Origin of the sequence: Pontibacter pamirensis (genome assembly GCF_010015475.1) — a bacterium.
GTDB classification, from domain to species: domain Bacteria; phylum Bacteroidota; class Bacteroidia; order Cytophagales; family Hymenobacteraceae; genus Pontibacter; species Pontibacter pamirensis.
Window position 1 is genome coordinate 1 of sequence record NZ_SSNI01000016.1, and the last position, 115,343, is coordinate 115,343.

Annotated in this window: 107 protein-coding genes (1 of these 107 running past the window's edge); 57 read left to right on the plus strand and 50 right to left on the minus strand. The window is 48.3% G+C overall.

Features of this window, described 5'->3' with window-relative positions; genetic code table 11:
• The first annotated feature begins 166 nt into the window (after positions 1-166).
• A complete protein-coding gene (locus E1919_RS14225) occupies positions 167-889 on the plus strand; it encodes a class I SAM-dependent methyltransferase (RefSeq protein ID WP_162054073.1) in 723 nt (240 codons plus the stop codon).
• An 87-nt stretch (positions 890-976) separates the two neighbouring features.
• The gene (locus E1919_RS14230; protein ID WP_162054074.1) at positions 977-1,615 is read left to right on the plus strand and encodes a YdeI/OmpD-associated family protein; all 639 of its coding nucleotides are present in this window, start codon (positions 977-979) and stop codon (positions 1,613-1,615) included.
• A 75-nt stretch (positions 1,616-1,690) separates the two neighbouring features.
• On the opposite strand, the gene E1919_RS14235 is transcribed toward E1919_RS14230, so the two are convergent.
• From E1919_RS14235 to E1919_RS14245, 3 genes are all read right to left on the minus strand, one after another.
• Positions 1,691-2,251 carry a hypothetical protein gene (locus E1919_RS14235; RefSeq protein WP_162054075.1) on the minus strand — a complete coding sequence of 187 codons (561 nt, stop codon included), beginning with the start codon at positions 2,249-2,251 and terminating at the stop codon, positions 1,691-1,693.
• A 70-nt stretch (positions 2,252-2,321) separates the two neighbouring features.
• Positions 2,322-4,676 (minus strand): TonB-dependent receptor, encoded by a 2,355-nt coding sequence (locus E1919_RS14240; RefSeq protein WP_162054076.1) that lies wholly within the window; start codon positions 4,674-4,676, stop codon positions 2,322-2,324.
• A 220-nt stretch (positions 4,677-4,896) separates the two neighbouring features.
• On the minus strand, positions 4,897-5,220 hold the full coding sequence (locus E1919_RS14245; RefSeq protein ID WP_162054077.1) for a hypothetical protein: 324 nt from the start codon (positions 5,218-5,220) through the stop codon (positions 4,897-4,899).
• Between the two features lie 277 nt (positions 5,221-5,497).
• Here E1919_RS14245 and htpG point away from each other — a divergent pair, with 277 nt between their 5' ends.
• Together htpG and E1919_RS14255 are read left to right on the plus strand one after the other, a co-directional pair.
• Positions 5,498-7,324, plus strand: a complete 1,827-nt coding sequence (htpG, locus tag E1919_RS14250; protein ID WP_162054078.1) for a molecular chaperone HtpG — start codon at positions 5,498-5,500, stop codon at positions 7,322-7,324.
• A 307-nt stretch (positions 7,325-7,631) separates the two neighbouring features.
• On the plus strand, positions 7,632-8,555 hold the full coding sequence (locus E1919_RS14255) for a toxin-antitoxin system YwqK family antitoxin (RefSeq protein WP_162054079.1): 924 nt from the start codon (positions 7,632-7,634) through the stop codon (positions 8,553-8,555).
• Here the strand turns inward: E1919_RS14255 and E1919_RS14260 are convergent.
• Positions 8,552-8,914, minus strand: a complete 363-nt coding sequence (locus E1919_RS14260) for a YraN family protein (RefSeq protein WP_162054080.1) — start codon at positions 8,912-8,914, stop codon at positions 8,552-8,554. The two genes, E1919_RS14255 and E1919_RS14260, sit on opposite strands and share 4 nt — an antisense overlap.
• 65 nt (positions 8,915-8,979) lie before the next feature.
• On the opposite strand from E1919_RS14260, the gene E1919_RS14265 reads away from it, so the two are divergent.
• The 11 genes from E1919_RS14265 to porN all read left to right on the plus strand — a co-directional run bounded on the left by E1919_RS14265 (position 8,980) and on the right by porN (position 20,300).
• Complete coding sequence (locus E1919_RS14265) at positions 8,980-9,975, plus strand: bifunctional phosphoglucose/phosphomannose isomerase (RefSeq protein ID WP_162054081.1); 996 nt, start codon at positions 8,980-8,982, stop codon at positions 9,973-9,975.
• Between the two features lies 1 nt (position 9,976).
• Complete coding sequence (gene lipB / locus E1919_RS14270; RefSeq protein WP_162054082.1) at positions 9,977-10,711, plus strand: lipoyl(octanoyl) transferase LipB; 735 nt, start codon at positions 9,977-9,979, stop codon at positions 10,709-10,711.
• Positions 10,695-11,099, plus strand: coding sequence for a hypothetical protein (locus E1919_RS14275; protein ID WP_162054083.1), 405 nt, complete (start codon positions 10,695-10,697; stop codon positions 11,097-11,099). Before lipB ends, E1919_RS14275 begins: the two co-directional genes overlap by 17 nt.
• A 334-nt stretch (positions 11,100-11,433) precedes the next feature.
• The gene (locus E1919_RS14280) at positions 11,434-12,495 is read left to right on the plus strand and encodes an MraY family glycosyltransferase (RefSeq protein ID WP_237144389.1); all 1,062 of its coding nucleotides are present in this window, start codon (positions 11,434-11,436) and stop codon (positions 12,493-12,495) included.
• Positions 12,458-13,633 carry a DUF4271 domain-containing protein gene (locus E1919_RS14285; protein ID WP_237144391.1) on the plus strand — a complete coding sequence of 392 codons (1,176 nt, stop codon included), beginning with the start codon at positions 12,458-12,460 and terminating at the stop codon, positions 13,631-13,633. Before E1919_RS14280 ends, E1919_RS14285 begins: the two co-directional genes overlap by 38 nt.
• Before the next feature lie 68 nt (positions 13,634-13,701).
• Positions 13,702-14,505 carry a uroporphyrinogen-III synthase gene (locus E1919_RS14290; RefSeq protein WP_162054084.1) on the plus strand — a complete coding sequence of 268 codons (804 nt, stop codon included), beginning with the start codon at positions 13,702-13,704 and terminating at the stop codon, positions 14,503-14,505.
• A gap of 166 nt (positions 14,506-14,671) precedes the next feature.
• The gene (locus E1919_RS14295) at positions 14,672-15,637 is read left to right on the plus strand and encodes a PorP/SprF family type IX secretion system membrane protein (protein ID WP_162054085.1); all 966 of its coding nucleotides are present in this window, start codon (positions 14,672-14,674) and stop codon (positions 15,635-15,637) included.
• 234 nt (positions 15,638-15,871) lie between these two features.
• The gene (gene porK, locus E1919_RS14300; RefSeq protein WP_162054086.1) at positions 15,872-16,891 is read left to right on the plus strand and encodes a T9SS ring complex lipoprotein PorK/GldK; all 1,020 of its coding nucleotides are present in this window, start codon (positions 15,872-15,874) and stop codon (positions 16,889-16,891) included.
• Positions 16,892-16,962: 71 nt separating this feature from the next.
• Entirely contained in the window at positions 16,963-17,760 is a 798-nt protein-coding gene (gene porL, locus E1919_RS14305) for a type IX secretion system motor protein PorL/GldL (RefSeq protein ID WP_162054087.1), read from the plus strand.
• Between the two features lie 54 nt (positions 17,761-17,814).
• Positions 17,815-19,410, plus strand: coding sequence for a type IX secretion system motor protein PorM/GldM (gene porM / locus E1919_RS14310; protein WP_162054088.1), 1,596 nt, complete (start codon positions 17,815-17,817; stop codon positions 19,408-19,410).
• 20 nt (positions 19,411-19,430) lie between these two features.
• Positions 19,431-20,300, plus strand: a complete 870-nt coding sequence (gene porN, locus E1919_RS14315) for a type IX secretion system ring subunit PorN/GldN (protein ID WP_162054089.1) — start codon at positions 19,431-19,433, stop codon at positions 20,298-20,300.
• A 96-nt stretch (positions 20,301-20,396) separates the two neighbouring features.
• On the opposite strand, the gene uvrC is transcribed toward porN, so the two are convergent.
• Genes uvrC through porW form a run of 3 tightly spaced genes read right to left on the minus strand, consistent with a single transcriptional unit; the run spans position 20,397 to position 27,447 of the window.
• Entirely contained in the window at positions 20,397-22,214 is a 1,818-nt protein-coding gene (gene uvrC / locus E1919_RS14320; protein WP_162054090.1) for an excinuclease ABC subunit UvrC, read from the minus strand.
• Positions 22,215-22,226: 12 nt separating this feature from the next.
• Positions 22,227-24,548 carry a penicillin-binding protein 1A gene (locus E1919_RS14325; protein ID WP_162054091.1) on the minus strand — a complete coding sequence of 774 codons (2,322 nt, stop codon included), beginning with the start codon at positions 24,546-24,548 and terminating at the stop codon, positions 22,227-22,229.
• 4 nt (positions 24,549-24,552) lie between these two features.
• Positions 24,553-27,447 (minus strand): type IX secretion system periplasmic lipoprotein PorW/SprE, encoded by a 2,895-nt coding sequence (gene porW, locus E1919_RS14330; protein ID WP_162054092.1) that lies wholly within the window; start codon positions 27,445-27,447, stop codon positions 24,553-24,555.
• Between the two features lie 305 nt (positions 27,448-27,752).
• Here porW and E1919_RS14335 point away from each other — a divergent pair, with 305 nt between their 5' ends.
• The 11 genes from E1919_RS14335 to E1919_RS14385 all read left to right on the plus strand — a co-directional run bounded on the left by E1919_RS14335 (position 27,753) and on the right by E1919_RS14385 (position 37,123).
• Positions 27,753-27,989, plus strand: a complete 237-nt coding sequence (locus E1919_RS14335) for an AtpZ/AtpI family protein (RefSeq protein ID WP_237144393.1) — start codon at positions 27,753-27,755, stop codon at positions 27,987-27,989.
• Between the two features lie 5 nt (positions 27,990-27,994).
• Complete coding sequence (locus E1919_RS14340) at positions 27,995-28,378, plus strand: hypothetical protein (protein WP_162054094.1); 384 nt, start codon at positions 27,995-27,997, stop codon at positions 28,376-28,378.
• A 44-nt stretch (positions 28,379-28,422) separates the two neighbouring features.
• On the plus strand, positions 28,423-29,454 hold the full coding sequence (gene atpB, locus E1919_RS14345) for a F0F1 ATP synthase subunit A (protein ID WP_162054095.1): 1,032 nt from the start codon (positions 28,423-28,425) through the stop codon (positions 29,452-29,454).
• A gap of 39 nt (positions 29,455-29,493) precedes the next feature.
• Entirely contained in the window at positions 29,494-29,760 is a 267-nt protein-coding gene (atpE, locus tag E1919_RS14350) for an ATP synthase F0 subunit C (protein ID WP_115568153.1), read from the plus strand.
• Between the two features lie 156 nt (positions 29,761-29,916).
• Complete coding sequence (locus E1919_RS14355) at positions 29,917-30,411, plus strand: F0F1 ATP synthase subunit B (protein ID WP_162054096.1); 495 nt, start codon at positions 29,917-29,919, stop codon at positions 30,409-30,411.
• 57 nt (positions 30,412-30,468) lie between these two features.
• Positions 30,469-31,026: an ATP synthase F1 subunit delta gene (gene atpH, locus E1919_RS14360; RefSeq protein WP_162054097.1), complete on the plus strand. Its 558-nt coding sequence runs from the start codon at positions 30,469-30,471 to the stop codon at positions 31,024-31,026.
• A 2-nt stretch (positions 31,027-31,028) separates the two neighbouring features.
• Positions 31,029-32,609 carry a F0F1 ATP synthase subunit alpha gene (gene atpA, locus E1919_RS14365; RefSeq protein WP_162054098.1) on the plus strand — a complete coding sequence of 527 codons (1,581 nt, stop codon included), beginning with the start codon at positions 31,029-31,031 and terminating at the stop codon, positions 32,607-32,609.
• A 66-nt stretch (positions 32,610-32,675) separates the two neighbouring features.
• A complete protein-coding gene (atpG, locus tag E1919_RS14370; protein WP_162054099.1) occupies positions 32,676-33,569 on the plus strand; it encodes an ATP synthase F1 subunit gamma in 894 nt (297 codons plus the stop codon).
• A 184-nt stretch (positions 33,570-33,753) separates the two neighbouring features.
• On the plus strand, positions 33,754-35,466 hold the full coding sequence (gene pafA / locus E1919_RS14375) for an alkaline phosphatase PafA (RefSeq protein ID WP_162054100.1): 1,713 nt from the start codon (positions 33,754-33,756) through the stop codon (positions 35,464-35,466).
• A gap of 57 nt (positions 35,467-35,523) precedes the next feature.
• Positions 35,524-36,099, plus strand: a complete 576-nt coding sequence (locus E1919_RS14380) for an inorganic diphosphatase (RefSeq protein WP_202915914.1) — start codon at positions 35,524-35,526, stop codon at positions 36,097-36,099.
• A gap of 130 nt (positions 36,100-36,229) precedes the next feature.
• Positions 36,230-37,123 (plus strand): UbiA prenyltransferase family protein, encoded by an 894-nt coding sequence (locus E1919_RS14385; RefSeq protein ID WP_162054101.1) that lies wholly within the window; start codon positions 36,230-36,232, stop codon positions 37,121-37,123.
• Here E1919_RS14385 and E1919_RS14390 read toward each other — a convergent pair.
• The 10 genes from E1919_RS14390 to sdaAA form a co-directional block, all read right to left on the minus strand.
• The gene (locus E1919_RS14390) at positions 37,113-38,630 is read right to left on the minus strand and encodes an NAD(P)H-hydrate dehydratase (protein ID WP_162054102.1); all 1,518 of its coding nucleotides are present in this window, start codon (positions 38,628-38,630) and stop codon (positions 37,113-37,115) included. The genes E1919_RS14385 and E1919_RS14390 overlap by 11 nt on opposite strands.
• Before the next feature lie 481 nt (positions 38,631-39,111).
• Positions 39,112-41,535, minus strand: a complete 2,424-nt coding sequence (locus E1919_RS14395) for a DUF5686 and carboxypeptidase-like regulatory domain-containing protein (RefSeq protein ID WP_162054103.1) — start codon at positions 41,533-41,535, stop codon at positions 39,112-39,114.
• Positions 41,536-41,612: 77 nt separating this feature from the next.
• Positions 41,613-42,467: a phosphatase PAP2 family protein gene (locus E1919_RS14400; protein ID WP_162054104.1), complete on the minus strand. Its 855-nt coding sequence runs from the start codon at positions 42,465-42,467 to the stop codon at positions 41,613-41,615.
• Positions 42,468-42,601: 134 nt separating this feature from the next.
• Positions 42,602-43,810: an NADH-quinone oxidoreductase subunit D gene (locus tag E1919_RS14405; RefSeq protein ID WP_162054105.1), complete on the minus strand. Its 1,209-nt coding sequence runs from the start codon at positions 43,808-43,810 to the stop codon at positions 42,602-42,604.
• Between the two features lie 148 nt (positions 43,811-43,958).
• The gene (locus tag E1919_RS14410) at positions 43,959-44,570 is read right to left on the minus strand and encodes an NADH-quinone oxidoreductase subunit C (RefSeq protein ID WP_237144395.1); all 612 of its coding nucleotides are present in this window, start codon (positions 44,568-44,570) and stop codon (positions 43,959-43,961) included.
• Complete coding sequence (gene nuoB, locus E1919_RS14415) at positions 44,567-45,133, minus strand: NADH-quinone oxidoreductase subunit NuoB (protein WP_162054106.1); 567 nt, start codon at positions 45,131-45,133, stop codon at positions 44,567-44,569. The genes E1919_RS14410 and nuoB overlap by 4 nt, the downstream gene beginning before the upstream one ends.
• Positions 45,134-45,212: 79 nt before the next feature.
• Entirely contained in the window at positions 45,213-45,731 is a 519-nt protein-coding gene (locus E1919_RS14420; protein WP_162054107.1) for an NADH-quinone oxidoreductase subunit A, read from the minus strand.
• 432 nt (positions 45,732-46,163) lie between these two features.
• On the minus strand, positions 46,164-47,339 hold the full coding sequence (locus E1919_RS14425) for a DUF4407 domain-containing protein (RefSeq protein WP_162054108.1): 1,176 nt from the start codon (positions 47,337-47,339) through the stop codon (positions 46,164-46,166).
• A gap of 146 nt (positions 47,340-47,485) precedes the next feature.
• Complete coding sequence (locus E1919_RS14430; RefSeq protein ID WP_162054109.1) at positions 47,486-48,220, minus strand: hypothetical protein; 735 nt, start codon at positions 48,218-48,220, stop codon at positions 47,486-47,488.
• Positions 48,221-48,507: 287 nt separating this feature from the next.
• Entirely contained in the window at positions 48,508-49,413 is a 906-nt protein-coding gene (gene sdaAA, locus E1919_RS14435; RefSeq protein ID WP_162054110.1) for an L-serine ammonia-lyase, iron-sulfur-dependent, subunit alpha, read from the minus strand.
• Positions 49,414-49,607: 194 nt separating this feature from the next.
• On the opposite strand from sdaAA, the gene E1919_RS14440 reads away from it, so the two are divergent.
• The 3 genes from E1919_RS14440 (at position 49,608) to E1919_RS14450 (ending at position 52,143) form a co-directional block, all read left to right on the plus strand.
• Complete coding sequence (locus E1919_RS14440; RefSeq protein ID WP_162054111.1) at positions 49,608-50,756, plus strand: App1 family protein; 1,149 nt, start codon at positions 49,608-49,610, stop codon at positions 50,754-50,756.
• A gap of 30 nt (positions 50,757-50,786) precedes the next feature.
• On the plus strand, positions 50,787-51,068 hold the full coding sequence (locus E1919_RS14445) for an acylphosphatase (protein WP_162054112.1): 282 nt from the start codon (positions 50,787-50,789) through the stop codon (positions 51,066-51,068).
• A gap of 76 nt (positions 51,069-51,144) precedes the next feature.
• Positions 51,145-52,143: a hypothetical protein gene (locus tag E1919_RS14450; RefSeq protein WP_162054113.1), complete on the plus strand. Its 999-nt coding sequence runs from the start codon at positions 51,145-51,147 to the stop codon at positions 52,141-52,143.
• A gap of 163 nt (positions 52,144-52,306) precedes the next feature.
• On the opposite strand, the gene E1919_RS14455 is transcribed toward E1919_RS14450, so the two are convergent.
• From E1919_RS14455 to E1919_RS14480, 6 genes are all read right to left on the minus strand, one after another.
• A complete protein-coding gene (locus E1919_RS14455; protein ID WP_162054114.1) occupies positions 52,307-53,059 on the minus strand; it encodes a ZIP family metal transporter in 753 nt (250 codons plus the stop codon).
• A 9-nt stretch (positions 53,060-53,068) separates the two neighbouring features.
• Positions 53,069-53,806 carry an SAM-dependent methyltransferase gene (locus tag E1919_RS14460; protein WP_162054115.1) on the minus strand — a complete coding sequence of 246 codons (738 nt, stop codon included), beginning with the start codon at positions 53,804-53,806 and terminating at the stop codon, positions 53,069-53,071.
• Between the two features lie 168 nt (positions 53,807-53,974).
• Entirely contained in the window at positions 53,975-54,280 is a 306-nt protein-coding gene (locus E1919_RS14465; RefSeq protein WP_162054116.1) for a hypothetical protein, read from the minus strand.
• A gap of 94 nt (positions 54,281-54,374) precedes the next feature.
• Positions 54,375-54,989, minus strand: coding sequence for a hypothetical protein (locus E1919_RS14470; protein ID WP_162054117.1), 615 nt, complete (start codon positions 54,987-54,989; stop codon positions 54,375-54,377).
• Positions 54,990-55,097: 108 nt separating this feature from the next.
• On the minus strand, positions 55,098-55,958 hold the full coding sequence (gene nadC / locus E1919_RS14475) for a carboxylating nicotinate-nucleotide diphosphorylase (protein WP_162054118.1): 861 nt from the start codon (positions 55,956-55,958) through the stop codon (positions 55,098-55,100).
• A 76-nt stretch (positions 55,959-56,034) separates the two neighbouring features.
• A complete protein-coding gene (locus E1919_RS14480) occupies positions 56,035-56,448 on the minus strand; it encodes a DUF4783 domain-containing protein (RefSeq protein ID WP_162054119.1) in 414 nt (137 codons plus the stop codon).
• A 268-nt stretch (positions 56,449-56,716) separates the two neighbouring features.
• On the opposite strand from E1919_RS14480, the gene gpmI reads away from it, so the two are divergent.
• The 3 genes from gpmI to E1919_RS14495 all read left to right on the plus strand — a co-directional run bounded on the left by gpmI (position 56,717) and on the right by E1919_RS14495 (position 60,460).
• The gene (gpmI, locus tag E1919_RS14485; protein WP_162054120.1) at positions 56,717-58,243 is read left to right on the plus strand and encodes a 2,3-bisphosphoglycerate-independent phosphoglycerate mutase; all 1,527 of its coding nucleotides are present in this window, start codon (positions 56,717-56,719) and stop codon (positions 58,241-58,243) included.
• A 5-nt stretch (positions 58,244-58,248) separates the two neighbouring features.
• Entirely contained in the window at positions 58,249-58,824 is a 576-nt protein-coding gene (locus E1919_RS14490) for a hypothetical protein (RefSeq protein WP_162054121.1), read from the plus strand.
• Between the two features lie 115 nt (positions 58,825-58,939).
• On the plus strand, positions 58,940-60,460 hold the full coding sequence (locus E1919_RS14495; RefSeq protein ID WP_162054122.1) for a M43 family zinc metalloprotease: 1,521 nt from the start codon (positions 58,940-58,942) through the stop codon (positions 60,458-60,460).
• A 220-nt stretch (positions 60,461-60,680) separates the two neighbouring features.
• Here E1919_RS14495 and E1919_RS14500 read toward each other — a convergent pair whose 3' ends face one another.
• The 3 genes from E1919_RS14500 to prfA form a co-directional block, all read right to left on the minus strand.
• The gene (locus E1919_RS14500; RefSeq protein WP_162054123.1) at positions 60,681-61,103 is read right to left on the minus strand and encodes a secondary thiamine-phosphate synthase enzyme YjbQ; all 423 of its coding nucleotides are present in this window, start codon (positions 61,101-61,103) and stop codon (positions 60,681-60,683) included.
• Positions 61,104-61,189: 86 nt separating this feature from the next.
• Positions 61,190-62,563, minus strand: a complete 1,374-nt coding sequence (locus tag E1919_RS14505; protein ID WP_162054124.1) for a hypothetical protein — start codon at positions 62,561-62,563, stop codon at positions 61,190-61,192.
• Between the two features lie 237 nt (positions 62,564-62,800).
• Positions 62,801-63,877 carry a peptide chain release factor 1 gene (prfA, locus tag E1919_RS14510; RefSeq protein ID WP_162054125.1) on the minus strand — a complete coding sequence of 359 codons (1,077 nt, stop codon included), beginning with the start codon at positions 63,875-63,877 and terminating at the stop codon, positions 62,801-62,803.
• Between the two features lie 301 nt (positions 63,878-64,178).
• Between prfA and E1919_RS14515 the strand changes: the two genes are divergently transcribed.
• Both E1919_RS14515 and E1919_RS14520 read left to right on the plus strand, forming a co-directional pair.
• Positions 64,179-64,499: a DUF6568 family protein gene (locus tag E1919_RS14515; protein WP_162054126.1), complete on the plus strand. Its 321-nt coding sequence runs from the start codon at positions 64,179-64,181 to the stop codon at positions 64,497-64,499.
• Between the two features lie 8 nt (positions 64,500-64,507).
• The gene (locus tag E1919_RS14520; RefSeq protein WP_162054127.1) at positions 64,508-64,750 is read left to right on the plus strand and encodes a DUF6952 family protein; all 243 of its coding nucleotides are present in this window, start codon (positions 64,508-64,510) and stop codon (positions 64,748-64,750) included.
• Positions 64,751-64,949: 199 nt separating this feature from the next.
• On the opposite strand, the gene E1919_RS14525 is transcribed toward E1919_RS14520, so the two are convergent.
• The 8 genes from E1919_RS14525 to rbfA form a co-directional block, all read right to left on the minus strand.
• The gene (locus tag E1919_RS14525) at positions 64,950-65,561 is read right to left on the minus strand and encodes a TetR/AcrR family transcriptional regulator (protein ID WP_162054128.1); all 612 of its coding nucleotides are present in this window, start codon (positions 65,559-65,561) and stop codon (positions 64,950-64,952) included.
• Positions 65,562-65,713: 152 nt separating this feature from the next.
• Positions 65,714-66,397: a carotenoid biosynthesis protein gene (locus tag E1919_RS14530; RefSeq protein ID WP_162054129.1), complete on the minus strand. Its 684-nt coding sequence runs from the start codon at positions 66,395-66,397 to the stop codon at positions 65,714-65,716.
• Between the two features lie 4 nt (positions 66,398-66,401).
• Positions 66,402-67,886 carry a 1-hydroxycarotenoid 3,4-desaturase CrtD gene (crtD, locus tag E1919_RS14535; protein WP_162054130.1) on the minus strand — a complete coding sequence of 495 codons (1,485 nt, stop codon included), beginning with the start codon at positions 67,884-67,886 and terminating at the stop codon, positions 66,402-66,404.
• Positions 67,887-68,022: 136 nt separating this feature from the next.
• Positions 68,023-68,595, minus strand: a complete 573-nt coding sequence (locus tag E1919_RS14540) for an SRPBCC family protein (protein WP_237144397.1) — start codon at positions 68,593-68,595, stop codon at positions 68,023-68,025.
• A gap of 139 nt (positions 68,596-68,734) precedes the next feature.
• A complete protein-coding gene (locus E1919_RS14545) occupies positions 68,735-71,671 on the minus strand; it encodes a DEAD/DEAH box helicase (protein WP_162054131.1) in 2,937 nt (978 codons plus the stop codon).
• A 222-nt stretch (positions 71,672-71,893) separates the two neighbouring features.
• Positions 71,894-73,120, minus strand: a complete 1,227-nt coding sequence (locus tag E1919_RS14550) for an ABC transporter permease (protein WP_317168228.1) — start codon at positions 73,118-73,120, stop codon at positions 71,894-71,896.
• 98 nt (positions 73,121-73,218) lie between these two features.
• Entirely contained in the window at positions 73,219-74,028 is an 810-nt protein-coding gene (locus E1919_RS14555; RefSeq protein ID WP_162054132.1) for a class I SAM-dependent methyltransferase, read from the minus strand.
• 15 nt (positions 74,029-74,043) lie between these two features.
• A complete protein-coding gene (rbfA, locus tag E1919_RS14560; protein WP_162054133.1) occupies positions 74,044-74,433 on the minus strand; it encodes a 30S ribosome-binding factor RbfA in 390 nt (129 codons plus the stop codon).
• A 253-nt stretch (positions 74,434-74,686) separates the two neighbouring features.
• Between rbfA and E1919_RS14565 the strand changes: the two genes are divergently transcribed.
• Positions 74,687-76,039: a hypothetical protein gene (locus E1919_RS14565; RefSeq protein ID WP_237144399.1), complete on the plus strand. Its 1,353-nt coding sequence runs from the start codon at positions 74,687-74,689 to the stop codon at positions 76,037-76,039.
• A gap of 453 nt (positions 76,040-76,492) precedes the next feature.
• On the opposite strand, the gene rpiB is transcribed toward E1919_RS14565, so the two are convergent.
• The 8 genes from rpiB to E1919_RS14605 form a co-directional block, all read right to left on the minus strand.
• Positions 76,493-76,930, minus strand: a complete 438-nt coding sequence (rpiB, locus tag E1919_RS14570) for a ribose 5-phosphate isomerase B (RefSeq protein ID WP_162054135.1) — start codon at positions 76,928-76,930, stop codon at positions 76,493-76,495.
• Positions 76,930-77,787, minus strand: a complete 858-nt coding sequence (gene tatC / locus E1919_RS14575) for a twin-arginine translocase subunit TatC (RefSeq protein ID WP_162054194.1) — start codon at positions 77,785-77,787, stop codon at positions 76,930-76,932. Before tatC ends, rpiB begins: the two co-directional genes overlap by 1 nt.
• A gap of 30 nt (positions 77,788-77,817) precedes the next feature.
• Positions 77,818-79,092: a serine hydroxymethyltransferase gene (gene glyA, locus E1919_RS14580; protein ID WP_162054136.1), complete on the minus strand. Its 1,275-nt coding sequence runs from the start codon at positions 79,090-79,092 to the stop codon at positions 77,818-77,820.
• 192 nt (positions 79,093-79,284) lie between these two features.
• Entirely contained in the window at positions 79,285-83,064 is a 3,780-nt protein-coding gene (locus E1919_RS14585; protein ID WP_162054137.1) for a choice-of-anchor D domain-containing protein, read from the minus strand.
• A gap of 639 nt (positions 83,065-83,703) precedes the next feature.
• Positions 83,704-84,399, minus strand: coding sequence for a metallophosphoesterase (locus E1919_RS14590; RefSeq protein WP_162054138.1), 696 nt, complete (start codon positions 84,397-84,399; stop codon positions 83,704-83,706).
• A 100-nt stretch (positions 84,400-84,499) separates the two neighbouring features.
• Positions 84,500-84,739, minus strand: a complete 240-nt coding sequence (locus E1919_RS14595) for a hypothetical protein (protein ID WP_162054139.1) — start codon at positions 84,737-84,739, stop codon at positions 84,500-84,502.
• Between the two features lie 87 nt (positions 84,740-84,826).
• A complete protein-coding gene (locus tag E1919_RS14600) occupies positions 84,827-85,129 on the minus strand; it encodes a hypothetical protein (protein WP_162054140.1) in 303 nt (100 codons plus the stop codon).
• 98 nt (positions 85,130-85,227) lie between these two features.
• Positions 85,228-86,085, minus strand: coding sequence for an SDR family oxidoreductase (locus tag E1919_RS14605; protein ID WP_162054141.1), 858 nt, complete (start codon positions 86,083-86,085; stop codon positions 85,228-85,230).
• Between the two features lie 102 nt (positions 86,086-86,187).
• Here E1919_RS14605 and E1919_RS14610 point away from each other — a divergent pair, with 102 nt between their 5' ends.
• The 6 genes from E1919_RS14610 (at position 86,188) to E1919_RS14635 (ending at position 90,119) form a co-directional block, all read left to right on the plus strand.
• Positions 86,188-86,460 carry a 4a-hydroxytetrahydrobiopterin dehydratase gene (locus tag E1919_RS14610; RefSeq protein WP_262888719.1) on the plus strand — a complete coding sequence of 91 codons (273 nt, stop codon included), beginning with the start codon at positions 86,188-86,190 and terminating at the stop codon, positions 86,458-86,460.
• Positions 86,461-86,686: 226 nt separating this feature from the next.
• The gene (gene rsmI / locus E1919_RS14615; protein WP_162054143.1) at positions 86,687-87,397 is read left to right on the plus strand and encodes a 16S rRNA (cytidine(1402)-2'-O)-methyltransferase; all 711 of its coding nucleotides are present in this window, start codon (positions 86,687-86,689) and stop codon (positions 87,395-87,397) included.
• 1 nt (position 87,398) lies between these two features.
• Entirely contained in the window at positions 87,399-88,631 is a 1,233-nt protein-coding gene (locus E1919_RS14620; RefSeq protein ID WP_162054144.1) for an Lnb N-terminal periplasmic domain-containing protein, read from the plus strand.
• Entirely contained in the window at positions 88,628-89,431 is an 804-nt protein-coding gene (locus E1919_RS14625; protein ID WP_162054145.1) for an inositol monophosphatase family protein, read from the plus strand. Before E1919_RS14620 ends, E1919_RS14625 begins: the two co-directional genes overlap by 4 nt.
• Before the next feature lie 31 nt (positions 89,432-89,462).
• The gene (locus E1919_RS14630; RefSeq protein ID WP_162054146.1) at positions 89,463-89,648 is read left to right on the plus strand and encodes a FeoB-associated Cys-rich membrane protein; all 186 of its coding nucleotides are present in this window, start codon (positions 89,463-89,465) and stop codon (positions 89,646-89,648) included.
• A 132-nt stretch (positions 89,649-89,780) separates the two neighbouring features.
• Complete coding sequence (locus tag E1919_RS14635; protein ID WP_162054147.1) at positions 89,781-90,119, plus strand: hypothetical protein; 339 nt, start codon at positions 89,781-89,783, stop codon at positions 90,117-90,119.
• Between the two features lie 84 nt (positions 90,120-90,203).
• Here the strand turns inward: E1919_RS14635 and E1919_RS14640 are convergent, their stop codons facing one another.
• From E1919_RS14640 to E1919_RS14660, 5 genes are all read right to left on the minus strand, one after another.
• Positions 90,204-91,136: a mechanosensitive ion channel family protein gene (locus E1919_RS14640; protein WP_162054148.1), complete on the minus strand. Its 933-nt coding sequence runs from the start codon at positions 91,134-91,136 to the stop codon at positions 90,204-90,206.
• 37 nt (positions 91,137-91,173) lie between these two features.
• Complete coding sequence (locus tag E1919_RS14645) at positions 91,174-92,196, minus strand: SPASM domain-containing protein (RefSeq protein WP_162054149.1); 1,023 nt, start codon at positions 92,194-92,196, stop codon at positions 91,174-91,176.
• A gap of 120 nt (positions 92,197-92,316) precedes the next feature.
• Positions 92,317-93,498: a baeRF3 domain-containing protein gene (locus tag E1919_RS14650; RefSeq protein ID WP_162054150.1), complete on the minus strand. Its 1,182-nt coding sequence runs from the start codon at positions 93,496-93,498 to the stop codon at positions 92,317-92,319.
• Positions 93,499-93,784: 286 nt separating this feature from the next.
• Complete coding sequence (radA, locus tag E1919_RS14655; protein ID WP_162054151.1) at positions 93,785-95,164, minus strand: DNA repair protein RadA; 1,380 nt, start codon at positions 95,162-95,164, stop codon at positions 93,785-93,787.
• A 146-nt stretch (positions 95,165-95,310) separates the two neighbouring features.
• The gene (locus E1919_RS14660; RefSeq protein ID WP_162054152.1) at positions 95,311-98,229 is read right to left on the minus strand and encodes a CHASE domain-containing protein; all 2,919 of its coding nucleotides are present in this window, start codon (positions 98,227-98,229) and stop codon (positions 95,311-95,313) included.
• A 254-nt stretch (positions 98,230-98,483) separates the two neighbouring features.
• Between E1919_RS14660 and E1919_RS14665 the strand changes: the two genes are divergently transcribed.
• From E1919_RS14665 to E1919_RS14700, 8 genes are all read left to right on the plus strand, one after another.
• Entirely contained in the window at positions 98,484-98,966 is a 483-nt protein-coding gene (locus E1919_RS14665; protein WP_162054153.1) for an Mpo1 family 2-hydroxy fatty acid dioxygenase, read from the plus strand.
• Positions 98,967-98,990: 24 nt separating this feature from the next.
• Positions 98,991-99,707 carry a hypothetical protein gene (locus E1919_RS14670; protein WP_162054154.1) on the plus strand — a complete coding sequence of 239 codons (717 nt, stop codon included), beginning with the start codon at positions 98,991-98,993 and terminating at the stop codon, positions 99,705-99,707.
• Positions 99,708-99,889: 182 nt separating this feature from the next.
• Entirely contained in the window at positions 99,890-101,287 is a 1,398-nt protein-coding gene (gene fumC / locus E1919_RS14675) for a class II fumarate hydratase (RefSeq protein ID WP_162054155.1), read from the plus strand.
• A gap of 152 nt (positions 101,288-101,439) precedes the next feature.
• Entirely contained in the window at positions 101,440-102,222 is a 783-nt protein-coding gene (locus tag E1919_RS14680; RefSeq protein WP_162054156.1) for a hypothetical protein, read from the plus strand.
• Entirely contained in the window at positions 102,212-102,688 is a 477-nt protein-coding gene (locus E1919_RS14685; RefSeq protein ID WP_162054157.1) for a PIN domain-containing protein, read from the plus strand. Before E1919_RS14680 ends, E1919_RS14685 begins: the two co-directional genes overlap by 11 nt.
• 86 nt (positions 102,689-102,774) lie before the next feature.
• Positions 102,775-103,743 carry a 23S rRNA (adenine(1618)-N(6))-methyltransferase RlmF gene (gene rlmF / locus E1919_RS14690; protein WP_162054158.1) on the plus strand — a complete coding sequence of 323 codons (969 nt, stop codon included), beginning with the start codon at positions 102,775-102,777 and terminating at the stop codon, positions 103,741-103,743.
• Between the two features lie 222 nt (positions 103,744-103,965).
• Positions 103,966-104,982 carry a hypothetical protein gene (locus E1919_RS14695; RefSeq protein ID WP_162054159.1) on the plus strand — a complete coding sequence of 339 codons (1,017 nt, stop codon included), beginning with the start codon at positions 103,966-103,968 and terminating at the stop codon, positions 104,980-104,982.
• Complete coding sequence (locus E1919_RS14700) at positions 104,982-105,458, plus strand: YdeI/OmpD-associated family protein (RefSeq protein WP_162054160.1); 477 nt, start codon at positions 104,982-104,984, stop codon at positions 105,456-105,458. Before E1919_RS14695 ends, E1919_RS14700 begins: the two co-directional genes overlap by 1 nt.
• A gap of 430 nt (positions 105,459-105,888) precedes the next feature.
• Here the strand turns inward: E1919_RS14700 and E1919_RS14705 are convergent, their stop codons facing one another.
• Positions 105,889-106,332, minus strand: a complete 444-nt coding sequence (locus E1919_RS14705; RefSeq protein WP_162054161.1) for a hypothetical protein — start codon at positions 106,330-106,332, stop codon at positions 105,889-105,891.
• 445 nt (positions 106,333-106,777) lie between these two features.
• Between E1919_RS14705 and E1919_RS14710 the strand changes: the two genes are divergently transcribed.
• From E1919_RS14710 to E1919_RS14730, 5 genes are all read left to right on the plus strand, one after another.
• Positions 106,778-106,987, plus strand: coding sequence for an alkylphosphonate utilization protein (locus E1919_RS14710; RefSeq protein ID WP_162054162.1), 210 nt, complete (start codon positions 106,778-106,780; stop codon positions 106,985-106,987).
• Positions 106,988-107,085: 98 nt separating this feature from the next.
• The gene (locus E1919_RS14715) at positions 107,086-107,484 is read left to right on the plus strand and encodes a methionine-R-sulfoxide reductase (RefSeq protein ID WP_162054163.1); all 399 of its coding nucleotides are present in this window, start codon (positions 107,086-107,088) and stop codon (positions 107,482-107,484) included.
• 159 nt (positions 107,485-107,643) lie between these two features.
• Positions 107,644-108,024, plus strand: coding sequence for a diacylglycerol kinase family protein (locus tag E1919_RS14720; protein WP_162054164.1), 381 nt, complete (start codon positions 107,644-107,646; stop codon positions 108,022-108,024).
• Between the two features lie 81 nt (positions 108,025-108,105).
• Positions 108,106-108,480: a DUF6970 domain-containing protein gene (locus tag E1919_RS14725; RefSeq protein ID WP_202915915.1), complete on the plus strand. Its 375-nt coding sequence runs from the start codon at positions 108,106-108,108 to the stop codon at positions 108,478-108,480.
• Between the two features lie 3 nt (positions 108,481-108,483).
• A complete protein-coding gene (locus E1919_RS14730; protein WP_162054165.1) occupies positions 108,484-108,960 on the plus strand; it encodes a DinB family protein in 477 nt (158 codons plus the stop codon).
• A 237-nt stretch (positions 108,961-109,197) separates the two neighbouring features.
• Here E1919_RS14730 and E1919_RS14735 read toward each other — a convergent pair whose 3' ends face one another.
• On the minus strand, positions 109,198-112,221 hold the full coding sequence (locus E1919_RS14735; RefSeq protein WP_162054166.1) for an AsmA family protein: 3,024 nt from the start codon (positions 112,219-112,221) through the stop codon (positions 109,198-109,200).
• Between the two features lie 145 nt (positions 112,222-112,366).
• Here E1919_RS14735 and E1919_RS14740 point away from each other — a divergent pair, with 145 nt between their 5' ends.
• From E1919_RS14740 to E1919_RS14750, 3 genes are all read left to right on the plus strand, one after another.
• On the plus strand, positions 112,367-113,380 hold the full coding sequence (locus E1919_RS14740; protein WP_162054167.1) for a PorP/SprF family type IX secretion system membrane protein: 1,014 nt from the start codon (positions 112,367-112,369) through the stop codon (positions 113,378-113,380).
• A 63-nt stretch (positions 113,381-113,443) separates the two neighbouring features.
• The gene (gene gldJ / locus E1919_RS14745) at positions 113,444-114,673 is read left to right on the plus strand and encodes a gliding motility lipoprotein GldJ (protein WP_162054168.1); all 1,230 of its coding nucleotides are present in this window, start codon (positions 113,444-113,446) and stop codon (positions 114,671-114,673) included.
• Between the two features lie 88 nt (positions 114,674-114,761).
• On the plus strand, positions 114,762-115,343 hold the full coding sequence (locus E1919_RS14750; RefSeq protein ID WP_162054169.1) for a DUF4265 domain-containing protein: 582 nt from the start codon (positions 114,762-114,764) through the stop codon (positions 115,341-115,343).
• Positions 115,269-115,343 carry the 3' portion of a ComF family protein gene (locus E1919_RS14755; RefSeq protein WP_237144401.1) on the minus strand. It continues 612 nt past the right edge of the window, so 75 of the gene's 687 nt are visible here — the last part of the coding sequence; its start codon lies off the right edge, out of view; the stop codon is at positions 115,269-115,271. The genes E1919_RS14750 and E1919_RS14755 overlap by 75 nt on opposite strands.

A 115,343-nucleotide genomic window follows, 5' to 3' on the forward strand; every position in this document is an offset into this window, starting at 1 on the left:
CAATGTCCCATTGCGAGTCAGTGAGTCTCTTGTATTGAGATTGCATAAGCTTTTGAGTTTGGTTACCCATTGCTTACGCACTGACTCGCTCTTTTTTGCTAATCCTCTAAATTTAAACATGCTCTAAACGGAATAACTCCGTTTTACAATAGCTAAGGTCAAATGAATGAGAAAATCTAATGTAGATTTATATGATCCAGAATATGTCAGTGGTATGTTTGATAGGATGTCTAAAACGTACGGTTTTGCTAATCTTCTGACTTCATTCGGGTTTACATCAAGATGGAGAAGGCAATGCATAGGTGATTTGCCACCGATAAAAGAATCGGCAAAGGGTTTTGATTTGATGTCTGGAATGGGTGAAGCATGGACTGAAATCCAAAAACTGATAAACTCAAAAGGTCAGATAATTGCGGTGGATATATCGGACGAGATGAATCGTAAGGCAGCCAAACACATAAAGAGATTAAAAAATAAAAATATTGAATTAAAACAGATTAATATTTTACAAAATAACATCCCTTCTGAGTCTGCTGATTTCGTTATCTCGACCTTTGGACTTAAAACATTCAATGATGAACAACAAGCAATACTTGCAAAGGAAATTGCTAGGATTTTAAAACCAGGTGGTTCCTTCTCGCTCATCGAAATTTCAGAGCCGAAGGTCCTATTACTTAAGTGGATATATATGTTCTACCTGAAAATAATTATTCCGTTGATTGGGAAAATGTTTTTGGGAAACTCGGAGGATTACAGGATGCTGGGAAAATATTGCGCAAGTTTCAAGAGTAGTAAACACTTCCATGAGCGTTTAATTAGTGAGAGATTGAAGTCAAATTATAAGAATTACTTCTATGGTTGTGCCACAGGAGTTTATGGAATAAAATAAAAAATAGACCATAACGTAGGGTATAGGTAATAGCCACGCTACGCCACATACCTGAAGCATTATAACAGCAAAAGCATTTATCTACTCATGTCTGAATTAACCAAGAAACTACAGTTAAAGCGTGACTACAAATTGTTACTCCTAAATGCACCAGAAGCATTTGCCCAGGCTTTATCGGCGGAAGGATGTAACTATACACGAACGGCTCAGGCTCCTGCAGTAGGTACTTATGACGCGGTACTGCTGTTTGTGCAGCGCCAGGAAGAGTTAGAAAGCCTCGTCCCACAGGCTGTTGCCCTGCTGAAACCGGAAGCAATGCTCTGGATAGCTTATCCAAAGAAATCATCGGGAATAAAAACAGATCTAAACCGCGACAATGGCTGGGAAGCAATTGCGGCCTTAGGTTATTCCGGTGTAAGGCAGGTTGCCATTGATGAAACGTGGTCGGCCTTACGGTTCAGGCACCAGGCGGAGCGGAAAGAAGCTTCCAAGCTTGGAGTAGATATGCCCGGCATCGACAGGAAAACAAAAACAGTAACAGTACCCGAAGATATGCAGCAGGCACTGAAAGAGGCAGGCGTGCTGGAACAATTTAACCAGCTGGCGTTTACGCACCGGAAAGAATATGTAGTGGCTGTGCTGGAGGCTAAAAGACCGGAAACAAAGGCCAAACGCATCAGCAAAGCAATTGAGCAAGTGGCAAGGAAGCCAAAGGAACAAGTATAGCTACAGAGTGCTGTATATAAAAAAGGAGGCGCAGTATAAAGCTGCGCCTCCTTTTACTTTTGTTCTGACTGGAGCTTACTGTATCACAGCCGGGAAGCTAGCTTCTACATCAGTCTCGCCTACCGAAATACCGCTGTTTGCGGTTTTCAAATCAGGCTGGTGCTTTAGCGTAACGCGTAGTGTACCTGTACTTGCTGCGCCAGTTGTGATGGTGGCCTCCAAACCAATAGGAAGGTTATTGCTGTCCATATCTGTTTTATCAACCGTAACGTTCAGGCCGCCCAATGCTTCATAAAACACCTCATGCTCATCCCCTTCTTCTTCTATCTCCGCTGTAATATCCTCGGACGGCGTCTGGCTGTCGTCTGAGAAAGTAAGAGTGGCATTGTACACGGTGTTAGGCGCCAGGTTTAGCGTCTGGATTGTAGCATCAACACCGCCTGGCCCATCCGGGTCGCTGAAGATAGCGCTTACATTCTGCCCCTTTCCTTCAGGCACAAGGTTGATGGTAACAGTCGTGATCAGCTCACCTTCTTCAACTGGTGGTGTTGGATCATCATCCTCGCAGGACGTGGAAGCGAACAGCAAAGATCCCATCATAAAAGCAATCAGGTAAGGTCTAAATAGATTTTTCATAAGTAAAAGTATTTTTGAAAAAGTTAATTTACATGATACATCAGCACAATGCTGATGTAAAAAATTTAATTTAAGTTTTGCTAAAATCTAAGGGCACTTTAATCCGGAACATGAGCAGGCGGCCCACTTCATCAGCAAAATACCGGAAGCGGTTCAGGTAATCGCGGTACGTGGTGTTCAGCAGGTTGTTACCCGTGATGCCTATCTCCACCGGTTGCTTCCCGAAATACACTGTAGCCCCTGCCGCTGCCTGCATTAAAAAATAGGCGTCAGGTGCAGGGGCAAAATCCTCATCCGTTTTCTCCGGCACACGCGTCTGTTCTGCCACATAGGTACCTCCTAAGGAGACATAGATGTCTGAAAAGCGTTTCCCATTGCCTGACTGACCAAACTCATAGCGCAGGCTGTTATCAAACCTGTCTGCCGGAATGTTGATGAGATAATCATCTGCCACTGTGTTTCTGGCACGCACAATAGCTGTTTTAGAATCTATCACTAGGTTCGGAAGCAGGTTGTACTCCAGACTTAAATCTACTCCACTAAAGGTGGCATCCGTCTGCCTGTACCGGAAAGCCGGAAAAGCCCCCCGTATAGTGAGCACAGGGTTGGCAAGCGGTGCCTGGTAAATATAATTGTTGATAAAGTTGTGGTAGAGACTCAGCTGACCGTTAAGGCGCGTGTTGCCGAAATAATTTACAGATGCCTCAAAGTTATACGCCTGCTCCGAACCCAACTCCGGATCACCTACCTCGTAAGTGGCAGCACTGTGGTGCACGCCATCACTGAATAGCTCATTTACACTAGGTGCCCGCCAGGCAGAAGTGGCACTCAGGCCAAAGGTAAGGTGATAGCCCACATCATACAATGCACCCAAGGTACCCGATACGTTGTTAAAATCATACTCAGGCTTTAACAGCTCTCTACTTGATGAGAACCGCTTTACCTGCAAATACTTGTAATCGTATCGGAGACCAGCTTCCAACTGCAGCCTGTCCTTCCGCCACTTCTCAATGACAAAAGCGCCGGCTGTTATACCGGTATAGTAAGGCAGAAAGTCGCTGTACTTATAGGTGTTCTGCTGATAAATGGTGCTCACACCCACTGACCCAGTGAAGTTGCCCAGCGGCCGGTGTTCCCAGATAGCCTCTGTGGTATGCGTGTTCAGGTTAAGGTAGAGTGCCGGGTTTCCGGTTGCGGGGCCATGCACATCATACTCCTCCCGCCTGTTGCGTTGCAAACCATATACAAACTCCAGCCTGCCTGCCTCGCCGGTTTGCAGGTATGCCTTTGCCTTTAGCAGGTCATGCTGCACGTTCTGGTAAGGCCGATCTATCTCGTAGGTAAAATCCACGTTTTCGGCTCCGGCTGGTCTGCCACGCTCAATCGCATAGTTCAGGTCTGTCAGGTTACCGATATGGGAGGCCTGCAGGATGCCCAGCTTCGTGTTGAACTGGCTGTAAAACAGCTCTCCGCCAAACTTCTCTTTCTGGTAACCAAGTGCCGCCGAGAAGTTCTGCTCCTCAAAGCCTGTGTTGTCCAGGTAATAATTTGGCGTGCGGGTGTTTCCTGCTTTCTTATAGGTACCCTGCAGCCGCCAGCTTAGCGGCGGAATACCGGCAAAGTTACCTTCTGCGGTAGCTGATGCGGCCATCTGGCGGTTGTTCGTGCTGCCCAACAGGTTTACCTCCCCGCCTACACCTGGTGTAGTCGGCAGTGCCCGCGGCTCCACAATCACCACGCCCCCGATGGCATCCGCTCCATAGCGCACACCGGCAGCTCCTTTTATCACCTTCATTTCGCTAGCCACAAAGGGGTCTATCTCGGGGGCATGTTCCGAGCCCCACTGCTGGCCCTCCTGTCGCACCCCGTTGTTGAGCAGCAGCACGCGGTTGCTGTGCATGCCATGTATCACGGGCTTGGAAATAGTAGGCCCGGTCTGTATGGTGGTAACACCTGCAATACCCTTCAGCGACCCAGCCAGCGACAACCCCCGCGTTTCCGCTAGTTCCCGCCCCGCTAGTGTATACGACGACTGCGCCTGCTCCTGCAGATGAGCACCCGTTACCTCCACCGTGCCCAGTGTTCTGGCAGCTGTGTGCAGTTGCAGGTCTCTGACAGAGGAACCTGTCAGCCGGATAGTAAAGCTCTCCGGCTCATAACCCACATAAGTTACCTGCAAAGTATAGGTGCCCTGGCACAGGTGGTGGAAATGGTAGTTCCCATACGCATCAGCTGCGGAGGCCTGGTGCAGCTTTGGAATGGACACGGTGGCACCCACAAGCGTAGCACGGGAGTCGTGGTCCAGCACTTTGCCTGATAAGGTAAGGCCACAGTCCTGCTCCTCACCTGTTTCCAAATCAGGAGGAGGTAACAGCTGCGCCAGTGCCGGCTGCACCTGCATCGCCAGAAAAAGAAGTATCAGCAAAAAAATATGCTGAAAGTATTTTAAAAAGAACACGGCTAAGGTTTTAGCAATAATCGGCAAAGGCTATTGTAGCTTCTGCCAAACCCCGTAGAGGCGTCCTTCAGCAAATGATGCTGGCGAGCCAATGGGGCTATTGTAATAATTAAAGTATACCCGCACCTGCTCAGAAAACCATGTACAGACATGAATATAATCAGGTAAAACGGGTAAGGAGCTAAAACTAAGCCGAAGGTGGGCCGCGAAGAAAAGTAGAAGTGTGGGTTGCGCTGTGCCATGTGCCGGTATAACGCACGGCATAGGTAGCGCGATGTATAATAGGTTTTAAAACAAAGGGAGGAAAGCTGCCCTGATAAGGCTTGCCAAACATATCCTCTACGGAACAATGCTTGTGCTTCAGGCCAACCTGCGCTTCGTGCATATCCGTGTGGTCGGTATGCACGGTATGGGTATGCGGATGCAAATCCAGCAAAAGGGCATCCGGTACCATGGCCCTGCAGAAAAGCAGGAGCAAGAACAGGGCGATATATTTCAGGAAGGACTGCACCTTTTATATAGGAACCTCAGCAAATGTACAATTAATTCCACAATGTTGCATTTGTATAAAGCTGACGCTGCGTTTTCGACTCTTCTTCTACTACAGATACCGCCGGAATGTTCCTTAATGCAAATTTTTCAGGACCAGTCTTGTCAATTTATATACGCTTTTCTGACAACCTGTCACAAAAGCAGTGCCGCCGCCGCTCTGGAACAGGATTTGAAAGCTATTGGCAAATCACCCTGTCGGTTAAAAAGAATTTTCAAAAAACATATATAGTAGCAACATGGAAGAAAGAGGTAATATTTCGATTCACACCGAGAATATTTTCCCCATCATCAAGAAGTTTTTATACTCTGACCACGAGATTTTCCTGCGTGAGTTAGTGAGCAACGCTGTAGATGCCACACAGAAAGTGAAGCGTCTGGCAGCTGTTGGCGAGTATAAAGGCGACCTGGGCGAACTGAAGGTAAAGGTAGCGGTAAACAAAGACGACCGCACCATCACGATATCAGATAACGGTATCGGTATGACGGCGGAGGAAATCAAGAAGTACATCAACCAAATTGCGTTTTCAGGCGCTTCTGAGTTTGTAGAGCGCTTCAAAGACTCCGATGGAGACAAAGACCAAATAATCGGTCAGTTCGGTTTAGGCTTCTACTCTGCCTTTATGGTGGCCGACCGTGTAGACATCGTGACCAAATCATACCAGGAAGGCGCAGAACCCGCCCGCTGGACCTGCGATGGTAGCACAGAGTTTGCTATCACAGATGCTCAGAAAGAAGACCGTGGCTCTGATGTGATTCTGCACGTTGCCCCAGATTCTGACGAGTTCCTGGAAACAGCGCGCATCCGCAACATCCTCGACAAGTACTGCAAGTTCCTGCCTGTGCCGATTGAGTTTGAGGGAGAGGTGATTAACAACCCGAACCCAATCTGGACAAAGCAGCCTGCTGACCTGACAGACGAGGACTACAAGAACTTCTACAAAGAACTGTACCCGTTCTCGGAGCCACCACTGTTCTGGATTCACCTGAACGTGGACTATCCGTTTAACCTGACAGGTATCCTGTACTTCCCTAAAATTAAGAACGATTTTGAGCTGCAGCGAAACAAGATTCAGCTGTACTCCCGCCAGGTGTTTATTACTGATGAGGTGAAAGACGTGGTACCGGAGTTCCTGATGCTGCTGCACGGTATCATCGACTCGCCGGACATTCCGCTGAACGTGAGCCGCTCTTTCCTGCAGGCTGATTCCAGCGTAAAGAAAATCAACACCTACATCACTAAAAAGGTAGCTGATAAGCTGAACGACATCTTCAAGAAAGACCGCGAGACGTTCGAGAAGACTTGGAACGACATCAACGTGTTCGTGAAGTATGGCATGCTCTCTGACGATAAATTCTATGAGAAAGCCAAAGACTTCGTGCTGCTGCAGAACACCGAAGGCAAGTACTATACTATAGAGGATTATAAAGCATTAGTGCAGGCCAACCAGACAAACAAAAGCGAGCAACTGGTATTCTTGTACACCACAGATGCCGACAAGCAGCATGCATTTATCGAGGCGGCTCAAAACCGCGGCTACGACGTGCTGAAGCTGGATTCTGTGATTGACAGCCACTTTATTGGTATGCTGGAGCAGAAGCTGGAGAAAACCACCCTGAAGCGCGTGGACTCTGAAACCATCGACAAGTTAGTTGAGCGCGACGAGGCGAAGGAGAGTGTGCTGAACGACCAGGAGAAGGAAGACCTGAAAGCGGCTTACGAGCAGGCTATCAATAACCAGCACATGCACGTAGAAGTGGCTGCTTTGGCTCCGGACGATGCCCCGGTGGTGATTACGATGCCCGAGTTTATGCGCCGCATGAAGGACATGAACAAGACCGGTGGTGGCGGCATGATGTTCATGGGTGATATGCCAGATACCTATAACGTGACCATCAACGCGAACCACCCGCTGAACCAGCGCGTGCTGAGCTCTGAAGGCGACAACAAGTCTGCTGTTGCCCGTCAGGCGTTTGACCTGGCGCTGCTGTCGCAGAACATGCTGTCTGGCGCTGCCCTTACCACTTTCGTGAAACGCAGCTTTGAGCTGATGACGAAAGAATAGAAAAAACTTTACAAATCAATATTATACCAAACAGTTTAAGGCAGTGCCCACAGGGTGCTGCCTTTTTTGCTTTTACCGCTCCTCCTCATGAAACTAACCTGCCACAGGTAAAGTTATAGGGACAGTTTGCGTATTGGTGCTTATATGATTTATGTTCATCTTTACGTTTAGAATCTGATTGTTTATTGCTGGGATGATGGTTAAATGGCTTAATTGTTAAATTGTTGAACAACAAGAGAAACATAGCGGAACCATCCATTTTATATTCTAACAATTAGGTATTCAAATTCTTTATTCGATATTAATAATGAGGCATTTTCTTCTTCTGGCGTTGACTTTTGTAGCAGGCTTAGGGTTGTTCACCTTGGGCGGTTGCGGCCAACCTAAGTGGAACAGCGATTATCACCTGGACCAGGCACGCTTGAAAGGAGGCACCAAAGCCGATGTTCTTGCCTCCGGAGACACTATAAACCCTGATGTGGAAGTGCGGAAGGCGCTGGAAAAGGAGGAGGTAGAGGGAGAAAAAAAGCGAAAGAAGAAGAAGCAAAGCAAACGTTATTTCCTGGGCTATAAGGTAAAGCGCGGATTTATCAAGACAGGGCGCAGTTCCCGCCAGACCTTAGAAACTTTCAGCTACCTTCCTGAGAAAGAGGAACTCAATCCGTATGCCCCTCTTAAATACCTGTATGACACCAAAAAGCGCAAGCTATACCGCACCAGCAACAACGAAGTAGACCAAGCACGTTATAAGGTGCTGCACGGCCCTTACGTAAAGAAGATTGACGGGCAAACAGTAGAGGAAGGTTATTTTTATATAGGCACCAAGCACCTGCGCTGGGAGAAATACAGACCTGACGAGGAAGGCACCCTAGTTGGAAAGGACCACTACGAGAAAGGTTTTGTACGCGATGCGGTGGTTACTTACTATGACGGTGCTCAAAAGCAGATTAAAGAGGTGGTACCTTATGTATATGGCGAAGTACAGGGCACATACTACCGCTTCTATGAAAACGGGCAGGTGCAGTGGTCGGGGCAGTATGAGAAAGGCCACAAAGTAGGCACCTGGATTCATTATTATGACTTCCGCGGCCGGCGCCATCATGAGTACCAGTATCCTAAAACTGGGTATGACGAGCGCTTTGAACCTTATTTAGTAAAGGAATACGACCGGCACGGAACGCTTATTTATGAGAAAGATAAGCTAGACAAGCGCTCGCAGGCAAAGCGTTAGTAAAAGGCGTCTTCTATATGGTGTATGGCTACAGGTGTGCTTAAGGTGATGGCGATAATGTCGAACCGAATATCATGTTGCCAGTCTATTTTGTAGATAAACTCCTGCGCAGCTTCTAGCAGCATTGTTTCCTTCTTCGCGCTAACTGCCTCCTCCGGATATCCGTACCTATCAGTACTTCTGGTTTTAACCTCTACAAAAATCAGCAGGTTCTCTTTCTGTGCAATAATGTCCACTTCAGCGCGCCTGTGCCTGAAGTTCCTTCGCACAATGGTATAACCCTGTTGCAGCAGGTAAGCTGCGGCACGGTTTTCACCGGCTTGCCCGGTGAGGATGTGGGCGTTAATTTGAGAAGCCATTAATTATCTCGTAATTTGCACCAGTCTGAGATTAAATGATTGTTCATCAGAATTAAAGACGAATTATGAAGCAACTTGTTGAAGGCTTTGCGCAGCAGCTACGCGATGCAATGGATATCGGAGAAAAAGCCACCGTTAATTTCTCCGGCCTTAGGTATAATAATTTAGTCATAGCAGGCATGGGTGGCTCTGGTATTGGGGGCAACATCATCCAGTCTTACGTAGCCGACAAAGCTTCTGTACCTGTTATAGTAAACAAAGGGTATACAATCCCAGCCTTTGTTGGGCCGGACACTTTGTTTATTGCCTCCTCTTTCTCCGGAAACACAGAGGAGACGCTTTCTGCGGTAAGAGCCGCCATACGTAGCGATGCCGCTGTCTGCTTTGTTACTTCTGGTGGGGAAATGCTGCGCATTGCACAGGAAAACAGCATGCCCTATATTGCCATACCCGGCGAATCACAGCAGCCACGGGCCTGCCTGGGTTACTCGTTTATACAAATGCTGTACCTACTGCACCATGCCGAACTGCTGGACGATACCTTTAAAACAGAGATAAGGCAGAGTATCAATCTCCTGGAGGAGCTGTCGGGAAGTATAAAGGTGCAGGCCAGCGCTTTGGCGAACGCTTTCCATAATAAGCTGCCGATGCTGTACGTTAGCGACGCAATGGAGCCGGTGGCAGCACGCTTTCAGCAACAGATTAACCAAAACGCTAAGCAACTGAGCCATGTGAATGTTTTCCCGGAGATAAACCACAACGAAATTGCAGGGTGGCAGCACCCGGAAAACCTTTACGGACAGCTTGTGGTGCTGCTCATCAAAACCAGTTACGACCACCCGCGCGTGCATTTGCGCATGGACCTGACAAAGAAAATCTTCGAGCGCAAGGTGCAGAATGTGCTGGTAATGGAGGCTCGGGGAGCTACTTTCCTGGAGCAGGCGTTCCATCTCATCCACATGTTTGACTGGGTATCCGTTTACCTGGCGGAGCTAAATAACGTGGACCCCAACACCATCGACAATATTGACTATCTGAAAGGCGAACTTTCAAAAAAATAGCGTGCAGAAAAATACGAAGATAAAATTTGAACGCCTGGGCCTGGTTGACTACAAAGAGGCTTGGGAGTACCAGGAGAAAGTCTTTAACAGCATTCTGGACCTGAAGGTGCAGAACCGTAAAGCAGAGGCGGGCGCACAGCAGCCTACACCAAATTACCTGCTGTTCTGCTCACACCCACACGTATATACATTGGGCAAAAGCGGCCATCAGGAGCACCTGCTCCTCAACGAAGAAGGGCTGAAGAAGAAAGAGGCTACTTACTACAAAATTAATCGCGGCGGAGACATCACCTATCATGGTCCCGGTCAGATTGTAGGCTATCCTATCCTGGACCTCGAAAACTTCTTTACCGACATACATAAATACCTGCGCTACCTGGAGGAGGCTATTATCCTGACATTACAAGGCTATGGCATTACCGCTGGACGCATTCCGGGGCTTACAGGTGTATGGCTGGACCACGAGGCGCAGCGAAACCCACGCAAGATATGCGCGATGGGTGTGAAGTGCAGCCGCTGGGTTACCATGCACGGCTTTGCCTTTAACATTAACACCGACCTGGACTATTTTAACAACATTGTACCCTGCGGCATTTCAGACAAACAGGTGACGTCGCTGGCGAAGGAGTTGGGGCATGAAGTGCCGCTGGCAGAGGTCGAGGAAAAACTACAGAAGCACCTGGCAGCTCTCTTTGGTGCCACTATTACGACAGCAGTACATGAAGAAAGACATTGATTTTGGAGCAGTAGAGGGCGTTGCAGTAGCAATAGCCACCTCCCTGAGTGAGTCCGGAGAAGCCATCTGGAATGTTTATTTACTTAACAACAATACCTTTGCAGTGGAGAACGTGCTGGTCGCTTCCAAAGGCTATGGCATCATAGACGGCAATGAAGTAAAGACATCCGTGCTGCGCCATATGTTTGAGCGCTTGGAGGCGAAGAGCTTTGTGCAGATTGAGCCAATTGATCCGGCAATCTTCCACATCAACAACGAATATTGGGTAAGCTACTATATTGACAGCAAGATTTTTGACAAGAAGTTCGTGTTTGTACCGGATTCCATTCAGGAAAGCAACCTGATTGAAATAAGCATGCTGCAGATGCAGGGCGTTCTCCATTCCTAAGTTAGTTAAATTTTTTGCCTGTTCAGACGCTAACTCAAAAGCACAAACCTTTTTTTATACTAAATTGCTTGTATATTTACTTCACTATTAGCCTGTGGCTAAAAGCATGTTTAAAATTCATCCTTCGCGCTGCAAACCGCTCCTAAGGGAACCCGACTTACAGTTTTCTCGCTCCATAGCGCTGCTAAGAAGCTCTAAAACCGTTTCGCCAGAACCCTTGTGGTCAGTTTTCGCTTACAAAAACGAAATTTAAACATGCTTTAAAGAGAGGATGTGCTGTTGTTAACTTAAAAGGAGTAAAGAATACCCTTCGCTTTACTTCCGTTTTGCGCCTATGGATCAAAGAATTCTACCACTCATACTTGCCTCTAGTTGGGCTTTCCTTATTGCCATGTTCGCTGTTCCGTCTATCATCAGAGTGGCGCATCTAAAAAATATCCTGGACACCCCGAACCTACGTACCGTGCATGCAGAACTTACGCCGCGCTTGGGAGGGTTGGCCATGTTTGCAGGCTTTATGTCGGCCCTTACCATCTTCACCGGCCTTGGCAACGGCGTGCAACAGCTATTGGCAAGCTGCATTATTCTGTTCTTTATTGGCCTGAAAGACGACCTGATTACAATTTCTGCGCTCAAAAAATTCTCTGTGCAGTTATTAGCCACTGGTATTGTCATGTTTATGGCAGACATTCGTATCACAGGCTTTCAGGGCATCTTTGGCATTGGAGAGCTGCCAATAGGGCTGAGCTATGGCTTCACCTTTTTAGTAATCATCGGTATCACGAATTCTATCAACCTGATAGACGGACTGGACGGACTGGCAGGAACACTTGTGTTAATCGCTGCCTGCACGTTCGGCTTATACTTTTACCTGTTCGGTGGCACGGCTTATAGTAACTACGCAGCCGTTGCTTTCTGCCTCATCGGCGGTGTGCTGGGCTTCTTACGGTATAACTTTCACAAAGCTACCATCTTTATGGGTGATACTGGTTCTTTACTTTGTGGCTTTATTATTTCCGTTCTGGCTATTCAGTTTATAGAGATGCGACCTGAACCAGCGTCCCCTGCCGTGGCTTTAGGGATTCTGTTCGTGCCGCTTTTCGATACTCTGCGCGTTTCTTTTATTCGTATCATGAAAGGCTCATCGCCTTTTATCCCTGATAAAAATCACGTCCACCACCGCCTGCTGGCAATGGGCTTCAACCAAATCACCACTGTGCTTATCCTTGCCATGATCAACATGCTGGTCATTGCATTTGTGGTGAGCTTCGGGGACTGGGGCAATCTGGAAATCCTGATGGTTCTGTTCGCTTTCTCGGTCGTATTAAGTGTGTTTTTAGGAGTTTATAAATCACATAGTGCACAAACTGTTTCCAAGGCAAAAATTAAAGCTTAGCCTCTTTTTCCTCTTATATAGCGTTACATGGCTGGGGTCTGCGCAGGCACAGGTGCTGCCCCTGGAACAGAAAAACGCTATCACAGCCGACTGGATGGTGCGGCGGGAGGGCGCAACACAGTTAATGCCGTACGTGGCCGGGAGGCACTCAGAGTATAATGCCCTACACCAGTGGCTGAATATTACGCAGGTCCAGCCTTTTAATATTCGTTTTACTGCTCCAAAGGACCTGTGCCTCTTTCTGAACAACCAACTCATTTTCAAGGCCGATTTTTCTGCTAATTACAACATAGATCTAGCAAAGCACAGCAAAGGAGTGCCTCCTGTAGAAGGCAAATTCCTGCTGACGGTGTGGCATCCGGAGCAGCAGCCTAATGTCGGTTCATTCCAGAACCAACCCCGATCCCAGGCACAGGTAAGCGAACTAAATGACCGGCCTCTTTCCGCCCAGATGCGCGAGTACGTGAATCAGAATGCCTTTATCCTGTTTCTGCTGGTGATCGGGCTGGTGTACGGCGCCCTCCGGACAAATTTCCCGAATGACTTTAGCAGCTTGTTTCACTTTGGCTCCTTCCTGAACCCCCACGCATTGGAAGAAGGCGTTTTGGTGAAGCCGATCCGCTCTCTTTCCAGCCTGCTTTTTGTGTTGGCCTTTTCGCTCACACTGGCACTGCTTATTGCGGCCATCCACACAAACGTGCAGCAAATAAACCTGTTCGACCGACTTTTCCCTGTTTCTGAGGCCGACATCACCACCAAAGTGCTCTTTTATACTTTACTCATATTTTTTATTATCCTACTCAAGTACCTTTTCCTGAAAATAATGGGTTTTATCTTTGGGTTAGAGCAGGTGGTGCAATTGCAGTATCGAGAGTTTATAAGATCGATGCTATTTCTGGGCATGTTTTTGCCGCTGGTGATGCTCCTTTACCTGTCCCTGTACACTATTATACCGGAAACAATTCTTTTGATATCAAACCTTGCGGTGTCGTTTGTGCTGATAATCACCATTATGCGGGTATTTGCAACAGTAAATAAAAAAGCGCCTGTACTAAATTTGCATTTATTTTCATACCTTTGCGCCACAGAAGTAATTCCGCTTGCCATTATGCTAAAGTTGATTGTTTTCAACTTTTAAAAACACAAAACGGCATTAGCAGCGGGTATTGAAGCAGGAGAAATTTTAAAAAACCGTTCCAACTGACTATGGCTGAAAGCAAAGCAAAGGGCACTGCAAACCCTGAAAGGTTCAAAATTCCCATCAAGACAATTCTGGTTACACAACCACAGCCTACAACCGACAATTCCCCATACCTGTCGATTGCTGAGAAGTATGACATTAAAGTCGATTTCAGGGCTTTTATAGATGTGGAGCCAGTCCCTTTCAAAGAGTTCAGGAAAGATAAGGTAGATATTCTGTCGCATACGGCAATTATATTTACCAGCCGTAACGCAGTAGACCATTTCTTCAGAATCTGCCAGGAAAGTAAGGTAGAAATGCCTGCTGACATGAAGTACTTCTGTATTTCTGACCAGACAGCTTATTACCTGCAGAAATACATTACGCTTCGCAAGCGCAAATTATTTGTGGGCGAGAAAACGGCCAAAGACCTGTTTGAGGTGATAAAGAAGCATAAGAACGAGAATTACCTGTTCCCTTGCTCTAATATCCGCAAAGAAGACATCCCAAGTTTTCTTGCCATGAACAAAATCAAGCATACAGAGGCAATTATTTACAAGACAGTGGCTGCTGACCTGTCTGATCTGGACGATGTAACTTACGACTGCATTGCTTTTTTCAGTCCGTCAGGTATCAGTTCCCTATTTATCAACTTCCCTGATTTTAAGCAGAACAACACCCGTATCGCTGCCTTTGGGCCTACAACAGCCAAGGCGGTGCGGGATGCAGGTCTGGAACTTGATATTGAGGCACCTATGCCGAACGCCCCTTCCATGACGGGAGCTATTGAAGTATACATACAGAACCAGCAGCAGCACTTAAAAAAGTAGACACCTGACGCAACTTTTATCTCTGTATTACATAGTTAGTAAAACGCAAACGCATACTATCACGAAGTAGTCTGCGTTTGCGTTTTAATGTTTAATAACTATATTTGAACAGCGGGTGCCAATCCACAACACTTTGCAACCATACTTCGCCATGTTGCCACGGCCTATGAAAAAGCTTCTACCTGTTTTGATGTTGCTCCTGCTCTTTTGTGCCCCTGCAGTAGTAGCACAGCAGCAGCCTCAGTTTACCCATTACGGGTTTAACGGGATGCAAATCAGCCCTGCCTATGCCGGCATTACAAACAGGCCGGAATTTACTTCCATTTACCGTTACCAGTGGCTGGGCTATGACGCCTCTTTTGACGACGGCGGTGCCCCTAGGACACTTTTACTGACAGCCAGCACGCCGGTGCGCCTGCTACATGGGGGTATGGGCCTGGTTCTGATGCGCGACAGAATCGGCAATACTACCCAACTCACTGCAGCCGTATCATACGCTTACCATATCAATATAGGTGAAACCGGCCGATTGGGTATAGGCGTACAGGGCAATGTAAACAACTATAAAAAAGGAAACTACAGGGCAATTGATGGCGGCGACCCTAACGTGCCGTTTAACAGTGAGGACACAAAGTTCGACATGGGAGCAGGCTTGTGGTATGAGTCTGAAACATTTTATGCAGGCGGCGGTGTAACAAACCTGCTGCATGCCGAATATGAGTTTGCAGATTCAACCAACACAGGCAGAGGAACCGTTTTAGGGGAGAATCACATTTATGTAACAGCTGGCTACAACCTGCCTTTAACCACAGATATAACAGTAACGCCAACCGTTTTACTCAAGCACGACACTGAAACATTCTCGTTTGATGTGGGTGGCCGTGTAAGTTTTCAGGAAAAATATTGGGCGGGATTGAATTATAGATATCAAGAAGCTGTTAGTGCGCTTGTGGGAGTATCTCTGTTTGAGGATAATGCCCTACGAGTTGGTTATGCAATAGATTTAACTACTTTTAATGTGGATGCCAAAGCACCCACCTCGCATGAGGTGATGCTAAACTACCGCCTTCCAGAGCCAGTAATCAGATTTAAACCACCCGTAAGAACGCCACGCTATTATTTTACTAAATAGTTGAGACAGCGTACACCTCACAATTGCACTGTTTACGGAGAAATCCTACACCCAGGGCAGAAAAAATTTGTTATTCATCCAGATAATAATCAGCTCCTTACCGCGTTAAAAAATAATAAATACGGGTTGTAGGGAATTGTTTTTTTTATTGTATCTATTTCTTATATATTTGCTACACCTGTCAAAGTGTATTATACAAATAATCGTAACTTTTACTTCTTTTTAATAGTCATCATGAACAAACTAATTAAGCTGTCTACATTCGCATTGGCGGTGGCACTGCTTGCAGGCTGTGGAATGGGACGCGGGCCCGAGGGAGATCTAGTGGGAGCCGAGGACCGTCCAGAGTATAATCCACAGGAGGTGCCTTACGGCATGGTTATCTGCCCGGGTGGTACTTTTCATATGGGCCAGGCAGATCAGGACATAGCTGCGTCAATGGCCAACCTGAACAAGCAAGTGACAATTGGTGGCTTCTATATGGATGAAACTGAGATCACTAACAATGAATACCGCCAGTTCATCAATGTGATGATGGAGGATTCTATAGATGTTTTAGGGGAAGAATATGTCATGGATCAATTGTATCCTGACACGACTGTTTGGGTAAGAGATTATACTTACCACATGGGCGACCCCTTAATGGAGTACTATTTTTCTCATCCAGCTTTCGACGATTATCCTGTAGTAGGAGTAAATTGGTTTGCAGCCAAATACTTCAGCGAGTGGCGTACAAAGCACAAAAACCAAGCGAACACAGAGTCAGGAATGGCACCAATGCCAGCGTTCCGTCTGCCAACAGAGGCAGAGTGGGAATATGCAGCCAGAGGTGGTCGTGATATGTCTGTTTACCCTTGGGGCGGCCCTTACCTGCGCAATGCAAAAGGCTGCTTGCTGGCAAACTTTAAGCCGGGCCGTGGTGATTATTACAGCGACGGATTTACTTATACAGCTCCTGTAGCACAATTCTTCCCGAACGACTTTGGTTTGTATGACATGGCCGGTAACGTGGCAGAATGGTGTTCAGATGCCTATGCTGAAGCCAGCGTTCCGATAACGTGGGATTTGAACCCTGTATATGACAAAGATGACGTGCCGCGCAAAGTAGTAAGAGGTGGATCATGGAAAGACATCGCCTATTTTCTGGAGACAGGTACCCGTAACTTTGAGTACCAGGATTCGGCTAGATCTTATATAGGCTTCCGTAATACGATGATTTATCTGGGCAGATCATCTGGCAATGAATTTAGATAATAACATTTCATAAAATCAATCAAACCCTTTTCAACCTTATTTTTAACGTTCACAATTAATTAGAAAACAAAATGAGCAAAGCTAGAGGTCGTAATTTCCTATTCGACGTGTTGATGCCAAAAATTTACGGTATTGGTGCTGCTGTCGTAATCGTGGGTGCATTGTTCAAAATCCAACACTGGGATTATGCAAACGAAATGCTTATAGTTGGTTTGTTAACGGAGGCAGTTATCTTCTTCCTCAGTGCTTTCCAGCCGCAGCCGCACGAGCCAGATTGGGCAAGAGTATATCCACAACTAGCCGAAGATTTTGCAGGTGAAGGACTTGTTCCGGTTACTGCTAACAACGGACCGTCAGTTACAGGAAAACTGGATGAAATGATGCGCAATGCTGATATCACGCCAGAAACAATCAACAGTCTTGGCCTTGGCCTGAACAGATTGAGTGACACAACAGCTCAATTGGCTGATCTTAGCCAGGCAACTGCTGCTACAGAAGACTATAATGTAAAAGTAAGAGCTGCTGCTGACCAGTTAGGCCAGATAAACAAGGCGTATGCTACTACTGCTGATGCTCTTGCGCAAATGGCTGGCTCTACAGTAGATGCACAGGAGTACCACGGTCAGGTACAGAACATGACGAGGAACTTAGGCGCATTAAACGCTGTTTACGAAATGGAACTTCAGGATGCTAATAATCACCTGAAGGCGATGAACAAGTTCTATGGTAACCTGAGCATGGCAATGGAAAACCTGACGGACGCCAGCAAAGATACTGCGCAGTTCAAAGAAGAAGTTTCCCGCTTAACGCAGAACCTGCACAACCTGAACACGGTGTACGGAAACATGCTTACAGCAATGAGAAGCTAATTCCAATTCAGTTCTATTAATCAACAAGAAAACAACAGTATATAATATTATATAATGGCTGGAGGAAAAGAGACACCAAGGCAAAAGATGATCGGTATGATGTACCTTGTACTGACCGCGATGCTTGCCTTAAATGTGAGCTCGGCTATCCTGTTAAAGTTTCAGTTCCTGGACGACAGTTTACAGGAAGTGAACCGGAGAACAGTTACAGATAATGCCGGGGTCGTATCCAATATTCAAGCTGCCATTGCAGACAACAAGAATCCATCTGCAAATGACCAGCGTGTGCTAACAAAGGCACAGGACGTAAGAGAGCAAACAGCAGAAATGGTAGCCTTTATTCAAGGCATTCGTAACACGCTGGTTGAGAAAACAGGAGGAGAAGCACCGGAAGGCGGCTATGAAAATCCGGAAGGAAATGACATAGTAGCCAACACCATGATTGGTGCTGCCAACAAGAACAACGGTCTGGCTTATGAGTTAAAAGATAAGCTGAACGGCTATGCAAAGTTCCTGAAGCAGTATAACCCAAACATGCCGGCGCAGTTGGCTTACGATGGATCAGAAGATCCGATTGCAAGCAGAGACCCTTCGCAGAAGAACAAAGACTTCGCAGAGCTAAACTTCGAAGAAACACCAATGGTAGCTGCTTTAGCTGTACTTTCTCAGAAAGAGAATGAGATACTGAAGTATGAAGCCGACGCTTTGCAGAAACTTGCTGCTGAAGTTGGTGCGGACATTATCAAATTCGAGAAGATCTTCGCTATGGCCCGTGCTGAGTCTAAGACGGTAGCGGCTGGTACGAAGTATAAAGCAGATATGTTCATTGCCGCTTCTTCTGACAACATCGTTCCTAAAATGAGCTTCCAGGGCAAGCCGGTAAAGGTTGCCAATGGAATGGGTACAGTTGAGTTCGTAGCAGCTGCCTCTAACTATGATGCAGAGGGTAATTCTAAGCAGACATGGAAAGGCCAGGTTACAATCAACCAGAACGGCCGTGATACAACGTTTACAGTAACTGAAGAGTATGTGGTAGCGAAGCCAGTTATCCAAGTACAATCTGCTGCTGTACAGGCCCTGTACTTCCAGGCAGCGAATGAGCTAAACATTCAGGTTCCTGCTTTGGGTGCAGTATATGACCCAAGCTTTAGCGCCAACGGTGGTGCTGCCATTAAAGGTGCTAAAAAAGGTGAAGTTACTATTATCCCAAATGCTACAGAAGTAACCATTAACGTAAGCAGTGGTGGTAATGCTATCGGTAAAGAAACTTTTAAAGTTCGCCCTATACCTAAACCAGAGATAGTAGCGTTAGTAAATGGAAAACCGATAGATCCTAAGCGTGGCGTGCCTGCTGCATCCTTTAGAGCAGTTGAAGTACAGGCTATATCAGATGAGGGTTTTAAACAGTTGCTACCAAACGAGGCTCGTTATAGAGTAACAAAATGGAACGCATACTTAATAAGAAACAATCAGCCGATTGCACAGCAGGAAATTAACGGCCCAACTGCTAACCTGACAAGTTTTGCTGCCAAGGCTAACAAAGGAGACAGGGTAATGCTGGAAGTAGTTGACGTGAAGCGTTTGAACTACAAAGGTCAGGCAGTAGACGTTAACGTGGGCGCGCCTAACTTTAACGTTCCATTAAACTAATCTAGAAGCTTACAAGGAGTATGAAACTAATCAAAGCAATAGGTGTAGCAGCTGGTATGATGTTATTATCTGCAGGAGCTATGGCGCAGCAGGTATCCAACACAACGGCAAGTAACCCTTCCGCAAGGCCAATTCCGGAATCTGATGTTCTTTTCAAGAAAACTGTTTGGCGTAAAATTGATTTGCGTGAAAAGCAGAATACGCCCATGTTTTCTGAAAACAGGGAAATCACCAAGATCATCATTAACGCGGTTAAAAGCGGTGAATTGACTGCCTATAAAACTGACTCAGTTAACACACCGTTAACTCGTGAGGAATTCATTGCAAATATGACTCCTAAAGAAACAGGTGGTGGTTTAAGTGAGGAAGAAATAGCAGCAGGTTTTGGTCAGGAAGAACAGGAGGAGGAGTTAGATGCTTGGGGAGATGCCTTGGGTGATGACGCCGTTGCAGCAACAGCAGCTCCAGTAAGTACAGAATATTTCCCAAAGCAGTTGTACTTGTTAGAATTGAAGGAGAACGTGGTATTCGATAAAAAGCGTTCGCGCATGTACCACGACATCCAGACAATCAGCGTTAAAGTACCTGCTACGTTAAATCCTTTGGGCTTTGAGCAGACAGTAGGTTCCTTTAGAATGGATGACTTGGTGCGTATATTCCGCAATAATCCTGAAATGGCTATCTGGTATAATGCACAGAACGATGCACAGCACAAGAATCTAGCTGACGCATTCGACCTTTGGTTGTTCAGCTCTTACATCACTAAAATCTCCAACCCTAACGACAGAGGACTGGCAGATATCTACGGTGGTGGCAGAAAAGGACTACTTGCTGCACAGGATGCTTTGGAAGCATTAATAGAATACGAGTATAGCCTTTGGAGCTACTAAGAACCACAAAGATTAAGCATAAAAAGGAAAGGGAGACTCAGCTGAGTCTCCCTTTCCTTTTTATGCTTAATCTCAAATAAAAAGCAGAGCAACTATTCATTCCACTTCTTTCGCCTCATGGAAGTAGCTGTATAGCAGCGTGGCTTTCGCTTTGCCTATCTCATCAGATAACTCCTCCTGCGAAAGCTCTCTTAGCTTCTTGACAGATTTAAATTTGGCCAGGAGCGCTTCAGCAGTTTTGGGACCTAAGCCTTTTATATCAGTGAGTTCTGTTTTTAAAGTACCTGCATCACGCTTACTACGATGAAAGGTAATAGCAAAGCGGTGTGCCTCATTTCTCAGGCGTTGTATAAGCTTTAAAGATTCAGATTTTTTGTCAATATAAAGAGGCAAAGCATCTCCTGGATAAAAAATCTCTTCCAGGCGCTTTGCAATACCTACTACGGCTATTTTACCATATACATCCAACTCTTTTAGCGCCTTTACAGCCATACTCAGCTGCCCTTTACCACCATCAATGACAATAAGCTGTGGCAGTGGCTGGTTTTCGTTGAGAAGCCGTCTGTAGCGGCGGGTAACGATCTCATACATCGACTCAAAGTCGTTGGCACCCACCACTGTCTTGATATTATAATGACGGTAGTCTTTCTTGCTGGGCTTCCCATTTTTAAAACAGACCATTGAAGCCACCGGATTATCTCCCTGGAAATTAGAGTTGTCAAAGCACTCAATCTGCCGTGGCAGTTCTGTCAGGCGCAGGTCCTTCTTCATAGTCTCCAGCACCCGCAGTTCGCGCTTTTCAGTCAGGTCTTTGTTTTTCTCCTGACGGCTCTCCCGCTCTTTGCGCAGGTACAGGGCATTCTTGAGCGAAAGGTTCAGCAGCTTCTTCTTATCCCCAATCTGCGGATAGGTGATGCTGATACTGTCGAGCGGAAGCGACAGCTCGATGTTGGTGATAACCTCACGGGAGGTACTTTCAAACTCCTGCCGCAACTGCACCACCACCGAAGCCAGAATATCGGCATCTTCCTCATCCAGCTTTTTATGTATTTCCAGCGACTGCGTCAGAATGATGGAACCGTTCATTACCTTCAGGTAATTAATAAATGCACAGTCTTCGTTACTGGTGATGGTAAAAACATCAATGTTGGTGAGTGTGTTGGAAACAACTGTGGATTTTACCTGAAAATCATCCAGCATATCCAGCTTCTGCTTAAACTGGTGGGCCACTTCAAACTGGTAGTCAGCTGCTGCAGCTGCCATGTGCTCTTTGAAATAGTTCTTCGCTACAGACAGGTTCCCGGAAAGGATGTTTTTGATTTGCGAAATGGCTGCATTGTATTCCGTCTCATCCACCAACGCCTCGCAAGGTCCTTTGCAATTGCCGATATGGTACTCCAGGCAAACCTTAAATTTACCGGCTGCCACATTTTCAGGAGAAAGGTTATAGGTACAGGTACGAAGCGGGTAAAGCGTGCGGATAAGGTCCAGCACCACGTGCATGGTGGTGCCGCTCGGGTAGGGACCAAAGTATCGCGAGCCGTCGTTGATTTTGTTGCGGGTGCTGATGACGCGCGGAAAGCGCTCATTTACAATACAGATATAAGGATAGGTTTTACCGTCCTTCAACAGGATGTTATACTTGGGCTGATATTGCTTGATCAGGTTATTTTCCAGCAGGAAAGCATCCGCCTCTGTATCCACAATGGTGAACTCGATGTCCTTTATCTGTGACACGAGCTTCAGTGTTTTCTTGTTATGCTGGGCAGAGCGGTTGAAGTAGGAGCTAACCCGCTTCCTGATATCAACCGCTTTGCCTACATAGATGATACCATTGTCATCAAAAAACTTATAGATGCCAGGCTTGTGCGGCAGGTGCGATATTTTCTCCTTCAGCTTCTCGTTCGCTGGCATATAACATCAGAATTAAATCTCGGCGTCCAGGTCAATCTCCGTTGGCAGGTTCAGAAACTCATCTTGATTAGCAGAGTCTATAGGCATCCCCTGATTATACCTTTCACAATTTAATTCTACAGATAAAGGCGTTAAAGGTTTTGGAAACGGATCTTTCGATACATCCAGCGACTTATCCTGATATACCTTCTGCATGAAGGCACCATATATAGGCATGGCTAACTTACCTCCCTGTCCTTCACTCATTGTTCTAAAGTGGATAGCTCGGTCTTCTCCACCAACCCAGGTACCGGTAACAAGGTTTGGTGTTACGCCCATAAACCATGCATCAGAATAATTTTGGGTGGTACCTGTTTTGGCGCCTATCTCATTCTTAAGCCCATTGCGGTAACGCAGACCGTAATAAGCAGTACCACCTGGCTCTGCAGCGGCTTGCAGCATGTGCACCATCATATAGGCAGTTTCCTCGCTCAGGGCTTCAACAGTTTTAGGCGTATGCTCATATATCGTGTTCCCGTGCTTATCCTCTATTCTTGTTATAAAATTAGGCTCCACCCAGGTACCACCATTCACAAACGTACCATAGGCACCCACCATATCATAAAGCGACACATCGCTTGCTCCTAAGGCTAAGGAAGGAGTAGGATCAAGTGGAGTGGTTATACCCATCCGCCTTGCTGTTGAGGCTAAAGTTTCAGCACCCAGTTTGTTTACCAGAAAAGCAGAAATAGAATTAACAGACTCGGCAAGTGCTCTGCGTAAAGTGTACTTCTCACCGCTATACTTGTTATCCGCATTGTCCGGGCACCACATGGTTCCATCCTCCAGCGGCACACATACTTTGGTATCGATAACCTCATAACACGGATAGTAACCACTCTCAATGGCAGCGGTATACAGGAAAGGCTTAAACGTAGAACCCGGCTGGCGTGCCCCCTGCTTCACGTGGTCATACTTAAAGTGCTTGTAGTTGATACCGCCCACCCAGGCTTTAATATGACCAGTCTGGGGCTCCATGGCCATAAAACCAGTCTGCAGAAAATGCTTGTAATGCTTCAGCGAATCCATTGGGCTCATCATCACCTCTTTTTCCCCATCCCAGTCAAAAATGGTCATCGGAATTTTCTTGTTGAGGTAATAGTTGATAGAATCTTCGTTTCCTTCAAACAGTTGGTTCAGGCTACGGTAACGCGCGGTGCGCTTGATAGCCTGCTGCGGAAAGCTCTTGATTTCCTGATTGGTCTGGTCTACCCAGGGGTTACGACCTTTCCAGTGCGCAAAGAATGCTTTCTGACGGTCTTTCATGTGCTCTGTCACCGCCTGCTCGGCATACTGCTGCATCCGCGAGTCGATGGTCGTATATACCTTCAGTCCGTCGCCATACAGGTCATAGCCGTTCTCGCGGCACCACTGGCGCAGGAACTTGCTGGCCTCAGTCCGGAAATAAGGGGCCATGCCTACATTCTGGTTCTCTACCTTATAGTCCAGCTCAATGTCATTCACCTTCAGCTTGTCGTACTCTTCCTGATCCAAGAAGCCGTACTTCACCATTTGTGACAGCACGACATTGCGCCGGCGCTTTGAATTCTCAGGGTTAAATCGGGGGCTATAGTAGGTAGGGTTCTTGAACAGGCCCACGAGCACAGCAGACTCCTGCACCTCCAGTTCTCCCGGCTTTTTGTTGAAAAAGGTTTTTGATGCAGACTCTATCCCAAATGCATTGCTGCCGAACTCAAAGATATTGAGATACATCACCAGGATTTCGCGCTTAGTATAAGACTGCTCCAGCTTTACGGCCATCAGCCACTCCTTTGTCTTATGAATAAGGATGCGCACGCCCGGTACATCGTTCAAAATACCATTATTCAACTCATCGCCACGGGTTCTGAAAAGGTTCTTTGCCACCTGCTGTGTTAAGGTACTGCCACCTCCCTTGGAACGGCCGGTAACAATGGCAGCAGCCACACGCGCCATTGCCTCCGGATCTATACCTGAATGCTCTTCAAACCGGATGTCTTCTGTTGCAATCAGGGCATTCACCAGGTTATCCGGCAGGTCTTCATAGTCCACAGGCGTGCGGTTCTCACGGAAGTAACTACCCAGCCGCACGTTGTCGGCAGAGTATACTTCAGAAGCAAGCTCGCTTTTGGGATTCTCCAATGCACGCGTACTCGGCAACTCCCCGAACAGGTTCAGGAAATTAATGCTGACGGCATACAGATAGAGAATAAAGATTGCTAGGCCACCCACAAAGAACAGCCACAATGCGGCGATTACTTTTGGGTAAACTTTACTCTTTGTATTGGGTGCAGATTTTTTTTGACGCGTAGCCATGTACTTAATAATTGTTTTTAAAGAAGGCCAGATATGCCTCCAGATCCTTTTTCTGCAAGAACTTCTGATAATTAGCAGAAGAGATAACAAAGGTAGTGAAATCTACCCCTCTAATTTTACCTACAGGCGCCTGCGGAGCTTTTTGTTTTACATTGTAAGCCATTGCCTGCTTTGGATCAGCGAAGGTGCGCATCAGCAACATCCTTTTGCCATCTGCTAAGTCCATAGCTTCTATCGATAGATTCTGCTGCTTATAGTAGGTGCTGTTATACTTTTCATACTTCGGTTGCACATCTTTAAAAGCGGCAGCATCAGTGGGGTAAATCAGCACAAAGTAAAAAGCTGAGTCGTCCTTAGTCTCATAAGCCACTGGATCCACAGCCGGAACAGGAGGCGCTACCGAAGTACTTAGTGAGTCAGTTGGCACTGCAGTTGTAGCCAAAGGCTGTTGCGGCTCAATAACAGGAGGTGTGCCTGTTATGGCTGCCGGGTTCTGCTGCTCTTCCTGTTGCTGCTGCGGCTTTGCCTCCTCAGGCTGAGCAACAGGAGCGGGCGGCAGGATTTGCGGCGTGGCTTTGGCCACCGACGCTGTAGCTGTAGCAATATTTGTGCTAACCTTTTCCCTGGGTATCTGGGCAACGGCAGCTTTGGGCTCTTTTGGTTTTGGTGGTGCAGGGGCTTCCTGGCGCAGTTGGTTTTTCTCTTCGAGTTGTTGATAAGTTGCCAGTAGTTGGTCTGCCTGTGGCAGCAGCGGGCTTTTAGGAAAAGCAGCCTTAAACTGCTTTAACTGCTGCCGTAGCAATTCCGGTTTTTGAGTTCGTGCTGTCACCATCGCGCCCAAAAAGGCTACTTTGTCTTTGATGTCGTTCAGCGGGTATTGGCTGATAACCTGGTTCAGTAGCGCTGTTGTCTTATCGTACGCGCCCGCATCATAAAAACTATAAGCAGAGTCATAAAGCGCGTGCGCCTTCAGGTTTTCTGCCGCGTTCTTCGACATGAAATCTGAATCATCCAGCAATCGGGCGTAAGTGGTATTCGGGAACTCCTGCTTTAGCTTGTTATAGAAGGCTTGCTGCTGCGGAGAATCCCCTGCCTTGCCATACAGCAGGTAAAGGCTGTAATAAGATTCCGGAGCATGCTCTGTTCCCGAGAACCGCTGCAGCAAAGTAAGGTAAGTCTGAATGGCACGCTCCTGGTCGTTCAGGTTCTGCGCATAGATGTTTGCCAACCGGAAGAGCGCTTCCTCCACCATTTTTTCTGAGCGTTGCATGTCTGCCGTTGTCACCGGTATATTCTGTAAATACAGCTGTACCTGTGCTGATGTGCGCTCTTCCGGTGAAGGCTGGTTTTCCTCAGCTTCTACAGGAACAGGGGCTAATGCTACATCCGCCTGACTTCCTGCCTCGCCACGGGCACGGTTTCGCCAGAAATCCTGCAATGGCCTGTCGCCCCAGCGGCGCACGAACTCGGCACGCGCAGAAGCCATAGCCGTAGGGTTATCAAAGTACCACACACCGCCGGTGCTGCTTTCGGTGGCAAAGGCATCGCCGTTTTGTGAGCGCCTGTTGTTGTTCCTGCTCGTCTCCTTTTCGGCTATCAGCTGTCGCTCCTGCTGCCGGGCTATTTCCTGCTGCCGTGCCTCCTCTTCGCGCTGCACCAGCGCCTGAATAAACTCCAAGCGCTCTGCTTCACTCATATGGCCCAGGCGCTGCAGGCTGTCCTGTGTCTGAATCGTGCTGTACTGCTTCGCGAAATCCGCTAATACATCACGTCTTTCGGCCACGGCCTCATACTCCGGTGCCCGCTGCGGGTATACCTGCACAGCACTATCGTAGTAAGCAGCAGCCAGGTCAAAGTTTTGCAGTTTGTCAAAATAAATCTCTCCTGCCGACAGGTAGCTGTAGGCTTTCTGGTTAGACAGCGTTCCCTGCGTTTTAAGCGACTGCTGCAGGAGCGCCAGTGCCTTATCGTAGTTTTGCTGGCGGAGCTCAAACTGCGCCATCTCATAATAGATCCTGTCACGATACTCCAGGTTCTTGTCGTCTTTGAGCATCTTCTGGTAATACCCGGCAATACGCTCCTTGTCCTGCTCATCCGTCAGTTCTGTTACCTGCCCTAAGTTCAGCCTGCTGAAGAAGCCTAAGTCGTAGGGTGGGTTTCGGCGCAGCACCTTGCTATATTCGGTATAGGCCTCTTTGGTTTGCTCTGTGAGCTGGTAAAGCTGCGCCAGGGTATACCGCGCCCGCGACTGGTCATCTTTTTCATCAAAGTTGGGGAGCGAAAGTGCCAGGTTCTCTATCAATTGTGTTGTATCGCGCTGCAGGCGGTAATACTGGGCACGCGCCAGGTACAGCTCGCGGGCATTTGCTTTATTCAGGCGCTCCTTGCGAAGGAACTCTGATACCTGCTGCGCGTTCTCCATCTCATCCAGCTGCATAAAGGAGCGCATCAGCCACACCAGCGCCTCGTGCCGGTCAGGGGCATCTTTGCTGGTAGCGTTCACATACTTGAAGGTGCGCACCGCCTCCGCAAAGTTCAGCTGGTAAAAGTTTGCCTTCCCTATTTCTATATAAGAGTTGTCTATCCACTTGCTGTTCTTATGGTATTGAATAGGGTGAGAGGCTTTTTTCTTTACATCTTCCAGGTCAGCCTCGAAGGCCTTGGCTGTGGTAGAGTCTATGAGCGGGTAAATAGGCAGCACCTGGTTGTAGTCGTACTGCATCTGTTCCTGCAGCCCCTGTTCTATCAGGCGCATCTTCTCTTTGGCAAGAAAATAGCCATTGTAGCGCGCAGTGGTGTTATGATACGTCTTGCTTAGCGGGTTATTACGCTCCACTGAGCATGACGCCAACAGCATACCTGCCAGAATAAAGAGGATGTACAGTGGTTTTATGTTCAAGCTAATAGCGTGTGCAGGGTGTTTTAGCACTTTATATATAAGGTATAAACGTTGTAGCCTATGCTTAAAGTATGGGGCAAAGCAGCCTGATAGGCTTTATATTGGCCTAAGTGTAAAAGCACCTCCTACAAAAATACAACAATCTGCCAATTACAAACAAGCAGCTGTTTTACAGCCTGCTATTGAACTATCCAAAAATGTAAATGGTTTCAGACCGGGCAAGAGTTTCTATACAGGCAGCTTTTATTTTTGCACAGCAGAAATCACTCTTTAAAATGAGTACTTTTGTAAAAATCAGTGCTAGCATGGAAAATACGCCAGAGCAGGAAAAGAAGCCTTCGCGCGGGGACAGTATAAAACCCTATGTGAAATATTCAGGCATGGCTTTTCAGATGATAGGAGCCATGGTGCTGGCTGCGCTGGCAGGCAGGTGGCTGGACGGGTACACAGGCACTGAAAAGCCCTGGTTTACTATTGTACTGCTGCTGGTGGCGGTGGTTGGAACAATGGTGCTGACAATCTTATCTATAAATAAAAAGTAGTATACGTGAAATTTTATCGAGACTTGGCCATCATAACGGCTGTGCTTTGTGTTGTGATTGGAGCCTTGTTGCAGTTTACCGGCTATGCGCTGGTGCATCCGCTTATCTGGTACACGCTTCTTTTCTTCATTTTCATTACCGGCTTTACTTATTACCTTATCGAGTTAGGAAACAAAAACGACCCGGGAAGCCTGCATGTGTACTACCTGGCTTCGATGGGTTTCCGGATGGTGCTGAGCATAGGAGTAGTGCTGCTGTACGTTTACTTCTTCAAGGAAAACCGCCTGATGTTCGTTTTCAACTTCTTTGCATTATATTTCCTGTTCACTGGGTTTGAAGTTTACAGTTTGTTGAGTAACTTGCGGCCCAATTTGAAAAAGCAGAACTAAACAGAAGGCTTTACTCTATTAAATCTGTTGCTAAATCTCACTTGATGAAGAAGTTATTTGTTTTATTGTTTTCTTTTTTCCTGACGCTTCCTGCGTTTGCTGAAGATCCTTCGGAGAATTTCCAGCCGGGTGAGATGATCACGCACCATATAGCGGATGATTATATCTGGGAGTTTGCTGAAGGTGCTGTGCTATACCTGCCTGTTATACTGATTGACAACGGAGAGTTGAAGGTATTTTCGTCCGGCAACTTCTTCGACGAATATCATGAAAGAAGACCGTACAACGGGTACGGGATGGAGCACGGCCACATCGTGCGTGTGAACGAGGCAGGTGAGCCACTGGAGGCGCATGGCGGCTTGTACGACTTCTCTATCACCAAAAACGTAGCGTCTCTGTTTATTAGCGTGGCGCTGCTGTTTGGAGTTTTCCTTACAATTGCTTCACGATACAAAAAGAACGCAGGCAAGGCTCCAAGAGGTATACAGTCATTCTTTGAGCCGATTATTATATTTGTGCGTGACGACATTGCCAAGGGAAACATCGGTCCGAAGTACGAGCGCTATATGCCCTACCTGCTTACTGTGTTCTTCTTTATCTGGTTTAACAACCTGCTGGGCCTGATGCCTGGCGGCGCAAACTTAACAGGAAACATTGCGGTAACGCTAATACTGGCCCTGCTCACCTTGCTCATCACTGTTTTCAGCGGAAACAAGAATTACTGGAAGCACATTTTTGCTACACCAGGCGTGCCGTGGTGGCTGGCTCCCATCATGATTCCGGTGGAACTGATTGGTATCATTACAAAGCCATTCTCACTGATGGTTCGTCTTTTTGCAAACATCACAGCAGGTCACATCATTATCCTGTCGCTGTTTAGCTTGATCTTTATATTCGAAAGCCTGGCAGTTGGGCCGCTGAGTGTGGCGTTTGCAACCTTCATGAACTTCCTGGAACTGTTCGTAGCGCTGCTACAGGCCTATATCTTCACCCTGCTTTCTGCCATGTACATTGGCGGTGCCGTGGAGGAACATGAGCACGAGGAAGATCACGGGCACGGTGCAGCAGCACATTAATCTGAATTTTTATTTTTTTTAACTATATATACTACAATTATGTTATTAGCAATTTTGCTTCAAGCAGCAGCAGTAGCGACTGATTATGGTCTGGCTATCATGGGTGCCGGTATCGGTGCTGGTCTAGTAGCCCTTGGTGCTGGTTTGGGTATTGGTAGAATCGGTGGCTCTGCCATGGAGTCTATCGCTCGCCAGCCTGAGGCTAGCGGACGTATCCAGACTGCGATGATTATCGCTGCTGCCCTTATCGAAGGTGTTGCACTTTTCGGTGTGGTAGTTTGCTTGCTAATCTCTTTCTTAGGCTAATTAGCTTAAGTCTTGGTCTCACGTCCAGACGTATGGTCTGGACGTTGAGTCCAAAAATGTGTAGTGTAGTTAATTAATACAGCTTTGAGGCAGACGTGCCACTGCGGTGGCAAACGGGTCAGATAAAAAGAAACTCATTTTTCAAATTATAAAACAATGGAATTAGTAACCCCGGGTATAGGTTTGATTTTCTGGCAGACGATCACATTCCTGATCGTGCTGTTCCTGCTTAGCAAGTTCGCCTGGAAGCCAATCATGCGAGCGCTGAATGACCGCGAGGCATCCATCGAAAGCGCGCTGAGTGCTGCTGAACAGGCAAAACTGGAGATGCAGGGCCTGAAGGCGGAGAACGAGAAACTATTGGCGCAGGCACGTATGGAGCGTGATAAGATTCTGAAAGAGGCAACGGAGGCAGGCAACAACCTGGTGGAGATGGCCAGAGAGAAGGCAAACGAAGAAGGTGCCCGTATGATAACCGTAGCCCGTGAAGCGATAGAAAATGAAAAACGTGCCGCCATCGCTGACGTGAAAAACAAGGCTGCATCACTTTCTATTGAAATCGCAGAGCGCATCCTCAGAAGAGAACTAAGCGACCCGAAGGCACAGCAGGCGCTGGCACAGACTTACGTAAGCGAAGTATCCCTTTCTTAAATATACGCCTGATGATGCCTGACATGCGTGAAAGGCACCATCATCATAAAAAAGACTATGTCTGACATTAGAGTTGCTTCCAGATACGCGAAGTCGCTGATAGAACTGGCGAACGAGAAAGGAGTTTTAGAGCAGGTGCACAACGACATGCTGCTTTTCTCCAAAGTCGTTTCCCAGAACAGGGATTTTGAACTGATGCTTACAAACCCCATCATTAAGTCAGATAAAAAGCTGGCGGTGCTTAACAGCATTTTTGGCGGTAAAGTGCAGCAGATGACACAGATGTTCTTCGACATCGTGACAAAGAAAAACCGTGAGTCGGTTTTGCCTTTTATGGCAGCAGAGTTTGAAAAGCAGTACAACGAGTTTAAAGGCATTCAGGTGGTAACGGTGAACAGCGCTGCTCCGCTTGCCCCGGCGCAAAGAGATTACCTTATCAAGCAGCTAACTGCTGAAACAGGTAAAATAATTCAACTGAAAGAATCGGTTGATCCGTCGCTTATCGGGGGCTTTGTGCTTCGCGTTGGTGACAAACAAATAGACAGCTCTGTGAAGAACAGCCTTCGCAAGCTAAAAATTGATTTTAAAGACAACTCCTATATTAATAAACTATAATCATGGCAGAAGTAAGACCTGATGAAGTATCAGCCATATTAAGAGAACAGTTATCTAACTTCCGCTCTGAGGCAGAGTTGGAGGAAGTAGGAACTGTACTACAGGTAGGTGACGGTGTCGCTCGTATCTATGGTCTTTCCCAGGCACAGTCTGGAGAGCTCCTGGAATTTGAAAACGGACTTCAGGCGCTTGTGCTTAACCTGGAAGAAGACAACGTAGGAGCCGTATTGCTAGGTGACTACAGCGAGATTAAAGAAGGCGCCACTGTAAAAAGGACAAACCGTATTGCCTCTATCCGTGTAGGTGAAGGCATCATAGGACGTGTGGTAAACACCCTTGGATTACCAATCGACGGCAAAGGCCCGATTGCAGGTGAGTTGTACGAGATGCCGTTGGAGCGTAAAGCACCAGGCGTTATTTTCCGCCAGCCGGTAAACGAGCCAATGCAAACAGGTATCAAAGCGATTGACTCAATGATTCCAATTGGCCGTGGTCAGCGTGAGCTTATCATCGGTGACCGCCAGACAGGTAAATCAGCAGTAGCAATTGATACTATCCTGAACCAGCGTGAGTACTACGAAAGAGGCGAGGCTGTATTCTGTATTTATGTGGCGATTGGCCAAAAGGCATCTACTGTAGCGCAGATCGTGAAATCGTTGCAGGAAGGTGGTGCGATGGAGTATACCGTAGTAGTATCTGCTTCTGCCGCTGACCCTGCTCCAATGCAGTTCTTCGCGCCATTTACAGGTGCGGCTATCGGAGAATTCTTCCGCGACACAGGCCGTCCGGCACTGGTGGTGTACGATGACCTTTCGAAGCAGGCCGTGGCTTACCGTGAGGTGTCACTTCTGCTAAGAAGACCTCCAGGACGTGAGGCATACCCAGGAGATGTATTCTACCTGCACTCCCGCTTACTAGAGCGTGCCGCTAAGTTGACTACCTCTGATGAGATTGCCCGTAACATGAACGACCTTCCTGATTCTATCAGGCACCTGGTGAAAGGCGGTGGCTCCTTAACGGCACTTCCTATTATTGAAACACAGGCCGGTGACGTTTCTGCTTATATCCCGACAAACGTAATATCCATTACGGATGGTCAGATATTCCTGGAGACAAACCTGTTCAACGCGGGTATCCGTCCGGCCATTAACGTAGGTATCTCTGTATCGCGTGTAGGTGGTTCGGCCCAGATTAAATCAATGAAGAAGGTTGCAGGTACCCTGAAGCTGGACCAGGCGCAGTTCCGTGAACTGGAGGCGTTTGCCAAGTTCGGTTCTGACCTGGATGCTTCCACTAAACTGACCATTGAGCGTGGCCGCCGTAACATGGAAATCCTGAAGCAGGCCCAGTTCTCTCCTGTAGCGGTAGAGGAGCAGGTTGCTATCATTTACTGCGCTACAAACGGATTACTAGATGATGTTCCGGTGAATGAAGTAAGAGCGTTTGAGCAAGACTATCAGCGCACCCTGCGTGCGCAGCATGCTGATGTGCTGAGCGCCCTGAGAGCCGGCAAGCTGGATGACCAGATAACAGGTACGCTGAAGCAGGTGGCAAGAGAGTTGTCAGACAAGTACAGAAAATAGAAAAGTCATGGTTGGAGGTTAAAAGTGTGACGCTTTTGACCTCCAATTTTATGCTTATAAAACAATATGGCAAGTTTAAAGGAAGTTAGAGGCCGTATTACATCGGTATCTTCGACACAGCAGATCACAAAAGCCATGAAAATGGTGTCGGCTGCAAAGCTTAGACGGGCACAGGATAACATTCTGCGCATGCGCCCTTATGCGCAGCGCCTGAGCGGTATTCTGGCAAACCTGTCGTCGCAAACAGAAGGTTCTGAGAACAACATATACTCTGCTAAGCGCGAAGTGGTTAATAATGTGCTTATCATTGCTGTAACATCAGACCGTGGTTTGGCCGGTGCTTTTAATGCAAATATCGTGAAAGGCGTTGTAGCCCTTATTGATAGTAAGTATAGAAGCCAGGCTGTAGCCGGTAATGTTACTGTTCTTGCAATCGGTAAAAAAGGACTGGATGCCTTCAAGAAAAAAGGAGTGCCTTTAATTGAAGATTACAGCAACGTTTTCGCTAATATTTCCTTTGACAACGTTCGTCCTGCAGCAGAGCGGGCCATGGCTGGCTTTGTGGCAAGGGAGTTTGACCAGGTAGACCTCGTTTACAATGAGTTCAAGAATGTAGCCACACAAATTGTGCGTCAGGAGCAGTTCCTGCCAATCGAGGAGAAGCCGGTTGAGGTAACGGATAAAGCCGCCCTGTTAGTAGATTATACTTTTGAGCCGTCGAAGGAGCAGATTATAGAGGAGCTGATCCCGAAATCGCTGAAGATACAGGTTTATAAAGCAGTACTGGAATCTAACGCCGCTGAGCATGGTGCCCGTATGACGGCCATGGATAAAGCAACTGAAAACGCAGGAGAACTTCTGAAACAGCTGAAGCTTACCTATAACAGAACGCGCCAAGCCGCCATCACTAAGGAAATCCTGGAGATTGTGGGGGGTGCAGAGGCGCTGGCAGCAAAGTAAAGAGAAGAAAGCCTTTAACAGCAGCGCTCATCAGCACGGTGGGCGCTGTTTGTTTTTTTGGGGTAGCAGTGCCGGAATATTAACAAATCGTTAAAAAAGTACTGCAGCCAGTACCAAAGCGCAGAACAAATATGTACCTGTTATATTTGTACAGGTACATATTTGTAGCAGGAAAATATCAGAAATGAGAGAGCAAAAACTTTTCATTCGTAGCATCATAACAAAAGCCGCAGCAGTATGTTTGCTGGTAGTAAGTGCATGTGCAGGTACAACGCAACAAAACACGAATACAGAAAGTAACGCAGCAGCACGTACGCAGGATTTTGTAAACGTGCTGCCAAGGCCAAAGCTGGTAGTAGGAATTGTTGTGGATCAGATGCGCTATGATTACCTGTACCGTTACTGGGACAAATACGGCAACGACGGCATAAAAAAACTGGTAACACAAGGCTTTAACTTTAAGAACAATCAGTATAGCTATGTGCCCACTTATACCGGGCCGGGTCATGCCTCTATCTACACAGGTAGTGTACCCGCTATTAATGGCATTATTGGGAACAACTGGTATGAGCGGCGGCAGAACAAAATGGTGTACTGCGTAGAAGACGAAACCGTAAATACAGTAGGAAGCACCTCTACTGACGGCAAAATGTCTCCTGCCAACCTGCTCACCACCACCGTTACAGACGAGCTGCGCCTGGCCACCAACATGGGCTCTAAAGTAATTGGTATCGCTTTAAAAGATCGCGGCGCTATTTTACCTGCAGGTCACCTGGGTAACACAGCCTATTGGTTTGACTCGCCCAGCGGAAACTGGATAACCAGTACGTATTACCGCGAGGACTTGCCACAATGGGTGCAGGAGTTTAATAACCAGAAGTACCCCGACCAGTATCTGAGTCAGCCATGGAACACATTGCTGCCAATAGAGGAGTATACGGAAAGCACGGCTGATAACATGCCATGGGAGGAGGCGCTGCCAGGGGAACAGGAACCAGTGTTCCCGCACAACATTCCCGCCATCAGAAAAAATGACTATGAACTGCTGCGCTCTATTCCTGCAGGCAATACCATTACGAAAGATTTTGCACTGGCAGCCCTGAGAGGCGAGAATTTAGGAAAAGGACCGTATACAGATGTCCTGGCAATAAGTTTTTCTACGATAGATTACATTGGCCACAAGTTCGGGCCTAACGCTATAGAAGCCCAGGACGCGATGCTGCGTTTGGACAGAGAACTGGGTGAGTTGATAGCGGAAATAGAGCAGGAGGTAGGAAAAGGCGAAGTGCTGTTTTTCCTTACCGCAGATCACGGGGCAGCGCAGGTACCTGCTTTCCTTCAAACAATGAACATACCGTCGGGTGTGGCAACATCCGGTACTGTACGAGACTCTACCGAAGCTTACCTAGACAAGATGTACGGCAGCGGAGAATGGGTAGAGCGCTATACAAACCAGCAGATTTACCTGAACAGGGAGCTAATAGACAGCAAAAAGCTTAACTTAGCAGATGTGCAGCAGCGCGTGGCAAGCTACGTGATGCGTTTTGAGGGCGTGATGCGCGCCGTAACAGCCACCGCTTTGCAAGGCACCAGTTGGAACCAGGGTTTGATGGCTCGCGTGGAAAACGGTTACAATGCACAGCGTTCCGGAGACGTTATTATATTATTGCAACCAGGATGGTTTGAAGGATACGGCAGCGGCAAAGGCACTACTCACGGTTCTTACTCCAACTACGACACGCACGTGCCACTCATCTGGTATGGCTGGAACGTAGAACCCGGAGAAAGTTCTGTTCCGACAGAAATAGCAGACATCACACCTACCATTGCTTCATGGCTCCATATACAAGAGCCGAACGGAAGCGTGGGCAGACCTTTACAGGAATACATGAAATAAACCTATAATGCCTGAGACAGAAAACAGACGGCGCTTAACAACATTATAAAAAAATATATGGAGAATAATATGGATATCAGCAACCCATGGCATAGTGTAAGCTACGGTGAGGAGGCTCCAACAGTATTATCAGCTATCATTGAAATCCCGAAAGGATCGAAGGCGAAGTATGAATTAGACAAAGAAAGCGGCATGCTGAAGCTTGACCGCGTTCTTTTCTCATCTATACATTATCCTGCCAACTATGGCTTTATTCCGCAAACTTACTGCGACGATAAAGACCCCCTTGATATCCTGGTCATCTGCTCAATAGACGTGCAGCCCATGTGCCTGATTGATGCAAAAGTAATCGGCGTGATGCAGATGATCGATAACAATGAGGAGGATGACAAAATCATCGCCGTGGCAAACAACGACATGTCAGTGCGCCACATTAACGACATTTCGGAGCTACCGCCGCACACTCTCCTGGAAATGCGCCGCTTCTTTGAAGATTACAAGAAACTGGAACACAAAGAAGTGATTGTGGAGCAGTTCTTGGGCCGTGAGCACGCGTACAAAATCATCCAGGACAGCATTGACCTGTACAACAACACCTTCGGCGAGCCTCAGAAGAAGGCGAAAGCGCTTTAGGAATTTTACTTTACCTGTTAAGCCTGGCGTGGATCTTTCTGTGCCGGGCTTTTTGTTTTAGAACCAGATAAAAGCCAGATACAGGAAGACTTTTGAGCGAAGGCTGATTTGTTGCGTAATTGCATATAGGATGAAGCAGTACAGAAGCATCGCGGGGGGAACTGATTTCTACACGTTACTGGAGCGTGTAGCAGGAGGATTGCTGTACAGCCACCTGTTCATCTCTTTCTGCGCCTATAGCCTGACCGTAGAAACATACCTGCTGGCAGAGGTACCGGTGTCTTTGCCTATCGCTGCGTTTGTCTTCATGGCCACACTGTTCACCTATAACCTGAGCAGCGTTCAGAGCGTCCTGCGCCATCCACAGCAAAGTGCCCCCAGGCAAAGTGCCCCCTGGAGCCAGCGCAACAAGAAATTACTGGCAGGAGTGGGGCTTGTAAGTATAGCCGCTGCCGCCATTTTATACTTTAGTTATAACCTAAAGATAAATGGTTGGTTTCTGTTGCACCTGGCGCTTATTTCCATTGGGTATACAGTGCCCATCAGGTATAAGGCAAAGGTGGTAAAGCCGCTACGGAGTGTCCCGCTTCTGAAGGTCTTTCTGATTGCGTACGTATGGGCGGCTGTAACAGTCTTAATTCCCCTAATGGATGCAGGTATTCAGTTATGGGAAACAGAAGCTCTGTGGCTCTTCCTGCGCCGCTTCCTGTTCATACTCGCCCTCGCCCTGCTGTTCGACATACGGGACTATACCTATGACCGCACCACTAATACCCTCACATTTCCAGGATGGGTAGGCGTACAAAATACTAGGCTGCTCTCCTTAGGTCTGCTGCTGCTGTATGTGCTACTGCTGTTAAATACAGAAAGTGGCCTGGTGCTGGCCGCTCTGATAGGTAGTGCCGTCGGAGCTGCCATGGTTATCTCGCTTTCTTCGGAAAAAAAGCCCCGTATATACTATGCCGTGCTGGCTGACGGCGCCATGCTGCTGCATGCAGGCCTAGTTTACTTGGCTATGACATAGGCTGCTGCAGGCACATAAATGCTTTTGGCAGGTGGTCAATCAAGTCAGAAGCCGTCATCCCGATGTCTCCTACAGTACGCAGGGCCAAATCTCCCGAAAGCCCGTGTACATATACGCCCAGAATACAGGCCTCCTCTAAATTGTACTGCTGCCCTACCAGCGCTGTGATAACTCCTGTGAGCACGTCGCCGGTGCCACCCGTTGCCATACCGGAGTTACCCGTGGTGTTAAAGTATACCTTGCCGGAAGGGGTGCCAATGGCGGTGTGACTGCCTTTGAGGGTAACATAGCACTGATGCTCCTGGCAAAAGTCCCGGAGGCGCTGCAGGCGCTCGTAATCGTTATTCACCTTGCCTGCCAGGCGCTCAAATTCTTTTGGATGAGGCGTGAAAATAACTTTGTTCTTCGGAAGCTGCTCTTTCAACCTATCGCTGCCGGCAATGATGTTAATGGCGTCTGCATCTATCACTAAAGGATGGGACGAAGTTGCCAGCAATTGCCCGATAGCGGTTTTAGTCGGAGGTTCTGTCCCCATACCCGGCCCTACGCCAATGACATCGTATTTATCAATATCCTCCGGTAATTCCGAAAGATGCCTGCGATTAGGATCTGTTAGCGTCATTGCCTCCGGCACGGCTGTCTGCAGCACCGAATACCCTGCAGACGGTGCCTGTATGGTTAAAAGGCCGACACCGCTTCTCAGGCATGCCCTTGCTGCCAACACGGCGGCACCCATTTTGCCGTAGCCGCCACAGAGCAGCAGCGCGTGGCCATAGGTACCCTTGTGCGAAAACTTCCTGCGGAGCTTAAGCAACTGCTGCACATCGCGCCTGGAGGTATAGTATACATCTGTATCAACCCCTGAGATGAACTGCTCGCTGAGCCCGATGGGCACCACCTGCCAGTCTCCCACATATTCCTCGTGCTGCGGCAGGAAGAAAGCCAGCTTCGGCAGCTGGAAGCTAATGGTGTTATCTGCTTTTACAATCGTGCTGCCTTCGGGAGTCTGGCTGTCGGTGTAAAGGCCGGAGGGCATGTCGATGGAGGTAATGCAGGCGCCGCTTCTATTCAGCTGCTCTACCACCTCTTCATATAAACCTGTGAGGGGCCTGGTAAGGCCGGTGCCAAAGAGTGCATCCACCACACAGGCTATCAATGGCAGCTCCGGAATGTCTTTCTCCTCTTCTATCATTTGCGCCTGCACCTCTTCCGGTAAACGCTTCAGGTTCGCCTTGAAATCTTCAGAGGCTTTGGCAGTATCACCCATTATATATACCTGCACCTTATACCTCCGCTGATGCAACAGGCGTGCTACTGCCAGGCCATCGCCGCCGTTGTTACCAGGGCCACAGAAAACAAAGACTTCTTCCGTCGGTAAAAACTTGTTTTCAAACCAACCAGTAAAGGCCTTGGCGGCACGCTCCATCAACTCTAACGAAGTGATATTTTCTTCCTGGATAGTATAAGCGTCAGCTTCCCTGATTTGTGCAGCGGTAAGAAGTTTCATAGATAACGGATGAGTTTCCTCAATATACTAAGATTTGAATATGGAGGTTCCTGTTTAGAGGATAAGAAACTAATAATACCACCTCTCCTGAACAATACTCTACAGAATCTCAGAATCTCAGAATCTGCTTAAGCTGCTGATGATTTATTCTGCTTAACCTGCCGTAGCAACAGCTTATCCAGCGGCATCAGACCTGCTGTTCTATAGCTATTGCTCTGTGCTCTCTAGGCCGAGAGGCCTCGTCTTTAGGCATCGCGCTGGGAGTTTTTTGCGCCAAGGCGCTGCCGCGCGAGCGGCACCAAAAATCTCCAAAGGCGCTCAACCCAAAGACTGGAAACAGTCTCACTCCGTGCTGACGAATTAAAAATGCTACAGATCTTGGGAAGGAGCTTTACGTCATTTGGAATTATCTCCTGAAATCAGATGAGGAATAACAGCTTCTGCCAAACCTGCCCTTGCAGGTTTGGCAAGTCAGCACAACCTAAAAAGCCACTGTTAAAGTCACCCTAATTTTCAGGTTATCTTTCGGAGCATCAGAAGAGTAAGGGCCATAGCGGTACAAAGCCCCGACACCGACACCCGCGAAAGGAGAGCTGATAATATTGGTCAGCAGCAGCCCTGATTCAAAAAAGCCTTTTTCCATCGTCTGGTAAGCTTCCTGCGGGAGTACATCCTGTAGCGGCTGCTTCAAATCACCAAACCCGATATTGGAGACAACAATTAAGTCTGGCTGAAAGAAACGGGTACGCAGAAGGCGCTTACCGAAGTTCTGCGAGAAGAAGAGGGCGGCATAGCGGTCGGAGAAGAACTCATACGGCTGCATCGTCTCAAAACCTTCGCCCGCATACATATAATACTCCCGGTTGTAGCTGCCGTAGCCGTTGTAGAGATTTACAAAGGGAGCATTACCATCTACCAGTCCTCCGGCTAAGGTAAAACTGCTTTCGCCAAAGGTGCGGTGGCGGAAGGTAGCTTCTGCCCTCACATCATATTTGTTATAGCCGTAATTACCGTCCAGCAAACCGTCGATACCGCGGGTATACTGCAGCCACAGCACCGGATACTCGTTCGCCATGGGCATCAGTTGGTTGAACTGCTGCATAAACTTTTCGCCATACGCATACCGGAAGCTGAACACGGCCTCAGTCAGGTTATAAGCGGGCTGCGGCGCATCAGCGGCAGTATAGCCGAAGGTAGTCCGGCGCTGTTCCTGCCGGAGCATCGCCTGCGCCTTTAGGTAACGGAGCAGCCTCCCGGACAGGGCCAGGCTTTTGTGGGTGGTATAATCAAGTACAGGCAGTAAAGCGGGACGCACATCGCCCAGGAGGCTGCGCTGCCGAAAAGGAAAGCGCCTGCCGCCTGGTTCCAGCACATCCTCGAAAAACGCAGCCTTTAGCTGCAGCGCTGATGGCTGGTGCAGTATCACAGCGGCATCTGCACCATACTTCGCTTTCTCGTCCTTGAAACCATACCCATAGTAGCCTCCTATACTAAAGCGCTCAGAAAATGAAGTATTTGTATGAGCTCCTATACCTAAACGCAGCCCTTCGAAAGCACTTATGCGCAGTAGGCGGTTCAGGTCCAGGCTAACAGGGCCAATGGGAATTTGCTGGGCCATCAGGTACTCCATCACACGAACAGTGCGGTCCAGGTTCTTTATTTTGCCCACACTGTCGAGACGCTCATAGGTGCGTTGCTCCAGGGCACTGAGCGAGTCGGGGCGATACCCCTGGTAGAAATCGTCGGGCTGCAGGTGCGCATCTGCCTTCTGCTGCAGGGAAACAACGCCAAAGTCGGACTTGCGCAGGTTGGGGTTCAGGTTGATGTTGGTGATGTAGGTGCGGAGGTGCCCGTACGGCTGGTGGCCCATAAATTTGAACTGTTGCACACTTATCTCCACATCCAGCTCTGTCGGGAACCACTGTTGCTGCGGCCCTACCTGCTCGTACTGCTGCTGCAGCTTTATGCCGCTCTTGTCGTCGTCGGCAGTAGTTTGCGCCAGCACATGCTGCACTGCCCAGCCATCACTGTTGATGTACAGTAGCCCTTGCAGCCCATCAAAGTTCTTTCCCTGCTGTGGTTTAAAGGAGATGATAAATACTGTATCCTGCCCCACCAGATTCGTTTCCTGCAACACAAAATTATACTTCCGGATACTGCCTGTGCTCAGGGGGCTGAGATAGCGCTTCCCGAAAAACACGGGCATGTCATCATACACAGAAAAATCGCGGGACTCGGCTGCCACCACGCCAAAGCTCGGCTGCTGCAGTCCTGATATCCGTGTGGCCAGTATGGTCTCTTTTGTGAAGTTCGGCTGTAGAAAAGCGTAATCCGTAACGCTCTCCAGGAGAAACAGGTGCTGCTGGTCCAGCAAATTCCGCATCCTCAGGTAAGCAGAGTCCTGTGGCGAGAGTAGCAGTGTATTGCTCATGTCTAATTCGCGGGTATCGGTGGCTGTGAGCACAAACTTGTTATAGGTTCGGTAGGTGTAAGCCCGCAGGTTTTCGGGGCGGTGCCGGTCGCGGTTCTGGTGGGCCAGCCGGATGATGCGGTGCGCGGGGTTCTCCCCTGAGCCTAACACCACAACCTCCTGCAACTGTGCCACCGATGGTTGCAGGAAAACATCTATTCTTTTGGAGGAATCAGGATAAATAACTTGGGGTGCATAGCCCACATAGCTGAAACGGAGCTGCGTAATCGGGCGGTTGTGCCGCAAGCGGTATTCTCCGTCCAGGTTTGTGGTAGTACCCGTCTCTCCGCCATTGGCTGCTATACTTACAAACGGAAGCGCCTCTCGGGTTTGGGCATCCCGCACAACTCCCTGCACTTCCAGTACCTGTGCATAGGAGGCTGCGCTAATAAAAGTTAAAATACACAGTAGCAGAAGAAAGCGTGACAATGGCATTTGGTAAAGTTAAAAGAAAAGGCGCCTTGTCCTGCTACGGAAAAAGCGCCCTGGCTTACGGATCAGTTTGCTATTTATTAGAACTGCATATGAAACCCGACACCTGGGCTACCGTTTGGCAACATTACGGGTACCACAGCAGTGTTCAATCCGCCGCCTTGGGTTAACTTGGCATGTATCCAGTATACTGTGTTCACAGAAAGTATACCTACTCCGGCTCCGGCCAGTACATCCGACATCCAGTGGGCATTGTTGAGCACGCGCAGCACGCCTGTTCCGCCCGCAAGACCATAACTTACCACGCTCACCCAGGGGCTCTTATGCCGAAACTCCTTATCCATGAAAGTGGCTATGGTAAAGGCATAGGCTGTGTGGCCTGACGGAAAGGCATGTGGCTTTCCGTTCGGACGGTCCACGTCGGTTAGGCCCTTGACTGGCCATACAACGGCCGAGGTAAGTGCCCCGGCAGATACTAATAATAATGTCTGCCGGCTTAGTTCGTGCCGATTCTGCGATGAGACAAGGTTAAACCCATACAGCGCCGCCAGTGGCGCCAGCATGAGAAAATCATCGGCATTGGTAGCAAATTCGGGAAACACCCTGGTCCTGTAGTCGAAGACATCCTGGCTGTTTATGATACCCCTGCCTCCAGTGGTATAGACACCCACACCGATAAGCACCGCAGCCGGAATAACAGCCCTTTTAAAGAAGCGACTGTTATCGGCCTCCAGGCGCTGCGATTCAGTAAAAGGTTTTTTCTGCCCGGGAAGTACTGTGTCGGGCGGTATAAACGCATCATCCGATATTACCTTTAGCGTATCGGTTCGGGTAACTTTTTTTGGCTGTGGCTGCACTTGTGCCACAGCTGCAGCAGGGCCAAACATTACACTTACCCAAAGGAGGTGTACTGTTAGAAGTTTGTTCAATTTCATATAAATGCAGTAGGCGTGAGTCTTTTACGTTTTTGATATTAAGGAATTGTTACGTAAAATTTAACGCGTGCGCCTGCCGTGGGTTTTATACAGGACTTACAATTTATTATACTATCTGCTCATAATAAATGTCTTTACCTGTCCAGCTCTCCCAGCACAATGTCTACGGAACCAACAATAGCGATGAGGTCGGCCACCATGCAGCCTTTAGCGATTTCGTGCAGCACCGACAGGTTAGAGAAGCAGGGGGAGCGGCCTTTGCAGCGGAAAGGCACATCGCTGCGGTCTGTTGTCCGGAAAAAGTACCCCAGTTCGCCACGCGGCGTCTCTGCCCGGAAATAAAGCTCCTGCGTGCCGGTGGTGCGGAGCTTCTTTGGGCAGGCTGCCTGTGGATCGAAGTCAGGGGTGCGTTTGTAGTCGCCCTGCAGGCGGTCGAGGCACTGCTGTATGATTTTTACTGACTCCCGGCACTCCAGCGCCCGCACGTAGTTACGGTCCCAGCAGTCGCCCACGCTGCCTACCAGACCGGTGCCGGTTGGTATGTCGAACTCCAGTTCCGGGTACACACTGTACCCGTCTACGCGGCGCAGGTCATATTTCAGGCCGGAGCCACGCAGCATCGGGCCGGAGCAGCCGTAGTTAATGGCTACATCCATTGGAAGTATGCCCACATTAGCGGTGCGATCAATAAAGATTTTGTTCTCCAGCAGCACCGTGTCTATTTCATCCAGCTTCGGCTGCAGGTAGTCGATAAACTCCTGGCAGCGCTTTTCAAAACCGATAGGTAAATCATAGTACAGACCGCCTACCCAGATGTAGTTGTACAGCATGCGTGCGCCAGACACCCACTCCAGCAGCCGCTGAATGTGCTCACGGTCGCGTAGCATCCAAAGGAAAGGCGTAAAAGCGCCAATGTCGATGCCGTAGGTGCCGATGGCTACAAAGTGCGAGGCAATACGGTTCAGCTCCGTTACCAGCACACGTATATACTCCACGCGCTTAGGTATCTGGTTTGTAGTGCCCAGCAGCTTCTCTACGCCCATACACCACACATGCTCCGAGTTCATAGCGGCCAGGTAATCCATGCGGTCTACGTAGGGAATGGTTTGGTTGTAAGCCATGTGCTCGGCATGCTTCTCGAAGCAACGGTGCAGGTAACCAATGTGCGGCGCTACGTCCGTCACAATTTCCCCGTCCGTTACCACCTCCAGCCGCAGCACGCCATGTGTACTTGGGTGCTGCGGACCCATGTTCACAATCATCTCGCCGTCTTTCAGGTTGTCCAAACTGAACTTGTTCGGCTCCGACTGCAGCAGGTAGTTCTTATAGAGAGTGGATGACAAAGAGTTAAAAAGTTAAAGGGTTAAAAAGTTAGAGTGTTATTTCTCTGCAAAGTGTTAAAAGTGTTTGAGTAGCCTGACCACTAACTCTACACCCACCAGCAACACCTCTTGACTGTTTTCGAATTTACAAATCTTTAAATTCCCGAATCTACTCCGGCTTCTCGCGCTTGTCTGAGAAAGGTGTGGGTTGCCCTACCAACTGCTGCGGTTCCCCTTTGAATCCGTTCAACTCGTTGTGCTGGTCGAAAGGCACTTTAATGCCGTGGTAGTACTCCTGCAGCTCATAGTCTCTGCGGAGCGGGTGGCCTTCCCAGTCGGCAGCGCACAGAATGCGCCGCATATCCGGATGGTCTTTAAAATAAATTCCAACCATGTCGAATACCTCCCGCTCATGCCAGTCGGCGGTGCGCCAGATGTGGCTGAGGGTAGGAACCTGCGGTATGGCCTGATCCGGCGTATTGTTGCGCGGCACCTGCACCTTCAGCATCAGGTGGTGGTCGTAGGGAATAGAATATAAGTTATAAATCACCTCCATCGAGCCTGCCTCCGGGCCGTTGTCGATGCCGGTGATGCAGGAGAGGAAGTCGAAGTACGTCTGCTCGTGGTCGTGCAGCGCAAGGCAAACTTCTGCCAGACGCTCTGTCTGCAGCACGAGGTAGGGCTGCAGGTCGTCTGCCTTTTCAGCTACCACTACCTCTGCACCGAAGGTGGCTACTATGAAATCTTTTAACTCCTCAAAAGTCACAGCTTCTTGAATCATGAATGATGAATGGCCGCTGGTGCTTTGTCTGCATCAGCTACTGGTTGGCCCTGCTGCGCGCGCTTCGCCATAATCTCCTGCACGGCTCTGGGCGCACGTATGGTTTCTTTCCGGATGATTTCCTGCAGTTGCAGAAAGCCACCTATCAAGGCTTCCGGCCTTGGCGGGCAACCTGGCACGTATACATCCACCGGAATAATGCGGTCCACCCCCTTTACCACATGGTAACCGTGCTCCCAATAAGGACCGCCGCAGTTTGAGCAGGAGCCCATGGAAATAACATAGCGTGGCTCCGGCATCTGCTCGTAGAGGCGGCGTATGCGGTCTGCCATTTTAAAGGTAACGGTGCCGGCCACAATCATCACATCAGACTGGCGCGGTGAGGCACGCGGAATAATACCGAAGCGGTCCATGTCGTAGCCGGAGGCGTAAGCACCCATCATTTCGATGGCACAACAGGCCAGTCCAAAGCCCATCGGGAACAGCGAGGTCAGCCGGGCCCAGTTCAACAGGTCGTCTAACTTGGTGATAACTACTCCGCCTTCTCCGGTCTTTGCTTCCATATAGGATGGTATTATATATGATGAATGAGGAAGTATTTAATTGCCCCATTCTTTCTATTCAAACTTTAAACTAAAGTTGCTATGCCTTGGATTCCGTAGTTTCCGGTGCTGCTGCACGTTTTGGATACTGCCGTTCGTTTACGCGCTGGTACATTTCCGCTGGTATTTTTGAGCGGCTTTTTGGAACCACAGGCTCCGGCTTGATCCAGTCTAGATGCCCTTTGGCCCAGGCGTAGGCGAGGCCCAGCACCAGAATGCCGATGAAGATGAACATCTCAACCAAGGCAAACCATCCCCAAACGCCATCGGTGGCCTCAATCAGTTCCCGGCGACCAAACACTGTTGCCCACGGGAACAGAAAAGCCAACTCTACATCAAAAATGATAAAGATAAGCGCCACCACATAGAACCGTGGGTTAAACTGTATCCAGGCATTGCCAATCGGTTCCTCGCCACTCTCATAGGTAGAAAGCTTTTCTGTGTTGGGCCGGTTCGGACGAATCAGTTTGCTCGTCAGCAGGCCAATCATCACGAAAATAGCACCACCTATCAGGAAGAGCAGGATTGTTCCGAAGTCAGATGCATAGGTTTCTGCCATAGCTTACAGCTGTTTATGCAAATTTACAATAAAAAACCGGGATTGTTTGAATGTAGCAAATTGAGGTGCTGGGTAGGATTGAGCACTGTGGTGTGCTATTCCAAGTATCTATGTCCGGAATTAAACCTGAAGTGGACATCTTTGTCCGCGTACCGGGCAAGGTTATACACGGGGACAAGGATGCCCCCCAGCAGAGACAAAGATGTCCCCAGCAGAAAACTTTCGGACAGGGATGTCCGAAAGAGCAGCAGTAACTTTTGGATGAAGAAGTCCGGAACAACATGTGATAGGCGATTGAAACTTAATCCTGTCAATCTCTTAATCCTAGAAATCCTGATTCTGACAGAATAGGCTGGGAACCTTCTTTTCTAAAACAAAACCGCCTGAACCAATAAAGGCCCAGGCGGTTTAAATCTATCTACAAACTAATAATTACCACTTGTAGTATCCGTTCTCCTCGCCATCGTTCAGGAGTTCAGTGGCGGTGTCCGGGCTGCGGTGGATGTCTTTTAGCTTGCGCTCTTTCCAAACGGCGGCAGACTCCCGCACTACCTCCAGATGGGCATCAGACTTCAGGCGCTCTTCCTCCCGCTTGGCATCCACTTCATAATCGGTACGGGACGCGAATTTAGCGTTGGCCACTGTTTTGCGGGTATCGTACTGCTGCTGGCGTTCAGCTACGCGCTGCATCTCCTGCGTAGTGCGCTCGTGCTCAATACCTTTCAGGATATCATCATAAGGACCTTTGCTGGAGATAAGCTTCGTGAATATAGGTGCTGTCTCTAAGCATATAAACAGCAGCGTGATAAAGAAAACAGGTAACCACGGCAGCTCATTCAGGGCATTGATGCGGGCCATCAGGCCATCATAGTTCGAAAAGCTTTCCTGCCCCTCGGCCACTGTCTCGTCATAGTTCTGCATGAGTTCGTTAATGCGCTGCTCCCGCTGCAGGATGCGTTCATTTGCATTCGCCTGCAACAGTTTGAGCTCCTCGTCTACCTTATCATACTGCCGTTTCTTTTCTTCGAAGATAGGGCCTTTGCCTACCTTGCCTGTTCCGCCTGTGCCATCGGCTTCAGCGGCAAGGGCATCATACAGCCTGTTGCGCTCCTGCACCTTCGCATCTACCTCCTGGCGGATACCGGCTATTTCTGTTTTGATGGAATCTACTTCCACATACTGCTGGCCCACCAATTGTTTGTGTGCAATGGCCAGTTCAGCCTGCTTTTCCTTCAACACGGCCTGAATCTCTTTATCGAAGATCTTCAGTTCCAGCGGCTTTGAGATAACTACGGCCAGCACCAAGGCCAAAAAAATTCTCGGCATTACCTGCAGCAGCTCTTTCCAGAACTTGCCCTCTTTGCGCAGCGTGGAAACAATAAAGCGGTCGAGGTTGAAGATAACGGCACCCCACAGCAAGCCAAAGGCAATCGCCATCAGGGCATCGTCGAAGACGGTGTAAAGGGCATAGCCACCTGAAATACTGGCTAAAAGGCCCGTAAACAGCACAGTGGCGCCAATACCGGCATATTTTATATGCTCTGATTTAGAACACTTTTCGAGTATGGTATCGTCGGCACCGGCACACCACCAAAAAAATCTTTTCATATATGAACGATCAGCTGATTAAGAGAAAGAGGCTCACAGAGAAGCTACAAACTAGTAAACGTATAAAAGCTTACGGTTTATACTTCAAATTAGGTTTAATTAGTTAAAAATCAAACTGCTACCTTCCCTCCTCAACGAGACCGCTTTCAATTAAATTCAAAATTCTCTACCGATTCATTTAGCTTCTCATAAAGCAGCAGAGAAGCCATGCCGCTGGCCAAGACCATACGCGTATCAGGGTTTAGCTGCGAACTCACCCACACTTTCCCGTTGTTGATAACCTGCACCGCGCCGACAACATTTTCTCCCTCTTTAAACTCGTAGCCGATTACGTCAGACATTGGCAGCCCTTTGCCCTCGAACTTATATACAGGCGCAATGGTGTAAGTAGTCTTGCGGTTAGACAGTTCGCCCCTGAACTTTTTGCGCTCCAGGTAATTGCCCGGGTCTACCGTGAGCAGATGCCATTGGCCGCTTTCCGGGGAAGTAAAATGGCTGGCGTAGTACTCCATGTTCGGGCCTACATCTATGGTCACACCGGTGTTCGACCGGAGTGATTTGTCTTTGAGCCTGCTGGCCCCAAATACGTACCACTCGCTGCCCATGCCGTCCTGCAGGCTAAACTCGTACTGCTGCCTGGCGCTGATGTTGTTATAGCTGAAAATGGAAAAGCCGCCCATATTCCTCCAGCCGCGGTGTACGTTGGCCACCGTATAGTTGCCTATCTGGAAATTTCCATTTGGCTTCAGGAACTTACGGCCTTCTATGGGTAGCTCTACTGCACTTTGCTGAAGCTCAGGGGCTACCGCCATGTGCGGCACAGTGCAACTCGTGAACGCCAGCACACAGACCAGCGATGCAGATAACAAATAACTTTTCATAGTTTTAGAATTGATGCTCAGCGGATTAAAGAGTATTTAAATCTTAAATATAGGCGTATCATATATTGTGCCAGATCAGAGTGCCACCTGGCCTTATGTAAAAAACAAGACCAGGCCTTTTATCCAGCCAATACCATATATATCCCCTTATTCAGAAGACCCTCTCCAACTGCCGGTGGTTGCCCAGCCTCCATAATATTTTTTCATCAGCAGTTCTCCCAAAAACAAGAAAGGTAGAAAGCCACCGCTTCCTACCTTTCTATAAATCATCAACCTAAAGCTTGGCGCTACTCCTCGTCCTCGTCTGGCAGGATATCCACATCCTGCACCAGCACCAACTTCTCAATTTCACGCGCCCTGGGTGTGTTCGCTAAGCCGCCTTCCGCTGTTTCTTTATACTTGCGCTCCATGCTTTCGCCTACCTCGCCAAGCGCTGCCACGCACTGGTCTACCGGAATAACAGCGTTAACACCGGCAAGTGCCATTTGCGAAGACGAAAAGGCGATGGCAGCTGCACTGGCGTTGCGCACAATACAGGGCACCTCTACCAGCCCCGCCACCGGGTCACAGACAAGGCCCAGCATACATTGTATGGTGATGGCCACGGCCGTAAACACCTGATCCACGTTACCGCCCAAGCAGTATACAATAGCACCTGCAGCCATGGCTGCCGCACTGCCTGTTTCGGCCTGGCAACCACCCACAGCACCGGCCAGCGACGCGTTCTGCTCAATAATCAACGCAATGCCTGCGCCTACAAGTAAGCTTTCGTGTATTCTCCTGTCGTCCAGGTCATGCAGCTCCTGCAGGGTGGTGAGTGTGCCTGGCAAGATACCCGATGCGCCTGCTGTGGGAGCCGCTACCACACGTCCCATGCAGGAGTTTACCTCTTTGGCGCCCAGTGCACGCGAAATCAGCATCTGGAATTCCGGCGACAGCACCGTTATGGGCGCTTTCGCTACCTTCTTCGCACTGTTGTTCACCATGCCCGAGCGGGACTGCATGTTTTCTGTGAGGCCAGTTTGCACCGCATCCTTCATCACCTCATACGCTTTGGCAATATTTTCCCAGATGTATTCCTCTGAACGGCCTTTCTGCTCTATTTCGTATTCCAGCACCGGCTGGTACAGCGGTTCTCCGGTTTCGGCACAATGCTTTTCCCAGCTCTTAAAATCGTTGAATAATAATGACATCGTAGTTCTTTCTCCTATAAATCCTGGCTAAGAATGCCAGGGTGGCCAATATAATCACATTTTCTGTATGCAGCTATACACGCCTCTTACATAACAAACTCACCTCCAATAAACGTTCTCATCCATACTTTTTGATTCTACTTAACCCCTTTGGCTGTAGCTCGTTCAAGCACATAATACTATATTACATTTTTATGGCAGACGTAACACAGAAAATAAAGAACAGCCTTTTAACAGCCCTTCAGCAGGTGGAGCATGATCTTTCTATGGCAAAGTATAAAACTAAAGAAAAGCTGCATTTGCTGGACCCTATTACCATAATGCCTTACTATGGTTTTGGTAACGATACATATGTGTATGTAAAGGGAAGAGTGCTTGAAAACGAAAAGCTAAAAAAACCGAAAGACGAAGATAGCACGCTGACGCACCTTGTAAACACCTACAAACGCTACGAATCAGATGAAATACCGGGTATAAAGTTAACAGCGACCTTTGCCGGCCAGAAGATAGAGCTGCAGACAGACGAGGAAGGTTTCTTTGAAGTGGAATTCAGGACAGACGCACCTTTTGATTACAGCAGCACCGGTTACAAGATAAAGCTGACTCTGCAGGAGCAAAAGACAGCGGAAGACAGGACAGAGGCAGAGGCACATGTGTTTGTTCCGGGCGAGGATGCGGAGTTCGGTATTATTTCCGACATTGATGATACAGTGCTGGTATCTAAAATCGCTCATTTTCTGGAGCGGCTTAAGCTGATGCTGACAAAGAACGCGACTGAGCGCAGTCCTTTTTCAGGTATAGCCGGTTTTCTGCGGGCACTATGCAGGGGCAGCGACAACAGTAGGAAGAACCCGCTCTTCTTTGTGTCGGGCAGCGAATGGAACCTGTATGACCTGCTGATCAGCTTTTTCCGCTCACACAATATTCCGGAAGGGCCACTGTTTTTAAGAGACAAAGGCATCAGTCTGAATGAAGGCTACCTCGAAACCAGCGGACAAGCGTATAAGCGCGATCGGATCCGCCACATCCTCGACACATATCCCTCAATTCAGTTTATCTGCATCGGCGACAGCGGGCAACACGACCCCGAGATTTATCAGCAAGTAGCACAGGAATATCCCGGCCGCATTCTAGGCATTTATATCCGGGACGTGACGCCGAACAAGCGTGACAACGAAGTGCAAACAATTGCTGAGCAGGTGAAAGCGCAGGGAGTTGAAATGAAGTTAGTAGAAGAGACGTACTCTGCTGCAAAACATGCTGTTACAATGGGGTGGATCAATGAAGATCAGCTGGAAGACGTGAAGCAGGCGTGCGAAAAAGACGAGCAGCAGGAGCATTGAATGGATGAAGAATAAGTAAATGTTTAATTTATGAGCAACATCAAACATATCTCCATACAAGTATATGGCAAAGTTCACGGCGTGTTCTTCAGGGCCAGCACCAAAGAGAAAGCACAGGAACTCGGCCTCACCGGCTTTGTACAGAACGAAGAAGACGGTACCGTATACATGGAAGCTGAAGGGAACCCTTCCGCTTTAAAGCAGCTGGAGCAGTGGGTGCATGAAGGACCTCGTAGAGCTCAGGTGGAGAAGGTAGAGGTGAAGGAAATGGAAAGGCTAGCGGGGTTTAAAGACTTTAAGGTGAAGCGGTAGGAAGAGATAAGTTCAGGAGATGTTAATAACATATAAAATTTGTCCTATATTAGCAAAATAGATATCTCCGTCCCTAATGAGTACAAGGATACTACACTGTTCATCAGCTATAGATAACTACAATATTTGTATTGAACAAAAAGTTGCTGGATTCCAGAACAGAGGACCACAACCTGGCGACCTAATATATTTAGCAGCCAAAGTGGGCAAAAAGACATTATGTGGCGCTCGTTTTAAGCTTGATCAGCTAACGGATTTAAAGCCTTGGCCTGATGGAGAAAGGTATGTACATTCGCTGAAGGTGAAAGAAGTAGAATATTGCCAACCGTTTGACATTTCCATTTTATCACAGACGGGAGGAAAATTTTGGAGCCTAAAGTACATACAGGCATCAAAGCCAATTTCAGATAAACCTGCTTGCGATTTACTAGATCAGGAATTTAGCCTCAAAAAAACAGATCATTTCACTCCTTTTAATATTGATTCTGATGGCAACAACGACACTGCAGATTTTGTAGTTGAGGATGAGATTACAGAACTAATAGTTAAAAAGCCCTTAACACGTAATTCAATCAAGATTCAGGCGCTGCTTGCTGAAATTGGTGATCGTATGGGTTATAAAATTTGGCTCCCAAAGAACGATAGGAGCAGGGTGTTAGAAGTTTGGCAGACAAAACTAAATTCTGTTTTACAGGATTTACCTCTCAACTATGATAGCGACACCTTGAATACCATCGAAAATATTGATGTACTTTGGATAAGAGGCCGCTCTATTGTACGCGCTTTTGAGGTAGAGCACACTACTTCTATTTATTCAGGTATACTAAGAATGGCAGACCTTATGGCCTTGCAGCCTAATCTTAATATAAAGGCACACATTGTTGCTCCAATAGAGAGAAAGGAAAAGGTAATGAATGAACTGTCAAGACCAGTATTTAAACATGTACTGGCGCCCTCATGCTCTTTTATCTCCTACGACTCTATTGAGGGATTATCTAATGAGAAGATGTTAGAATACATGAGTGACGCCGTGTTAGAGGCTTTTTCTGAGTCTGTGAAAGACTCAGCTATATAATGTATTCTTAGCCGTTGTTGGTGTTTTCCCAACAATCATCCTTCAGCGGTATTTTGCTTGCTGGTGAAAACACACAGCAAGGGCAGAAGGCGTCAGTTTAGAGCAAGCCGCTGCACTAAGTAACTTCTCTAATTTAATCAAGAATCTGAAATTTCTCCTTTACTCAAACAAAGTCAGAGACAATTGCCAGCGTTAAGCCAAACAAGGTTGCAACGAGCTTGCTGCGGTTAAAGTGGTGGTCGGGGCTCGTCTCGAATAGAATGGTGGTGGAGATGTGCAAGAAATTACCTGCCACCAAACCTGTCAGGGCAGTATAGACTAGCCCATCCGGCGCCTCCTGCGATAAAACCACATTGCTGAAGAAAATACCCAGGGGCGAGCCAACAGCAAATATCAGCAGCCACAGAAAGGCTTTCCGGAAGTTCTCCAGCCGCGACAGCAGCACCGACATCAACGCGAAAGCAGCCGGCACGTGGTGCAGTGCCACCCCCAGCAACACTACATAAAAGCTGCCCCCTCCATGTGCATGGCCTGCATGGTACTGCCTTTGCTCTACCAGGATGCTTCCTTCCAGAAAGGCATGCACAAACAATGAACCTAGCAGCAGAAAGGGCATAGAACCGATACGGCCGTGGTCGTGGTGATGAATATGGCCATGCTCCACCCCGTGCGAAAACAGCTCCAGCACCAGTTGCAGAAAGAATCCTGCCAGCACCCAGTAACCTACACCATAAGAATTGGTGCTGCCGTTCCGGAGCACATCGGGCAGCAGGTGTATGATGGTGATGGTAAAAAGGTAAGCTCCACTAAAAGCAAGGGCTATTTTCAACCACCTTGAGTTGTGAGGCGGAAACACCTTCACTAAAAAGGCTGAAAACACTACTGTAAAAAACAGTACAAGTATGGCTACAATCATGTAGAGCTGTTATTTCTTAAGCACAAAGATCACCCGATCGCTCTTCGCAAGGTCGAAGGGGTTAAGGTGATAGTCGCCAAACACCTCTACGAGGCGCAGCTGTATCATCTTAAAATACTCCTCAAAGTCTTCCTCCCGTAATGCCCGCACCCGCTCCACAAATTCATACTCCTTTCCCTCATCACTGAAGTGGATAGTTTTAACGATAAAGCCATTCTCTACGCCGCGCGTGATTCTGAAGTTTATCCCATGCACACTTTTTTCCTCCTCCGCCACCAGGTTGTCAATCACTTTGTCGGTGTTCATAAAGTCTATCACCAGCTTCCCGCCGGGCTTCAGGCTTTTAGCGGTTGCAGCAAGCGCCACCACATTCTCTGTTTCAGTATCAAAATAACCGAAGCTGGTGAACAGGTTCAGGATAAAGTCGAAATACTCCGGCTTGTACACTTGGCGCATGTCGTGCACGTCAAAATGCAGGTGCTCGTCTTTAAACTGCTTTGCATACGCTATACTTTTCCGTGACAAGTCAATACCCGTTACCTCAAAGCCTTTCTGGTTGAGGTACACCGAATAGCGGCCTTTGCCACAAGCCAGGTCCAGTATCTTATTGTGCGGTTTAGGGTGGAGGTAAGCCAGCAACCGGTCCATGAACGCCTGCGCCTCCTGCGTGTTACGGTTGTTGTAGAGTATGTGATAGTATGGGGAGTCGAACCAGGTACTGAACCACTCGTCTTCCTGTTGGGCCATGGAGGTCTAAAAGCAATTGTGTTGCAAATATAGGCGTTTTATCTAAACACGTGCGTAAGTAGCGGAAATTTACACTTGCAGCGGCTCCGGTTGATATAACAAGGGCACAAAAAAACCTGCCGTTGTTGTAGTGCACAGCAACGGCAGGTTTATCATCTTAAGAAATTTTTAGTCTTCTTCTTCTATAATATTTTCTTTTGTAGTACCCAGCACAGTGTTGGTTTCAGTAGCCTCCAGAATGCTGTCGCCAGGCTGAAGGGTGTTACCACCTAAATCGCGGTCTGGCATTGCCTCAGCCTCATCAGAGGGAGGATACACTTCATTAACTTTGCCAATATTAAACGTGTTGCGCGTGCCTGGCTCTACGTAATCTACAGATACTTTATCTTCTGGTCTCAGGTCAGACGGAGTGTCGCAGGAAGCCATAAACAAACCGCATATGGCGGCAAATACTGCTGTTATGTTCTTATTCATTATTGTACGTTTTTTTACTTGCTATATAGGCGCCTCGCCAGGCAATTCACTGGCAAAACATTATCTATTAAATACTTACGTTGATTCCCTCCAATTAGGTTGTGGTACTGGTTGTGGCATTGCTTGCCAGCAGGTTCTTACGGCGCAGTATGCTCTCGAACAGCTTTATATCGTTGGTGCTGTTAAAAATGCGGAAGGGCAGGTGTATGAAAATAGGCGTCTGGAAGTTACGGGCCACCCAGCCTTTCCATCCGCCCGGTAATTGCGCATCGGCGGCAGGTTGTAGCCACAGCAGGTAAGCTTCCGGCTTTACCTCGGCTTTTTGGATCATGTCCCAGTTCAGGGCCATTCCCTCGCGCTCGTTGCGCTTCATCAGTATCTGGCGGTTGTCAATCTCATAGTTCAGTTTCTCGAACAGGGGGTTTCCCTGCTCCATCTGCGTTACCCCCATTACCTGCGCCGAACGGAGCAGCACAAACAGCAAGGTAACAATGATGGCAGCTGCCACCCACCACCACGAAAAGCTGAAAAGGGCTGGCAACAGCAGCAACACCAATGGAATTAAAGCATACCACCAGTCATGGCGCCATACCTTACCCAAGGCCATGCGGGTATATTTTTCTTTATCGAGCTGATACTTCTTTGTGCGGATTCCTTGCGGAGAAGGCCCTTGTGCGGTCCGAAAACCTTTTTGATTTGGTCGCTGCATATAAATTTAATGTCGAAATTCTAATCTCTGCCAAACTCTCTTCTGGCATCACGCGCAGAGCGAAATCCTGTAAACTAAAGCCCTTGCTCCCGCAAAGGTAACCTGTTTTTATTTATAAGCCTTCAGGCTGATATCTAAACTCTTCATGGAATGCGTTAGCGCACCCACCGAAATATAGTCAACGCCACATGCTGCCACGGCGCTTATTGTTTTCTCTGTAATACCTCCTGAGGCTTCTACCTCATACCTGCCGCCAATCATTTTCACAGCCTCCCGCATTGTCTCGGGTACCATGTTATCCAGCATAATACGATGGATGCCGCCTGTCTCCAGGGTCTCTTTCACTTCCTGCAGGTTGCGTGTTTCCACCTCAATTTGCAGGTCTTTCCCTTTTTCCTGCAGGTAGCGCTGCGTAGCTGTGATGGCTTCCCGGATGCCGCCGGCATAATCCACGTGGTTGTCCTTCAGCATTACCATATCATATAATCCGAACCGGTGGTTATGGCCACCGCCTATCACAACAGCCCACTTCTCCATCATCCGGAAATTAGGGGTGGTCTTGCGGGTATCCAGCAGTTTGGCTTTCGTGCCCTCAATCAGCTGTCGCAGCGAATTGGTATAGGTGGCAATGCCGCTCATGCGCTGCATGCAGTTCAGCACCAGTCGTTCTGCTGTTAAGATAGATTGCGCCTTCCCTTTTACCGTCAGACCGATGTCGCCATACTTTACCTGTGCACCATCCTGCAGCAGTAGCTCTACCTGCAGGTCCGGGTCCACGGCTTTAAAAATATAGGTTGCCAGTTCAGCGCCTGCCAGTATACCGTCGCCTTTTATCAGCAGCCGCGCCTTGTTTTGGGCATCGGCGGGTATAGCCGCAAGAGAAGAGTGGTCACCGTCGCCGATGTCCTCAGCCAGTGCCCGGGCGATAAACTCGCCTATGCTTTTTTCGGTTAGGTATGTCGGTCTCACGTTTTTCACGGTGCAAAAATAAAAAAAAGGCCCGGTATAAACGCCGGGCCTTCCTAAAAATCTCATTATTATTTGCTTAATCCTTAATAAAGTTCATCGAGTGGATCAGGTATTTGCCGTTTGCTGACTTCATCCGTATCAATACGGTGTAAGAATCACCTTTGGCGGCGTAAGTACCGATAGCATACAACTGGCCTTTATCGGAAGTGCCGTTGTGGTTTACGCTAAAGTCTACAGGGGCATTTTTGGCAAAGAAGTTCTTCATTACAAACTCCGCCTGCGTATTGCTGTAGCTGGTGGCTTCGTTGCCATCGAGGGTAAGTTCTACCATACTGCTAAAGCTCTTAGACAGTTCTTTGGCCGAGCCCGTTTTCATCGCCGATTTTACGCTGCTCATGGCATCGCTCTGTGCCATTACCTGCCCTGCCGAGAAAAATGCGGCTACCATTAACAAAGAAAATGCTACTGCAATGTGTTTAAAGTTTTTCATATAACCGTTTGTGTTCTTGCCCTGACATCAGCTAAAACTATGCCAACAAAGGCCTTTTGAATCGACTCTCTAATTTAATAGTATATTTTAAATATACGAAAAAGTACATTCACTACCTTCGATTTGTTTTTATGGAGGATGTGGAAACCTTCCCCTCATAAAGGCAGTAGCCGCTATAAAGCATGCCGATGCCTGTAATAACCGGCACTGCTCAGGCATAGGCAGCTATTACTAGACTGCTTTGAAAGATTATAGTTATATTTGCGCTATGGATAATAAGGTACTTTTAATGATATTGGATGGGTGGGGTATTGCCACTAATCCGGAAGTTTCAGCAATTGAGAAGGCCAACACGCCTTTCGTTGATTCTATCCTTGCAAGATATCCGACCACCAGACTACAGGCCTCAGGTGAGGCTGTTGGCTTACCTGAGGGGCAGATGGGCAATTCTGAGGTAGGGCACATGAACATTGGCGCAGGCCGCGTGGTGTACCAGGATCTGGTGCGCATCAACAAATCTATTGCGGAGCGCAAGCTTGCCACCATGCCTGTGCTTGCCAACGCCCTCGCTTATGCCAAAGAGAATAAAAAGCCGGTGCACCTGATTGGTTTGCTCTCCGATGGCGGTGTGCACTCGCATATCAACCACCTGAAAGCGCTCTGCTCTGTAGCTGCAGATCAGGAGCTGCGCGAGGTATACATCCATGCTTTTACAGATGGCCGCGACACAGACCCGAAGGGTGGTGTGAAGTACATCAATGAGTTGGAGCAGCACCTGGAGCAGACGACAGGCACCATTGCCTCTATAGTGGGCCGCTACTATGCCATGGACCGCGACAACCGCTGGGAACGCGTAAAACTGGCTTATGACCTGATGGTACACGGCACCGGGGCACCTTCTCAGAACCTCATCAAATCGATGCTGGACTCTTACAATGCCGGCGTATCGGATGAGTTTATACAGCCGATTGTGAAGGTGAACGATATGCAGGAACCTATTGCCATTATTAAAGACGGCGATGTGGTGATCTGCTTTAACTTCCGCACCGACAGGGGCCGCGAAATTACGCAGGCACTCACGCAGCGCGATTACCATGAGCAGAACATGCACAAGCTGAACCTGCGCTATATCATGATGACCAACTACGATGAGAGCTTTTTAGACGTAGCGGCCATTTTTGAGAAAGACAACCTGAATAACACCCTCGGGGAGGTATTGGCAAACGCCGGCAAAAAGCAGATCCGTATTGCGGAAACAGAGAAGTACCCGCACGTCACCTTCTTCTTTTCCGGGGGCCGCGAAACTGTTTTTGAAGGAGAAAGCCGCCTGATGTGCCCATCGCCTAAAGTAGCCACTTACGACCTGATGCCGGAAATGAGTGCCTTCGACATTCGGGATGCCATTGTGCCTGAGCTGGAGAAAAAGAGCGCTGACTTTATCTGCCTGAACTTTGCTAACCCGGACATGGTAGGCCACACCGGCGTGTTTGAAGCAGCGGTAAGAGCCTGCGAGGTAGTAGACGAGTGTGCGGAAAAAGTTATTACCACTGCCCTGGCAAACGGCTATACCACCATTGTGATTGCAGACCACGGCAACGCCGACTGCATGATCAACGAAGACGGCACACCAAATACAGCCCATACTACCAATCTGGTGCCTTGTGTGCTGGTAAGCGATACGCTAAACGTAACACTGCACGAAGGCAAGCTTGGCGATCTCGCGCCAACCATACTGGAGATAATGAACGTTGCAGCGCCAGCGGAAATGAACGGAATATCACTTATAAAAAAATAATACGGGTGGCCAGGCACATACCTATCTTCTTTTTGGTCCTGCTATTGGCCACTACTGCTTGTGAGAGGCCCACTCCGCCTACATCTGCCGAGGCGGAGGCTTCTTACAATCTAACCACCTACCTGGAAGAACAAATAGAGCGCCTGCAGGCGGAGCAACCTATGGTGCTCAAGTCTGTCACCACAGAAGGCACTCCAACAGAAACCATTGAAACCACTGCGGTAGACTGGGAAGATGAGTTAGCTGTGTTTGAGCAGGCGGACCTTAACCGCCCGGCGCTGGAGGAGTACTATACAAAGCAGGAGCACGTGCTGGAGAATGGCAGTATAGTGGTAGAATACAATAGGGTAGAGGATGCTGAGCCGCTCGTGCACTACCTGCGCCTGGAGCTAAGCCCTGACAGAAAGCTAAAACAACTCAACGCCCTCCTCCAGGACGAGAATGCACTTTTCTACTCGCGCCGTAACGTGCAGCTCAACGCAGACCCTGCGAGTGGCAATATCTCGGGCTACAGAGTGGAAGGTGTCCAGAAATTGATTCTCTCCGACTCACTGCATTACAGAGTAGACGCCAACCTATAACTGCATCTTCCTAAAAGCCAGCGCATAGCAGCGGTAAATCCTTTATAATTTATTATCTTGCAAAGATAACGTGGCACAGCAAGTGCTGCAGTTTCTTTTACCATACTCTTGCCGCATGCGCACGTTTATTTTAACGGCCTTGATGTGCTTAGGCTTTGCCTTGCATACTTCTGCCCAAAACCTTAGTTCTGCTGTTAGCAGTGGCCGCACTTGTGCCACTGATGCGTATACAGCGTTACTACAGGCAAAGGACCCGGAATTAAGAGAGCGTCAGCAGGTACTAAAACAAAAAATCCAGCAGTCGCTGATACAACAGGGGCGGGCGCAGAAACGGAGCACCGATGTTGTGGTTACTGTTCCGGTTGTGTTTCATGTGTTGTATAATGCTGAGGAGGAGAACGTGTCGGAGGCCGCTTTGCTGTCGCAGTTAGAGGTGCTGAATGAGGACTTCAGGAGAATGAATGCGGATACCGCGAACACACCAGAGTATTTCCGATCCTATGCCGCCGATACCAGAATCGAGTTCTGCCTGGCTTCTGTAGACCCTAATGGAGATCTGACCAATGGCATCACCCGCACCCGCACAACTAACAGCGCCTTCAGCTATGTTAGCGACAATGTAAAGTACACTGCGAAAGGTGGCGTCGATATCTGGGACAGAGACCAGTACCTGAATATCTGGATTTGTAACCTGGGTGGAGACATCCAAAGTAATATCTTAGGCTATGCTACCCCACCAGGTTCCCGCGCTGTGAATGATGGTGTTGTCCTGCATTATGCCTCTGTAGGCGCTCCGCCTACCAATAATTTTAAATGGAATTACAATATGGGCCGTACCGCAACGCATGAGGTGGGTCACTGGCTTGGACTGGGGCATATATGGGGCAACGGCTCCTCCTGCACAGACTCTGACGGAATTGATGACACACCAAACCAGCGGGAAGAAAACGGCGGGTGCCACACCGGAATAAAGAACTCCTGCGACGACAGCCCCTTTGGAGACATGTATCAGAACTACATGGACTACAGCGATGATGCCTGTATGAACCTGTTCACAAAGGGCCAGGCAGATTATATGCAAACGATACTTGCCACGTCGCGCAGCAGCATTCTGAATTCTCTTGCCTGTACCCGCACCCTCCGGTCTGACTTTGAAACCACCTCACCAAACGACACGCTGGTTATAGCAGGAAATACTGTTAATTTCTCGGATCTTTCTGCGGGAATCCGCCCTATATCGTGGTACTGGGAGTTTGAAGGAGGTGTTCCTGCTGTCTCTACACAGCAAAACCCTTCCGTTACTTATTCCAGGCCAGGCAGGTACGGTGCTAAACTAACGATAACAAACGGAGACCTGAGCAGCACCGAAGTAAAAGAGAAGTTAGTACACGTAACGGTAAGTGACCTGGTGGTATATCCGAACCCAACAACTGATTTCCTTACTATAGAGCAGCCTGCGCGTATTCTGGTACGCCAGGTAGAACTGGTAAACAAGTTGGGGCAGGTAATTATTAACGAGCAAATCAGCAGCCGCGTGTTACGCCTTGACGTGCGCGACCTGCCACAAGGCCTTTACATTCTCCGCATAAAGAGCTCCAATGGCACAGAAGTGAAGCGAATTAGTGTGTTAAGGTAGTTTGGGGAAAGTACTCAGGTATAAGGCATCAGCGTTTTTAGTCCCAGCGGCACGACCCGTTAATAGCACGATGGTCTTGACACACCTTTAGCTCCGGAGGAGCGGCCTGTTTAAAATAAATTTAAAGGCCGCTCCTCCGGAGCTAGAGAAGAAATGACTGTCTTTCTACCAACAGTTCGCCCCGCTGGGGCTGTAGCACAACGTCAGTTTATGTCAGAATTTACTCTCCCTGCAGTGTTACAACTACTGTGCGTTTAGAGGCGTGGTTGCGGTGCTCGCAGAGGTAAATGCCTTGCCAGGTGCCGAGGTTTAGCTTTCCTTTTGTGATAGGCACAGTGACAGAGTTGCCGAGCAGGGCGGCTTTCAGGTGTGCCGGCATATCATCCGAACCTTCTAGGGTATGGCGGTAGTAGGATTGGTTTTCCGGCACCATGTGGTTGAAGTGGCTCTCGAAATCCTGGCGCACCGTAGGGTCTGCGTCTTCGTTAATTGTTAAGCTGGCGGAAGTATGCTTGATGAAGACATGTGCCAGCCCCACGTTTATATCTTCCAGTTCAGGCAGCTGCGCCTCCAGCAAATCAGTGATTAGATGAAAACCTCTTTTCACGGCTGGAAGCCTTACTTCTTTCTGATACCACTTCATAGCTTTTACGATTTTAAATAAAGAATTCTGAACGAGTGAATGTTATCCAGTACAGTTTGACTGCACCGGATGCTACGTATAAGACCTTAATCAACAGCTCGCTCAAAAGCACCTGCGTCCGGAAGGCTTGTACTGCGGGTAGTGCCTTTCAGGTCTGATAGTACCTCCGGGAGAAACCTGGCAGCACCACTGGCTGGGGACAAAGTGTCTAGGGTAAAGTCAGCTTTGGCTGGCGCTTCAAACTTGGGCGCTTCATTCAGTTTGTTGCCACTTTGCGCAAAAGCTTCTTTATATACCTCCGTCAGGAGCAGGTTGTTGCTTACCTCTGTAGCAGCGTCCAAAGGCGATAGCAGCACCTCATCTTTTAGGCTGTAGCTGTCAGAGTAGATAATGGAATTCACCAGGCGCAGTGAAGTCGGCTGGTTCTCTATTTCTGTTCCCGGAATGAAATCTGTGACAACAAACAGCGGTGTTTCGCGCACCATTCTGTTGTTATAGCTTACGATGGTAGAGTAGAGCACTTCATAATTGCCGCCCCCCAGGCCCCCGAAGCCGTACTGTCCGCAGTTATATATCAAGGTGTTCACCATCTTTACATCCGAGGTAAAAGCGACGATGCCATCCACATAGGCATGAGATACCGCACATCCTTCCACTAAAGTTCCTGCTTTGCCCGGGTTCCCGATGCGCAGACCATATAAAGTATTTCGGATGTCAGCATACTGTATTACGTTATCACTGCTCTTTGTCAGTATCCGAATGCCTTCCCACTGGCCGGGTGCTGTTAGATAGGCTTCTTCCTGCCTGTAGCCTCCGAATATCACGCGCTCTTCCGGCGTACCCTCCACCAACAGACGGCCATTTACCAAAAGCACTGATTTATCTGTTCCGTAAATACGGGATCCTTTTCTGATGGTCAGGGTAGCACCTTCCTGCACCAGCACCGAATCCAGCAGTATATGGGGCTTGTCACTTTCCCATACAGTTTCCCCTATGGCCTCTTTGCGGTGGAAGTAAGCGTTCTGCCCATAAGCTACCAGCTTTACGTCCTGCTGTTGCCCATTTGTCTGGAACAGGACAGAGTCTGCTACCAGAAAAGGTAAATTCTCATCTGAAGGGTTAATGTTTACCTGCACTAGCACATACAGGCTGTCGCCGCCACGTAGATTCACATCGTTAGCCAGCGGGCTTTGCACACCATTAATTGTCAGCTGGTAAGGAGAGGCAGCAGCACCCGCCAACGTAATCTCGCTGATGCGGACAGCCTTTTCGTTGCGGTTGTATACCTTTAAGCGCTTAGTAATGCTGCCCCGGCTAACGAATACCGTATCGAACAATACAGTATCCGCCGAGAACTCCAGCACTGCAGCAGGATCTGTGGTAATCACCTCATCCCTTGGCTCGCAGGAGAACAGGCAGAGCAGCAGGAGCAGAGGCAGTAGGAAGAGGGTGTATTTCAAGGTTATTTGAATTGTTTGACTGTTAAATTGCTACATGGCTGTTCTGGATGATTAAAATTTTCCAGGTTCGCTAGCTAAAGTAGTATGGAGGTTTGAACTTAAGAAGAGTTGATGGGTGATTGACTTAAACAACCATACAACCATCAAACAATTTAGCCATTTAAAACAAAAAAGAGTGCAGCTTCAGCTATTCCTGCTTTACTGCACCCTTTCTATAGATAACTACTGTTGCTGTTATTACTCTGTTGCGGCACCTTCTTTCAGCCTCTCCGCATTCTCCGCCATACGCAGTTCTTCCACGAAGTCTTCGATACCGCCGTCCATCACATTCGGCAGGTTGTAGACGGTATAGCCGATGCGGTGATCGCTTACGCGGCCTTGCGGATAGTTGTAGGTACGGATTTTATCGGAACGGTCGCCGCTGCCTACCATGCTCTTACGCTGTGCGCCCTCGGCTTCATTCTTCTTGGCCAGCTCAATCTCGTAAATACGGGAACGAAGTACAGCCAGGGCCTTGTCAAAGTTCTTTAGCTGCGATTTCTGGTCCTGGCACTGCGCCACAACACCCGTTGGGATGTGCGTTAAGCGCACCGCAGAGTAAGTCGTGTTTACCGACTGCCCGCCAGGCCCTGACGACATGAACAAATCTTTGCGGATGTCGTTCATGTCCAGTTCTACATCAAGTTCCTCCACCTCTGGCAGCACCACTACGGAAGCTACCGATGTATGAATGCGGCCCTGCGTTTCGGTGGCTGGCACACGCTGCACACGGTGCACACCAGACTCAAACTTAAGCTTGCCATACACGTCTTCGCCAGACATGCCCACGATGATTTCTTTATATCCTCCGGAGGTACCTTCTGTGGCATCGATGAGTTCTGTGCGCCAGCCCTGCTTTTCAGCAAAACGGCTATACATGCGGTACAGGTCACCGGCAAAGATAGAGGCCTCGTCGCCACCCGCACCGGCACGAATTTCCATGATGATGTCTTTGCTGTCATCCGGGTCTTTCGGGATCAGCATCTCTTTCAGCAGATCCTCCATCTCCTCACGCTGTGGAATCAACTCGTCCAGCTCTTCTTTGGCCATTTCCCTGAAGTCCTCATCCTTTTCGGTGGCAATTACCTGCTTGGCATTGTCGATGTTGCTCAGGATGTTCAGGTACTTCTTATATTCAACTACTATCTTGTCAAGGTCTTTATACTCTTTGTTCAGCGACTTATATTTCTTCATGTCGCTGGCCACATCAGGCTGGGTAAGCAACTGGCCCACCTCCTCAAATCGGTGATTAATGGCTTCTAACTTATCTAACATTGTTCTTCTCGGGTTTTATCTCTGCAAAGATATAAAATTGCAGTGTAGTTTCTTTAATACAATTCAGGCTAAAAAGTTGTTCAATGGCCGTAAAGTATTCATTTAGATAACCTTGCTACCTGTGCTTATAGTTTCCGGATGTGTGCCAAAAAACAGCTTCAAAACAATTTATACGCAGCACTGTTGGCTTTTTTAATGAGCAAAGGCTGCATGTTTGGCTTGAAACATTTAATTTTGCACCCAGTATCTTAAATAGAGTACAATAATCTGATTTTTTAAACTGTAATAAAACGATAAACATATGGCCGTTATAAAAGCAACAGACAACGATTTTAGCGATATACTTAATGGAAACGAAAAAGTGGTGGTGAAATACTATGCCGACTGGTGTGGAAACTGCCGCCTGTTCTCTCCTAAGTTCAAGCGTATGTCTGATGATGAGCAATTTACAAATGTTGCCTTTGTGGATGTTAATGCTGAGAACAGTCCCGAGGCCCGCAAGTTTGCCGGTGTTACAAACCTGCCTTTCTTCGCCACTTTTAAAAACGGCAAACTGGTTGACACTGTAGCCGCCAGCAAAGAAGAAGCCGTTCGTGACCTGATACACAAATTAGACATTTAATCAAAGACATGAAGATACCTGCTATAAAGAAGCTTGTTGAAAATAATAATTTAGAAGAACTGATGGCCGCTGAGGCAGCCATTGTAGATGAACAACCAATTGCCATTGAGGTAGAGGGGGAGGATGAAGGCGAGCAGCTAACACATGTGCTAGCCGCTGTTTGGATTCTGAACGAGATGGAAGACAATGGTACTGATTTCAAAACTGCCCTGCGCATGTATACCCAAAAGGTGCGTGTTTCTATCAGCTAACAAGACTTTGTAAAATAAAGGCGAAGGCCCGGGATGATATTACATCCCGGGCCTTCGCCTTTATTTTGTGTTACTTTGAAAACTGTATCAGGAACAAGAAGCCTTATGTCGCTTTACTCAAATAGCCTGACTTACAGTTAATGTAACGCAAAGCCATATTTATTCAGTTTTAGTCCCAGCGGGACTGTTGCATGTCGTTCTACAGGTTGTTCTTTGAGAAATACTCTTCCGCCATTTTACCTCCCTTTTCTGTGCATATACCGCGCACATAGTACAGATAGATGCTCCTGAAGACTTCAGCCAAGTTATAGCGATTAGGCGGAAATACGGCAGGATTTATCATCATAAAGAACTGCTCCATTATGATTTTAGTCACCAACTGCAGGTTGATATCTTTCCTAAAGTACCCTTGCAGAATGCCTCTGTTTAGAATTGCACTGTTCTGGTGGTGCGAATAATTGCTGAGGTAGTCCTGTGTTAGCATCCACGATTCAGGGTAGTATTGCTGCATATCGCTTATCATGAGCGGGTTTGTTTTACTTAGTGTGCTTATCCCATCCTGCAGCAGGATCATAATCTCCTCCACAGAGTTATTCGCACTGGCCAATAGCCGTATTTGCTCTTGTTTCTGCATTTCAATGTTAAAGAGCGTCACCTGCTTCACCATTTCAGCTTTGCTGGAAAACAGCTCCTGATAAGTTGTCCCCGGAATACCCACTTTCCGGAGAATGTCTTGCTCCTTATTGGCCTCAATTCCTTCCGCCTTGAACAGGTACAGAATCCTCTCTAAAACATTTTCTAGTAAAGCCATACGATTGCTGTTGTCATCCGTCTCAAATAAGGAAGCCGGGTTTACGTAAACGCACGAATAAAAGCTTCGGCACCCCCTTAAATTTAAGCACTATGCAAATATAGCTTTCCCTGACAAATTAAAAGTGCAAATTGAGATAGTTGCCTGAAATACTACAATTGACTAAAGAGGCATATAAAGAAGACCAACTGCACCAGGTATACGTAAGGCGCCAGCTTATTTTTTTTAAAGATGTAAGCTTTCTGGAAGTAGAGCTGCAGCAAAAAAGCCACGGCAAACCAGCCAATGAAGTTTGAAAGCGGAATGGAGCCGCCTTGCCAGCTCCAGAAATCATACTGCATGGCCACGGGCTCTATAAAATAATCCAGCAGCACCATAAGCAGCGCACCTGCGAGCGCCTTTGCCAGCCAATGCAATTTTAAGTAGTTGCTGATGTGGCCGGTCGTGTACACCAGCATCAGCCAGTTCAAGCCAATGAGCAGAGGCACCTCCCAAAGCTTCAGACCCAGGGCAGCACCGTAGCTATAGCTACCAAACAGCAACCCGGTATGCACGCCTAGCACCTCCGATAGGAAGCCTACCGCAAACACCACCACAGCAAAAAGCACAAAAGCTACGTTCCATTGCCGGTGAAAGCTAAAGAGCAGCACGTTCGTAAGCAGCAGGTTCATCGGCGTCAGTTGCTGGAAATACGTTGGATTACCGCTGAACAGCAGCCCCCATAAGCCTACGCAATGGAAAATAACCAGCACTGCCACTGCAGAAGGCAGCGCATACTTCCTGTACTTTTCCACGGCATGCTTAACAGCAGGAGCTGATTGTGTGGTGTCGGGCATAGATTTATACTTTCTCAACTGGTGTTACGGCTGGCACCAACTGTCCAACAATTTTAGCTGAAAGCAGGCACAACGGCACACCGCCACCCGGGTGCACACTACCACCGCAGAAATAAAGTCCCTCAATCTGCGAGCTAAAGTTTGGGTGGCGCAGAAAAGCGGCCATCATGTTGTTGGAGCTGCTTCCGTACAAAGCGCCCGCAAAAGACGAGGTACGGCTTTCGATCTGGAGAGGATCCAGCACCTGCTCCTGGTCTATAAGTTCTTTTATATTCGTATGCAGCATGCTGCTGAGCTTCTTCAGCACTGTTTCACGGGTAGTAGCTATTAGTTGTTGCCAATCCTGCCCCTGGTGGTGCGGCACATTCACCATCACAAACCAGTTCTCACACCCAGCAGGTGCGTCCGCAGGCTCCAGCTTAGAAGTAATATTCACGTATACAGTCGGATCCAGACTGATGGTCTTACGCTGGAAGATATGTTCAAACTCCTCCCGGTAATCTCCACTAAAGAAGATATTGTGCAGGTGCAGCTCCGGAAACTGTTTCCTGATGCCCCAGTAATAAATGAGCGCAGAGCTGGAGCGTGGCTGCTTCAGGGTTTTCTCCGGAGCCGGGTGGTCGGAGAGGAGCCTGCGGTAAGTAGGCACAACATCCATGTTACTCACCACGACATCCGCATTATGATTGCCCTGTGCTGTTTTCACGCTCATCACTTTCCCGGCAAGCGTTACTATCTGCTCTACGGGCTCGTTATACCTAAATTCAACGCCCAACTCCTCCGCCAGCTTTACTAAGCTGGCCGCAATGGCATACATACCGCCTTTTGGATAAAAAGCGCCTATATTGTGCTCCAGGTGCGGAATGATGTTCAGTGTGCCAGGCGCCTGGTACGGATCAGAGCCGTTATAGGTGGCGAAACGATCCAGCAGCTGCACAAAACGCGGGTCTTTAAATTTGTTTGCATTTGCCTGGTGCATGGTTGTGGTCAGCCCTAAGTCGGTGAGGCAACCCAGCGCTTTTAATATATCCGGGCTCAGGTAAGTGCCCGCCTTGTGCAGCGACTTGTTGAGAAATGTGTCGGCAGTTCCTTTGTACAGCCGCCTGCTCCGGGCCAGCACCTCCCGCACATCCTGCTCCGGCACCCCTAACTGCTGCGCTGCCTCCCGGGCAAACCGCTCCGGGTCAGCATAGGCTTTTAAATGGCTGCCGTCGGGCCAGAAGTAGTGGGTGATAGGGTTGAGGCGGGTATAGGTAAAGTAGCTCGCAGGTTTTCGTCCGGCCAGTTCAAACAGCTCATCCACGAGGCGTGGCAACGTGAACAGCGAAGGTCCGGCGTCGAAGCGGTAGCCGCCCAGCCAGAACTCATGCATCTTGCCGCCAAAGCTGCCGTTGGCTTCGTAGACCGTTACCTCGTAGCCTTTCAGGGCCAGCCGGATAGAGGCGGCGATACCTCCTATGCCTGCTCCAACTATGGCTGCTTTCTTCATACTTACAATGTACGCAGTTTTAAACTTTTGTGCTCTTAACCAACAGAGCCGAAAAAGGTTTTGCTCCAGCAGTTGGAGGTAATATTCATAGAGAGGCCTGAGCGCTTTGTTAGCTGCTGCAGAAGAGGTGTTTTTGCTAGTGCATCCTCCTGAACACTTTCTGATAGACTGGCCTCCGCATTCCGAACTGCAGCTTCATAAGCGGGTAGAGTAACAGGTCCAGCAGTTTTATGCCGGTGCTGTAGGTGATAATGTCGTGGATGATGGCACCGCTGCCGTTTTTAGTTATAAGGTGTTTGTGCTGCCAGTAGCGCAGGGGAGGGGGCAGTTCCTGGCCTTGGTCTATGAAGTAAGCTTCTGTTTCGGTTACTTCCCTCTCTGTAATCAAGCTGGTCCAGCGGAAGGATTTTATCCCCGTTTGCAGTTCTACCTCCACCACATCGCCGGGCGCACTGCCATCAAAGCGCCGCAGCTTCAGGCGCGGGTAAGGCGGCGACAGCTTCCTGAACAGTTGCTCATCAAAGGCGTTAAATACGGCCATGTAGTCTTGTTGTACAGGTGTTTTCAGGTGAAGCTGCATGATTTGACTTTTAATGGTTAATTGCTTTATACTGCCGCCGATATTCGAGTAGTAGTATATAGTGTGCGTGAGCCTCCAGACGCACTTGTGCAGCCTTGGGTCAAACCACCCCTGCCCCTCCTTGTCCAAGGAGGAGAATTGGATACTATTGCTTTAACCCTCTTCCAGAGTGAAAGTTTTACCTTCTGAAAAAAGAAAAGCCGCTGCATTGGCTCCTGCAGCGGCTTTTCTGATGCCTTTCAACAATGAACAATCAGCAATTTTCACCCTAACTCAACAAGCTTTCAATATCGTCTTTTGTCAGGTTTTTGATGATGGTTTCGTCGGTGCTGATGAGGTCGGTGACCAGCTTGATTTTCCGGTTCTGAAGCGCCAGTATCTTTTCTTCTACGGTGTCTTTGGTGATGAACTTGTACGTGAATACCGTGTTCTGCTGCCCGATGCGGTGCGCACGGTCAACAGCCTGCGCTTCTACAGCCGGGTTCCACCAAGGGTCCAGGATAAACACATAGTCGGCGGCAGTGAGGTTAAGGCCCACACCACCCGCTTTCAGGGAAATCAGGAACACCTGTATGCTTTCGTCATTCTGGAAGCGCTCTACCTGCTCCTGCCGGTTCTTGGTGTTACCGTCTAAATAAGCATATACTACCTTCCGCTCGTCCAGCACCTTTCGGATAATCTCAAGGTGCTTTACAAATTGACTGAAAATAAGCACTTTATGCCCTTCACCAAGTATACTCTTTGTCATGCGCAGCACCTCCTTCAGCTTTCCGGACTCGCCTTCGTAGCCGGGGTCTGTCATCAGCGGGTGGTTTGCAATCTGGCGCAGTTTTGTTAAGCCCTGCAGGAGCATAAACTGTGTATTGCCTGGCCCGTGCTCTTCCAGGTTTGTAAGTATCTTGTTGCGGTAGAAGGATTTTGTTTCCTCGTAAGCATGCTCCTGCTCCTCCGTCATTTTGCAGATGGTGGTATGCTCTATCTTCTCAGGGAGTTCCTTCGCCACCTGCGATTTATGCCTGCGCAAAATAAACGGCTTGATAAGCGCGTGCAGCCGGCGTGTTTTATGCTCATCCTTCTCCTTCTCAATCGGCTTCAGAAACTCCTTCCGGAAGAAATGCTGGTTGCCCAATAGGCCAGGGTTAATAAACGACATCTGCGCCCATAAATCCATCGTGCTGTTTTCTACCGGTGTACCTGTCAGTATAAGCCTGTGCCGTGACTTCAGGGAGCGCACTGCTTTAGAGGTGCTGGAATCCGGGTTCTTGATGGCCTGCGACTCATCCAGAATGATATAGTCGAAGTAGTAGGTTTTCAGCAGTTCCGCATCGAGGCGCACAATACCATAGGAAGTCAGAATGACATCATAATCCTGAAACTGTTCCACGTTCTTGTCACGGTAGGTGCCGGTATACGTCAGGATGCGCAGGTTTGGCGTAAACTTCTGCGCCTCATTCAGCCAATTGTATACCAGCGAAGTAGGCATTGCCAGCAGTGAGGCTGACCCGGCGCCGCTTTCTTTACGGTGCTGCAGCATCGCCAGCGTCTGCACGGTTTTACCAAGGCCCATATCATCGGCCAGGCAACCACCGAATTTATAGTTCTGCACAAAGTGCAGCCAGTTGTACCCCGCTTTCTGGTACGGTCGCAGCTCTCCCACAAAGCCTGCCGGCATCGGTTGGTCTTCTATTGCCTCAAACTCCCGCAGCTTCTCCAGCTTCCGCGTCATGGTTACGGTGGCGAGGTTGCCCTGCTGCAGGTCGTTCACCAGCGCCATATGGTGCTTCTTCAGCGTCAGGTGGTCTTCGCCCTCGGAAAAAGCAAACAGCTCGATATACTGCGTAAACCACTCTTCCGGTATCACGGCAACTTGGCCGTTGGGCAGCAGGAACTCGTTATTTTTTGTCAGGATGTGGTTCTTGAGGCGGATAAATGGGATTTCAAACTCTCCGAAGCGCACAGTTCCGTAGATATCAAACCAATCGTTTTTTTCGGTGATGCCAACATCCAGCGTTATCTCGCCTATAAAATAATTCTTCCCGCTTTTCTCCGACTGCCGCACTGTAAAGCCAAGTTCTTCCAACTCTGCCAGGTTGTTGTTCAGCCACGAGAAAGCATCGCTCTTGTCAAGCACCGCCTGCCCGTTCTTCACCTCCAGGGCACGCTTGTTCAGCTCCTTCACAAAGACTTTCTCATGGTTCAGGTCACGGATGAGCTTGTGGAAGACATACGAATCAGGGGTCTTCTCCATGCTCACACTGATACGCTTGGCCTCCTGGGTCTGCACCATATAGCCACCGTATTGAAAGGCCAGGTTGAAAACGATCTTCGTATGCTGACCTGCACGACGCTCTGCTTTGCCATCGCCGTTACTGCCGTTTACCTTTACAGCGGGTGCCTCAGCGGCAGCTATCTCCGAAAACGAGAGGTAGGGGCTTGGTTCATACTTCTCTGCCCGTATATCGAAGCCTTTGGCATGCACATCAAAAGACTCTACCAGCGGCGCCACAAATTTCTTGTAGTAGTTTTCCTCTACCGAGCGGGGTACTACAATAAATTTCTTGTTCAGGAAGGGTTGAAGCTTTTTGCCATCCACATCCTTCTCGAAGCTATACACTACATCGTTGAGCATCAGCCAGGCGGGTTCGTAGCAAATCAGCTCCGCGTTCCGGTACTGGAAATCTAACTTCTGGCCGGCATACTTTATCGTCGGGAAATAATGGGTGTTGTCGGCGTTGCGCATGAAGTGGAACAGCACCGTGGCTCGCTCCGGGGCAATGTTGATGCGCTTCCAGGTAGGTTCGCCGTCTTTGCCCATGATAAAGGTCATCTTGTTGCGGAGCAGCTCCAGAATCTTGCCCATGCGCCCCTGAATATAATGGCTGATGGTTTCCTGCAGCGCCTTGTCTCCCTTCTCCGGGTCATAGGTTTTCAGGAAGAAATCAACAGGTGTCATTCTTTTAGAGGAAAAGCGCTTCAGAACGGCATCCTGCTGCACCTGATCCATAAGTGCGATAAGCTTGAAATCGTCGGCATCGAGCCGGGAGGCAAACTCATCCGCATTCTTAGCGGAAATATTCTGGTGTTGTAAGGTAAGCTGGCCTTTAGAGTTTACCTGCACCACGAATGATTCGAACAGGTACCCCAGGTACTCATGCTCGAAGAGCGAATAAATAACCTGAAAAGGCTGAGTGGTGTAGACTTTCATGCCAAAAACAGTTTTAGGGCTCCGAATTTAGCCTTTCTACTATTTATTTCCTATCAAAAACATTGTTTTTAGCCTATAACAGGAACGTGAAGGAGTTGGAAGATACAAATAGTGCGTCAGTTTGCCCAAAGTATGCTCCTTTTGCTCTTGAGCATGTTTAAACTTTATTTTTCTGAGCTGAAAATGTACGCTCTCAGAATTCAACAGCTGCTATTTTAGCTGCTAAATGTTCTCTGTTACTGACATAGCAGCGGCTTTGCGGGCGGGCCGCACCGACACGAGAATTGTAATAACAACGATGGCTATACCTGTCAGTATAAAATCTCTCACCTCCATTTTTACCGGATAAGCCTCTACTACCGAGGTAGACATGCCCATACTCACCATACCGAAAGTCTGTTGCAGGTTGCAGATGAGCATGCCGATGGATAGCCCGTATGCCGCCCCAATAAAGGCTACCAGGGCACCTTCCATTAAAAAGATGTTTCGGATGGTATTAGCAGTAGCACCCATAGAAGCAAGAATGGCGATGTCTTTCTTCTTATCAATCACGAGCATAGAAAGGGAGAAGAAAATATTGAGGGAGGCAATACCCAGTATAAAAGCGAAGGTAATGAACACGAACAGCTTCTCTACCTTCACGGCGCGCAGCAGGCTGGTGTGTTGCTCATCGCTGTCCTGTATCCTGAAGCTGTCTCCTAATTCCTGCTGTAAAGCGGCTTTTACCTGATCTACCCGCGCCCCATCCGCTAATTTTATCTCGATGGCGGTGCGGCGGCGGCCGTATTCCAGCAGCTCCGCAGCAAAATTCAACGGCACAAACACATAAGAATCGTCGTACTGCCGCTCGATGGCAAAAATGCCTCCGGGCGCTATATCCAGAGCATTGAAGGCTCCTTCGGGGTTAAGCGGGTTAAACCTGGTGTTGCGGGGATACAGAAACTGCAGCGGCACAAACTTGTTATTCGTCCTGATAGAGAGTTGGTACTGCACACCGCGGCCGATCAAGGCATAATAGGCATCGTTTTGAATTAGCTGGCTGTGCCCTTCCACCACCGACGAGTCGATTTCGTTCTGCTCAAAAAAGTTCTCACTCACGCCCTTTACCTTCACCACCATCTGGCGATCGTTGTAGCGCAGCAGGGCATTGTCTTCTATCACCTCCGACACCACCGCGACGCCCGGCATCTGGCGGATGCGGTTCATAAACTCTGTATCGGTCTCAAAAGACTTGCCCTCTACTGCCGTAATCTTCAGGTCAGGGTCAAAGCTGGAGTAGATTTCCCGGATAAGGTCTTCCAAGCCATTGAAAACGGAAAGCACGATAATTAGCGCAGCCGAACCAACCGCAACGCCAATCATGGCGATGTTGGAGATAATGCTAATGATGTTTCTCTTCTTTCTGGAGAAAAAATATCGCTTCGCTATCAGAAAAGGAACATTCATCATTGATTGCTAATTGTTTATTGCTGATTGTTTGCTAGTTAAACGTTCATTGTTACGCGTGCTGAGACAACAATGAAGCCATTTAACAATCCAACAATTACTTATTTCCAGGCTTTCACAATCAGGCCGGTGCCTGATTTGTGGTTGCCGTTCACGTCCATCCAGTTCAGCACGAGGCATACCGGGAAGGTAATGAGGTAATAAAAAGGCAAAACCAGGAAGAAAATTTTAGAGACGTTCAGCAGCAGCAGCGGATACTTCATGGACAAACGCCACGATACCTGGCCTGGCTTGCCGTATGAGTAGCGTGCTTTTACTTTGCTGAACCCCGCCAGTTTTAGCTTATCCTGTATCTCCTGAATATTATACCCGTCGCGCACGTGCTCTTCTATGAAAGAAGCTTCATCGTCGCCATGCACATCGGAGCCGCCCTGGTCGGATGGCGTGGAGATAACAAGCATACCCCCATGGCGCAGTGAAGACTGGAAGTTGCGGAACACCTCCACATCCTCCAGGATATGCTCCATCACGTCTACTGATAAAATAAGGTCGTAGCTTTTAGGCTCCCGGTACTTCACCAAGTCTGCAATCCGGAACAGCACATTGTGGCGGCCAATGGCACGGATAAAGCAGTTACTGTCGGAAATCTGCTCTTCCTTCACGTCCACTGCCAGTATGCTCCACTTGCGGCTCATGCCAGACAGATAATACGTATACTGGCCAAAGCCGGAGCCTGCATCCAGAATATGCTGCTCTTTGTCGCGGCGGCCTTGTGCCCACTCGCGCAGCTCTTTGTGCACGTGCCAGGTACGCAGCAAAAGCAGGTCTAGGAGCTTGTAAAACACGCGGCGCAGGAAAGGCGTTCTGTTAAACGCGTCGCCCAGCACCCGCTTTATCGGGTCGTATTGCATAAAGGTGATGAGATACTATAAGCCTGGGTATGTTTCCTCGTCATCCTCGGTGGCAGGCGGTATGTCGATGTTGTCGAACAATTTATCTATGCGGGCTGCATATTCCGCGCTATCGTCCAGAAAGAATGCCAGCTCAGGCACAATTCTTACCTGCTTACCAATGCGCTGGGCCAGCAGATGACGGACAGTTTTGGTATTGGCGCGCACTTCTAAAAGCAGTGATTCTGCGTTCTGCGCCATCATGACGCTGATAAATACCTTGGCAAGGCCCAGGTCCGGCGAAACCCGCACCACGCTGACTGATATGAATGCGCCGCCAAAAAGATGCGGCACCTCCCGCTGGAAGATGTCTGCTAATTCTTTCTGAATCAGGCGCGAAAATTTCTGTTGTCTTTTACTTTCCATATGAAGCTGCAAATATCATATTAATTTCGCATTTTTACCCCAAAAGCGCCTTACTCATTTCAGGTTTAGGGCTTTTGCATTGTTTTGGGACGAAAACAATGGCCGGCCAGGCTTTAGAGAAGCTGAGCATCCGCTTGTGTTTTCTAAAGCTTAACCGGTCTCTCTTGTCCTTTATTGTAGTTTCTTCTAACTGTGTCTTTACTTGATTAGTTACTTCCGAAGCATACTGCCTTCCCGACTGATCCTGTTGGTTTTGCTTTTTCTTGCTGTTCAGCTTCCGCTCATTTTATGGAATATATCTGCCACTGCACCTGAGCTACTGCACATGCTGGTGGGGGAGCGCATGTCCGACGGCTTTAGTATGTACCGCGACATATATGACAACACGGCCCCGGTCTCTGCGCTGGTGTTCTGGGCTTTGGACGCGCTGGCGGGTCGGTCTTTTCTGGCTTACCGGCTCACGGCGATGGGTTTGCTGCTGCTGCAGGCCCTGCTACTGAACATTACGCTTAACCGCCATAACGTGTATGACACCAAAAATTACCTGCCCGCGCTGCTGTACCTGATGCTGGGGAGCCTTTCATTCGAGTTCAACATGCTCACGCCGCTGCTCATCGGCAACACCTTTATCATCCTGTCGCTGCCGTACATTATTACCCTGTCGCGGGAGGGGTTCGACAATAACCGCTTGTTTGTGGGTGGGTTTATGCTGGGCCTGGCTGCCATGAGCTACCTGCCCCTGGCCCTGTTCCTGCTGATAGGCGTGTTTGCCGTTATCTTTTTTGCCTCCAGCACCTTTAGGAGCATGCTGCTGATGTTGTGCGGCTTTGTTTTTCCGTATGCTGTCCTGCTCACCTACTACCTCTACACTAATACCACACAGGAGTTTATAGAACTGCACCTGCTGCGCCCCTGGCAACTGCAGGTAAATTTCCTGCGTCCGCCAGCCGACGTAGCAAAGCTGATGGCCATACCAGCCGTAGTGCTTTTGCTCTCGCTATTGAGCTCAGCTTCTCTGCCACAGCGCCTCGTTTTCCAGGACAAGTTTAAGCAGTTGATGTGGGTGTGGCTGTTCACCAGCTTTGTAGTCATCTTCACAAGAGACGAGATTTCGATAGCTACCTTTATCCTGTTGCTGCCGCCAATAGCCTACTTCAGCGAATTCTTCTTTACCTCAAACCGCAAGATGTGGCAGCTGAATTTTGTTATTCTGTTGGTGATTGGCTGTATGCTGGTGCTACGCTACAGGCACATGCTCCACATCAACAGGTTTCTGCTGCTGGACGAGTCGCCGCTGCTGTTGCCCGAAGAGCCTGACCTGCCGATGCAACAGGCTACTGTGCTGGTATTAGGCAAAGATGTCAGCTACTATACACAGAACAAGCCTGTAACACCCTACCTGAACTGGAACCTGGCCCAACGCCACTTCGGACGGTTGAACGAGTATCAGGCTGTGTTTGAGATACACCAGAACCTCAGCCGGGAAATGCCTGCTTATATTGTAGATAAAGCGAACCTGATGCCGGAACTGAGCTATAAGCTGCCGCGTATTTTTGGGAGGTACAGTGCCACCAGCACTGCAGGGGTGTATGAGCTGTCTAAATAAAGCTGATTCTTTTTTGAGCCTCTTTTCAAGATAATACCGCTTTTCCTGAACTGTTTGCCATAGCTTCTCAAGAAATTTCTGAGCCAGGAGCCTCTGAGTATGATTGATGCTGTCTAAGCTACCGTTGAAATGGCTTATCCAGCGGCATCTCACTTACAGTTTCATTGTTTCTCTCTGAGCTCTCAAGGCCGAGAGGCCTCGTCTTTGGGCATCGCGCTGTGTATATTTCCTGCCTATCGGCTGCCACTAGCGTGGCACCGGAAATTTAAAAGGCGCTCAACCCAAAGACTGGAAACTCCTTCACTTCGTGCTGAAGAATAGAAAACATGATAAATTATCTGAAAGGAGCTTCTTCTCACTTGGTATAACAGAACATAAAGCTTCCGCTTTGCCAAAAACAAAAGGGCGCTGCACATATAAAGATGCAGCGCCCACTTATTAAAAAAGGCAGCCTTAGCAGGCTGTGATTTTGTCTACGCGGGTCTGGTGGCGGCCACCTTCGAAACCAGTTGAAAGGAAAACTTTCACCATTTCGCGTGCCACATCCTCCGACACAAAACGGGCTGGTATACACAGCACATTGGCGTTGTTATGCTCCCGCGCCAGCTTAGCCAACTCAGGCTTCCAGCACAGCGCTGCACGTATGTCGTGGTGTTTGTTGGCCGTGATGGCCACACCGTTGCCACTGCCACAGATCAGGATACCGAAGTCAGCCTCCTCGTTCTCCACCGCTTTTGCAAGCGGGTGCACATGGTCCGGGTAATCTACGGAAGCGTCAGACTGAGGGCCAAAGTCCTGTATTTGATGGCCAAGCGTTTCCAGTACAGCTTTTACCATACTTTTATAGGTATAGCCGGCATGGTCTCCGCCTATTGCAATGTTCAGTGCCATTATATTGTATTGTTTTCGTTCAGGTTCTTCAAATCTCTTTTACGGATTGACTGCGAGATGTTTATGCTTACCTCGTACAACAGCATCAGCGGCATCGAGATCAGCAGTTGGCTGATAACATCCGGAGGCGTAATGATAGCCCCTATAATCAATATTACTACAAAAGCATGGCGGCGGTAGAGTTTCATTGTCTCAGCCGTTATCAGCCCTGCCTTGGTCAGGAAGTATACGATGACGGGCATCTCAAACATAAAGGCACAGGCCAGGCACAGCGTGGTGAGGGTGGAGATATAAGATGAGAGGTCAAACTCATTTATAATTGTCGGGTCTACCTGGTAGCTAGCTAAAAAGTTAATGGAGATAGGCGACACCACATAGTAACCAAACAGCAAGCCCATCACAAACAGGATAGACACAAAAAATACTGCTCCCTGCGAGTTTTTCTGCTCCTGCGGATACAGGCCCGGCTTCACGAAGCGCCAGATTTCCCAGAAGGCGTAAGGGAAGGCACAGGCCAGGCCCAGTATGGCAGATACGAGCAGGTGCATGGTGAACTGTCCGCTCATCTGCCGGCTTTGGATGGTGAACCCCATCTCCGTGATACAAAGCACATCAGAGCCAATTCTCTGCCCTATGTCGCACATTACCCGGTAACTCAGGAAATCTGTGCGGGAGGGAGCCAGAATGATATCATGGAACACAAAGCTTTTTGCTAAAAAAGCAATGGTTCCGAATATAAGGATAGAAGCTAAAGCCCGGATAAGGTGCCATCTCAGTTCCTCGAGATGGTCCACAAACGACATCTCCTGCGACTGCTCTTCTCCTTGCTGCTCTTCCCCTATCTGTGGTTGATCCATCATCACAATTGTGGCCCCTGTTCTATAGTGTTAGTAAGCAAAAAGCGGATACTCTTGCATCCAGCTGTTAATGTCTTTACGTGCTGCGCTGATCTTGCTGTCGTTGTCGTGGTTTGTCAGCACATCGTCTATCAACTCCACAATACGCACCATGTCGTTTTCTTTCAGGCCACGGGTAGTCACAGCTGCTGTACCTACACGCATTCCTGAAGTCACGAATGGTGATTTATCGTCAAAAGGCACCATGTTTTTGTTGATGGTAATATCGGCTTTTACCAGCGTGTTCTCTGCCAGTTTACCTGTTAGTCCTTTCGAACGCAGGTCGATCAGCATCATGTGGTTGTCTGTACCTCCTGATATGATGTCGTAGCCTCTTTCTACAAACGCTTTGGCCATCGCCTGCGCATTTTCCTGCACCTGCTTTACATAACCAAGATAGTCATCAGAAAGTGCCTCATAGTATGCCACCGCTTTTGCCGCAATCACGTGCTCCAGCGGACCGCCCTGCGTACCCGGGAAAACGGCGCCATCCAACAGGGACGACATCATGCGTGTTTCACCTTTCGGTGTTTTCAGGCCATAAGGATTTTCAAAGTCTTTCCCCAGCATGATCATACCGCCTCTTGGGCCACGCAAGGTCTTGTGGGTAGTGGTGGTTACAATATGGCAATGCTCAAACGGATCATTCAATAAACCCCGCGCAATCAGGCCGGAAGGGTGGGAGATATCTGCCAGCAGCAGGGCTCCTACCTCATCGGCGGCGGCACGCAGTTTTTTATAATCCCAGTCGCGGCTATAGGCGGAGGCTCCACAGATTATCAGCTTCGGACGCTCCTTGCGGGCTGTCTCCACTACTTTATCGAAGTCGATGAGGCCTGTTTCCTGCTCTACACCATAAAAGGACGGGCTGTACAGCTTGCCCGAGAAGTTTACCGGGGAGCCATGCGTTAAGTGCCCGCCATGCGAGAGGTCAAAGCCAAGAATTTTATCACCAGGCTGCAGCAAAGCCAGCATGACCGCTGCATTTGCCTGTGCGCCGGAGTGCGGCTGCACGTTTACCCACTCCACGCCAAACAGCTCTTTGGCGCGGTCGATGGCCAATTGCTCCGACTGGTCCACTATCTCGCAGCCGCCATAATAACGTTTGCCCGGTAAGCCTTCCGCATACTTATTGGTCATCACGCTGCCCATGGCCTGCATCACCTGCTCTGAAACAAAGTTCTCAGAGGCAATCAGTTCGATGCCATGCGTTTGGCGGATTTTCTCTTTCGCTATAAGGTCAAATATGGCTGTGTCTTTTTGCATTGCTCTTTGGTTGGTTTATCCCTTTCAAAATTAAAGTATGCTACGGAATAAACCAATGTTTCAGAAGTTTATATACGGCGCGGCAGCGGTTAGCAGATTTAGGTGGTATAAATATTAGCAGCAGAAAGTTCTGTAAAAGCAAAAGCCCGGCACCACATGGCACCGGGCTTTTATACTAATAAGGTTTAAGTATTACTGCTTCACTACTTTTACCTGCCGGTGCTGACCGTTCATCTCTACAGTTAGGATATACAGGCCACTTGGCAGTTGGTCGTAAAGTGGCAGTTGCATTTCAGTCTGTCCTTCTTTCACGTCCACTGCTTTCTGATACATCCGCTTGCCAGTCATGTCGTGCAGCGTTACATCCGCTTTACCGCTTTCCTCTACCGTGATGTACACTTTCGAGTTATAGTTGAGTGGGTTTGGAGCTACCAGCACCTGCAGTGCCAGCCCCTGTGCTCTTCCTGTAACGGCTACCACTTTGCTGTAAGAAGATGTTCCATCCAGGTCCACCTGCTTCAGGCGATAATAGCGGGTGCCGCTGGCATTGCCCATGTTATGCGTGAAGTCATATGAAGTGCGGATGCTGCTGTTCGTCGTCTTGCTATCTACTCGTCCTACTTTCTCGAAACTATCTGCCGCATTCAGCGACGTCTCTATTTCGAAGTGAGAGTTATCCTGTTCCGAAGCAGTTTCCCAGGTCAGCAGCGCCTTGTTTCCTTGAACGGCTGCTTTAAAGAAGATGAGTTCTACCGGGAGAACGGTAACGGAACTACCGTTAACAGCTAGTGCTACATCCGTTGCATTCAGTGAGGTATGCATGATGTTTCCACTGTGTGTACCTGTTCCTGCGGGATTGTACCTAATGTAAATAGGTGTTGTTCCTATAGTAGTAGAACCTGTAGGTTTGGGCACGAACACACTCTGTGTAAATCTTACATTATCTGAAGACACCTCAAACTCAGTAGGTGCTACTATAGTTATGTCGCCTTCCATGTTTGTACCGCTCACAGTATAGCTCTGTGAAGTTGAAGGAGCACCTACCTGAGTAGAAAATGCTGTAAGGGATGCAGTAACTGTGATAGTTGGTTTGATTACAGTATAGGTCGGCGTGGTGCCCGAGCCGTTTGCGTTAGCCACCGTGATAGCACCAGTCTCGGCGCCCACCGGCACCTGGGTCTGCAGTGAAACGGAACCGTCGCTGTTGGTGATTTTCACGAAGGTGGCCGCCACCCCGCCGGTGAACACCACCGACGTCGCGTCCGAAAGGTTAGAGCCGGAGATGACAACGAAGCTGCCTATCTTGCCGGAGGTCGGGTTGATGGTCAGGTTCGAAGGAACAGGCTTGAGAACTGTGAACGCAATGGAGGCCGTGCCATCAGGGGTTGTCACTGTCAACGGACCTGTCGTGGCGCCAATCGGCACCTCCGCGTATACGATGGTACCATTGCTGGCAAAGTCCTCCTCAAAGGCTGCGCCTACTCCATTGAAAGTCACTCCCGTTGTACCACCTAAGTTCGTTCCTGTGATGGTCACTATCGCCAGTTCATAGGCTGCTGGCGGGTCTACTGAGGTGATGGTTGGTTTGATTACGGTATAGGTCGGCGTGCTGCCCGAGCCGTTTGCGTTAGCCACCGTGATAGCACCTGTCTCGGCACCAACTGGCACCTGGGCCTGCAGGGAAACTGAACCGTCGCTGTTGGTGATTTTCACGAAGGTGGCCGCCACCCCGCCGGTGAACACCACCGACGTCGCGTCCGAAAGATTGTCTCCGGAGATGACAACGAAGCTGCCTATCTTGCCGGAGGTCGGGTTGATGGTCAGGTTTGAAGGAATGGGCTTGAGAACCGTGAACTCAATGGAGGCAGTGCCTTCATCGGTTGTCACTGTCAACAGACCTGTCGTGGCGCCAATCGGCACCTCGGCGTATACGATGGTACCATTGCTGGTAAGGTCCTCCTCAAAGGCTGCGCCTACTCCATTGAAAGTCACTCCCGTTGTACCACCTAAGTTCGTTCCTGTGATGGTCACTATCGCCAGTTCATAGGCTGCTGGCGGGTCTACTGAGGTGATGGTTGGTTTGATTACGGTATAGGTCGGCGTGCTGCCCGAGCCGTTTGCGTTAGCCACCGTGATAGCACCTGTCTCGGCACCAACTGGCACCTGGGCCTGCAGGGAAACTGAACCGTCGCTGTTGGTGATTTTCACGAAGGTGGCCGCCACCCCGCCGGTGAACACCACCGACGTCGCGTCCGAAAGATTGTCTCCGGAGATGACAACGAAGCTGCCTATCTTGCCGGAGGTCGGGTTGATGGTCAGGTTTGAAGGAATAGGCTTGAGCACTGTGAACTCAATGGAGGCAGTGCCTCCGGGTGTTGTCACTGTCAGCGGGCCTGTCGTGGCGCCGATCGGCACCTCCGCGTAGATAATTGCGTTACCATTGGCATCTACACTTTCCTCGAAGGCCGCGCCCACTCCGTTGAAGGTCACTCCCGTGGCACCTCGAATGCTTGTACCAGAGATAGTTACTACCGCCAGTTCATAAGCCGCTGGCGGATCTACTGAGGTGATAACCGGAACTCTATAGAGAACAGTAAAATTAATAGAGCCTGTGCCGCCAGGTGTTGTCACCGTTAAAGGACCTGTTGTGGCACCAGCTGGCACGGTCGCATCTATCACTGTGTTGCCATTACTGTCCAGTCGCTCCGTAAAGGTTGCGGGCACCCCGTTAAAAGAAACTTCTGTTGGAAGGTCCATATAGGTTAGATAGTCACCAGAAATGGTTACTACTTCCAGTTCGTATGCCTCTGATGGACTTACAGACGAAATAACCGGGGTGGGAACTACATCAAAAGAATTACTATTAGCGCTCAAACCACCTGCAAAAACTGTTACAGGTCCATCTACAGCACCTGCAGGTACAAATACACGTATTTGCGTGTCGCTAAAAACTGTCATTTGAGCTGAAACGCCACTACTGAATTCTACCCTGTCTGCGTTAATGAATTCAGAACCCTCAATAATTATTTCTTTACCAACACCACCTATATAGGAAGACAAGCTGGTAATAACAGGTCGCAGGATGGTTCCTTCCCCCGTTAACAGAATCCTGTACGGATTTTCATCGCTGTCGCTATTCCCTATTTGTACTTCTGCATTATAAGTACCATGAGCAGTTGGGCTAAAGGTAACCTGAAGAGTAGCTGTTTGCCCGGGGTCTAAAAAAGCTGCATAGCCAGCTAGTGCAACAGAAAAGTTGGCAGCATTAGCTCCGGTTAAAGATGGAGGATCAAGGCTTAGCCTGCTTGTACCAACATTCTCTACCGTAACCTCAGCTGTTTTAGACTTATTTAGGTTAACTGTACCAAAGTTGTGTGTGCTACCACTCAAAAAATTGACACCTGCTATTTTCAAATTCATTTCTGGTCCAGTAGGAGCAGCTGTAATCTGAGCATTATCCAGGAAAAGGGCTTTAGTTCCTTTCGTCTGCATATACAAACGTACAGATCTGGTAGTAGAGCGAAGAGAGCTTTCTACCGGGTAAACTTTATCGCTACCTGCCATTACATTAGAAGTCTTGTCTATATTGGTGCCTACCATTGTATACCCGCTTCCAATTGAACTAGATTCAAGCACCTGGAAAACACCGTCAAAGCTCCCAGTAAATCCTGAATACCTCAGGTTGAAAGAAACTTTATCAGGTACACCTATAAAGTCAACTTGTATATAAGTATCTGTAGCAGTATAGCTGGCGGAGCTTGCTGTCCCTGCTGTTGTAGTAGGAATATCTACAGTAGTTGAGCCTACACCAGAACTACTCCAGCCTGCAGGCAAAGTAGTCCAGACTGTGTTGCTTGTAGGCAAGGTGGCCTGCGCAAAACCTTGCGCCACAAAGCCAATCAGGAATAAGCACTGCAGGAGCAGCGAAAGAAGAAGCCTTTTCTTGCGAGGGGGAGGGTAGACTTGTGCCATAAATTGTACTTTAAGTTTTAAAAATATAATTAGGTATATTCCTATATTAATGGTTTTATATCCACACAAATAACTATATTTTATTTTATAGTTTAGCAAATATTTATAACTATTTTTTTATCCGTTCTTTTAAAATATAGGAATAACTTAATGTATATAAGAAATAATGAAACTTACACTAATCACCCATAGTAAGCTTTTCGCAGGCATTATGAGTTGCTTTACCCCTTGTTAATAATCTGAAGCTTTATCATTGTTACTCATATTTTATGAGAAGCAAACTGTACTTTACATTAAACTACTAATGCTTATAAGATTCGTTCAACTATACTATATAAAAATATAGATATGTTTCCTTCCCCCAGTAAAATCCCAACACTGATTGCACAATTCTATTTCACAGGCAGTGTATCAAAAGATTAGTTAATGCTATGGTTTGGGATCTAGATTTAAAGGAAGCTTTTTGCGGAGAGTTCCCGACACTGTGGTTCAGGAAGTGGAGTAAAGCACCAGCACATTGCAAGGCTCACAATAACAAAGGGTACATAGTTTATAAAGACAATGCATGAAAAACAACCTCACCAATGTAAACAAAGGCAGTTTGACCCTCTTTATTCAGGCTATTAATGGTTAATGCTTCTAGCTTTTCCTAGCCACAGGATAAGGCCGATCCTGGTTAGGCTGTATGTACAGTTCCTGTGTGTCTAAATTTAAAGCTATGAGGTTGCCATAAGCGGCATTGCGGTAGTAGACGCAGCCAGCGTCCAGGTTCAGTTGCTGGTCTTTGTGCGCGACTGACTTCTTGATGCTGTGGAGGGCGGTGGGGGTATGGCCGTGCAGCAAGCCTTTGTTGTCTATTCTTTGCCAGTCTACCTCATAACCCCGGATGTTCAGCATAGCATCTTTATCCGCGAAAATATCGTCTTGTGTAAAGTTGAACCCGGCATGCACGAGGTAATAGTCCGGCAGTTCGAGGTGGTAGGGCAGGCTTTTCAGAAACTTCCTGTATTTCTTCGGAAGGTCTTCGAATGACTCAATCTGAAAGCTCTCCAGTACAAGCTTTTTCTCGGTGTCCGTTAAGCTTAGAGCTTTGGGTCCTTTCTTAGCGGCTTTCAGCAGCATCTGGTCGTGGTTGCCGCGCAGGCAGTGTACCTGGTATTGCTGCTCCTGCAGTTCCATTATAAAATCGATAACGCCTTTGCTGTCCGGCCCTTTGTTTACCAAGTCGCCCAGCACGTATAGCTCGTCTGTTTTCAGAAGGTTCAGCTGCTCATGCACGAGTGCTCTGAAAGTACGGGCACAGCCGTGTATGTCGGTCAGGGCGTAGCGGGCCATGTGGTTTGGTGAATTGCGATTTGGTGAGGCAAAGGTAGTACAAAGAGAAATAGCACCCGTTGCAGCAGGTGCTATTTCTCTTTGTACTTAGGTAAGGTTATCAATTATACTTGTTGTTGTCAATACCGGGCTTGTCGGTGTTACGGTTCGGGTTGTTTGTGATGGTGTTCTGCCCTGCCGCCTCATCTGGCCCATCTGTATGCTTTTCTTTTAACTCTTCGTGCTCTGCACGCGTTTGACCAGGATCCACTGGCTTTCCGCCAGCTGCTTTGTCCTGGCCTTTTCCGGTTGGTCTTCCTTCGTTTTCTGCGTTATCCTTTGTGTGCTTATATGATGGCATAATTTCCTCCTTCTAATTAAAATGTTACATGAGGCACTGCAAAAAAAGAACATACTACAGCACCTATACTTATACTTTTAAATTGGCTTAAGCGCCACGACCTTCTTCCTCGGTCCGCATATTATCCGCCGGCGGAACACCGTCGTCAGAATAATCATTTACGCCGGTAGCGCTTGGTCCGTTGCCAGCTGTGTCGCTGCCATAGCCTTCTTTTCCGTCGCGGTTACCGAAGCCACCGCGCTGGTGCTCGTTCTTTGGCGGATCTGCACCCGGTATAATATGCCCGGCCTGCATCTCCTCCATACTCGTGTCGTCTTCTATTACCTGAAATCCCCTTTTGTTGGGCTCCTGGTTCTTCAGTTTATTTTTATCTTCTTCATCTTCAGCCATAATCGTAGTTTTTAATAAACAGGCTCCTTTTATGTAGTTATGTAAGGCTCCCTTAATAGGTTTTACTCCTTTAAGGCCTGTTGGGTTCCGGGTTTGATTTAGGTAGTCACCATTTCGCCGCCGTTGATATGCACTGTTTCGCCAATCGTGAATGCGGAATCCTCTGACGCCAGATATACGTAGGCTGGTCCTACTTCTGATGGCTGGCCAGCCCGCTTCAGCAGCGTGTTAGAGCCGAATTCATGTACTTTTTCTGCGCTGAAAGATGCCGGGATAAGGGGAGTCCAGATAGGGCCTGGTGCTACACCGTTTACGCGTATTCCCTTGTCTGCCACCATTTGCGCCAGTGTACGGGTAAAGGTCAGGATAGCTCCTTTTGTGGAGGAGTAATCGAGTAGCAGTTTGTTGCCATGGTACGCTGTCACGGATGTTGTGTTGATAATGGTGCTGCCTTTTTTCATGTGGTCTAAGGCTGCCTGCACAAAGTAAAACATCGCGAAGATGTTGGTGGCAAAGGTGCGGTGCAGTTGCTCTGTAGATATATCACGGATGTCCTCTTTTGCATGCTGCTCTCCGGCGTTGTTTACCAGAATGTCCAGTTTGCCGAGTTCATCCACTGTTTTCTGAACGGCATCGCGGCAGAACTTTTCTTCGCCCACGTCCCCGGCTATCAGCAGGCACTTTCTTCCTTCTTTTTCGACCATCTTCCTGGTGTCCTCAGCGTCCTTGTCCTCATTCAGGTATACAATGGCCACATCAGCTCCCTCACGGGCAAAGTGTACTGCCACAGAGCGGCCAATACCGCTGTCACCGCCTGTTATCAGGGCTACTTTATCTTTCAGCTTATCGCTGCCTTTGTAGTTGTCCCGGATAACTTCCGGCTCCGGGTTCATCTTGTGCTCTTTCCCTGGCTGTTCCATCTCCTGAGGCGGAAATGATTTTGGTTTGTTTTCCATAGCTTTTATAGGTTATAGTTCGTTACAAACTTAGCTATACGCCCGTCTCCCCGGCTTGTTTCTGTAACAGGCACAGAACACCGGCAGCGGAAGGCGCGGCGAATCAGGAAACAACTAAACATAAAAACTATGTGGAAGGAAGAAGATAACAAGCTAAAAAGCAGCCTCACGTTCAAAGACTTTGAGGAGGCCATGGCTTTTATGAACGAAGTGGCCGCTGTGGCCCACGAAATGGACCACCACCCGTGGTGGAGCAACGTGTACAACAAAGTAAATATTGAACTGTATACCCATGACGCCGGCAACACCGTCACCATCCGCGACCACAAACTGGCAAAGCGAATTGAGGAAATCTATGACAAGTTTAAAAGTTAGAGAGTTTGGGAGTTGTGGAGTTAGAAAGTTGTAGAGGTGAAGAATTTTACCTCGGGAATGAAACTACACGCCTAAAGTAAGAATTTAGTACTGCCGGTTCTTCAAGTTTTTCAACCTGTAGCTTATACTTATTTAGGCAACTAAGCTTTTTAACTCTCTAACTCCACAACTCCCAAACTCTCTAACTCCTCACAACTTTTTAACTTAAGTAAGCTATCTTTACCGCATGCAGGAACAAGAAAAGACGAACCTATACCTGGTGCCGACGCCCATCGGCAATTTAGAGGATATAACACTGCGTGCCATACGGATACTGAAGGAGGTGGATGTGATTCTGGCGGAGGACACACGAACCAGCGGCAAACTGCTGCAGCACCTGGGCATAGACAAGCGCATGCACAGCCACCACCTGCACAACGAGCACAAAGCCACCGCCCACCTGATAGACCGCCTGAAGGCAGGGGAGGTGATGGCGCTTATTTCAGATGCAGGCACGCCGGGCATTTCTGACCCGGGCTTTTACCTGGTGCGCGAGTGCCTGAAGCATGACATCAAAATCGAATGCCTGCCCGGTGCCACTGCCTTTGTGCCTGCCATTGTTAAGTCCGGCTTCAGCACCGATCGGTTTACCTTTGAGGGTTTCCTGCCCGTAAAGAAAGGCCGCCAGACACGCCTGCAGAGTTTGGCAGAGGAGGAGCGCACCATGATTTTCTATGAATCGCCGCACCGCCTGCTGAAGACGCTGACACAGTTCGGGGAGTATTTCGGGGGAGAGCGCCTGGCCTCTGTTTCACGTGAAATCACGAAGATGTTTGAAGAGACTATCAACGGAACTTTGGACGAGCTCATTCAGGTTTTCACTACTAAAGCCATTAAGGGAGAGTTTGTGATAGTGGTATCAGGTGCCACAAAAGGCAGCAAATCCGATAAAGAATAACATGAAGAAATACATCAAGCAATTAGGACTAGTCCTGGCCTTCTGCCTGCTCTCTTTTCAGGGATGGGCACAGTTTGAGGATATCCAGCTTTCGCCACAGGCTAAAATAAGCCTGATTACCTGCTCCAGCGGCCCGGAACTCTACGCTATTTTCGGACATAGCGCGGTGCGGGTGAACGACCCTGTGAACGGGTTCGACATTGTCTTTAACTACGGCACCTTCGATTTCAACGAGCCCAACTTCTACCTCAAGTTCGCACGGGGCAAGCTGAACTACAAGCTCTCCATTGCTTACTTCCGGGATTTCGTGTACAGCTACACCATGGACAACCGCTCGGTGTATGAGCAGGAAATGAATTTTACGGAGGAGCAGAAGCAGCAGTATTGGAGTTTTCTGACAAACAATTACCTGCCTGCCAACCGCTTTTACCTCTACGACTTCTTTTTTGATAACTGCGCCACCCGCATCCGCGATGGGGTAGAGGCTACCTTCCCGAACCAAATCAGGTTCAACATCAGCCATTTTGATGAGGACATGAGTTTCCGCAACCTGATTGACCTATACCTGACACCGCAGCCCTGGGGAGACTTTGGGATTGACTTTTCTCTGGGAGCCAGGATAGACAGAGAAGCAACGCCATATGAGTACATGTTCCTGCCAGACTACCTGGCCAAGGGCTTTGCTAACGCTACGATAACAGAAAACGGACAGACAAAGCCGCTGGTAGGGGAGATGCAGGTGCTTTTTGAGCGGGAGCTTATCCCTATATCTCGTGATATATTTACACCTACACTGGTCTTTTGGCTGTTTTTTGCCGTTGTGCTGGCCCTTACGGTAGTAGACTGGATGAAGCGCCGCCGCAGCCGTGTATTCGACATGGTATTTTTCTTTATGATTGGTTTAATGGGCATTGTACTGCTCCTGCTCTGGTTTGCAACAGACCACCAAGCAACTGCTTACAACTTTAACCTGCTTTGGGCTATACCTGCGCATGTTGTGGTGGCTTTCTTCCTTGGCCGCAACAAACTGCAGGACTGGGTAAGCAAATACATGCTGGTTACAGCCATTGTGGCGGGCGTACTGCTACTGTTCTGGCCCTGGTGGCCCCAAATGCTTCATACAGCCTTTATACCAGTCACCCTGGCCCTTGGCCTGAGAGCTGCGTATACCGTATGGTTCTCTAAAAAGATTAAAACAGAAATCTTTACTCCAAAAGTAGAAAAAGCGATATGAACCTGAGCCAACTATCACAGAACCTGAATATCATTGCCCGCAGTGTAGGTGCTTTTATCCGGCAGGAAGCGGAAAATTTCGATACCTCCACCATTGAAATGAAAGGCTTTAACGACCTGGTGTCTTACGTGGATAAGCAGGCGGAAGTGCAACTGGTGGAGGGGCTTCGGGAACTGTTGCCGGAGGCAGGTTTTATTACCGAAGAAGGTACCGACAGCACAAAAGGCGAGCGCTACAACTGGGTGATTGACCCTTTAGATGGCACCACCAACTTTACCCACAGCCTCCCGATATACTGCGTGAGCGTGGGCCTGCTGGATGGAGACGAAGTGGTAGTAGGCGTGGTATATGACCCTAGCCGCGATGAGTGCTTCTCGGCCTATAAAGGCGGCGGCGCTTTCTGCAACGCTAATCCCATAAAAGTGTCTGAGGCTCCTGCCCTGGCAAATTCACTTATAGCCACAGGTTTCCCTTATTATGATTTCGGCCTGATGCAACAGTACCTGCAGGTGCTGGGGGGCTTTATGGCTAAATCGCATGGCATACGGCGGTTAGGCTCTGCCGCCCTGGACCTGGCCTATGTAGCGGCTGGCCGCTGCGAAGGCTTCTTCGAGTATAACCTGAATGCATGGGATGTAGCAGGCGGAAGCATTATTGTGCAGGAGGCAGGGGGCATGCTAAGCAAGTTTGCTTCTGACGGTGATTATGTATTTGGCCGGGAGATTGTGGCAAGCAACGGCAACATTCACTCCGAGATGCAGGAAATCATTCAAGAGCACTGGAGGCAAACCGCAGAGTAAACTTTTTATACCTACAAATAGTTGTTAGAGCATGGTACAGGAACTGATTATACTCCTCGTTTTTATAGCCGCTGCTTTTTACATGGGTCGCCTGGTGTATCGCAGCTTTGTTGCTAAAAGCGGCTGCGTTAAAGGTTGTGGTAGTGCCTGCTCCTCCATTGACTTCAAAAAGATTCAGCAGGATTTGGATAAGAAAGCTGCATCCGCCAAACATTAAGAGCTGCTCATATATCAATAAACAAGTACTGTAGCCGCTCCCCCACGACATTTTTCTTTCTTTATCTGTATCCTATGTTCTTTTTTGCGTATAGTTTAATACGAATCCAGAACAATATTAAAGCGATATACTATGTCAGATAAAGTAGAAGAAAGGTCCATGGTAAATGTTACGAACCGTTTGTTTAAAGACGGTTACAAAACAGATTTCAAGGTAACCGATGAAGGAAAGCTTACTACCATGGATAGTAAGGAAACATTCGGCCCAGACCAGGTGCGTATAGTAGACCATTACCGTTTTGAGGGACAAAGTAACCCGGATGATATGTCTATTCTTTACGCACTTGAAACGACCACCGGACTGAAAGGCACTATTTCTAACTCTTACGGCCCTTATGCCGATGAGAAGGTAGACACCTTTCTGAAGCAGGTAGAGGATTTAGGAAAAAACCTCGATAAAGACGACAAATAATTAAGATCATCAACTAAACAGAAAGGGCCGGTGTCAATACCGGCCCTTTCTGTTTAGTTGATCTCCATAAAGTAGCATACAAGCTTACTGCCCATTGTTGCCTAAACGCTTCCCTTCTTTGATAGAGGCAGTGATAGCGTCCAACTGCTCGTTCAGTTTTTCGCCTCCTTTTATACCAAAGTCCAGCGTACGGATTGGGAATGGAATCAGGATGTCGTTTTCATCAAAGGCTTTCTTGATGCGGATAATGGCATCACTCTTAGCCCATACATAATCTACCTGGCGGCTGTATGTTACCCAGAAACGGGCTTTGAAGTTGATGGAGGAATCTCCGAAGGCATCATACATTACTTCGATATTGCGTGTTTTTACACGGTTTTTCACGTCCTCCAGCGCTTCTGTTACTACCTGCTGCACACGCTCCAAATCTTCGGCATACGAAATACCCACTTCCAGATCTATACGGCGGGTACCGTAAACAGAAAAGTTGGTGAGCGGGTTTTCAAACACCATCTTATTCGGGAGCTTTACCAGTTCTCCCGTCACCTGCCGGATATCGATGGTGCGGAGGGAAATACGCTCAATGGTACCGAAATAGTCGTTCGTTTCAATGTTATCGCCTACGCCAAAAGGTTTCTGCACAGCTATAATTACCCCGGAAATGAAGTTGGCGGCAATATCCTGAAAGGCAAAACCTAAGGCCAAACCAATGATACCGACACCGGCCAACAGGGAGATTACAACCCTATCGAGGTTAAGCACAGTAAGTACAAAGAAGAAGCCGACCAGCAGCATACCTATGTACAGGAGTGTCAGGACAAGGTTGTTAAGGGCTGCGCTATGCGAAAACCTTCTGATAACTCTCTCAAGCTGGGTTTTTACAAATCCAGCCACCCAAAAAGTTATTATCAGCAGCACGAGCGCAACAAACAGGTTCGGCAGCATCAATACAATGTCCGCACCCCAACCCTCCAGTTTCCCCCAAAGCAGTTCCACTGCTTCATTCAGGTCATTCATATAGTTATTCAAGTTGATTCTTTTTTAGGTTTAATGATCATGCCCATACTTTGGTGCCTTCTGTACAGTTGCGGCACATTTCTATATTGGCCCTGGAGCCTAGCAGTTGTTGCCTGAACTGGCTGTATGCCGGCCCGCGCCATACTGTTTTAAATTTATTACTTTTTAAATCACCCATTCTGTACTCGGCATCTTTATCAAAACAACAGGGCACTGTTAAGCCGTCCCAGGTAATGACGCAGGAATGCCACATTTTCCAGCAGTGGTTCAGTAGCTTATTTTTGATTGTATAGCTGCCGTCGCCGTTATTTTTGTACCTCGAGTAATAGTCAATGGTCGGGATGAGCGGGGAACCTTGCTGGTAGTCATAAATCTGCGCGGTTTTGAACGCTACCTCATTTACCTCCAGTTCCTGTGCCAGTTGTTTTACGTCTTCCAGTTGATGCTCGTTTGGCCGCACAACTAAAAACTGAAACATGATGTGCGGTGTTTTCGATTTCAACGCTTTTTTCCATTTCACCACATTCCGTGTTCCCTCCAGCACCTTCTCCAGTTTACCGCCAACCCGGTAAGCGGCGTAGGTCTCCTGTGTAGTACCGTCTATAGACACAATAAGACGGTCTAAGCCCGATGCCACTGTTTCACGGGCCGTTTCATCGTCAAGGAAATGTGCGTTGGTGGAGGTAGCAGTATAGATGCCTCTTTCTGAAGCATACTTTACCAGGCCCAGAAAGTTCTTATGCAGATAAGGCTCTCCCTGAAAGTAGAAAATGAGGTAGAGCAGGCGTTGGTGCAGCTGGTCTATAGTTTGTTTAAAAAGCTCGTCCTGCAGCATGCCGGTAGGGCGGGAAAAGGAGCGCAGGCCGCTGGGGCACTCCGGGCAGCGCAGGTTGCAGGAGGTAGTAGGCTCCAGCGAAATGCTCAGCGGATAGCCCCAATGCCTTGCTTTGCCTGTTGCTTTAGACAAGATGTAGCTGCTCACCACCTGCAGGGCATTCACAGCCCGCAGCAGCGTTAGTTTCGATAAAAAATTTAACCCGTCGGTCAGGTGCAGCGTCATGCAAAATAGGCTAAGGGAGCAAAGAAAGTATCAGCTCCATTTGCTGAAGAAAAAAGGGCAGCCACACTGGCTGCCCTCTAAGTTATGGTTTCTGGCGCGAATAGCCAAAATTAAGGCTTCCTAGTATCGGAACAGAGCTTTTACGTTCACACGTCCGTCTGTTGCTTCCTGCAAGCCATTGTAGCTGCTAACATACACTGTACCTCCCTGTGCTATTGTTTTGATAGCCGCCAGGTTAATCAGGTCGTCATCTCCACGCTGGTACTCCTCATGCACCTCGGCAGTTGCTTTCACGGAATCGTAAGTTCCCCACACAGGCTCACTTGGCGCAATAAACAGGGTATCTATGCGGCCATGTACTGCCTCAGCAGCCACAGTGGCAATATCTTCTGAAGTAGAACCTGTTCCTGCCACGTTCTGGTAGCGTGTAAGTGCTTCTGAATGGCCCTTCTGCATCAGTGGTTTCATTACAGCCAGTGCTCTTTCGTGTATCGAGTGCATATCTCCGCCGCCCTCGTTCACGTTGATGTTCTGCTCCACAATGTGCTTGTACTTGCTGATGTTGCGGTAAATACTGCAATAGTGGTCTACACCGGCTAGCACCAGCGGCTCGGTGGCATTGTGCAGAATCTCCTGGAGGTTGTTGTCTATATCCAACATAAATTCACGCACGCGGCTATGTTCCTCATCGCCTTTCGTAGTACCTGCCCCATGTACAATGTTGCTGCCATTTACGGTAGTGGTGGAGTTTGTAAAGTCCTGGTCATTTCCTTTTACATCAAACTTCAGCGCCTGGTTAAAGCTTTCCGGCACAAAAGAGCTGATATCAATCTGCCTGATATTGTCTATAGTCGCCTCATAGAAAGCAACTTTCTCGCGGTATAGCCACAGGATAAAGAAGCGGCCGTTCTGGCTCAGGACAGGCAGCATGGGTGTAAAGTAAAACTGGTCAAGTACAAAAACCTCATTTGGCATTGATACCGGCAACTCATAATGCGTTGAAAAGCCTTTCGTGATAAACACAGCCAAGCCTTCGCCCTGGTGACGCCAGAAGCCATTTTCGTTCAAGAGAGCTTCTGCAGGCTTCATGTACTCTGCTATTTCTGCGGCAGGTACATCATGTTTTTCTAAAAGCTCTTTTGCCTTCCGTATCTGGTTTTTAAAGGCAAGGCTGTCCTGTCCGTTCAGTGTTTCTTTGCCGGCGCGGTGAGTGGGTAAGTAGAAGGAGAGGCACAGCGCGTTCCCATTGCTGCTTTGCACATTTATCAACTTCTCAATATCTTTTTTATTTATTAATGCCATATGCTTTGTTGTTATAGTTGCTTTTCATAGTTCATAATTGTCTCCGGTATGCACCGGTAGGTAGGTTTTAAGTACGCAGCAAAACAAACAACGGTTATTGCCTTCTATACTATTGCCATAGCACCCACACTTCCCTGAAATATAAAAAAAGCCTGATATCAGGAGGATATCGGGCTTAAGTACAGGTACAACAGTATGCAGGAACAACCCATGAGGCAGCTGCCACAGCTCATGGCAGTATCTTTCTCTTCTTTGCCTCTGTGAAAAAATGGGATATAAAATCTGCTTACCCGAACAGGTTGCTGAACACTTCCTCTAACCTGCCAAAGGCATGTATGTTAATAGAGAATTTGCTGAAGTCAAGCCCTTTCTTGTTGTATTTAGAGATATAAATATCTGTAAACCCAAGTTTTTCAGCCTCGCTGATGCGGTTCTCGACCCGGTTAACGGCACGTACCTCGCCACCCAACCCTACTTCGGCGGCAAAGGCCGCGGTGCTCGGAATGGCCATATCCTCGAAAGAGGAAAGGATGGAGGCGCACACGGCCAGGTCCAGGGCAGGGTCTTCTACCTTCAGGCCACCGGCCATATTCAGGAACACGTCCTGCGCACCCAGCCGATAGCCGCCGCGTTTCTCCAGCACCGCCAGCAGCATGTTCAGGCGCTTGGCATCGTACCCGGTGCTGGTGCGTTGCGGGGTACCGTAAGTAGCTGGCGTCACGAGGCTTTGCACCTCTATCAGCAGTGGGCGGTTTCCCTCCAAAGTAGCTCCGATGGCAATGCCGCTAAAGGCATCCTCGCGCTGCGAGATCAGGATTTCCGAGGGGTTGCTTACCTCCCGCAGGCCAGAGCCCAACATCTCATAGATCCCCAGCTCAGAAGTAGAGCCGAAGCGGTTTTTGGTGGTGCGCAGGATGCGGTAGGTCATATGGCGGTCGCCTTCAAACTGCAACACCGTGTCTACCATGTGCTCCAGTATCTTCGGGCCAGCCAGGTTGCCTTCTTTGGTGATGTGCCCGATCAGGAAAACAGGGGTGCCGCTCTCTTTTGCGAACTTCAGCAGCTCGGCTGTGCACTCGCGCACCTGGCTCACGCTACCCGCGCCTGATTCTATAAAAGAGGAGTGGAGGGTCTGGATGGAGTCGATGATGAGTACCTGCGGCCGCACCAGCTCTATCTGCTTGAAGATGTTCTGCGTGCCTGTTTCGGTGAGGATAAAGCAGTCGGAGGTTTGGGCAGTAAGTCGCTCGGCGCGCATCTTAATCTGCTGCTCACTTTCCTCGCCGCTCACGTACAGCACTTTCATACCGCTCAGGCTTAGGGCAATCTGCAGCATCAGCGTACTTTTACCAATGCCAGGCTCACCCCCGATCAGCACCATGGAGCCCGGTACGATACCGCCTCCCAGTACGCGGTTCAGTTCCTGGTCTTGCGTGATAACGCGCTGCTGCTCCTGAAAGCTGATATCCGCAATCGGCTTAGGTTTATTAGAGACTTGTGCGGTGCTGCTGCCAACTTTCCAGGCTGTAGTAGGCGTTACCTCCTCGCGCTGCACCACTTCTTCTACATAGGTATTCCATTCGCCACAGGCCGGGCACTTTCCAATCCATTTTGCGGACTGAGCACCACAGCTCTGGCAGAAATAAGACGTTTTTATTTTAGCCATTCAATTTTGTTGTTCGTTATGCGTTGTTCGTTTTCCGGATGTATTTATCCAGTAAATCGGAACAAAATAAGAGGCAGAAGAATCACTGTTTTTACTTAAAATTAAAGATAAAAGCAGCATATAAAGTGCAATACAAGCTTTAAGCGCTACACTACTTCCGCCACAGCCGCCTGCTTAAAATACACCTTAAAGGTAGTGCCTTTGTCCACCTCGCTCTCTACTTTAATGAAACCGCCGTTGTTCTCGATAATGCGCTTAACAATGTACAGCCCAATGCCGGTACCCTCCACATGGCTGTGCAGGCGCTTAAACATGGTGAACAGCTTATGCTGCTGCTCCTTCTTTATACCCAGGCCATTATCCTTCACCTCCAGCACAATATACCTGTCCTGCTGGTAGGTAGCAATATGCACTTCAGGTGCCCGCTCCGGCGACTTATACTTGATTGCGTTAGAAACTAAGTTGTAGATAATACTTCGTAAATTTTTGCGGGCATACAGGATGTTCTTTACCTCCAGATCAGTGCTGATGGTGGCGTCAGCCTCTTTTATCAGTTTATCTATATCAGTGGTAATGTCCTGCAACATGTTCTCGACAGAGAGCGGCTCCACCTCCGACTGTAGCTCTTTCTGCACTTTCGTGATTTCAGTCAGGTCTGCAATGGTGCCTTTCAGTTTGTTTACAGCCTGCTGCAACATGGCCAGCACCTTCATGTCTTCCTGGTTGAGGTTGCCTTGCAGGATGTCGCGCAGCAGCGTGGCCAGGCCTTCCATGTTGGCGATAGGCGATTTCAGGTCGTGGGAGGCGGTGTATACAAAGTTGTCGAGGTCGTTGTTAATGCGCTGCAGCTCTGTGTTCTTCTCGCTCAACTCCTCGTTGGTATTAATCAGCTCTTTGCGGGCCTTCACTAATTCGGTCACCTCTACGGCAAACACCAGCACGGCCTCTACCTGCCCGTTGCTATATATCAGTGGCTGATACACCAGGTTAAAGTAGCCGCGCTCTAGTTGTCCGTTGTTATAGCGGTCGAAGGTGGCAACTGTTTCGTTCCCCACAAAAGGCTCACCTGTTTCCACCACCCGCTCGAGGCGTTGGAAAAACCCGTGTCCTTCTTCGCTGGTGTGAGCATCGTAAATAGTTTTACCTACAAGCGGGCGGTTGCCATACAAGCGGCGGTATTGCGGATTGGCCAGCACATATTTAAAATCCTGGGCGCGCACCAAGCCCACCACCGCTGGTACCTCTAAGAACAGCTTCTGCAGCAGTTCCGCATTCTGCTTCACCTTTTGCTCTGCTTCTTTTATCTCTGTAATATCAATGATAGAGCCAATGTGACCCAGAAACTCCCCATTCACCCCAAAGCGAGGCATAGCTGTATTGATTACCCAACGCAACTTTCCGTCGTGGCGGCGCATGCGCATTTCCATCTTAAATGAACCTGACGCGGCGGTGGCCTTTTTAAATACTTCAGAGTACTGCGGCATGTGCTCCGGTTCCAGCACCTCTTGCCAGCCCCGGCTAATGCTTTTCTCGAAGGAGAGCCCTGTAAAGTCAATCCACTGCTTGTTCACATACACGCACTCCCCCTGGGGGTTACCTACCCATATCATAACAGGCGCGTTATCGGCCATGGTTCTGAAGCGCGCCTCACTCTCAATAATCGCCTCCTTTGCGCGTTTCTCTTCTGTTATGTCACGCACCTCGATAATAGCATAGGTTCCGGAGCCTCTCTCTTTGATAGGCTGCACCGTACACGACACGTTACTAAAGCTCCCATCTCTATGGATGAACATATCTTCGTAGGCGCGCATCGGCTCTGTTATGGCCAAAGCTGTGCGTATTCTGCATTCCTCTACAGGAAAATCAGAACCATCCGGATGCATATAGTGCACCATTTCGTGCAGGGTTTTTCCCTCCATCTCCTCTAAGGTATACCCTGTCATTTCTTCAGCAGCCGGGTTCATGAAGGTACAATACCCTCTGGCATCAATGATGAAGAGGGCTGCCGTAGCATTGTCCGTAATGGTCTGCTTCAGTCGGTTGGACCGTCGGGTGTTGGAGAGGGACCAGATGATAAAACCCATCAGTAAGCTGATAATTACGCCTCCAGCCAGAATGTAGTAGGGCAGTTCTGATTCAGCAGTCCCTTCAAAATCGGGCTCTGCTGTAATGAAGAGGCGCCAGGTATGGTTCCCGATACTGATGGTGCCCGGATAAGCGAGGGTCCTGTTGTTGGTGTGGTAGTACAAAGTGGAGTCTGTGCTGTAAAGCAGTGACTCCTTTGCAAAGCTGGTGCCGTCGTATACCTCTACATCAATGTCGTCAAATTGCCGCCCCAGAATGGAGGTCATCAGGTCTTTAGCCCGGAAAGGACTGTATACAAAACCCTTGATCAGGTTCTGGCGGTCTTTAATGGATGCCGGATCGGCGTTATCCCGGTACAAAGGCAGGTAAATCAGGAAGCCTGCCTGCTCATCTTCTCCATCTTCCTGCACCAGGCGCACCTTTCCGGACAAGGCTGGTTGCTTTGTGTCGCGGGCAATCCGCATGGCTGACTGCCGCGTAGGCTCGCTGGACATATCAAACCCAAAGGCGCGCAGATTCCGGCCAGTAAAGGGCTCTATATAAGTAATGGGAGCGTATTCCGTCCGCTTACCCTCAGGGTAAACACTGAACCCGCTGAATCCTTCAGAGCGAATGCGCCGCTCATAAGCGGCCAGCTCTGAGGGCCTGACAACGTGTGTGTAGCCGAGTGCCTGAATGCCTGGGTAATTCTCTTCCAGGTTCAGCGAGTTATAGTATTTATGCCAGGCACTGCGCTCTATTGTATCAGAAGCAACAAGGAGCGCTTTCGCTCCAGTCAGTACCTGAACGTAGTTGTTCATGCGCCTCTTAACAGCTGCGACAGCCTGTTCTGCATGCAGCTCAAACATCTTCTTACTTCGTTCATCTGCTTTTCTCTTCGTTTCTGAATACACAAAAAGCGTGAGCAGGAATATGAGCAGAAAAGAAAATACAGCTATATAATGATCTCTTAAAAAACGGGCCAGTCTGGCTAATTCCATGTTTTATGGCTTAATGCTACATCTTGCCGGCAAAAGCTAAAGGTGCTTTTGCATTGTTCGTTTCCCCCGCAAGCAGTTCTACCTTTCTCAAATGTACAAAAAAGTCACCAATACCTCATGAATGCCGTGGTGCAGAAAATCTAAACTCAAGCAGCGTTATATTATTGTAAAAATAAGGTAAAGTAAGTACATTCCATCTATAGAAAAACCTCTGTAAAATCGGCGTTAAATTTATCACCATCAACAACATACACATGAGAACAATACAGCAATGGTTTGATGAATATGGCCAGAGCCATCAGAACCACACCAATAAACTAATCCACTGGATATGCGTTCCGCTGATATTTTTCAGCGTTGTTGGCTTGCTGGCCAGTATCCCAAGTGGAGCGTTGCAGGAGTTTTTTCCTGCCCAGGTGCAGCCTTACGTGCATTTTGGCACTGTAGTCCTGTTGCTGGGCCTGCTGTTTTACCTGCGCCTGTCTTTTTCGATGTTTCTGGGCATGGCCCTGGTGTGCGCCGTAGTGCTGTGGGTGGTACAGGCGGTGGAGGTGGCATTTGAGACACCGCTCTGGCTCATTTGCCTGGTGGTGTTCATCCTTGCCTGGATTGGGCAGTTCTACGGGCATAAGGTAGAGGGCAAAAAACCTTCTTTTCTGAAAGACCTGCAGTTCCTGCTGATAGGCCCGGCCTGGTTACTTGGCTTTATTTATCGGAAATTGGGGATACCGTATTAACTTTGCGGGACTAACCCTTTCCCCATGCTGGAAATTATCAAGAGTTTACTTATTGCCTTTTTTGCGGTGGCTGTGCTGCTGCCCGTTGTCCGCTATGCTTTGCGAAGGTTGTCGCCGGCACAGCATACCGCTGCCATGTCAGCAGAAGAGTTGAAGTACATCCAGAAGCAGGAGTTGAAACTAACAGTTGCCTATTTCTTTTTTGCCTCCGTCTTAACGGTATTTAGCGCTGGTGTTCTGGCGCTCCTTTCCAGCATTATCCATGCCTCTGAGGAACACCTGTTTGTAATGACGCCCAACTTCAGGGCGTTTTTCGCACCAGGTCTGCTGCTTGGGCTCACGCTGGCGGTGCTGCCACTGCGTATTGTGCAAAGTGCGGTATTAGGCAGTGATTATGAACTTTACAAGACCTATACCCAACAGGTAGAAGGGCAGCATTCTACTCGTACGTACAGCATCCTGTTACTTGTGCTGCTGGTTGTATCAGGCATCGTTACGTTTTATGCGCTGCGCTGGCATATAACTATAGACCGGAACGAGATTCAGGCTACCAACCTGCTGCTGGAGCAGCGTGCTTACGACATGCAGGAAATTGAGAGTATCCGGTATCTGGGAGCTGAGGGCGAATACCTGGTTTCCTTCTCCGACCAAACAAACATTAACACCACTTACCTGAAACCTGTGCAGCTGGAAATGATTGCGTTGCTGGCAGAGCGATCAGGTAAAAGGGTGATTCGGTAAAATGTGCTATAGCGGGCGTGTTATCTTAGCCTGCAGGTGCCTGTCGTTTTCCGCTCTCTTTTAAGCCATTCCTGCTCCTATGCGTAAGGTATAAAGCAGCCAATGGCTTGCCCGCATCTTATGGAATAATTTCATAGTTTTGCCACAGACACATGTTTCTTCAATTTAATAGATAAAACTATATGCAAGTTCGTGTAGAAAAAGACACCATGGGGCCTATAGAGGTGCCTGCAGAAAAATACTGGGGCGCACAGACACAGCGCTCAAAAGAGAACTTCACCATAGGCGGACAAACGATGCCGAAAGAGGTGATTGAGGCCTTCGCTATACTTAAGAAATCTGCGGCACAGGCAAATGCGCAGCTAGGTGTGCTGGCGCAGGACAAAGCCGACATCATCAGCGAAGTATGCGATGAAATTCTGGCTGGTAAACTGGACGATGAGTTTCCGCTGGTAGTATGGCAGACAGGTTCTGGTACACAGTCGAACATGAACGTGAACGAGGTAGTGGCCAACCGGGCGCACGTATTGCTGGGCGGCGACCTGATGGACGAGAAGAAGCAGGTTCATCCGAACGACGACGTGAACAAATCGCAGTCTTCAAACGACACCTTCCCCACGGCCATGCATATTGCGGGTTATAAGAAAGTGGTAGAGCACACGCTGCCCATGATTCAGAAGCTGCGCGACACACTACACGGGAAGTCGGAGGAGTATATGGATGTGGTTAAGATTGGCCGCACGCACCTCATGGACGCCACGCCACTGACGCTGGGCCAGGAGCTTTCCGGGTATGTAGCCCAGCTGGAGTATGGTATGAAGGCGCTTCGCAACACCCTGGAACACCTGAGCACGCTGGCACTGGGCGGTTCTGCCGTAGGAACAGGCCTTAACACGCCGGAAGGCTATGCCGAACTGGTAGCCCAGAAAATATCTGAGTTTGCCGGTCATGAGTTTATCACGGCACCAAACAAATTTGAGGCGCTTGCTGCCCATGATGCCATTGTAGAAACTTCCGGTGCTTTAAAGCAACTGGCTGTAAGCCTGATGAAGATTGCCAACGACATCCGTTTGCTGGCGTCAGGCCCACGTTCTGGTATCGCTGAGATTTTGATTCCGGAAAACGAGCCAGGTTCTTCAATTATGCCGGGTAAAGTAAACCCAACACAGGCCGAGGCCATGACCATGGTTTGCGCCCAGGTAATTGGAAACGACGTGGCGATATCAGTAGGCGGTATGAACGGCCACTTCGAACTGAACGTGTTTAAGCCGGTGATGATTTATAACCTGCTGATGAGCGCCCAGTTGATTGGCGACGCCTGCGACTCCTTCGACAAACACTGTGCTGTAGGCATTGAGCCAAACAGAGAGAAGATCAAAGATAATCTGGAGAACTCGCTGATGCTGGTAACCGCCCTGAACCCACACATCGGGTATGATAACGCCGCCAAAATCGCGAAGAAAGCCCACAAAGAAGGCACTACGCTCCGCCAGGCCGCCATCGACCTCGACTTACTTACGAATGAGCAGTACGATGAGTGGGTGAAGCCAGAGGATATGATTGGCAGCTTGAAGAAGTAGAATATACGTATTACGATACACGTAGCAAGACATAGTGAAGTAAAGAAGAGCAGCTCTGATTGGAGCTGCTTTTTTGTTGTAGGTTTTTTGAGTTTAGTTATGTAGAACGGAATATCAACTTTATTCGTTTATTTGTATAAAATCTAAAAAGATTGGAAAATCAAGGTCATATAGAAATACGAGTTGTTGGTAAAACAGGAAACTTAGAGTTATTACCTGATAATTACGATATTAAAGATATAATCTCGGTTTTACAGACTGCAGAGAACTTACTGTTTCCAAACAACAAGAAAGATAGGCCTTTGATAAGCTATGACATTGAAAAAGGCTCTGTCAAGCACATTATAAAAACTAGTATTCAAGCCATTATTGGATTTAATGCTATCATAGGTCAAGTAGCAAGCACAGAATCTATTGATTTCTTAGAGGTTCAATCTGCCAAAGCAATTGAAACACTTCAAGTAAACGCGATTAAACGAGATTTTGAAATAGAAATAAGAACCTCTGTAGCCAATTCTAACGAATTACTTATAAACAAAGACACAAGGTTCAACAGAACTCAAAATTTTTGGGTTGATGCTGAGTTTTATTTTTACGGTACACTTACAAATGCAGGTGGGAAAAATAAACCGAACATTCATTTAGATACTGAGGAGCATGGGTCTTTAACTATCACAACTGATAGGGAATATCTTCAAGACAAAGAAGAGAACCTGCTATATAAGAAATATGGAGTTCGGGCAATCGGTAAGCAAAACCTTGACACAGGCGAACTTGATAAAGCTAATTTACAATTAGTTGAACTTATAGACTATAACCCAAAATTTGATAAATCATATCTATCGTCATTAATGAAAAAAGCTTCTAAAAGCTGGCAAGACATTGGTGATGCTGATGAGTGGCTGGAACAAATGAGAGGAGGCTATGACGCATAGTGTACTCCTTGACACCAGTTTCTTTATCAGATTGTTAAATGAGAATGATAAGCTGCATCAGAATGCTCTAGGTTATTTTAAATACTGCTTGGACAAAGATTTTATACTAAAATGTTCTACCATTTCAATAGCAGAATACTGCGTTAGAGGTAAGTTTGATGAACTTCCATGGAGGAACTTACAAGTCTTGCCATTTAATACTGATCATGGAATTCGTGCGGGTGAGTTTGCAAATATAGTATTTAAAGAAAAAGGTACTTTAGAACTCACTAATAGAAATATTATCCCAAATGATTCTAAACTTTTTGCTCAAGCTGACACAGATAAATCTGTCAAGTATTTCATGACTTCTGATCAAGAATGTAAAAAGATTTACAAAATACTAGATGCAGCCTTATCACCTTCTTTTAAAATTATAGATATAAATATGCCGTACAACGAGCGTTTTGGAATATTGGATTTTTAGGACATCATTGTAGTTAAAATTAGAAAAGCAGCCCTTATATGGAGCTGCTTTTCTAATTTTGCGTAAAAGAGAAATGACCTGCCGCCATGCCCCCTCAAAAAAAGAAATCACATCCGGAAGAAAAACCGGGTTTACACCCGCGTAACAGGCATCGGGTACGCTATAATTTTAAGCAACTGGTGGCGAGTTGCCCTGCCTTGGGGCCTTTTGTAAAATTGAACGCCTACCAGGATACCTCAGTTGATTTCTTTGATCCGAAAGCCGTTAAGATGCTGAACAAGGCATTGCTGGCGCACTTCTACGGCATTCAAAACTGGGACATTCCACCCGATTATTTATGCCCGCCCATTCCGGGTAGAGCCGACTATATCCATCATGCCGCCGATCTGCTTGCTGCCTCCAGCCAAAATCAAATTCCAACTGGTAGCGGCATCAGGTGCTTGGATATTGGTGTAGGGGCAAGCTGTGTGTATCCCATCATCGGTCACAAAGAGTACGGATGGTCCTTTATAGGTTCTGATATTGACCCTGTTTCCATTGCTTCGGCAAACACAATAGTCGAATCAAATCCTGCTTTGAAAGGTGAGGTGGAACTGCGGCTGCAAAAGAATCCGCAGGATATTTTCCAGGGGATCATTAAAAGGGAAGATCGAATTGATCTGACGGTATGTAACCCTCCGTTTCATGCTTCCCTGGCAGAGGCGCAGGCAGGAACAGTGCGCAAGTTATTGAATCTGAAGCAACAGAAGATTGCGAAGCCAACGCTGAACTTTGGGGGCCAGAAAGCGGAACTGTGGTGCGAAGGAGGGGAGAGGCAGTTTGTGACGGATATGGTTTACCAAAGCACGCAATTCGCTGCTTCATGCTTTTTATTTACGACATTGGTTTCAAAGCAGACCAACCTCCACAGCATATACCAGGCACTAAAGCAGGTAGAGGCGCTGGAGGTGAAAACGATGCTCATGAGCCAGGGAAATAAGACAAGCCGCCTCGTCGCCTGGACCTTCCTTAACCCAGAGCAGCAGCAGAAATGGGTAGAGGCTAAATGGCAATAAAGCAGTGTTCAGCAAACGCTGATTCAGTCTTAAGGCTAGTGCTACAAACCTTCATAATGCGTCTGGCTGTAATAGTATCTGCTTTTGTAGATAAAATTTTTACTTAATATTTATAGTAGCTATGTTGCCAGTTAAGTTTTATTTTTCTGCCGTTCCCGGGTATGGGTAACAACAATTGAAATAAATTTCTAAAGTCTTCACGCCCTATACAAGGCAAACACCATGAAACAACACTACCGCTTCAATTATACTCTCTGTCTTCTGATAATATACTTTGCATTTTCGTGCAAGCAAAAAGAGACGCAACCCGACCTGGACGCGATAGAAACTGCCATGGGCAAAGAGACTCCCGCAGCAGCGGACAGCACATATAAAGCGGCTGAAGAGGCTAACGAAGCGCTGATACGGGAGTGTTCCGCCTATATGGAAGAGTGGGAGGAGCTGAATGCAACTAAGGCAGCATTTTATACCACAGTTGTTTTGCCAAAGGCTTTAGCGAACCCGGAGCTCACAGAGCAGAACAAAGCATTCTTGCTCGCCCTGGAAACATACCTGAACCAATCTGTAGTAGAAGCACATGCGGTACCCACTACAGAGCAGCTCCTGTTTCCCATTTTTAAGTTAGAGGAGAAAGAGCTTGGCATTTTCGGTTTCCCGGCTTATGACCACACAAGCGAATCATTTATAGACATCTCGGTTGAAAATAAAATATTAACAAGCAGCAGGCTCACAGCTACAATAGACAGTACAGCTATAGGTGAGGTGGTTTTTCACACGGAGTTGGCAGATTCTCTGTTCACGAACACCGACCAAACATTTACCGCTTTCACTACCGGAAGAAAAGTGCAGACAAAAGTGGTCAACTTTGGTTCCTACGCTGGTGAGTGCCTGGAGTACTACAACTACCTGATAGACAGTCAACCTTTCAAATCCACTGATAAAGTGCTTTTCGGGAGCAGGTACAATCTGGATCTGGCCTACAGGAATTACCCGGCAATTGATGCGCAGCTGCAGCGTCAGGTTAAAAAGGTATGTGAAGATTGCCCGAACAGCAGAGAGCATGAAAAAACCTTTGCTGCACTTAAAGGTGTAGATGACATTTACTTTACCTATGCAGACACTTTTCCACTAAACAATGAGTTGGAGACTCCTTTAAGAGGTTTAGTAATGAAGATGGGCAGTAAGGTAGTTTATTTATGGTATGCAGAAGTAGATTTGTTTGGCTGTAGTTGTTTGTAATGGATGCGCCACTAACCAATAAAGCCTACCTGCTAGAGAAATTCCCGGGGAAAGGGGGTTGGACCTACGCTTCCATTCCGGAGGTTCTGCAGGATAAACATGCGCCATTTGGCTGGGTTAGGGTGAGGGGCAACATCGACAGCTATGAACTGGAGGGCTATCGTTTAATGCCGATGGGCAACGGGAGCCTTTTTCTCCCAGTAAAGGCGGAAATCAGGAAGAAGCTAGGAAAGAAAGAGGGCGATTGGGTGCATGTGACGCTATATGCTGACAATACACCGCAGGAGGTACCGGAAGAACTACTTATTTGCCTCAAGGATGAACCAGCTGCATATGAAGCATTTCAGAACTGTACTCAAGGAGGGCAAAAAACCTTTGTAGATTGGATTTATACTGCCAAGACAGATGAAACCAAAGTGGAGCGTATCGTCCAGACCATCAATAAGATGCTGTGTAGCCAAAAGCAGCATAAATAAGAAGTGAGCCAAATTCATGTTTGGCACTTATCTGCAGGCTAGTGAATCAGAGTAGCTTGCAACAAACTTCGTCAAAAGCGACAAACAGGAAGCAGCTAAGCTATAGTTTATCAGCGTATCAAACTATGGCTTAGCTGCTTCTTGCTTGCAACTTAAACAATCTTAATCTAAGCAAGAAAGTATAAAGTGCCTGCTTCTGGTTTTGCTAATCTATCCATAGAAGCCTCTTCTTGAACCGGATTAGCGCATGTTTGAATCTTGTTTTAAAAGCTAAAATGAGTGATACTAGGTTCTGACAAGGCTCGTTCTGAGTATAATACCAGCGCTGTTTCGCAAAATTTAAACGTCCCGATTCCATCGGGAAAGCTGCCGTCAGGTTCCAGAAGCGCGCACTCTTCAGCTCAAAGTGTAAATTCTGAACATGCTCTTATTATAGATTCAAGTAATACTCAAAACCTGCAGTTTCCCACTTGGTTTTTTCTGTTGCTTTCACCTGCATGGTTCCATTGGAGGTTAAGGTAACATTTTTCAGTTTGTAGAACCCTTCTTTCAGGTTTTCAGGTATGGTGAGCCCCTCCACTTTAGCCTGGTCCGGAAGGCTGCCTCCATCACCGATAGTAACTGTTTCAAGAACCTCAATGGATTTCATTGGGCAGAAGTACAGCACCATCTTACCCTGTCTCTTCTCCAACCGAACAGGAGATAGGTTGGCTGTCACTGTTTCGCCGTGAGATAATTTCTCTTCCCGCATTCTCTTCTGCAAAACTTCTGGCTGCGACGAAGAAGTAACAATTACCTGCCTTGGCTCTCTGGCACCTGAAGGTTGATCCTTGGCACCAAACAAATTTCGAAAGAAAGTTGTGTACATGTTCATAGTGCTTACGCTTTAAAATATTAAAAAAAAGATTCTGAAGGCACTTAGTCTCAGACAGTCATCAGGTCCAGGTATTTACCTATTAGATCCAGGAAATGTCTCTTTCAATTGAGAACGAAGTTGCCTCTGCTCTTGTTCTTTCCAGTGCCTCATAAGTGACTAGCTACGAGTTTTTTAGGGTGAACGAAGCTAAATCAAAAGTAAAGACTATCTTATGTTATAGCTGACTCTGAAGACCTTCTGGTGTGCTGCGTAAAAACAAGAAAAAATTAATTGAGAGGCTGGTCATTTACCTGTCGGAAATGCCTGAACCACAGACATCCAACAGCTAATATTTTTTATGCGAAACCTGTCGACGGATACAACGGGCATTGCTTCTCCTTTTATGCCGTAAAACATCCCATTCTTACAGAATGGCTACCTTTGGCGCTAAACAAGTAAAGTAATGGAAGCAAAAGACAGCAACGGCAACATCCTCAACGACGGTGATGCTGTACACGTTATTAAAGATTTAAAAGTAAAAGGCATGCCCACTACTTTGAAGCGAGGCAACGTGATCAAGAGTATCCGTCTGACAAATAGTCCTGATGAAGTAAAGTGCCGCATTGGCAAAAGCCAGGTAGTGCTGCAGACCATGTACCTGAAGAAAGCCTGAACATACACCATCTTCTTCTGCCACTCCGCCACCTCAAACCCTTTTGGTCTTTTACATGTTTATATTTTCAACGTAACAACCAGTAAAAACAGAAACTTATGAAAGTAGCGAAAGACCCATCAGAATATAATAAGCTCACACCAGAAGAAGCACGCATCATTGTAAACAAAGGCACCGAATACCCGGGAACAGGGGAGTATGAGCACAACAAAGCAGAAGGTGTATACCTGTGCAAGCGCTGCAACAACCCTCTTTATACCTCAGAATACAAGTTTGAGTCACACTGCGGCTGGCCAAGCTTTGACGATGAGATAACCGGAGCGGTGAAGCGTGTGCCAGATGCTGACGGTCGCCGCACCGAGATTGTATGCGCCAACTGCGAGGCACACCTGGGCCACGTATTTGCGGGCGAATACCTGACGCCAAAGAACATACGCCACTGCGTAAACTCACTCTCAATGAAGTTTGTGCCAGTGGATGAACTGGAGAAGCAATAGAACAGCAGGGCAGAAGGCAGATGGGGGAACTCATCTGCCTTCTGTTTTTTACTGAAAGCTATGTGCTCCAATGGCTTCATAAAGAGGAGATGGTAACTTTATACTTCCTGTACAAGTAAAGTCCTAGCATAGGTATCTAGCACCATCCAAACCGATAAAATGCGCCGACCTTCCTTTTTTAGCACCCGCTACAACAGCTTTAAGTTTGCGTTCAAGGGTATGACTGCCGTCTTCCGCACCGAACCCAACATGCACCTCCATGTGCTGGCAAGCATCATTGTGTTTGTGATGGCGTACCGCTTCGAAGTGACGCGCATGGAGTGGTGCCTGCTCATCTTCTGTGTCGGCTTAGTATGGATGGCAGAAATCTTTAATACCTCCATTGAAACGCTCGTCAACCTTGTTTCGCCGGAGTATAATATTCTGGCTGGCAAGACCAAGGATTTAGCGGCAGGAGCCGTGCTGATGGCAGCTATCACAGCGGCAATTATCGGCTTGGTTATCTTTATACCCTATTGGGAAGCCTACGTAAAAGGTTAATTCAGCAGGCTTTCATATAAAGACAGGTTTGTTACCTTTGCTCCGCTAATCAGATAAGGCATCATGACAAAAGCAGGCACTATGGTTTGGGCATTTACATTAGCTGCAGCTGTAACAATGGCTGCCTGCAAACCGGGTGTGTCGCCGATAATATCAGAGGCCGCTACCGCCAACGCACAGGGTGCTCCCTGGCTAAACCAAATGATTCAGCAGATGCAGGAAGAGGCAACCGCTAACCCGCCTGCCAAAGTTTACCGCTATACTTATAAAGACCAGGAGGTATACTATGTCACGGGCCGCTGCTGCGATATACCGGGGAAGGTATATGATATGTACGGAAACATCATCTGTGAGCCGGACGGTGGTATAACAGGCAAGGGCGACGGCCGCTGCCCCGACTTTTTTGAGCAGCGAAAAGACGAAACTTTAATTTGGGAAGATAAACGAGAAAAATAAAAAATGACTGGAAACGACGTACTGAAAAACCTATCAGAATATAATATCTGGGCCAACAAGACAATGCTGGACGTATTCAGCAGCCTGCCGGAAGTGCCTGCTAATGCGGCCCGCCTGTTTAGCCATGCCCTTAATGCACAGGCTATCTGGATTGCCCGCATCACCGGCACCGAGAGCTCTGTAAAAGTATGGCAGGAGCACAACCTGGAAGAGCTAAAGAACCTACATGAATACTCTTCTTATAAAATAGCCGAACTGGCGCAGAATGCCGACGAAGCAGAATTCGACCGCCTGATTGATTACAGCAATAGCCTCGGCAACAAGTACAGCACCCGCGTGCTGGATATTCTGACGCACGCCTTCAACCACGCCACGTACCATCGTGCCCAAACGGCCACTGACCTGCGCAAAAACGGCCATACGCCTCCAAACACAGATTACGTAACTTATGTGCGTGAGCTGATGGGGCAGGTGTTTTAGATTTGACATTAGAAGTAGGACTTTTGGACAAAGGACGAAAGAGAAGGATAAGCGGAAGCATCTGCTTTTACTAATTTGTCATCTTAATCAGCCTTAAGTTAACTCTATCACACTAAAAAAGGAGCTCTACAAATCGTAGAGCTCCTTTTTTTTGTGATAGAAATCTTTTGTCAAACAGTCTTTTATCCTTTGTCTATTTGTTCTTTGTATAAAAGCCCATCGGCCGGGACTGGCTGTTTAGTTACCACCCTGGGTTGTATCTGCTGGCGTGGCAGCTGGCTTGGTCAGTTGCTTCAGGAAACCACCTACTTTGTCAGTGGCTTGCTTCTTGATTTGCTGCTCGGCTTCCCTGCGTTTTTTCTCCAGCTCCTGTTGTGCCTGGCGCTCCACCTCCTGCTTTCTGCGGTTTAACTCGGCCTGCACAGTATCCTGCAGCTGCTGCTTGCGCTCATCCACCTCTTGCCTTGCTTCATCCAGTTTGTTCTGCACCGCATCCTGCACTACGTTAGCCGCCTGCTCTTTCACAGAGCCGCCTGCCAGCGAAACTTTCGGATCAGACACAGTTCCACCGATGTTCAGGTTCAAGTTAATGCGCTCTGAAGTGGCCAGGCTCTCACTGCCTATCATGCTGGCAAGGCGGGTATTGATTTCACGCCCTACTTTGCCTGTCGGCACATTGAGGGTTGTTACATAATCAATGTTCCCGCTTGCATCGTTTGAGCCACCGACTTTCATGTCTATGTTGCCTACATTCAGTTCGAACGGCTTTACCACCAGCTTACCATCCACAATCTGAGCATCAATCACCTTGTTCTCAATTACAAAGTTTTTTAACTCCTGTATGTTCGTCAGGTTACTGATTTTATCCACGATGGCTACATTGCCTACAGCGGCTCTGAGCACGCGAATAACCCCTGAACCATCCACTGTATTGAAAATTGGTATCATATCCTGGCCAAGCTCTCCGGCAAATGCGAAGTTAGTGGAGAACTTGCCCTCCAGCACACCTGCAATCGGAGCCAGTGCCTGTATGGTGTTAAAGGAGTTGAAGGCCTCTTTGAAACCTAGATCCTGGATGTCCAGGTTCATATCGAACAGGGGCTGCTGCAGGCTTTGTGTGTTGTAGCTACCATTGGTTGCAAAGGTCGCTCCCAGTGTATTGAAAGTTACTTTGTTCAGCCTGGCTATTTTGTCCTTCACCTGCACCTGCCCGCTTACATTGTTCAGCTTCAGGTTATTATAAAGCACCTGCTTCGCATCAATGTTCAGAGCCACATCCAGGTTGGCCGGCACTTCTACCACACCTTCTGAGGCGGTTTCTTCTACCGGAGCACCAGTGTTCTCGTCCACCATCCACTCGTTCACATCAAACAGATTCGAGCTGATGTTGAACGTACCGCGCAGCGACTGGTTATCGGCCATTGCGTAGCCTATGTAATTAGATAGACTGCCACTGGCCTGAATGTCGCTCTTGCCTAGGTAGCCGTTCATGTTCTGCAGGTTAATGCGCTCATTGTTAAACGTAGCATTGGCCTGGTTAATCTTCATACCCTGCGGCAAGTCTGTGCTTACAAAAGTAAGGTCGTTAATTGCCATGGTGCCGTTGGCAGTGATGTTGTTATACTTCTCAGCCTCTATATCACTCATCTTGCCTTTAGCAGCTACATCCGCATTAATACGCCCGGAAAGCGTCATATCCTCCAGCGGGAAGATCTTTGTAAGCTTCGTAAGGTCCAGTATACCCTTGATGCGGCCGTCAAAAGCAGGCTGATCAATGCCTTGCACCAGCATATTACCCTCCAGTGGCTCGCCATCCAAGGTCATATTAAAGCGCTCGATGTTGATGCGGGTATCATCAGTGTTGCCAGTTGTGTTGCGGATGTTCGTCACCATGTTCAGGTCCTGGATAGGCGCCGGAAACTCTTCCGATTTCACATAGCCGTTGGTCAGGTTCATGTCGGCATCTATCACCGGCATACTTGTTTCGGAGTAGGTACCCTTGGCATCAGCGTCTACTTTCAGCAGGCCGCGCAGTGTCATACCTTCCACGGGGAACACTTTGGTCATTTCCGCCAGGTCGATGTTCGCTTTCACGTTACCATCTACCTGCATCACACTGTCCAAGCCTGCTATCACTACTTTCGCATCCACCGGGTTTTTACCCAGGTCGAGGTGGAACTGGCGCACTTCTACATTAGTGTTGGCCAATTCTCCGTCTTTGCTGTCCACGCTCATGTCCACGTTGATGTTGCGGGCAGCCTCCGGCAAGTCTGGGTACTTGAACATTCCGTCTATCACTTTCAGGTCCACACCATAGCCGGGCATGAGGGTATCATTCATGCGGCCTTTCAGGTATCCGTCAAAACTTAACTTACCTTCTGTATTGATATCTTCAAATTGTTCGCTGTACATACCTGGCACCACCGACAGCACGTTGCGGAAATCCGTTTCCGTGGCTGTAAAGGTTAGGTCCATGTCAATGTTCTCTTCCGGCATCAGGATAGTGCCATCGAACTTAAACGGAAATTCGTTGATGCGTATATTGTTGTCCTTAAAAGTGTAGAGGGACTGATTCAGGTCCATCGCCATGGTGACATCGGCGTTCAGTCTGGCGTTCTGGATATAGTTCGTGCCATCATAGGTCATCACAAAGCGATCTACCGTGGTATGCGATTCCATATCAAACACATCCTGCTCAAAGTCGCCGCTACCGGTGTGGTTCACGTTATAGGCTGCCATACCAAACGGTATGCTCAGATCATCGTAGTAGAGCGTGCCGTTGTTCACTTCCCAGCCTTTTATGGCCATCCTGAAATCGCTGGCTGCCGTATCAACAGGCGTTTCATCGGCAAGGCTGTCTTCCAGCATAATATCCCAGTTGGCTTTTCCGCTTTCGAGCACAATAAGCCGTATAACGGGTTCGTCTAAGGTAATAGAGTTCACCTTCAGCTCGTCCCCTGATATTACGCTCATCAAGTTCAGTCCCATCCGGAAAGAGGGGATGCGGGCCAGTGTATCGGTGGCGAAGGAGTCTTTACCGATAACAGAGAGGTTGTCTACGCCCAGCGAAAGGTTCGGGAAATCGCGGAAAAGCGAGAGGCTCACGTCGTCTGTCTCGTAGAGCACCCGGGCATCAATATTTTTGGCTATCTCTTTGTCGAGGGCTTGCTTGATTTTATCTTTGAACAGAACAGGCACTATAGCCGCTGTGATAAGCAGCAGGGCCAGAAAGATAAAAAAGCCGATAACTACTTTTTTCATATAGATGGTTGGTTAATTCGGTCGTTCTTCAAATATAAAAGCTATTCTATTCACTTTGATAGCTAAAACCGTGCTAATTTATGAGTAGCTCCTTAAGTAATGGTACCTTTATAATAGCGTTGCAGTTAGATTGTTCTGTATAGGCATGGGTTTAAAAAAGATATTTCTGCTGTGTGGGTGCTGCTTATGGGCTTTTATTGCCGGGGCGCAGGATGTACAGTTCACGCAGCAGTATGCCAACCGAATATACCTGAATCCTGCATTTGCGGGCATTAACAGCGACTGGAGCATTGCGCTGGCGCACCGTAACCAGTGGCCCGCCCTTAATGGTTCCTTCATCACAAACCAGCTTGCCGCAGATTACAGGCTGCCGGATACCAAAAGTGCCGTAAGCCTGCTGGTGCAGCAGGACCGTGCCGGGGTAGGAGGGTTGCAGAAATGGCAGCTATCAGGAGGTTATGCCTACCATACCAACCTTACAGAAAAATGGGCTATGTCGGCGGGCCTCCAGGCAAGTGTAGCTTCGCTGCGCGTCAATTTTGATAATCTGGTATTCGGAGACCAGTTGTCAGACAACGGGCAGGTGGCAGTGACTTCGGCAGAGGCCAATAGTTTTAAGCCAAGCTATTACATGGATTTCACCGTAGGTGGCCTGGTATACTCCGATCAGTTTTGGGCAGGCCTTACGGCGGCACACCTGAACAGGCCTGGTTACGGATTTAACCAGGAAACGGAATTACCAGTCCAATTCACGGCCATAATGGGATATAAATTTTATGCAAAATCTTACGAAGAGCGGGGCCAGTTGTTTGAACTTAGCTTTTCACCCACGGCCACATTTATCCATCAACAAAATTTAAATCGCTTAGATTTAGGTATATATACTAATTACACGCCCCTGACGTTAGGGTTTATATATCGGGGAATTCCAGTAACTGGCGGAACTAACCAGGACCAAACCTTGTCCATCATAGCAGGCCTGCAGCTGAAGAATCTCAAAATTGGCTATAGCCACGATGTTGGCATACAGGGATTTAGTGAAGAAGCTGGCGGTGCGAACGAAATTTCACTTGTTTTTGAACCTGCCGATTTAAATAATCTGTTCAAAGGCAACTCAAGGCGTAAATTAAACAGAAACATTGTTTGTCCAGCATTCTGATTTTAGTTATAATTGCACATTAAATTACGTTACAAGAACCTTATCTTAATTGGGTACTAATTTATGAAGTTGATTAAGTATTTATCAGTAGCAGTTGTAGGAGGTTTTCTCCTTGGATCCTGCTCTAAGGGAGGCCAGCCAACCAGCACGAACCCCGGCGCTTACAGTAGCGCAACAGGGATCGAGTATGGCGAGGATGAAGAAGCCTTTAATGTTCCGGAGTATGCTGAGTTCCCACAGGGACCGGGCCTCGTGTTCATTGAAGGTGGCCGGACGGTGCTTGGCTCTATGGAAGAAGATATTGCCATGACACGCGACAATGTGGAGCGTACTGTAACGGTGGCTTCTTTCTATATGGATGAAACGGAAGTAGCCAACATCCACTGGCTCGAGTACCTGCATTACCTCAAGAAGGACTCCCTACCTGAAGTATACCAGGCTGCCCTGCCAGACACTACTGTTTGGTCACGTCAGTTGTCATTCAACGACCCTTATGTAACATATTACCTGCGTTACCCAGGTTTCCGCTTCTTCCCGGTAGTGGGCGTGAGCTGGTTACAGGCAAACGACTTCGCGATATGGCGTACAGCTAAGGTGAACGAAAACTTTGCCGCTCAGGAAACTGGCGGTGGCCGCAGAGGCTTGTTTGGCCGTGGCGGTGGAAGCGATGAAGCAGTAGAAGGTTCAGCACCGTCTATCGAGTCTGGTCTTGTGTTGCCGAACTACCGTCTCCCAACAGAGGCTGAATGGGAATACGCTGCGCAGGCGATGATTGGTACCCAATACACGGAGGATGAAAACCAGAATAACCGTCGCCTTTACCCATGGGACGGACACCAGGTGCGTAACCCGTATGGTAAGGAAATGGGTAAGTTTATGGCTAACTTCAAGCGTGGCCGCGGTGACTATGCCGGTATTGCCGGTTCTTTGAACGACGGTGCCATGATCACAGATTATATCTACAGCTACCCTCCTAACGACTTCGGTCTGTATAACATGGCTGGTAACGTAAACGAGTGGGTGCAGGACATCTACCGTCCGTTGTCTTACCAGGATGTAGAGGATCTGAACCCTTTCCGTAGAGATGGAACCCTGGATGAGGCTGAGAACTACGACTCAAGCGAAGGTTTCCACTCGCTTGTAAACGATGAGGTTCGTGTGTTTAAAGGCGGTTCTTGGAAAGATGTAGCTTACTGGTTGTCTCCTGGTACACGCCGCTTCATGGCACAGGATTCTTCCACTGCCACTATCGGTTTCCGTTGCGCCATGATTAACGCAGGCTCTAACAGATAAGCATTCGCAGTAAATCAAATATTGATAAGCAAAAAGCCCGGAAGCAGTTCCGGGCTTTTTGCTTTCAAAACAATCGCAACATACTACAATGAGTGAACAGGAAAAACCGCATAAAATTCTCTTCCGGTTTAACAGCAGCCTCTTCGGAAAAGAAATGGTCGAATCGTTGTGGGCACTGGAGGTAGAAGCCGACCAGGGACTTTATAAAATCGACAGTATCCCGTACTACGTGCCGCTCATTGCCACAGAAGACATTGTGCGGGCAACTTATAATAAGATGGAGGAAGGCCTGCTTTACCAGGAGACTGTTACTCCTTCCGGCAACTCTACCATCCAGGTGATACGGCAAAACGAGGATACACCGCTGCTGGACCTGCGCAAGCAGTTCGCCGAGGTAGGGTGTGTATCAGTGGAGGTGAACGAAGATTTCTTCGTGCTGGAGGTGCCAGTCAATATAAATTATGCTGTGGTAAAAGATAAACTGGATGAACTGGAGCAACAGGAGGAAATAGAGTATGCCGAGCCGAGCCTGTCGGATATACACCGGGAGCAGACAAGTTTAGCAGAAGCTACAGGTAGTTTACTTTGCTTTATGCTACGCCGCTGCAATGGTAACCACACTCACCTCCATAGCGCCTGCTGCCAGCAATGCCACCGCACAGGCTTCTAG

What these genes read in the sequence shown, in the direction of transcription:
- E1919_RS14225 (WP_162054073.1), top strand. Translation starts at nt 167, where the DNA reads ATGAGAAAATCTAATGTAGATTTATATGATCCAGAATATGTCAGTGGT.
- E1919_RS14230 (WP_162054074.1), top strand. Translation starts at nt 977, where the DNA reads ATGTCTGAATTAACCAAGAAACTACAGTTAAAGCGTGACTACAAATTG.
- E1919_RS14235 (WP_162054075.1), bottom strand. Translation starts at nt 2,251, where the DNA reads ATGAAAAATCTATTTAGACCTTACCTGATTGCTTTTATGATGGGATCT.
- htpG (WP_162054078.1), top strand. Translation starts at nt 5,498, where the DNA reads ATGGAAGAAAGAGGTAATATTTCGATTCACACCGAGAATATTTTCCCC.
- E1919_RS14255 (WP_162054079.1), top strand. Translation starts at nt 7,632, where the DNA reads ATGAGGCATTTTCTTCTTCTGGCGTTGACTTTTGTAGCAGGCTTAGGG.
- E1919_RS14260 (WP_162054080.1), bottom strand. Translation starts at nt 8,914, where the DNA reads ATGGCTTCTCAAATTAACGCCCACATCCTCACCGGGCAAGCCGGTGAA.
- E1919_RS14265 (WP_162054081.1), top strand. Translation starts at nt 8,980, where the DNA reads ATGAAGCAACTTGTTGAAGGCTTTGCGCAGCAGCTACGCGATGCAATG.
- E1919_RS14275 (WP_162054083.1), top strand. Translation starts at nt 10,695, where the DNA reads ATGAAGAAAGACATTGATTTTGGAGCAGTAGAGGGCGTTGCAGTAGCA.
- E1919_RS14280 (WP_237144389.1), top strand. Translation starts at nt 11,434, where the DNA reads ATGGATCAAAGAATTCTACCACTCATACTTGCCTCTAGTTGGGCTTTC.
- E1919_RS14290 (WP_162054084.1), top strand. Translation starts at nt 13,702, where the DNA reads ATGGCTGAAAGCAAAGCAAAGGGCACTGCAAACCCTGAAAGGTTCAAA.
- E1919_RS14295 (WP_162054085.1), top strand. Translation starts at nt 14,672, where the DNA reads ATGAAAAAGCTTCTACCTGTTTTGATGTTGCTCCTGCTCTTTTGTGCC.
- porK (WP_162054086.1), top strand. Translation starts at nt 15,872, where the DNA reads ATGAACAAACTAATTAAGCTGTCTACATTCGCATTGGCGGTGGCACTG.
- porL (WP_162054087.1), top strand. Translation starts at nt 16,963, where the DNA reads ATGAGCAAAGCTAGAGGTCGTAATTTCCTATTCGACGTGTTGATGCCA.
- porM (WP_162054088.1), top strand. Translation starts at nt 17,815, where the DNA reads ATGGCTGGAGGAAAAGAGACACCAAGGCAAAAGATGATCGGTATGATG.
- porN (WP_162054089.1), top strand. Translation starts at nt 19,431, where the DNA reads ATGAAACTAATCAAAGCAATAGGTGTAGCAGCTGGTATGATGTTATTA.
- uvrC (WP_162054090.1), bottom strand. Translation starts at nt 22,214, where the DNA reads ATGCCAGCGAACGAGAAGCTGAAGGAGAAAATATCGCACCTGCCGCAC.
- E1919_RS14325 (WP_162054091.1), bottom strand. Translation starts at nt 24,548, where the DNA reads ATGGCTACGCGTCAAAAAAAATCTGCACCCAATACAAAGAGTAAAGTT.
- E1919_RS14335 (WP_237144393.1), top strand. Translation starts at nt 27,753, where the DNA reads ATGGAAAATACGCCAGAGCAGGAAAAGAAGCCTTCGCGCGGGGACAGT.
- atpB (WP_162054095.1), top strand. Translation starts at nt 28,423, where the DNA reads ATGAAGAAGTTATTTGTTTTATTGTTTTCTTTTTTCCTGACGCTTCCT.
- atpE (WP_115568153.1), top strand. Translation starts at nt 29,494, where the DNA reads ATGTTATTAGCAATTTTGCTTCAAGCAGCAGCAGTAGCGACTGATTAT.
- E1919_RS14355 (WP_162054096.1), top strand. Translation starts at nt 29,917, where the DNA reads ATGGAATTAGTAACCCCGGGTATAGGTTTGATTTTCTGGCAGACGATC.
- atpH (WP_162054097.1), top strand. Translation starts at nt 30,469, where the DNA reads ATGTCTGACATTAGAGTTGCTTCCAGATACGCGAAGTCGCTGATAGAA.
- atpA (WP_162054098.1), top strand. Translation starts at nt 31,029, where the DNA reads ATGGCAGAAGTAAGACCTGATGAAGTATCAGCCATATTAAGAGAACAG.
- atpG (WP_162054099.1), top strand. Translation starts at nt 32,676, where the DNA reads ATGGCAAGTTTAAAGGAAGTTAGAGGCCGTATTACATCGGTATCTTCG.
- pafA (WP_162054100.1), top strand. Translation starts at nt 33,754, where the DNA reads ATGAGAGAGCAAAAACTTTTCATTCGTAGCATCATAACAAAAGCCGCA.
- E1919_RS14380 (WP_202915914.1), top strand. Translation starts at nt 35,524, where the DNA reads ATGGAGAATAATATGGATATCAGCAACCCATGGCATAGTGTAAGCTAC.
- E1919_RS14385 (WP_162054101.1), top strand. Translation starts at nt 36,230, where the DNA reads ATGAAGCAGTACAGAAGCATCGCGGGGGGAACTGATTTCTACACGTTA.
- E1919_RS14390 (WP_162054102.1), bottom strand. Translation starts at nt 38,630, where the DNA reads ATGAAACTTCTTACCGCTGCACAAATCAGGGAAGCTGACGCTTATACT.
- E1919_RS14395 (WP_162054103.1), bottom strand. Translation starts at nt 41,535, where the DNA reads ATGCCATTGTCACGCTTTCTTCTGCTACTGTGTATTTTAACTTTTATT.
- E1919_RS14400 (WP_162054104.1), bottom strand. Translation starts at nt 42,467, where the DNA reads ATGAAATTGAACAAACTTCTAACAGTACACCTCCTTTGGGTAAGTGTA.
- E1919_RS14410 (WP_237144395.1), bottom strand. Translation starts at nt 44,570, where the DNA reads ATGATTCAAGAAGCTGTGACTTTTGAGGAGTTAAAAGATTTCATAGTA.
- nuoB (WP_162054106.1), bottom strand. Translation starts at nt 45,133, where the DNA reads ATGGAAGCAAAGACCGGAGAAGGCGGAGTAGTTATCACCAAGTTAGAC.
- E1919_RS14420 (WP_162054107.1), bottom strand. Translation starts at nt 45,731, where the DNA reads ATGGCAGAAACCTATGCATCTGACTTCGGAACAATCCTGCTCTTCCTG.
- E1919_RS14425 (WP_162054108.1), bottom strand. Translation starts at nt 47,339, where the DNA reads ATGAAAAGATTTTTTTGGTGGTGTGCCGGTGCCGACGATACCATACTC.
- E1919_RS14430 (WP_162054109.1), bottom strand. Translation starts at nt 48,220, where the DNA reads ATGAAAAGTTATTTGTTATCTGCATCGCTGGTCTGTGTGCTGGCGTTC.
- sdaAA (WP_162054110.1), bottom strand. Translation starts at nt 49,413, where the DNA reads ATGTCATTATTATTCAACGATTTTAAGAGCTGGGAAAAGCATTGTGCC.
- E1919_RS14440 (WP_162054111.1), top strand. Translation starts at nt 49,608, where the DNA reads ATGGCAGACGTAACACAGAAAATAAAGAACAGCCTTTTAACAGCCCTT.
- E1919_RS14445 (WP_162054112.1), top strand. Translation starts at nt 50,787, where the DNA reads ATGAGCAACATCAAACATATCTCCATACAAGTATATGGCAAAGTTCAC.
- E1919_RS14450 (WP_162054113.1), top strand. Translation starts at nt 51,145, where the DNA reads ATGAGTACAAGGATACTACACTGTTCATCAGCTATAGATAACTACAAT.
- E1919_RS14455 (WP_162054114.1), bottom strand. Translation starts at nt 53,059, where the DNA reads ATGATTGTAGCCATACTTGTACTGTTTTTTACAGTAGTGTTTTCAGCC.
- E1919_RS14460 (WP_162054115.1), bottom strand. Translation starts at nt 53,806, where the DNA reads ATGGCCCAACAGGAAGACGAGTGGTTCAGTACCTGGTTCGACTCCCCA.
- E1919_RS14465 (WP_162054116.1), bottom strand. Translation starts at nt 54,280, where the DNA reads ATGAATAAGAACATAACAGCAGTATTTGCCGCCATATGCGGTTTGTTT.
- E1919_RS14470 (WP_162054117.1), bottom strand. Translation starts at nt 54,989, where the DNA reads ATGCAGCGACCAAATCAAAAAGGTTTTCGGACCGCACAAGGGCCTTCT.
- E1919_RS14480 (WP_162054119.1), bottom strand. Translation starts at nt 56,448, where the DNA reads ATGAAAAACTTTAAACACATTGCAGTAGCATTTTCTTTGTTAATGGTA.
- gpmI (WP_162054120.1), top strand. Translation starts at nt 56,717, where the DNA reads ATGGATAATAAGGTACTTTTAATGATATTGGATGGGTGGGGTATTGCC.
- E1919_RS14495 (WP_162054122.1), top strand. Translation starts at nt 58,940, where the DNA reads ATGCGCACGTTTATTTTAACGGCCTTGATGTGCTTAGGCTTTGCCTTG.
- E1919_RS14500 (WP_162054123.1), bottom strand. Translation starts at nt 61,103, where the DNA reads ATGAAGTGGTATCAGAAAGAAGTAAGGCTTCCAGCCGTGAAAAGAGGT.
- prfA (WP_162054125.1), bottom strand. Translation starts at nt 63,877, where the DNA reads ATGTTAGATAAGTTAGAAGCCATTAATCACCGATTTGAGGAGGTGGGC.
- E1919_RS14515 (WP_162054126.1), top strand. Translation starts at nt 64,179, where the DNA reads ATGGCCGTTATAAAAGCAACAGACAACGATTTTAGCGATATACTTAAT.
- E1919_RS14520 (WP_162054127.1), top strand. Translation starts at nt 64,508, where the DNA reads ATGAAGATACCTGCTATAAAGAAGCTTGTTGAAAATAATAATTTAGAA.
- E1919_RS14525 (WP_162054128.1), bottom strand. Translation starts at nt 65,561, where the DNA reads ATGGCTTTACTAGAAAATGTTTTAGAGAGGATTCTGTACCTGTTCAAG.
- E1919_RS14530 (WP_162054129.1), bottom strand. Translation starts at nt 66,397, where the DNA reads ATGCCCGACACCACACAATCAGCTCCTGCTGTTAAGCATGCCGTGGAA.
- crtD (WP_162054130.1), bottom strand. Translation starts at nt 67,886, where the DNA reads ATGAAGAAAGCAGCCATAGTTGGAGCAGGCATAGGAGGTATCGCCGCC.
- E1919_RS14545 (WP_162054131.1), bottom strand. Translation starts at nt 71,671, where the DNA reads ATGAAAGTCTACACCACTCAGCCTTTTCAGGTTATTTATTCGCTCTTC.
- E1919_RS14550 (WP_317168228.1), bottom strand. Translation starts at nt 73,120, where the DNA reads ATGATGAATGTTCCTTTTCTGATAGCGAAGCGATATTTTTTCTCCAGA.
- E1919_RS14555 (WP_162054132.1), bottom strand. Translation starts at nt 74,028, where the DNA reads ATGCAATACGACCCGATAAAGCGGGTGCTGGGCGACGCGTTTAACAGA.
- rbfA (WP_162054133.1), bottom strand. Translation starts at nt 74,433, where the DNA reads ATGGAAAGTAAAAGACAACAGAAATTTTCGCGCCTGATTCAGAAAGAA.
- rpiB (WP_162054135.1), bottom strand. Translation starts at nt 76,930, where the DNA reads ATGGCACTGAACATTGCAATAGGCGGAGACCATGCCGGCTATACCTAT.
- tatC (WP_162054194.1), bottom strand. Translation starts at nt 77,787, where the DNA reads ATGGATCAACCACAGATAGGGGAAGAGCAGCAAGGAGAAGAGCAGTCG.
- glyA (WP_162054136.1), bottom strand. Translation starts at nt 79,092, where the DNA reads ATGCAAAAAGACACAGCCATATTTGACCTTATAGCGAAAGAGAAAATC.
- E1919_RS14585 (WP_162054137.1), bottom strand. Translation starts at nt 83,064, where the DNA reads ATGGCACAAGTCTACCCTCCCCCTCGCAAGAAAAGGCTTCTTCTTTCG.
- E1919_RS14590 (WP_162054138.1), bottom strand. Translation starts at nt 84,399, where the DNA reads ATGGCCCGCTACGCCCTGACCGACATACACGGCTGTGCCCGTACTTTC.
- E1919_RS14595 (WP_162054139.1), bottom strand. Translation starts at nt 84,739, where the DNA reads ATGCCATCATATAAGCACACAAAGGATAACGCAGAAAACGAAGGAAGA.
- E1919_RS14600 (WP_162054140.1), bottom strand. Translation starts at nt 85,129, where the DNA reads ATGGCTGAAGATGAAGAAGATAAAAATAAACTGAAGAACCAGGAGCCC.
- E1919_RS14605 (WP_162054141.1), bottom strand. Translation starts at nt 86,085, where the DNA reads ATGGAAAACAAACCAAAATCATTTCCGCCTCAGGAGATGGAACAGCCA.
- rsmI (WP_162054143.1), top strand. Translation starts at nt 86,687, where the DNA reads ATGCAGGAACAAGAAAAGACGAACCTATACCTGGTGCCGACGCCCATC.
- E1919_RS14620 (WP_162054144.1), top strand. Translation starts at nt 87,399, where the DNA reads ATGAAGAAATACATCAAGCAATTAGGACTAGTCCTGGCCTTCTGCCTG.
- E1919_RS14625 (WP_162054145.1), top strand. Translation starts at nt 88,628, where the DNA reads ATGAACCTGAGCCAACTATCACAGAACCTGAATATCATTGCCCGCAGT.
- E1919_RS14630 (WP_162054146.1), top strand. Translation starts at nt 89,463, where the DNA reads ATGGTACAGGAACTGATTATACTCCTCGTTTTTATAGCCGCTGCTTTT.
- E1919_RS14635 (WP_162054147.1), top strand. Translation starts at nt 89,781, where the DNA reads ATGTCAGATAAAGTAGAAGAAAGGTCCATGGTAAATGTTACGAACCGT.
- E1919_RS14640 (WP_162054148.1), bottom strand. Translation starts at nt 91,136, where the DNA reads ATGAATGACCTGAATGAAGCAGTGGAACTGCTTTGGGGGAAACTGGAG.
- E1919_RS14645 (WP_162054149.1), bottom strand. Translation starts at nt 92,196, where the DNA reads ATGACGCTGCACCTGACCGACGGGTTAAATTTTTTATCGAAACTAACG.
- E1919_RS14650 (WP_162054150.1), bottom strand. Translation starts at nt 93,498, where the DNA reads ATGGCATTAATAAATAAAAAAGATATTGAGAAGTTGATAAATGTGCAA.
- radA (WP_162054151.1), bottom strand. Translation starts at nt 95,164, where the DNA reads ATGGCTAAAATAAAAACGTCTTATTTCTGCCAGAGCTGTGGTGCTCAG.
- E1919_RS14660 (WP_162054152.1), bottom strand. Translation starts at nt 98,229, where the DNA reads ATGGAATTAGCCAGACTGGCCCGTTTTTTAAGAGATCATTATATAGCT.
- E1919_RS14665 (WP_162054153.1), top strand. Translation starts at nt 98,484, where the DNA reads ATGAGAACAATACAGCAATGGTTTGATGAATATGGCCAGAGCCATCAG.
- E1919_RS14670 (WP_162054154.1), top strand. Translation starts at nt 98,991, where the DNA reads ATGCTGGAAATTATCAAGAGTTTACTTATTGCCTTTTTTGCGGTGGCT.
- fumC (WP_162054155.1), top strand. Translation starts at nt 99,890, where the DNA reads ATGCAAGTTCGTGTAGAAAAAGACACCATGGGGCCTATAGAGGTGCCT.
- E1919_RS14685 (WP_162054157.1), top strand. Translation starts at nt 102,212, where the DNA reads ATGACGCATAGTGTACTCCTTGACACCAGTTTCTTTATCAGATTGTTA.
- rlmF (WP_162054158.1), top strand. Translation starts at nt 102,775, where the DNA reads ATGCCCCCTCAAAAAAAGAAATCACATCCGGAAGAAAAACCGGGTTTA.
- E1919_RS14695 (WP_162054159.1), top strand. Translation starts at nt 103,966, where the DNA reads ATGAAACAACACTACCGCTTCAATTATACTCTCTGTCTTCTGATAATA.
- E1919_RS14700 (WP_162054160.1), top strand. Translation starts at nt 104,982, where the DNA reads ATGGATGCGCCACTAACCAATAAAGCCTACCTGCTAGAGAAATTCCCG.
- E1919_RS14705 (WP_162054161.1), bottom strand. Translation starts at nt 106,332, where the DNA reads ATGAACATGTACACAACTTTCTTTCGAAATTTGTTTGGTGCCAAGGAT.
- E1919_RS14710 (WP_162054162.1), top strand. Translation starts at nt 106,778, where the DNA reads ATGGAAGCAAAAGACAGCAACGGCAACATCCTCAACGACGGTGATGCT.
- E1919_RS14715 (WP_162054163.1), top strand. Translation starts at nt 107,086, where the DNA reads ATGAAAGTAGCGAAAGACCCATCAGAATATAATAAGCTCACACCAGAA.
- E1919_RS14720 (WP_162054164.1), top strand. Translation starts at nt 107,644, where the DNA reads ATGCGCCGACCTTCCTTTTTTAGCACCCGCTACAACAGCTTTAAGTTT.
- E1919_RS14725 (WP_202915915.1), top strand. Translation starts at nt 108,106, where the DNA reads ATGGTTTGGGCATTTACATTAGCTGCAGCTGTAACAATGGCTGCCTGC.
- E1919_RS14730 (WP_162054165.1), top strand. Translation starts at nt 108,484, where the DNA reads ATGACTGGAAACGACGTACTGAAAAACCTATCAGAATATAATATCTGG.
- E1919_RS14735 (WP_162054166.1), bottom strand. Translation starts at nt 112,221, where the DNA reads ATGAAAAAAGTAGTTATCGGCTTTTTTATCTTTCTGGCCCTGCTGCTT.
- E1919_RS14740 (WP_162054167.1), top strand. Translation starts at nt 112,367, where the DNA reads ATGGGTTTAAAAAAGATATTTCTGCTGTGTGGGTGCTGCTTATGGGCT.
- gldJ (WP_162054168.1), top strand. Translation starts at nt 113,444, where the DNA reads ATGAAGTTGATTAAGTATTTATCAGTAGCAGTTGTAGGAGGTTTTCTC.
- E1919_RS14750 (WP_162054169.1), top strand. Translation starts at nt 114,762, where the DNA reads ATGAGTGAACAGGAAAAACCGCATAAAATTCTCTTCCGGTTTAACAGC.